This is a genomic window from Bacillus massiliglaciei (genome assembly GCF_900098925.1).
Classification (GTDB): domain Bacteria; phylum Bacillota; class Bacilli; order Bacillales; family DSM-1321; genus Peribacillus; species Peribacillus massiliglaciei.
The window spans coordinates 46,384-161,127 of sequence record NZ_LT622360.1; the positions used below are offsets into that span (position 1 = coordinate 46,384).

The 114,744-nt window shown below is 42.6% G+C and carries 112 protein-coding genes, 2 pseudogenes and 3 riboswitches (1 of these 117 only partly in view); of the genes and pseudogenes, 57 read left to right on the forward strand and 57 right to left on the reverse strand.

Annotation, left to right across the window (positions count from 1 at the left end; translation table 11 throughout):
• Positions 1-226 precede the first annotated feature (226 nt).
• The 4 genes from BQ4305_RS21620 (at position 227) to BQ4305_RS16720 (ending at position 4,317) form a co-directional block, all read left to right on the forward strand.
• Positions 227-397: a hypothetical protein gene (locus BQ4305_RS21620; RefSeq protein ID WP_199880500.1), complete on the forward strand. Its 171-nt coding sequence runs from the start codon at positions 227-229 to the stop codon at positions 395-397.
• A 158-nt stretch (positions 398-555) separates the two neighbouring features.
• Positions 556-1,815, forward strand: coding sequence for a group II intron reverse transcriptase/maturase (gene ltrA, locus BQ4305_RS16710; RefSeq protein ID WP_110928894.1), 1,260 nt, complete (start codon positions 556-558; stop codon positions 1,813-1,815).
• A gap of 348 nt (positions 1,816-2,163) precedes the next feature.
• Entirely contained in the window at positions 2,164-3,567 is a 1,404-nt protein-coding gene (locus BQ4305_RS16715; protein WP_110928895.1) for an alkaline phosphatase family protein, read from the forward strand.
• Between the two features lie 69 nt (positions 3,568-3,636).
• Entirely contained in the window at positions 3,637-4,317 is a 681-nt protein-coding gene (locus BQ4305_RS16720; protein ID WP_234396995.1) for a DUF4352 domain-containing protein, read from the forward strand.
• A 73-nt stretch (positions 4,318-4,390) separates the two neighbouring features.
• On the opposite strand, the gene BQ4305_RS16725 is transcribed toward BQ4305_RS16720, so the two are convergent.
• The 3 genes from BQ4305_RS16725 to BQ4305_RS16735 form a co-directional block, all read right to left on the reverse strand.
• Complete coding sequence (locus BQ4305_RS16725; RefSeq protein ID WP_110928897.1) at positions 4,391-5,356, reverse strand: bile acid:sodium symporter family protein; 966 nt, start codon at positions 5,354-5,356, stop codon at positions 4,391-4,393.
• A 172-nt stretch (positions 5,357-5,528) separates the two neighbouring features.
• Positions 5,529-7,052: a glycine betaine uptake BCCT transporter gene (locus BQ4305_RS16730; RefSeq protein WP_110928898.1), complete on the reverse strand. Its 1,524-nt coding sequence runs from the start codon at positions 7,050-7,052 to the stop codon at positions 5,529-5,531.
• Between the two features lie 405 nt (positions 7,053-7,457).
• Positions 7,458-8,069: a DNA-3-methyladenine glycosylase gene (locus BQ4305_RS16735; RefSeq protein ID WP_110928899.1), complete on the reverse strand. Its 612-nt coding sequence runs from the start codon at positions 8,067-8,069 to the stop codon at positions 7,458-7,460.
• Positions 8,070-8,261: 192 nt separating this feature from the next.
• Between BQ4305_RS16735 and proC the strand changes: the two genes are divergently transcribed.
• A complete protein-coding gene (gene proC, locus BQ4305_RS16745; RefSeq protein ID WP_110928901.1) occupies positions 8,262-9,071 on the forward strand; it encodes a pyrroline-5-carboxylate reductase in 810 nt (269 codons plus the stop codon).
• A 160-nt stretch (positions 9,072-9,231) separates the two neighbouring features.
• On the opposite strand, the gene ald is transcribed toward proC, so the two are convergent.
• The 6 genes from ald to BQ4305_RS16775 form a co-directional block, all read right to left on the reverse strand.
• Positions 9,232-10,365 carry an alanine dehydrogenase gene (gene ald / locus BQ4305_RS16750; protein WP_110928902.1) on the reverse strand — a complete coding sequence of 378 codons (1,134 nt, stop codon included), beginning with the start codon at positions 10,363-10,365 and terminating at the stop codon, positions 9,232-9,234.
• A gap of 140 nt (positions 10,366-10,505) precedes the next feature.
• Positions 10,506-11,333 (reverse strand): EcsC family protein, encoded by an 828-nt coding sequence (locus tag BQ4305_RS16755; RefSeq protein WP_110928903.1) that lies wholly within the window; start codon positions 11,331-11,333, stop codon positions 10,506-10,508.
• 3 nt (positions 11,334-11,336) lie between these two features.
• A complete protein-coding gene (locus tag BQ4305_RS16760) occupies positions 11,337-12,605 on the reverse strand; it encodes a helix-turn-helix domain-containing protein (RefSeq protein ID WP_234396996.1) in 1,269 nt (422 codons plus the stop codon).
• A 173-nt stretch (positions 12,606-12,778) separates the two neighbouring features.
• Positions 12,779-13,777, reverse strand: coding sequence for an inorganic phosphate transporter (locus tag BQ4305_RS16765; protein WP_110928904.1), 999 nt, complete (start codon positions 13,775-13,777; stop codon positions 12,779-12,781).
• Between the two features lie 15 nt (positions 13,778-13,792).
• The gene (locus tag BQ4305_RS16770; protein ID WP_110928905.1) at positions 13,793-14,413 is read right to left on the reverse strand and encodes a DUF47 domain-containing protein; all 621 of its coding nucleotides are present in this window, start codon (positions 14,411-14,413) and stop codon (positions 13,793-13,795) included.
• 161 nt (positions 14,414-14,574) lie between these two features.
• The gene (locus tag BQ4305_RS16775; protein WP_110928906.1) at positions 14,575-15,579 is read right to left on the reverse strand and encodes an inorganic phosphate transporter; all 1,005 of its coding nucleotides are present in this window, start codon (positions 15,577-15,579) and stop codon (positions 14,575-14,577) included.
• Positions 15,580-15,969: 390 nt separating this feature from the next.
• Here BQ4305_RS16775 and BQ4305_RS16780 point away from each other — a divergent pair, with 390 nt between their 5' ends.
• The 3 genes from BQ4305_RS16780 to BQ4305_RS16790 all read left to right on the forward strand — a co-directional run bounded on the left by BQ4305_RS16780 (position 15,970) and on the right by BQ4305_RS16790 (position 18,978).
• Positions 15,970-16,800 (forward strand): aldo/keto reductase, encoded by an 831-nt coding sequence (locus tag BQ4305_RS16780; protein ID WP_110928907.1) that lies wholly within the window; start codon positions 15,970-15,972, stop codon positions 16,798-16,800.
• 432 nt (positions 16,801-17,232) lie between these two features.
• Positions 17,233-17,487, forward strand: a complete 255-nt coding sequence (locus BQ4305_RS16785; protein WP_110928908.1) for a GlsB/YeaQ/YmgE family stress response membrane protein — start codon at positions 17,233-17,235, stop codon at positions 17,485-17,487.
• Between the two features lie 132 nt (positions 17,488-17,619).
• Entirely contained in the window at positions 17,620-18,978 is a 1,359-nt protein-coding gene (locus BQ4305_RS16790) for an IS1182 family transposase (RefSeq protein ID WP_110927520.1), read from the forward strand.
• Between the two features lie 144 nt (positions 18,979-19,122).
• On the opposite strand, the gene BQ4305_RS16795 is transcribed toward BQ4305_RS16790, so the two are convergent.
• A complete protein-coding gene (locus BQ4305_RS16795; RefSeq protein ID WP_110928909.1) occupies positions 19,123-20,022 on the reverse strand; it encodes an RluA family pseudouridine synthase in 900 nt (299 codons plus the stop codon).
• A gap of 222 nt (positions 20,023-20,244) precedes the next feature.
• Between BQ4305_RS16795 and BQ4305_RS16800 the strand changes: the two genes are divergently transcribed.
• A complete protein-coding gene (locus BQ4305_RS16800; RefSeq protein WP_110928910.1) occupies positions 20,245-20,661 on the forward strand; it encodes a DUF5365 family protein in 417 nt (138 codons plus the stop codon).
• A 64-nt stretch (positions 20,662-20,725) separates the two neighbouring features.
• Here BQ4305_RS16800 and BQ4305_RS16805 read toward each other — a convergent pair whose 3' ends face one another.
• Together BQ4305_RS16805 and BQ4305_RS16810 are read right to left on the reverse strand one after the other, a co-directional pair.
• The gene (locus tag BQ4305_RS16805) at positions 20,726-21,196 is read right to left on the reverse strand and encodes a thioredoxin family protein (RefSeq protein WP_110928911.1); all 471 of its coding nucleotides are present in this window, start codon (positions 21,194-21,196) and stop codon (positions 20,726-20,728) included.
• The gene (locus BQ4305_RS16810; protein ID WP_110928912.1) at positions 21,193-21,630 is read right to left on the reverse strand and encodes a disulfide oxidoreductase; all 438 of its coding nucleotides are present in this window, start codon (positions 21,628-21,630) and stop codon (positions 21,193-21,195) included. Before BQ4305_RS16810 ends, BQ4305_RS16805 begins: the two co-directional genes overlap by 4 nt.
• 190 nt (positions 21,631-21,820) lie before the next feature.
• On the opposite strand from BQ4305_RS16810, the gene BQ4305_RS16815 reads away from it, so the two are divergent.
• The 3 genes from BQ4305_RS16815 to BQ4305_RS16830 all read left to right on the forward strand — a co-directional run bounded on the left by BQ4305_RS16815 (position 21,821) and on the right by BQ4305_RS16830 (position 27,773).
• Positions 21,821-23,368, forward strand: coding sequence for a bifunctional GNAT family N-acetyltransferase/carbon-nitrogen hydrolase family protein (locus tag BQ4305_RS16815; protein WP_110928913.1), 1,548 nt, complete (start codon positions 21,821-21,823; stop codon positions 23,366-23,368).
• A gap of 139 nt (positions 23,369-23,507) precedes the next feature.
• Positions 23,508-25,235: a phospho-sugar mutase gene (locus tag BQ4305_RS16820; RefSeq protein WP_110928914.1), complete on the forward strand. Its 1,728-nt coding sequence runs from the start codon at positions 23,508-23,510 to the stop codon at positions 25,233-25,235.
• A gap of 339 nt (positions 25,236-25,574) precedes the next feature.
• Positions 25,575-27,773, forward strand: a complete 2,199-nt coding sequence (locus tag BQ4305_RS16830; protein ID WP_110928916.1) for a YhgE/Pip domain-containing protein — start codon at positions 25,575-25,577, stop codon at positions 27,771-27,773.
• A gap of 124 nt (positions 27,774-27,897) precedes the next feature.
• Here the strand turns inward: BQ4305_RS16830 and BQ4305_RS16835 are convergent, their stop codons facing one another.
• Positions 27,898-28,140: a YhdB family protein gene (locus BQ4305_RS16835; RefSeq protein WP_110928917.1), complete on the reverse strand. Its 243-nt coding sequence runs from the start codon at positions 28,138-28,140 to the stop codon at positions 27,898-27,900.
• 271 nt (positions 28,141-28,411) lie between these two features.
• On the opposite strand from BQ4305_RS16835, the gene BQ4305_RS16840 reads away from it, so the two are divergent.
• Together BQ4305_RS16840 and BQ4305_RS16845 are read left to right on the forward strand one after the other, a co-directional pair.
• The gene (locus tag BQ4305_RS16840) at positions 28,412-29,827 is read left to right on the forward strand and encodes a SpoVR family protein (RefSeq protein ID WP_110928918.1); all 1,416 of its coding nucleotides are present in this window, start codon (positions 28,412-28,414) and stop codon (positions 29,825-29,827) included.
• Between the two features lie 248 nt (positions 29,828-30,075).
• Positions 30,076-30,552, forward strand: a complete 477-nt coding sequence (locus BQ4305_RS16845; RefSeq protein ID WP_110928919.1) for a chromate efflux transcriptional regulator ChrS — start codon at positions 30,076-30,078, stop codon at positions 30,550-30,552.
• 121 nt (positions 30,553-30,673) lie between these two features.
• Here BQ4305_RS16845 and BQ4305_RS16850 read toward each other — a convergent pair whose 3' ends face one another.
• Both BQ4305_RS16850 and BQ4305_RS16855 read right to left on the reverse strand, forming a co-directional pair.
• Positions 30,674-31,210 (reverse strand): chromate efflux transporter ChrA, encoded by a 537-nt coding sequence (locus BQ4305_RS16850; protein ID WP_110928920.1) that lies wholly within the window; start codon positions 31,208-31,210, stop codon positions 30,674-30,676.
• On the reverse strand, positions 31,207-31,797 hold the full coding sequence (locus BQ4305_RS16855) for a chromate efflux transporter ChrB (RefSeq protein WP_110928921.1): 591 nt from the start codon (positions 31,795-31,797) through the stop codon (positions 31,207-31,209). Before BQ4305_RS16855 ends, BQ4305_RS16850 begins: the two co-directional genes overlap by 4 nt.
• Positions 31,798-32,056: 259 nt before the next feature.
• Here BQ4305_RS16855 and ggt point away from each other — a divergent pair, with 259 nt between their 5' ends.
• Positions 32,057-33,634 carry a gamma-glutamyltransferase gene (gene ggt / locus BQ4305_RS16860; RefSeq protein WP_110928922.1) on the forward strand — a complete coding sequence of 526 codons (1,578 nt, stop codon included), beginning with the start codon at positions 32,057-32,059 and terminating at the stop codon, positions 33,632-33,634.
• Positions 33,635-33,797: 163 nt separating this feature from the next.
• Here ggt and uraH read toward each other — a convergent pair whose 3' ends face one another.
• The 4 genes and pseudogenes from uraH to BQ4305_RS16880 form a co-directional block, all read right to left on the reverse strand.
• Entirely contained in the window at positions 33,798-34,157 is a 360-nt protein-coding gene (uraH, locus tag BQ4305_RS16865) for a hydroxyisourate hydrolase (RefSeq protein WP_110928923.1), read from the reverse strand.
• A 7-nt stretch (positions 34,158-34,164) separates the two neighbouring features.
• Positions 34,165-35,662: pseudogene (gene pucL / locus BQ4305_RS16870) on the reverse strand (factor-independent urate hydroxylase).
• Positions 35,663-35,677: 15 nt separating this feature from the next.
• Positions 35,678-37,000, reverse strand: coding sequence for a nucleobase:cation symporter-2 family protein (locus BQ4305_RS16875; RefSeq protein ID WP_110928924.1), 1,323 nt, complete (start codon positions 36,998-37,000; stop codon positions 35,678-35,680).
• Positions 37,001-37,156: 156 nt separating this feature from the next.
• Positions 37,157-38,764 carry a PucR family transcriptional regulator gene (locus BQ4305_RS16880; RefSeq protein ID WP_110928925.1) on the reverse strand — a complete coding sequence of 536 codons (1,608 nt, stop codon included), beginning with the start codon at positions 38,762-38,764 and terminating at the stop codon, positions 37,157-37,159.
• Positions 38,765-39,143: 379 nt separating this feature from the next.
• Between BQ4305_RS16880 and allC the strand changes: the two genes are divergently transcribed.
• The 4 genes from allC (at position 39,144) to BQ4305_RS16900 (ending at position 44,019) form a co-directional block, all read left to right on the forward strand.
• A complete protein-coding gene (allC, locus tag BQ4305_RS16885) occupies positions 39,144-40,391 on the forward strand; it encodes an allantoate deiminase (RefSeq protein WP_110928926.1) in 1,248 nt (415 codons plus the stop codon).
• 15 nt (positions 40,392-40,406) lie between these two features.
• The gene (locus BQ4305_RS16890; RefSeq protein WP_110928927.1) at positions 40,407-41,660 is read left to right on the forward strand and encodes a pyridoxal-phosphate-dependent aminotransferase family protein; all 1,254 of its coding nucleotides are present in this window, start codon (positions 40,407-40,409) and stop codon (positions 41,658-41,660) included.
• 49 nt (positions 41,661-41,709) lie between these two features.
• Complete coding sequence (locus BQ4305_RS16895) at positions 41,710-43,089, forward strand: allantoinase (protein WP_110928928.1); 1,380 nt, start codon at positions 41,710-41,712, stop codon at positions 43,087-43,089.
• 333 nt (positions 43,090-43,422) lie between these two features.
• Positions 43,423-44,019 carry a DedA family protein gene (locus BQ4305_RS16900; protein WP_110928929.1) on the forward strand — a complete coding sequence of 199 codons (597 nt, stop codon included), beginning with the start codon at positions 43,423-43,425 and terminating at the stop codon, positions 44,017-44,019.
• Positions 44,020-44,065: 46 nt separating this feature from the next.
• Here BQ4305_RS16900 and BQ4305_RS16905 read toward each other — a convergent pair whose 3' ends face one another.
• Positions 44,066-44,200, reverse strand: coding sequence for a YjcZ family sporulation protein (locus BQ4305_RS16905; protein WP_110928930.1), 135 nt, complete (start codon positions 44,198-44,200; stop codon positions 44,066-44,068).
• Positions 44,201-44,446: 246 nt separating this feature from the next.
• Here BQ4305_RS16905 and BQ4305_RS16910 point away from each other — a divergent pair, with 246 nt between their 5' ends.
• The 3 genes from BQ4305_RS16910 (at position 44,447) to BQ4305_RS16920 (ending at position 47,755) form a co-directional block, all read left to right on the forward strand.
• Complete coding sequence (locus BQ4305_RS16910) at positions 44,447-45,364, forward strand: cation diffusion facilitator family transporter (protein ID WP_110928931.1); 918 nt, start codon at positions 44,447-44,449, stop codon at positions 45,362-45,364.
• Between the two features lie 263 nt (positions 45,365-45,627).
• Positions 45,628-46,323 (forward strand): response regulator transcription factor, encoded by a 696-nt coding sequence (locus tag BQ4305_RS16915; protein WP_110928932.1) that lies wholly within the window; start codon positions 45,628-45,630, stop codon positions 46,321-46,323.
• A complete protein-coding gene (locus tag BQ4305_RS16920) occupies positions 46,307-47,755 on the forward strand; it encodes a sensor histidine kinase (protein ID WP_110928933.1) in 1,449 nt (482 codons plus the stop codon). Before BQ4305_RS16915 ends, BQ4305_RS16920 begins: the two co-directional genes overlap by 17 nt.
• A 64-nt stretch (positions 47,756-47,819) precedes the next feature.
• Here the strand turns inward: BQ4305_RS16920 and spx are convergent, their stop codons facing one another.
• Entirely contained in the window at positions 47,820-48,218 is a 399-nt protein-coding gene (gene spx / locus BQ4305_RS16925; RefSeq protein ID WP_110928934.1) for a transcriptional regulator Spx, read from the reverse strand.
• A gap of 346 nt (positions 48,219-48,564) precedes the next feature.
• Between spx and modB the strand changes: the two genes are divergently transcribed.
• The 3 genes from modB to BQ4305_RS16940 all read left to right on the forward strand — a co-directional run bounded on the left by modB (position 48,565) and on the right by BQ4305_RS16940 (position 50,201).
• A complete protein-coding gene (modB, locus tag BQ4305_RS16930; RefSeq protein ID WP_110928935.1) occupies positions 48,565-49,218 on the forward strand; it encodes a molybdate ABC transporter permease subunit in 654 nt (217 codons plus the stop codon).
• A 104-nt stretch (positions 49,219-49,322) separates the two neighbouring features.
• The gene (locus BQ4305_RS16935; protein WP_110928936.1) at positions 49,323-49,793 is read left to right on the forward strand and encodes a hypothetical protein; all 471 of its coding nucleotides are present in this window, start codon (positions 49,323-49,325) and stop codon (positions 49,791-49,793) included.
• 210 nt (positions 49,794-50,003) lie between these two features.
• On the forward strand, positions 50,004-50,201 hold the full coding sequence (locus BQ4305_RS16940) for a cold-shock protein (protein ID WP_110928937.1): 198 nt from the start codon (positions 50,004-50,006) through the stop codon (positions 50,199-50,201).
• Between the two features lie 196 nt (positions 50,202-50,397).
• Here BQ4305_RS16940 and BQ4305_RS16945 read toward each other — a convergent pair whose 3' ends face one another.
• The 3 genes from BQ4305_RS16945 to BQ4305_RS16955 form a co-directional block, all read right to left on the reverse strand.
• Positions 50,398-50,838 (reverse strand): flavodoxin domain-containing protein, encoded by a 441-nt coding sequence (locus BQ4305_RS16945; protein ID WP_110928938.1) that lies wholly within the window; start codon positions 50,836-50,838, stop codon positions 50,398-50,400.
• A complete protein-coding gene (locus BQ4305_RS16950; RefSeq protein WP_110928939.1) occupies positions 50,835-51,887 on the reverse strand; it encodes a ribonucleotide-diphosphate reductase subunit beta in 1,053 nt (350 codons plus the stop codon). Before BQ4305_RS16950 ends, BQ4305_RS16945 begins: the two co-directional genes overlap by 4 nt.
• An 83-nt stretch (positions 51,888-51,970) precedes the next feature.
• On the reverse strand, positions 51,971-54,256 hold the full coding sequence (locus BQ4305_RS16955; protein ID WP_110928940.1) for a ribonucleoside-diphosphate reductase subunit alpha: 2,286 nt from the start codon (positions 54,254-54,256) through the stop codon (positions 51,971-51,973).
• A 140-nt stretch (positions 54,257-54,396) separates the two neighbouring features.
• A riboswitch (cobalamin riboswitch) is annotated at positions 54,397-54,575 on the reverse strand.
• Between the two features lie 340 nt (positions 54,576-54,915).
• Here BQ4305_RS16955 and BQ4305_RS16960 point away from each other — a divergent pair.
• The gene (locus tag BQ4305_RS16960) at positions 54,916-55,836 is read left to right on the forward strand and encodes a manganese-dependent inorganic pyrophosphatase (RefSeq protein WP_110928941.1); all 921 of its coding nucleotides are present in this window, start codon (positions 54,916-54,918) and stop codon (positions 55,834-55,836) included.
• Positions 55,837-55,906: 70 nt separating this feature from the next.
• On the opposite strand, the gene BQ4305_RS16965 is transcribed toward BQ4305_RS16960, so the two are convergent.
• The 3 genes from BQ4305_RS16965 to BQ4305_RS16975 all read right to left on the reverse strand — a co-directional run bounded on the left by BQ4305_RS16965 (position 55,907) and on the right by BQ4305_RS16975 (position 57,230).
• The gene (locus BQ4305_RS16965; protein WP_110928942.1) at positions 55,907-56,326 is read right to left on the reverse strand and encodes an SRPBCC family protein; all 420 of its coding nucleotides are present in this window, start codon (positions 56,324-56,326) and stop codon (positions 55,907-55,909) included.
• Positions 56,327-56,517: 191 nt separating this feature from the next.
• On the reverse strand, positions 56,518-56,793 hold the full coding sequence (locus BQ4305_RS16970) for a hypothetical protein (protein ID WP_110928943.1): 276 nt from the start codon (positions 56,791-56,793) through the stop codon (positions 56,518-56,520).
• 257 nt (positions 56,794-57,050) lie between these two features.
• Positions 57,051-57,230 (reverse strand): YozQ family protein, encoded by a 180-nt coding sequence (locus tag BQ4305_RS16975; RefSeq protein ID WP_110928944.1) that lies wholly within the window; start codon positions 57,228-57,230, stop codon positions 57,051-57,053.
• A gap of 231 nt (positions 57,231-57,461) precedes the next feature.
• Here BQ4305_RS16975 and BQ4305_RS16980 point away from each other — a divergent pair, with 231 nt between their 5' ends.
• Complete coding sequence (locus BQ4305_RS16980) at positions 57,462-58,340, forward strand: helix-turn-helix transcriptional regulator (RefSeq protein WP_110928945.1); 879 nt, start codon at positions 57,462-57,464, stop codon at positions 58,338-58,340.
• Between the two features lie 90 nt (positions 58,341-58,430).
• Here the strand turns inward: BQ4305_RS16980 and trhO are convergent, their stop codons facing one another.
• The 3 genes from trhO to BQ4305_RS16995 form a co-directional block, all read right to left on the reverse strand.
• Entirely contained in the window at positions 58,431-59,399 is a 969-nt protein-coding gene (trhO, locus tag BQ4305_RS16985; protein WP_110928946.1) for an oxygen-dependent tRNA uridine(34) hydroxylase TrhO, read from the reverse strand.
• 323 nt (positions 59,400-59,722) lie between these two features.
• Positions 59,723-60,376 carry a spore coat protein gene (locus BQ4305_RS16990; RefSeq protein ID WP_110928947.1) on the reverse strand — a complete coding sequence of 218 codons (654 nt, stop codon included), beginning with the start codon at positions 60,374-60,376 and terminating at the stop codon, positions 59,723-59,725.
• 227 nt (positions 60,377-60,603) lie between these two features.
• A complete protein-coding gene (locus tag BQ4305_RS16995; RefSeq protein WP_110928948.1) occupies positions 60,604-60,801 on the reverse strand; it encodes a hypothetical protein in 198 nt (65 codons plus the stop codon).
• A gap of 130 nt (positions 60,802-60,931) precedes the next feature.
• On the opposite strand from BQ4305_RS16995, the gene ytvI reads away from it, so the two are divergent.
• On the forward strand, positions 60,932-61,975 hold the full coding sequence (ytvI, locus tag BQ4305_RS17000) for a sporulation integral membrane protein YtvI (RefSeq protein ID WP_110928949.1): 1,044 nt from the start codon (positions 60,932-60,934) through the stop codon (positions 61,973-61,975).
• Positions 61,976-61,979: 4 nt separating this feature from the next.
• On the opposite strand, the gene BQ4305_RS21625 is transcribed toward ytvI, so the two are convergent.
• Together BQ4305_RS21625 and BQ4305_RS17005 are read right to left on the reverse strand one after the other, a co-directional pair.
• Complete coding sequence (locus tag BQ4305_RS21625) at positions 61,980-62,126, reverse strand: hypothetical protein (protein WP_199880736.1); 147 nt, start codon at positions 62,124-62,126, stop codon at positions 61,980-61,982.
• Positions 62,127-62,327: 201 nt separating this feature from the next.
• Positions 62,328-63,692, reverse strand: a complete 1,365-nt coding sequence (locus BQ4305_RS17005; RefSeq protein ID WP_110928950.1) for a hemolysin family protein — start codon at positions 63,690-63,692, stop codon at positions 62,328-62,330.
• A gap of 522 nt (positions 63,693-64,214) precedes the next feature.
• On the opposite strand from BQ4305_RS17005, the gene BQ4305_RS17010 reads away from it, so the two are divergent.
• The 3 genes from BQ4305_RS17010 to BQ4305_RS17015 all read left to right on the forward strand — a co-directional run bounded on the left by BQ4305_RS17010 (position 64,215) and on the right by BQ4305_RS17015 (position 65,968).
• On the forward strand, positions 64,215-64,952 hold the full coding sequence (locus BQ4305_RS17010; RefSeq protein ID WP_110928951.1) for a FixH family protein: 738 nt from the start codon (positions 64,215-64,217) through the stop codon (positions 64,950-64,952).
• A gap of 53 nt (positions 64,953-65,005) precedes the next feature.
• Positions 65,006-65,212 carry a hypothetical protein gene (locus BQ4305_RS21630; protein ID WP_199880737.1) on the forward strand — a complete coding sequence of 69 codons (207 nt, stop codon included), beginning with the start codon at positions 65,006-65,008 and terminating at the stop codon, positions 65,210-65,212.
• 129 nt (positions 65,213-65,341) lie between these two features.
• Positions 65,342-65,968, forward strand: a complete 627-nt coding sequence (locus BQ4305_RS17015) for an undecaprenyl phosphate transporter UptA (protein ID WP_199880797.1) — start codon at positions 65,342-65,344, stop codon at positions 65,966-65,968.
• A 319-nt stretch (positions 65,969-66,287) separates the two neighbouring features.
• Here the strand turns inward: BQ4305_RS17015 and BQ4305_RS21635 are convergent, their stop codons facing one another.
• The 4 genes from BQ4305_RS21635 to BQ4305_RS17040 form a co-directional block, all read right to left on the reverse strand.
• Positions 66,288-66,488: a hypothetical protein gene (locus BQ4305_RS21635; RefSeq protein WP_199880738.1), complete on the reverse strand. Its 201-nt coding sequence runs from the start codon at positions 66,486-66,488 to the stop codon at positions 66,288-66,290.
• Positions 66,489-66,938: 450 nt separating this feature from the next.
• Positions 66,939-68,270 carry a hemolysin family protein gene (locus BQ4305_RS17030; protein ID WP_110929674.1) on the reverse strand — a complete coding sequence of 444 codons (1,332 nt, stop codon included), beginning with the start codon at positions 68,268-68,270 and terminating at the stop codon, positions 66,939-66,941.
• A 225-nt stretch (positions 68,271-68,495) separates the two neighbouring features.
• Complete coding sequence (locus tag BQ4305_RS17035; protein WP_110928955.1) at positions 68,496-69,602, reverse strand: two-component system sensor histidine kinase NtrB; 1,107 nt, start codon at positions 69,600-69,602, stop codon at positions 68,496-68,498.
• A 183-nt stretch (positions 69,603-69,785) separates the two neighbouring features.
• On the reverse strand, positions 69,786-70,661 hold the full coding sequence (locus tag BQ4305_RS17040; protein WP_110928956.1) for a cation diffusion facilitator family transporter: 876 nt from the start codon (positions 70,659-70,661) through the stop codon (positions 69,786-69,788).
• Between the two features lie 274 nt (positions 70,662-70,935).
• A riboswitch (TPP riboswitch) is annotated at positions 70,936-71,038 on the forward strand.
• Positions 71,039-71,145: 107 nt separating this feature from the next.
• On the opposite strand from BQ4305_RS17040, the gene thiT reads away from it, so the two are divergent.
• Both thiT and BQ4305_RS17050 read left to right on the forward strand, forming a co-directional pair.
• Complete coding sequence (gene thiT / locus BQ4305_RS17045; RefSeq protein WP_110928957.1) at positions 71,146-71,721, forward strand: energy-coupled thiamine transporter ThiT; 576 nt, start codon at positions 71,146-71,148, stop codon at positions 71,719-71,721.
• Positions 71,722-71,865: 144 nt separating this feature from the next.
• Positions 71,866-72,679: pseudogene (locus BQ4305_RS17050) on the forward strand (lipid II flippase Amj family protein).
• A gap of 105 nt (positions 72,680-72,784) precedes the next feature.
• Here BQ4305_RS17050 and BQ4305_RS17055 read toward each other — a convergent pair.
• A complete protein-coding gene (locus BQ4305_RS17055; protein ID WP_110928958.1) occupies positions 72,785-73,300 on the reverse strand; it encodes a universal stress protein in 516 nt (171 codons plus the stop codon).
• A 233-nt stretch (positions 73,301-73,533) separates the two neighbouring features.
• On the opposite strand from BQ4305_RS17055, the gene BQ4305_RS17060 reads away from it, so the two are divergent.
• Positions 73,534-75,912: a transglycosylase domain-containing protein gene (locus tag BQ4305_RS17060; protein WP_199880739.1), complete on the forward strand. Its 2,379-nt coding sequence runs from the start codon at positions 73,534-73,536 to the stop codon at positions 75,910-75,912.
• 95 nt (positions 75,913-76,007) lie between these two features.
• Complete coding sequence (locus BQ4305_RS17065; protein ID WP_110928960.1) at positions 76,008-76,409, forward strand: VOC family protein; 402 nt, start codon at positions 76,008-76,010, stop codon at positions 76,407-76,409.
• A gap of 138 nt (positions 76,410-76,547) precedes the next feature.
• Here BQ4305_RS17065 and BQ4305_RS17070 read toward each other — a convergent pair whose 3' ends face one another.
• Together BQ4305_RS17070 and BQ4305_RS17075 are read right to left on the reverse strand one after the other, a co-directional pair.
• A complete protein-coding gene (locus BQ4305_RS17070) occupies positions 76,548-76,868 on the reverse strand; it encodes a hypothetical protein (RefSeq protein WP_110928961.1) in 321 nt (106 codons plus the stop codon).
• Between the two features lie 206 nt (positions 76,869-77,074).
• Positions 77,075-77,473 carry a carboxymuconolactone decarboxylase family protein gene (locus tag BQ4305_RS17075; protein WP_110928962.1) on the reverse strand — a complete coding sequence of 133 codons (399 nt, stop codon included), beginning with the start codon at positions 77,471-77,473 and terminating at the stop codon, positions 77,075-77,077.
• Between the two features lie 117 nt (positions 77,474-77,590).
• Here BQ4305_RS17075 and BQ4305_RS17080 point away from each other — a divergent pair, with 117 nt between their 5' ends.
• The 6 genes from BQ4305_RS17080 to BQ4305_RS17100 all read left to right on the forward strand — a co-directional run bounded on the left by BQ4305_RS17080 (position 77,591) and on the right by BQ4305_RS17100 (position 79,806).
• The gene (locus BQ4305_RS17080) at positions 77,591-78,025 is read left to right on the forward strand and encodes an Lrp/AsnC family transcriptional regulator (RefSeq protein WP_110928963.1); all 435 of its coding nucleotides are present in this window, start codon (positions 77,591-77,593) and stop codon (positions 78,023-78,025) included.
• Between the two features lie 56 nt (positions 78,026-78,081).
• Complete coding sequence (locus BQ4305_RS17085) at positions 78,082-78,417, forward strand: antibiotic biosynthesis monooxygenase family protein (RefSeq protein WP_110928964.1); 336 nt, start codon at positions 78,082-78,084, stop codon at positions 78,415-78,417.
• A gap of 117 nt (positions 78,418-78,534) precedes the next feature.
• Entirely contained in the window at positions 78,535-78,711 is a 177-nt protein-coding gene (locus tag BQ4305_RS21930) for a sigma factor (RefSeq protein ID WP_234396997.1), read from the forward strand.
• A gap of 54 nt (positions 78,712-78,765) precedes the next feature.
• On the forward strand, positions 78,766-78,990 hold the full coding sequence (locus BQ4305_RS21935; RefSeq protein WP_234396998.1) for a hypothetical protein: 225 nt from the start codon (positions 78,766-78,768) through the stop codon (positions 78,988-78,990).
• A 58-nt stretch (positions 78,991-79,048) separates the two neighbouring features.
• Complete coding sequence (locus BQ4305_RS17095; protein WP_110928965.1) at positions 79,049-79,402, forward strand: DUF5345 family protein; 354 nt, start codon at positions 79,049-79,051, stop codon at positions 79,400-79,402.
• A gap of 89 nt (positions 79,403-79,491) precedes the next feature.
• Positions 79,492-79,806 (forward strand): YbjQ family protein, encoded by a 315-nt coding sequence (locus BQ4305_RS17100; RefSeq protein ID WP_110928966.1) that lies wholly within the window; start codon positions 79,492-79,494, stop codon positions 79,804-79,806.
• A gap of 253 nt (positions 79,807-80,059) precedes the next feature.
• On the opposite strand, the gene BQ4305_RS17105 is transcribed toward BQ4305_RS17100, so the two are convergent.
• Together BQ4305_RS17105 and BQ4305_RS17110 are read right to left on the reverse strand one after the other, a co-directional pair.
• Positions 80,060-81,736, reverse strand: a complete 1,677-nt coding sequence (locus BQ4305_RS17105; RefSeq protein WP_110928967.1) for an ABC1 kinase family protein — start codon at positions 81,734-81,736, stop codon at positions 80,060-80,062.
• Between the two features lie 22 nt (positions 81,737-81,758).
• Positions 81,759-82,049, reverse strand: coding sequence for a phasin family protein (locus tag BQ4305_RS17110; RefSeq protein WP_234396999.1), 291 nt, complete (start codon positions 82,047-82,049; stop codon positions 81,759-81,761).
• Positions 82,050-82,350: 301 nt separating this feature from the next.
• Between BQ4305_RS17110 and BQ4305_RS17115 the strand changes: the two genes are divergently transcribed.
• The gene (locus BQ4305_RS17115; RefSeq protein WP_110928969.1) at positions 82,351-83,097 is read left to right on the forward strand and encodes a glucose 1-dehydrogenase; all 747 of its coding nucleotides are present in this window, start codon (positions 82,351-82,353) and stop codon (positions 83,095-83,097) included.
• A 329-nt stretch (positions 83,098-83,426) separates the two neighbouring features.
• Here the strand turns inward: BQ4305_RS17115 and BQ4305_RS17125 are convergent, their stop codons facing one another.
• The 4 genes from BQ4305_RS17125 to BQ4305_RS17140 form a co-directional block, all read right to left on the reverse strand.
• Positions 83,427-84,209, reverse strand: coding sequence for a TIGR00266 family protein (locus BQ4305_RS17125; RefSeq protein ID WP_110928971.1), 783 nt, complete (start codon positions 84,207-84,209; stop codon positions 83,427-83,429).
• Between the two features lie 138 nt (positions 84,210-84,347).
• Complete coding sequence (locus BQ4305_RS17130; protein WP_110929675.1) at positions 84,348-86,471, reverse strand: penicillin-binding transpeptidase domain-containing protein; 2,124 nt, start codon at positions 86,469-86,471, stop codon at positions 84,348-84,350.
• A gap of 203 nt (positions 86,472-86,674) precedes the next feature.
• Positions 86,675-87,037, reverse strand: coding sequence for a hypothetical protein (locus BQ4305_RS17135; RefSeq protein WP_110928972.1), 363 nt, complete (start codon positions 87,035-87,037; stop codon positions 86,675-86,677).
• 72 nt (positions 87,038-87,109) lie between these two features.
• The gene (locus BQ4305_RS17140) at positions 87,110-88,219 is read right to left on the reverse strand and encodes a DUF2515 family protein (protein WP_199880740.1); all 1,110 of its coding nucleotides are present in this window, start codon (positions 88,217-88,219) and stop codon (positions 87,110-87,112) included.
• Between the two features lie 529 nt (positions 88,220-88,748).
• Between BQ4305_RS17140 and BQ4305_RS17145 the strand changes: the two genes are divergently transcribed.
• Positions 88,749-90,500 carry an ABC transporter ATP-binding protein gene (locus BQ4305_RS17145; protein WP_110928974.1) on the forward strand — a complete coding sequence of 584 codons (1,752 nt, stop codon included), beginning with the start codon at positions 88,749-88,751 and terminating at the stop codon, positions 90,498-90,500.
• Positions 90,497-92,515, forward strand: coding sequence for an ABC transporter ATP-binding protein (locus BQ4305_RS17150; protein WP_110928975.1), 2,019 nt, complete (start codon positions 90,497-90,499; stop codon positions 92,513-92,515). Before BQ4305_RS17145 ends, BQ4305_RS17150 begins: the two co-directional genes overlap by 4 nt.
• 174 nt (positions 92,516-92,689) lie before the next feature.
• On the opposite strand, the gene metC is transcribed toward BQ4305_RS17150, so the two are convergent.
• Together metC and BQ4305_RS17160 are read right to left on the reverse strand one after the other, a co-directional pair.
• Positions 92,690-93,880 (reverse strand): cystathionine beta-lyase, encoded by a 1,191-nt coding sequence (gene metC / locus BQ4305_RS17155; RefSeq protein ID WP_110928976.1) that lies wholly within the window; start codon positions 93,878-93,880, stop codon positions 92,690-92,692.
• Positions 93,877-94,986, reverse strand: coding sequence for a methionine biosynthesis PLP-dependent protein (locus tag BQ4305_RS17160; protein ID WP_407640174.1), 1,110 nt, complete (start codon positions 94,984-94,986; stop codon positions 93,877-93,879). The genes metC and BQ4305_RS17160 overlap by 4 nt, the downstream gene beginning before the upstream one ends.
• Positions 94,987-95,089: 103 nt before the next feature.
• Positions 95,090-95,201: riboswitch (SAM riboswitch) on the reverse strand.
• Between the two features lie 191 nt (positions 95,202-95,392).
• On the opposite strand from BQ4305_RS17160, the gene fumC reads away from it, so the two are divergent.
• A complete protein-coding gene (gene fumC / locus BQ4305_RS17165) occupies positions 95,393-96,778 on the forward strand; it encodes a class II fumarate hydratase (protein ID WP_110928977.1) in 1,386 nt (461 codons plus the stop codon).
• A 111-nt stretch (positions 96,779-96,889) separates the two neighbouring features.
• The gene (locus tag BQ4305_RS17170) at positions 96,890-97,132 is read left to right on the forward strand and encodes a hypothetical protein (protein WP_110928978.1); all 243 of its coding nucleotides are present in this window, start codon (positions 96,890-96,892) and stop codon (positions 97,130-97,132) included.
• Between the two features lie 106 nt (positions 97,133-97,238).
• Here the strand turns inward: BQ4305_RS17170 and BQ4305_RS17175 are convergent, their stop codons facing one another.
• The 3 genes from BQ4305_RS17175 to BQ4305_RS17185 all read right to left on the reverse strand — a co-directional run bounded on the left by BQ4305_RS17175 (position 97,239) and on the right by BQ4305_RS17185 (position 99,879).
• On the reverse strand, positions 97,239-97,700 hold the full coding sequence (locus BQ4305_RS17175) for a GNAT family N-acetyltransferase (RefSeq protein ID WP_110928979.1): 462 nt from the start codon (positions 97,698-97,700) through the stop codon (positions 97,239-97,241).
• Positions 97,701-97,760: 60 nt separating this feature from the next.
• Entirely contained in the window at positions 97,761-98,861 is a 1,101-nt protein-coding gene (locus tag BQ4305_RS17180; RefSeq protein WP_110928980.1) for an ABC transporter ATP-binding protein, read from the reverse strand.
• A 130-nt stretch (positions 98,862-98,991) separates the two neighbouring features.
• Positions 98,992-99,879, reverse strand: coding sequence for a PucR family transcriptional regulator (locus BQ4305_RS17185; protein WP_110928981.1), 888 nt, complete (start codon positions 99,877-99,879; stop codon positions 98,992-98,994).
• 224 nt (positions 99,880-100,103) lie between these two features.
• Here BQ4305_RS17185 and BQ4305_RS17190 point away from each other — a divergent pair, with 224 nt between their 5' ends.
• Positions 100,104-100,913 carry an MBL fold metallo-hydrolase gene (locus BQ4305_RS17190; protein WP_110928982.1) on the forward strand — a complete coding sequence of 270 codons (810 nt, stop codon included), beginning with the start codon at positions 100,104-100,106 and terminating at the stop codon, positions 100,911-100,913.
• 29 nt (positions 100,914-100,942) lie between these two features.
• Here the strand turns inward: BQ4305_RS17190 and BQ4305_RS17195 are convergent, their stop codons facing one another.
• The 6 genes from BQ4305_RS17195 to BQ4305_RS17220 all read right to left on the reverse strand — a co-directional run bounded on the left by BQ4305_RS17195 (position 100,943) and on the right by BQ4305_RS17220 (position 106,486).
• Positions 100,943-101,134, reverse strand: coding sequence for a hypothetical protein (locus BQ4305_RS17195; RefSeq protein ID WP_110928983.1), 192 nt, complete (start codon positions 101,132-101,134; stop codon positions 100,943-100,945).
• A gap of 90 nt (positions 101,135-101,224) precedes the next feature.
• Complete coding sequence (locus BQ4305_RS17200; protein WP_110928984.1) at positions 101,225-101,437, reverse strand: YheE family protein; 213 nt, start codon at positions 101,435-101,437, stop codon at positions 101,225-101,227.
• A 45-nt stretch (positions 101,438-101,482) separates the two neighbouring features.
• Positions 101,483-102,682: a YheC/YheD family endospore coat-associated protein gene (locus BQ4305_RS17205; protein WP_110928985.1), complete on the reverse strand. Its 1,200-nt coding sequence runs from the start codon at positions 102,680-102,682 to the stop codon at positions 101,483-101,485.
• Entirely contained in the window at positions 102,679-104,046 is a 1,368-nt protein-coding gene (locus BQ4305_RS17210; RefSeq protein ID WP_110928986.1) for a YheC/YheD family endospore coat-associated protein, read from the reverse strand. The genes BQ4305_RS17205 and BQ4305_RS17210 overlap by 4 nt, the downstream gene beginning before the upstream one ends.
• Positions 104,030-105,121, reverse strand: a complete 1,092-nt coding sequence (locus tag BQ4305_RS17215) for a YheC/YheD family endospore coat-associated protein (protein ID WP_110928987.1) — start codon at positions 105,119-105,121, stop codon at positions 104,030-104,032. Before BQ4305_RS17215 ends, BQ4305_RS17210 begins: the two co-directional genes overlap by 17 nt.
• Positions 105,122-105,133: 12 nt before the next feature.
• On the reverse strand, positions 105,134-106,486 hold the full coding sequence (locus tag BQ4305_RS17220) for a YheC/YheD family endospore coat-associated protein (protein WP_110928988.1): 1,353 nt from the start codon (positions 106,484-106,486) through the stop codon (positions 105,134-105,136).
• A gap of 139 nt (positions 106,487-106,625) precedes the next feature.
• Here BQ4305_RS17220 and BQ4305_RS17225 point away from each other — a divergent pair, with 139 nt between their 5' ends.
• The 3 genes from BQ4305_RS17225 (at position 106,626) to BQ4305_RS17235 (ending at position 109,216) form a co-directional block, all read left to right on the forward strand.
• On the forward strand, positions 106,626-107,762 hold the full coding sequence (locus tag BQ4305_RS17225; RefSeq protein WP_110928989.1) for a DUF445 domain-containing protein: 1,137 nt from the start codon (positions 106,626-106,628) through the stop codon (positions 107,760-107,762).
• Positions 107,763-107,823: 61 nt separating this feature from the next.
• Positions 107,824-108,174 (forward strand): YlbF/YmcA family competence regulator, encoded by a 351-nt coding sequence (locus BQ4305_RS17230; protein ID WP_110928990.1) that lies wholly within the window; start codon positions 107,824-107,826, stop codon positions 108,172-108,174.
• 175 nt (positions 108,175-108,349) lie between these two features.
• Complete coding sequence (locus tag BQ4305_RS17235) at positions 108,350-109,216, forward strand: Cof-type HAD-IIB family hydrolase (RefSeq protein ID WP_110929677.1); 867 nt, start codon at positions 108,350-108,352, stop codon at positions 109,214-109,216.
• Between the two features lie 377 nt (positions 109,217-109,593).
• On the opposite strand, the gene BQ4305_RS17240 is transcribed toward BQ4305_RS17235, so the two are convergent.
• Entirely contained in the window at positions 109,594-110,049 is a 456-nt protein-coding gene (locus BQ4305_RS17240; RefSeq protein WP_110928991.1) for a DinB family protein, read from the reverse strand.
• Positions 110,050-110,218: 169 nt separating this feature from the next.
• Between BQ4305_RS17240 and BQ4305_RS17245 the strand changes: the two genes are divergently transcribed.
• The 7 genes in view from BQ4305_RS17245 to BQ4305_RS17275 are tightly spaced (at most 40 nt apart) and all read left to right on the forward strand, a layout consistent with a single transcriptional unit that may run on beyond the window.
• The gene (locus tag BQ4305_RS17245; RefSeq protein WP_110928992.1) at positions 110,219-110,521 is read left to right on the forward strand and encodes an urease subunit gamma; all 303 of its coding nucleotides are present in this window, start codon (positions 110,219-110,221) and stop codon (positions 110,519-110,521) included.
• 22 nt (positions 110,522-110,543) lie between these two features.
• Positions 110,544-110,852, forward strand: coding sequence for an urease subunit beta (locus BQ4305_RS17250; protein WP_110928993.1), 309 nt, complete (start codon positions 110,544-110,546; stop codon positions 110,850-110,852).
• 14 nt (positions 110,853-110,866) lie between these two features.
• Entirely contained in the window at positions 110,867-112,576 is a 1,710-nt protein-coding gene (ureC, locus tag BQ4305_RS17255) for an urease subunit alpha (RefSeq protein ID WP_110928994.1), read from the forward strand.
• Positions 112,577-112,585: 9 nt separating this feature from the next.
• Positions 112,586-113,032, forward strand: a complete 447-nt coding sequence (ureE, locus tag BQ4305_RS17260) for an urease accessory protein UreE (protein ID WP_110928995.1) — start codon at positions 112,586-112,588, stop codon at positions 113,030-113,032.
• A complete protein-coding gene (locus BQ4305_RS17265; protein ID WP_324611599.1) occupies positions 113,013-113,711 on the forward strand; it encodes an urease accessory protein UreF in 699 nt (232 codons plus the stop codon). Before ureE ends, BQ4305_RS17265 begins: the two co-directional genes overlap by 20 nt.
• Positions 113,712-113,751: 40 nt before the next feature.
• Entirely contained in the window at positions 113,752-114,369 is a 618-nt protein-coding gene (gene ureG / locus BQ4305_RS17270; RefSeq protein ID WP_110928996.1) for an urease accessory protein UreG, read from the forward strand.
• On the forward strand, positions 114,366-114,744 hold the beginning of the coding sequence (locus BQ4305_RS17275) for an urease accessory protein UreD (protein WP_110928997.1). The gene runs 437 nt beyond the window's last position; 379 of the gene's 816 nt are visible here — the first part of the coding sequence; it begins with the start codon at positions 114,366-114,368; its stop codon lies beyond the right edge, outside the window. Before ureG ends, BQ4305_RS17275 begins: the two co-directional genes overlap by 4 nt.

Here is a 114,744-nt window from a genome sequence, read left to right on the forward strand (position 1 = left end):
TGTGTGCGCCCGGCATGGGTGCAGTCTATAGGGTGAGAGTCCCGAACCATGAAGGCAGTAGTAATGGTTAGCTTAACGCAAGGGTGTCTGTGGTGACGCAGAATCTGAAGGAAGCGAGCGGCAAACCTCCGGTCTGAGGAACACGAACTTCATATAAGGCTAGGTACCATTGGATGAGTTTGCACAACAAAACGAAGTCCTTACTGCCGAAGGTGGTACAGAGTAAATGAAGCAGATAGATGGAGGGAAAGACTGTACTCTTACCCGGGGAGGTCTGATTGGAACGCCAAGTTCCCTTGGTAACCTATCCAGCGATGGACAGCTGAACAATCAGAAGTCAGCCGAGGTCATAGTACCATTCCAACTCGAGATGGAATGGGAAGGACTGAACTATTAGGAAGAACGAGAACTAGGCATATAATTCCTGTATAGAAGCAGACAATCCGAAAGGACTTACTTGAAGGAGGAAGTGGTGAATTCCACAGGGGACTTCATGAGGGTGGAGCAGGAATAACATAATTAGATTTCTACGTTCACGTCGAAAGGAAATATCACATGTTAATGGATCTGATTCTGTCACGGGAAAACTTAATAGAAGCACTTAAACGTGTGGAGAAGAACAAAGGGAGTCACGGCATAGATGGAATGTCCGTAAAATCCCTACGAAGACATCTCTATGAGAACTGGGAAACTCTTTGTGATTCATTAAGGGAAGGTACCTATCAACCTAACCCAGTCCGTCGAGTCGAAATCCCGAAACCGAACGGTGGAGTAAGATTACTAGGAATACCTACCGTGACAGACCGGTTCATTCAACAGGCTATCGCCCAAGTTCTAACCCCACTTCTTGACCCAACCTTCTCAGAACATAGTTATGGGTTTAGACCAAATAGAAGAGGTCATGATGCGGTTCGTAAAGCAAGGGAATATATAAGTGAAGGTTATAGATGGGTGATTGACATGGACTTGGAGAAATTCTTTGATAGAGTCAATCATGATAAGTTAATGGGGATATTAGCAAGTAGAATCCAAGACCGGCTGGTCTTGAAACTTATACGGAAATATCTCCAAGCAGGAATTATGATGAATGGTGTAGTCTATGATGCAGAAGAAGGAACACCACAAGGAGGTCCACTGAGCCCCCTTCTTTCGAATATCCTTTTGGATAAACTTGATAAAGAGTTAGAAAGGAGAGGTCACAAGTTTGTCCGCTACGCCGATGATTGTAATATTTACATGAAATCGAAGAAAGCTGGAGAACGAGTGATGAACTCAATTACATGCTTTATTGAGCAGAAATTAAAGCTCAAAGTAAATAGAGAAAAGTCAGCAGTTGATCGCCCGTGGAAACGAAAGTTTCTTGGCTTTAGCTTTACGGTCAATAAGAAACCGAAGGTTCGAATAGCCAATGAAAGTATTAAAAGGTTTAAGGCTAAAATACGGGAGTTAACCTCCCGTTCTAAACAAATTCCTATGGAAGTTAGAATCGAGAAACTAAATCAATATCTAACGGGATGGTGTGGATATTTTGCATTGGCTAATACACCAAGTAAATTTAAAGAATTTGATGAGTGGATTAGACGGAGACTCCGTATGCTTGAATGGAAACAATGGAAGAAACCGAGGACAAGAGTAAGAAAACTCAAAGGTCTAGGTGTCCCTGACCAAAAGGCATATGAATGGGGAAACTCCAGAAAGAAATATTGGAGAATAGCCTGTAGTCCAATCTTACACAAAACCCTCAATAACTTGTATTGGAGTCACCGAGGGTTGAAAAGTTTATATAATCGATATGAATTTCTGCGTCAAACTTAATGGAACCGCCGTATACCGAACGGTACGTACGGTGGTGTGAGAGGTCGGGGGTTAATCACCCCCTCCTACTCGATTTATGCTAATGGATTCCCGTTCCACGGACGCTTTTCAGGGAGCACGGCTCGAGCCTGCAGTCCCTTCTTCGTGCTGTTCCCCTTGAAGTCTCCCACGATCCAAACGATTCATAACGTTATCGCTTCTTGCAATAGTTTCTTCTCTTTTTACCCCCTTCTTGAAAAATCAGCAGACGTTTACACATTTTTAATGTAAATTTACGCCTGCTTAACGGATCATAAACAGTTTGTTTGTATAGTAGAAATGTTCTTAAAACTTACATATTAGGGGGAAATGAAATTGTTTAAGCGAAAACTCGCAAAAAAGCTTCTTCCAGTCGCCGTACTATCCACATTAGCGTTTGGCAGTTTAGCAGGCCCATTTTCAAATCATGAAGCGGAGGCTTCTTCAAAAAAGGGGCATTATAACAGCTCTCAGCATGAAAATACGAAGATAAAAAATGTCATCTTCCTGATTGGGGACGGAATGGGTGTATCGTATACGTCCGCTTACCGTTATTTGAAAAACAATCCGAATACGCCTGTTGCTGAGAGAACAGAATTCGATAAATATCTGGTAGGGCAGCAAATGACCTATCCAGAAGATCCAAACCAAAACGTCACAGATTCTGCTTCGGCAGCCACTGCCATGTCTGCCGGTGTCAAAACCTATAATGCAGCGATTGCAGTGGATAATGACAAATCTGAAGTGAAAACTGTGCTGGAAGCTGCAAAAGAAAAGGGCAAAGCGACCGGACTTGTGGCTACTTCAGAAATCACGCACGCCACACCAGCCTCATTTGGTGCCCATGATGCAAACCGTAATAATATGAATTCCATTGCGGATGATTATTTCGATGAAATGATTAAAGGAAATCATAAAGTTGATGTTTTGCTTGGCGGAGGCAAATCAAACTTTGTGCGGGCTGATCGGGATTTGACGAAAGAATTTAAAAAAGCCGGTTTCAGCTATGTAACCGATAAAAATCAGATGCTAAAGGACAGGAATGATCAAGTCTTAGGTTTATTCGCTCCAGGGGGGCTTCCAAAGATGATTGACCGAGCGAAAGAAATCCCATCTCTTCAGGACATGACGAACTCCGCGATTGATCGTTTAAGCAAGGATAAGGACGGATTCTTCTTAATGGTCGAAGGCAGCCAGATCGACTGGGCAGGCCATGATAATGATATTGTCGGTGCGATGAGCGAAATGGAAGATTTCGAGAAAGCCTATAAAGCAGCTATTGAGTTTGCGAAAAAGGATAAACACACGCTGGTTGTCGCCACTGCAGACCACTCAACCGGCGGTTATTCAATCGGAGCGAATGGAGACTATAACTGGTTTGGTGAGCCGATCAAGGCGGCTAAACGTACACCGGACTTCATGGCGGCTGAAATCGCTGGCGGAGCAGATCCAGAAAAAACACTGAAGAAATATATCGATCAATCTCTTTTGAAACTTTCAGCAGCCGAAATCGAATCCGTAAAAGATGCCGCAGCTTCTAAAGACGTGACGAAAATTGACAATGCTATTGAAGCCATCTTTAACAAGCATTCAAATACGGGCTGGACAACAGGCGGACATACTGGGGAAGACGTACCGGTTTACGCATTTGGTCCATATAAAGAACGTTTTGCCGGTCAGGTGGATAACACAGACCAAGCGAAAATCATCTTCGATTTATTAAAAAGTAAATAATTAAAACGGGAACATGAAATCATCTGCTCCGTTGCTATTCCTGCAGCGGGGCATTTTCCTGAGGAGGATATGATGAAAAAATTACTATCACTGTTCAGCTTATTAATCGTCCTGACTGGATGTTCTTCCGGCAATCATGCGGATGAAAGTAAGCCTGCTGAAAATAATACGGCGAAAGCAGAACAGCCGGCAAGGACCGCAGAAACAGCTGTGCCGCAAGTAAAAGAAGATGTGTATGTGCCCAACCCTCAAATAACGGATGACCGTAAACTGTTAAAAGTCGGGGAGACCGTTTCTGATGAAAAAGGCAAGATTACGCTGAAGGCTTATAAAAAAGTGGATGAAACGGTAAATGTGGGACCGATTGAAATGAAGGTAACGGATATAAAGGTCATGCATTTTGTTCCTGCTTACAGTATGATAGATTTTTATCATGCGTATACCCATGATGAAGAATTCGACTTGATCAAAATTGGAGTTGAGTTGAAAAACACATCGAAAGAAAAAATAAAGTACACACCGATTGCTGCCATTAAGATGAACAGCGGGGAACATAAAACATGGGAAGACGATACGTATCTGGAAGAATTGATTGGTGAGATTGAACCGGGAGATGTGAAAAAAGGAAACATGGGCTTTATTTTAAGTAAAACACCAGAGGCTCAATCAGTAGAGGTGTTAACAAGTGATGCAGTGGATCTTGATCATAATGTGTTAGAGCAAGGAAAACATCTGAATATTGAATTCTAAGGATCCATTACGGATCCTTTTTTTATGAGAATGGGAGGGTTCCGGGAAGATTCCCAGGACCCTGTGAGAGCGTTCAGGATGCTGCAGCTTCGCTTTTTGTCGGTTTATGATAATGGCGATCAAGAAGGTAGCCAAAAACCGAGGCGAGAATCTGCTGGAAAAGCATTCCGAGTATGACAGGAACGGCAACGGCTGATGGAAAATAGGAGACGGCAATGACGCTTCCCGCACTGATATTCCTCATCCCTCCAGTGAAGGTAATGGTGATGATAGTTTCGGTATCCCATTTAAAGAGTTTGCCGACAAACCAGGACAGCACATATCCCGAAGAGGCAATTAGCAGCACCATAGCAGCCATGACAATCAGCCGGTGATTGATTTCGCTCAGATAGGGAGCGATTTTGGAACTGTTCAGCATTACAACCAGGCCGAGACATATTTTTGAAAAAGGCGAGAGTTTGGGGGAAAGCATCCCTTTAATCTTTCCTTTTGTGGCTTGATTCAAGAGCATGGCCAGAATGGATGGAATTACAATCATGCCAACCAGGCCTTTCGTCATTCCCCACATATCCATTTCAATCTTTCCGCCTGCGAACAGGCCAACGCTATATGGAACGATAAAGGGTGAGAGAAGTGTATCCAGCAGCACAATGGTTAAAGCGAGCACGGTATTTCCTTTATAAATGGATACCCACATCAGGCTTGTTACCCCGGTAGGGATGATAACTCCAAGAATCAGACCGGTAATGGTGAACATATCCCCTGGAAATACTAGATGTCCCATAGCGAAAGCCCACAGCGGCATAAGAAAATGCAGGACGATTAAAACAATCAGGGTAGGGAGCGGATTCAGGACGACTCTTTTCAATGATGTAAAGTTAGAACCAAGGCTGCCTGTAAAGGTGATAAAGGCAAAAATCCATGGAATGAGAAAAACGAAGCCATCTATATAGTGGGCTAATAATACGCCGGCTACCACACTGACAGGCGTAATGAATGGCATGGCTTTTTCCAATAGGCGATTGACAGTTAACAGCATCTTCTTCCCTCCTTTTAAGAATCCCGTAAAAAATGATGTCAAATCCCATATTATCATAAATGGGAGTGAACAAATTTTCTTTCTTGAATTATTGGAGGAAAATGGGGAAGAGGTGGCGAAAAAAAGCCCGCCTTAACTAGCAAGGCGGGCCGCAACTGTTCAAGTAAACTGTTTATTTTGCTTCTTTCTTGTGTTTCTTAGGTCTGATATACAGCCCTAATTCCCTTCGGTCTTTTCGTAAAGACTTGAAGAGGGATGCAGCCATCAATATGATGATGACGGAGAACGGCAGGGCCGCGATAATTAAAGCGTTTTGAAGGCCGTCCAGCCCTCCGGAATACAGAAGGATCGCAGCTACTGCAGAAACCATAATTCCCCAAGTGAGTTTGACGGAATTTGGCGGTGTCAGGGATCCATAAGTTGTCTGCATTCCGAGTACAAATGTAGCGGAATCAGCAGATGTAATGAAGAAGATTGCTACTAGCAGAATTCCGACAACTGACATGATATTTCCTAATGGCAGCTGGCTGAACATGGCAAACAATACTTCCTCTGTTGCATTGACAGTCAGATCGATGCCCCCGGACATTTGTGTGTCGATCGCTGTTGTTCCAAATACAGCAAACCAAATAAAGCTGACGATAGAAGGAACAAGCAATACGCCAATCATGAATTCCCTGATCGTTCTTCCCCTTGAAATACGGGCGATAAACATACCGACAAATGGCGCCCAGGAAATCCACCATGCCCAATAGAAAATGGTCCATCCGTTTACCCACTCGCGGTTATCCGGAGACGTTGGGGCAATACGCATGCTCATTTGAAGAATATTTTGCAAATAGGCTCCTACAGTATCTGTGAATAAATTTAAGATAAATAATGTAGGACCCATTACAAAAACAAGAATCATCAGAATAACAGCAAGAATCATATTGGTATTACTTAAATACTTGATTCCTTTTCCGAGTCCGGACCATGCAGAAATAATGAAAAGAATCGTTACGACCAAAATGATAATCAGCTGAGTAGTATAATTATTTGGAACACCAAATAGGTAGGAAAGCCCGCCATTGATTTGCGCTGCACCGAAGCCGAGAGTAGTGGCTACACCGATGACCGTTGCAAAGACAGCAATAACGTCAATCAAGACTCCTGCTTTACCTTGAGAGTTTTTACCTAATAGGGGAGTTAATGTGGCACTAATCAGACCAGGCTGATTTTTACGGAATTTGAAGTAGGCGAGCGAAAGCGCCACGAGAGCATAGATGGCCCACGCATGAATTCCCCAATGGAAGAAAGTATAGCGCATGGATTCTCTTATAGCTGCATCCGAACCAGGCTCGGCTAAGGCTGGATCAATGGCGAAATGGGATAAAGGCTCTGCGGCTCCATAAAAGACGAGACCGATACCCATGCCGGCGCTAAATAGCATGGCAAACCAGGACAGGGTTGAGAATTCAGGCTTTTCATCCTGCTTCCCTAAACGAATGATCCCTACTGGATTAATAATTAAGAAGAGACAAAAAAGAACGATTAGCGACACTAAACTAAGATAATACCAACCAAAGCTATTTGAAATGAAGCTTTGGATTTTGGTCGTGACATTGAGGAATCCCTCAGGTGTGACCACACCAAGAATTACAGCCGCCAATGTGATAGCTGCCGTAATCCAAAATACATTTGAAACCTTTTTCATAAAATTCTCCTTTCTTCAATAATGCATAACTCCAAATAATTTCCCAAATTGTGAAGAGTTATACATTATTATAACGACATATCTACCATAACAAACATTCCAATGTAATATCAAATGGGAGAATTGAACGAATTTTCTGTATTATCTCCTCAATTAAGACCAATTACCTCTGCACATAGAGTGCCCTTTATGTCATATCTGATACGGAATATCCTGGCTTTTGCTATAAGAAAATAACATTTTGAAAAAATAGCTGGAACAGGGAAAACAAGGGTGAAAAAATATTTTTCTGCCCCCTTTATTATAGAAAAAAACATCCTAAAGTCTTATTTTACAAGTACAGGGCAGATTGTACCTGAAGAGTGGGCAAAAGGGTCTATTCCTCTAAAAGGCCCCATTTTACATTTATCTGGATAAAAATGGATTTCCTGTGATCCAAAACCTCCAAGGATAATCTTTTGCTTCACCTGAATTCTGAATGCCGATTCGCGGTCCGGAAGAAATCGACCCAGGTTGAATTCCTGAAGCAATATAGAGAGGCGGAACTGTGAAATTATTCCCATAGTCCGCCATTGTAATACCTAGGGCTTTAGTCAGCTTTCCGGGACCGCTCGTTAAACTGCGGAGCTCTGTTCGCCCCCGTCTTTCCTGCATTAAATGTATCCCGCTGTAAGGCTCTACTGCTCTGATTAAAATTGCTTCAGGCTTCCCAGCGCCTTCGCTGACTACATTGACCAGCGTATGCGTATGCATTACATACGTATAAATCGTTCCTGCTTCGGAAAACATAGCCTCCGTTCTTTTTGTTCTTCTGTTCATAAAACTATGTGCAGCGCGATCTTCCGGCCCGATATAGGCTTCTGTTTCAACGATAAAACCGGAAGCCCCTCCTTCCGGTGTCTCTTTGATTAATAAGCAGCCAAGCAATGCTTTGGCTAGTTCCAATGTGGGCTTTTGATAAAAGTCAATTGGAAGAGGCGTCATTTCATGTATTGATTCCAGTTTGTTTCCCTGCATGTCGTCTATTCCTCCAGCCGCTCATAGTCCTCATTATAAAATTCCCTATTTTGCTTAAATCCAAACCAGTAAATGGCCTGGGAACGCTTTAAGCCTTCTCTAGGAGAAAGGCTCTGGCCGGGACGGGTGAATGCATTCTGAAATTCCTTTATAATGAAAAGATGACGGAAGATAAAGATAGGAAGTGGAAGCATGAAGGATATAAAAATTGGTTTTATTGGCTTTGGAAAAATGGGACAGGCGATAGCAGGAGGAATGATTAGGTCCAATCTTATTCCTGCAGACAATATTAAAATAAGCGCCAGAAGTGAAAAGACGCTTCAAAAGGCAGAAACTGTCTTTGGCATAAAAGGGACGCTGGAAAATAAAGAGGTTGCCCGTTTTGCCGATCTTCTCTTTTTAGGGATACAGCCGGGAGGCCATAAGAACGTGCTGGAGGAGGTTAAGAGGGAACTGAAAGATGATGTAACCATTATTACAATGGCGGCAGGGATTGTAATCAAGACGATTGAAGCAGCTGTTGGAAGAAAGGTGAAAGTGGTCCGGACGATGCCGAATACGCCATCAATGGTCAGGGAGGGCATGACAGCGATGAGCGTGAATGATCACGTTTCTGAAAGGGATTTGTCCATCGTCCGTGAAATCCTCCAAAGTTTAGGCGAAACGGTGATTTTAGAAGAAGAATTGATGGATGCAGTACCTGCAGTAAGCGGTTCTTCTCCGGCCTTTGTTTATATGTTTATTGAGGCGTTGGGAGATGGGGCCGTAAGAGACGGCATTCCAAGAAAAGAAGCCTATAAGATGGCAGCACAGGCTGTATTGGGGGCAGCCAAAATGGTTCTGGAAAGCGGAAGGCATCCAGGAGAGTTGAAGGACGATGTCTGCACTCCCGGCGGCTCGACGATTCAGGCGGTAGCCGCATTGGAGAAGAATGGGTTCAGAGCCTCTGTTCTGGAAGCGATGGAGGCCTGTACAAAAAAATCAAAGTCCATCGGCAGATAAACGAAAAACAGGAAGAAGAAGGAACACTTTTCAGTACGCAGAAATCTAAGAGGCCATAGCATAGAAGCAGAAACGGAAATCGCAGCAAAAAAATATCAAATTTCTCTGTGCGAGAAATTTGATATTTTTATTTGTCCAGTCAGATTCTGAAAGGAATCTTTTAAGCGTTTATATTATTTGGGTTCAAAGCATTTTCAACACTTACATAGGCATAGCCAAGATCGTTGGCTACCGCTTCGAAGGTAATTTCTCCGTTTGCTACATTCACGCCTTTAGCCAGTGCCTTATTTTCAAGAATTGCACTCACAGCGCCTTTATTAGCGATCTGCAAAGCATAAGGAACGGTGACGTTTGTCAGAGCCATAGTAGAGGTCTGAGGCACAGCTCCTGGCATATTGGCTACTGCGTAATGGACTACCCCATGTTTTGTATAAGTCGGATTATCATGAGTGGTAATTCGGTCGACTGTTTCGAAAATTCCTCCTTGGTCAATGGCTACATCAATAATGACAGAGCCAGGGGACATCGATTTAATCATTTCCTCTGTGACAAGCTTCGGAGCTTTAGCGCCTGGAATGAGGACGGCGCCGATCACTAAATCGGATTCCTTGACGGCTTCGGCTACGTTATATGGATTGGAAATGAGCGTCTGGATTTGATTGCCGAAAATATCTTCTAATTGACGCAGGCGTTCTGGACTGAGATCTACAATTGTCACATCTGCTCCAAGCCCGATTGCAATCTTGGCTGCATTTGTTCCAACCATTCCGCCGCCGATGATCGTTACTTTCCCCTTTTTAACCCCAGGGACACCGCCGAGAAGGATTCCTTTGCCGCCTTGATTTTTTTCAAGGAACTGAGCCCCGATTTGGGCAGCCATTCGTCCCGCAACTTCGCTCATGGGCGACAGCAGAGGGAGCGTGCCATTAACGGTGACAGTTTCATAGGCAATGGCCAAAACTCCATTGTCTTTTAATGCTTGCGTGAGGGCAGGATCTGCCGCTAAATGGAGATACGTAAATAAAATAAGATCTTTTCGGAAATATTGATATTCTTCAGCAATTGGTTCTTTTACTTTTAATATCATTTCGGATGCGGTCCAGACACTGGATGCATCTTCAGCAATCACGGCACCGGCTGCACGAAATGCTTCATTTAGAAAACTGCTGCCGGCACCGGCTTCTGTTTCTACAAACACTTCATGGCCTGCTGCCACTAATGCCGCTACTCCTGCCGGGGTAATGGCTACACGGTTCTCATTGTTCTTAATTTCCTTTGGAATACCTATACGCATATTCATCACTCCGATCATTATTTTAATACTTTGTACACAAATTATAATTGGAAAAGTCAATGCTGCCGTTTGTGGATATAGGAGAAAAGATTTTCAGTCATTTGTGAAATTTCACAAATGACTGAAAACGGGGCCTGGGATTAACTTATTTCAGAAGGGAAGGTGTCCGTTTGATTAAGCCTGTCCACGATTCGTCTTTTTTTATAGAGCATGTCAGCTGTCTCCGCTAAATCGGCAATCATTGACCGGTTGGAGAAAGCCCCAAAAAGGATTCCCGCAATCGGAACCATTTGAAGGAGCTTCTTCAGGCCGAATTGATCGCGATAGGTATAAATCACTTCCCGCCATCCCTGAAGCTGGGAAATCATTTCTTGCCTTTTGTCTTCTGAATCGAAATTTGACAGTTCATTAAGAATGGCAGTCTTGCCCACTGTATCTGCATTGGAGAACTGAAGGCATTTTATAACAAAGACCCTTTCCCTTTTTTCCTCGGGATTGAAGCCATAGGAGAGGGCAATGTCCTGAATTGTTTTGATGGAGATTCCGAGCAGGAGGGGGATATCGGCAGCTAAAGTGAAGATGCCGCCGACCCCGGTTGTCGCACCTTGTACAGCCGCCGCCCTTATCAAAGATTTCTGCATGTCCTTGCTGACTTCGTTCATAATTTCTAATGGTGCAGTTTTCACATCCTCTAAAGTAATAATCTCTAGATTAGGGAGCTTTTTCTGAAATTTCTTTAACACGTTTTTTTCCTTTGACATATATTTGCCGCCGAATTGAAGATAATTTCCGATTTCGTCCAAAGCAAGGGCCATTTTATCCTGGATGAAGGCAGGTGTAAGTCTGTCGAGAAGCTTAAAGGGAATCCGGCCGATTTTTTCCCAAAACCAGAGCCCTTTTTGGCTCTTTTCCCATTTTTCAATTTTTTTTAATTCTGTAAGCAAATAGGAACTTTCCTCAATAGTCATCTGTTAACCACCTTTACTTTCTTTTAAATATTGTCTATAGTGAGCCGCCTTGATATGTAAATAGAGAGCCATTTTTTGAATAGGATCTTTAGGGCGTATACTGCTGATTTCAATGATTCGTTTCAATCGGTAATTCATCGTGTTCACGTGGATATGAAGGATTTTGGAGGCGTCATTCAGGTTTCCGTCACAATCCAGATACACAGTAAGCGTATCGAGCAGGTCTGTTTGATTTTTTTCGTCATACTTTTTTAATTTCATTAATGGTGGAAATCCTGGGTCTGGCCGGCTGATCAATAAATCAAGTGCCTGCAGAACCCCGAGCTCTTCGTAATGGCAGATTTCCTCTGTTTCTTTTGGGAAGGCATGTTTCATTTTTAATGTATAAAGGGCCTGCTGATAGCTGGACATCGCTTCTGAAAGGGAAACCGTTTGATTCCCGGAAGCTCCAAGAATCCCTTCTACCCCGAAACGGCGCTTCATTTCACGTATGAAAAAGGGTAGGAAAGCATGAATGGAATCGGAGAAATCCAATGGTTTGTCTTCTTCTTTGGCACCAGCCAGCAGGATGAGTTTATTCTGATCGATTGTAAACAAAGTAGATTTGAATTGCTGGGTCGTACTCAGCATATAGGATATGTGGCGCTCGACTTCCCGGGTGATATCGCTCGGAAATTCAAAGACCAGAATGCTAAACATAGAAGGAAGCTGAATCGAGAACCTGGAAAAATTCTCAATCATCTCGGATTCCTGCTGATAGTGACCAGTCAATAGTCTCCATAAAAACTCCTGATGACCCGCCTCTTCTCTTTTTTTCTTGATTTGGAGCTGCTGAAGCTGATTTTTGGCTTCCTTGGCTGAAAAGAGAAGGAAGGCTAAGTCTTCATCGGTAAAGGGTTTATTGACTTCTAGAGCCCAAATAAAGCCGAGAACTTCATTATTTTTTCGAATGGAAACAGCTGCCCTGTTCCCAAGGCCTACTTCCTGTATCGATCCAATCTTAATCGGGAAGTTTTCTTTAAGCAGAGCCGGAATAATCCCGTCTTTCCATAAGCTGTTAATGACTTTTTCAGGCACTCTTCTGCCGATGATTGTGGAGATGCGGGCTTGATCTGTCGTATCGTCATGCATGCTGTAGGCCAGTAAACGATGATTTCTGTCCTCGATGGTGATCGGACAGCCCAATACCGAACTGATTCGGTCGGCGAACTCCATTAGGTCCCCATACAAATTTTTAAAAATGTCCCTGTGCTGTTTATCAATCTCTTTCATACTCATCAAGGCTCCTTGCCATTTGGTCATACTTTTATAGTAATGGATTTGTGACTTTTTCGCATTGGTTTTCTGATGAGGGAGAGGAGCAGATTTATGATCCAAGAGAAATCCTTTAAGCAGTCAGCACAAAAAAAGGTGCCGGAATGCCCGGCACCTCTTATAGATGAACTTTAGAAAATGAGGTCTAAAAGATAATAGACAATTGCGGCTAATGTTGCAGAGATCGGCAATGTAATAACCCAAGTAATGAGCATTCTTTTAGCGGTTCCCCATTTAACGCCCTTCAAACGGTGTGCAGAACCTACACCGAGAATTGAGGAAGAAATGACGTGTGTGGTGCTGACTGGCAGGTGGATTAGGGATGCTCCGAAGATAATCCCGGCACCTGTTAGATCGGCAGCCACCCCGTTAATTGGACGGATTTTCATAATTTTGCCGCCGACTGTCTTAATGATCTTCCAGCCGCCGATCGATGTGCCAAGACCCATTGCTGTCGCACAGGACACCTGGACCCAGAATGGAATTTCCGTACTGGAAACGAAATTGTTGGCAATCAAGGCCATTGTGATGACTCCCATCGCCTTTTGCGCATCGTTCATGCCGTGCGTGAACGACTGTGTAGCAGCAGTCAGGATTTGGATTCTCCTAAACTGCTGATTCGTTTTAGTCAGGTTATTATTTTTGAAAATCACCTTAAAGATGCTGTAGATGATGAATCCGACAACAAAAGCAAGAATAGGCGAGAAAATCAAAGCTTCCAGTATTTTCAGGAATCCGGCCCATTCGATGGCGCCGAAACCAGCAGCTGCGATGGCTGCTCCTGCAATGGAACCGATAAGTGCATGGGAGGAACTGCTTGGAATCCCGTAATACCAGGTGATTAAATTCCAGGCAATCCCGGCAATCAAAGCTGCAAGAATGACAAGGGATCCGTTGCTTAACTGGAAGGGATCCACGATTCCGCTGGAGATGGTTTTGGCCACTCCGGTGAAGGTCAGGGCTCCCAGGAAGTTCATAACAGCCGCCATGATAATGGCATGCTTCGGTTTTAAGGCTTTCGTTGATACGGAGGTCGCTACCGCATTGGCCGTATCATGAAAGCCGTTGATAAAATCAAAAGCAAGGGCGAAAATGACAACTAAAATCGTTAATATCAATAAAGTATCCATAATGGAAGAGGCTCCTTAGGCATTTTTCATGATGATGGTTTCGAGTGTATTGGCGACAGCCTGGCAATTGTCGGCAATTTCCTCTAAGCTCTCATATATTTCCTTGTACTGAATGATGCGAATTGGATCTTTTTCCACTGTGAATAAGTTTTTGATTGATTGACGCTGAATCCCGTCACAAACAGATTCAAGATCTTTAATTTTGATGGCGTGATCACGGATTTTGCCTAATTTCTTTGTTGAAAGGGTGTCGACCGCAATTTCGATTTCATACGAACACTGTTTAATGGCATCGACAAAGCGAAGCATGTAATCGTCAGCATTTACGATAGAGTACATTTCGAACAGGGCAGCACAATGCTCCAGTCCATCCAGAACATCATCCATTCTCATAGTCAATTCCAGGATATCTTCCCGTTCAATAGGGGTAATAAAGGCATTGTTCAATTCTTTAATGACATTGTGCACCATTGAATCGCCTTTATGTTCATAGTCCTTCATTGTTTCTGAGAAAATCTTCAAATCGCTTATATTATTGAGCTTATATTCAGCAAAATAATCTGAGCTTTCCTTTAAATTGATGGCGATGTCTGAAAGCATTACTGCGAATTTGTCTTTTTTTGATTTAAAAGCCATGTAAAAAGCCTCCTGGTTTGTAGAAAAAATTTTCCGACAGCCTTGTAAAAATGGTCCGTCTTTGTAGTATTAGCCAAGTAATTGTAACGAATTCGTTAACTCTTTTGGAAGAGGTTTCGACGAAAATTTACAATATCTTAATAAAACTTTACAATTCTCCTTTACCCATGCATGAAAAAGGATAAAACTGTATAAATCAAGGCGGCTAACAGAGCGGAAATCGGCAGGGTGATAAACCAGGTGATGACCATCTGTTTGGCAGTTCCCCATTTTACTCCCCTCACCCGGTGGGAAGAACCTACACCGAGTATGGATGAAGAAATGACATGTGTAGTACTGACCGGCATGTGGATGAAAGTGGCCCCAAAAATGATCGCGGCTCCTGTAAGATCGGCAGCCACACCGTTGACAGGACGGATTTTCATAATTTTGCCGCCAACTGTCTTAATGATTTTCCAGCCGCCGATGGAAGTTCCCAGAGCCATGGCAATCGCACAGGACAGCTGTACCCAGAAAGGAATGTCGCTCGTTGTAACATACCCATTAGCAATGAGGGCCATTGTAATGATCCCCATTGATTTTTGGGCATCGTTTGTACCATGTGTGTAAGATTGGATGGCAGCTGTCAAAATCTGAATCCGGCGAAAATGCTTATTCGTTTTGCCTAAGTTATTTTCCTTAAAGAACACCTTAAAGAGGCTGTACACGATATATCCCAAAGTGAAGGCCAGAATCGGCGAAACAATCAAGGCGATAATAATGGTCGTAAAACCGCTCCATTTAATGGAATCAAAGCCGGCTGCTACAATGGCGGCACCCACGATGGAACCGATCAGGGTATGAGAGGAGCTGCTGGGAATTCCGTAATACCATGTCAGCAGGTTCCAGATGATGGCGGAAAACAGGGCAGCAAGGATGACGACCGGCCCGTTTTCAATTGTAAAAGGGTCGACGATGTCTTTACTGATTGTCTGCGCCACTCCGGTAAAGGTCAGTGCACCAAGCAGGTTCATAATGGCTGCCAGTACAATCGCATGTCTTGGCTTTAAGGCTTTGGTGGAAACGGAGGTAGCGATGGCATTGGCTGTATCATGGAAGCCGTTAATAAAATCGAAAATAAGAGCAAAAGCAACGATTAAAACGGTTAATAATAAAATCGTATTCATTGAATGAAATCTCCCTAATATAAAATAATCTGAAAAACGGTATTCAAGCATTTCCTTGATCTTTCTTACAGCACCTTCTTTTACTGGGGTTTTGCTGGAAATCTTTCTGCTCTATAGAAAGAGTGAATAAAGACGAGAGCATGCATGACTGGATCATGCGCAAGCTGTTTTCAGCCATCCATATAAAAAATCAAAAAAGAGGTATGTATAGGTTGTCAAATTCGCCCCATCTTACCCATCCATTAATTAGAATAAGCGTTTCGATAAAAATTTACAAAGAATTTAAGTAAGTGAAGTAAATATTTCTTATATGTTTCAGAGCAAAATTTTACCTTTCATTCAGAACTAGATGGTACAATTTTAAAGAATAAAATAAAGGAGGCTAGGTCAATGATTAAAAGTATCGAAGAAAAAGTAGCGATGAATAATGGAATAGGCATTCCTCAGCTGGGTTTTGGAGTCTTTAAAGTAGAAAGCGGAGAACAAACTGTATCATCTGTGAAAAAAGCCATCGAAACAGGTTATCGGGCTATCGATACCGCTGCCATTTATCAAAATGAAGAAGGTGTCGGACAGGCTATCAGAGAGAGCGGTGTGGCCCGCGAAGATCTATTCATCACTTCAAAAGTGTGGAATACTGATCAAGGGTACGAGACGACTTTAAAAGCTTATCAGGACAGCTTGGACCGGCTCGGTCTGGAATATCTCGATTTGTATTTGATTCATTGGCCAGGCAAAGACAAGTATCTGGAAACATGGAAAGCTTTGGAGCATTTATACAAAGAAGGAAAAGTCCGTGCTATTGGAGTAAGTAACTTCCATATCCATCATCTTGAAAACCTAATGGCAAATTCGGAAATTAAACCAGTCATCAATCAAATTGAACTCCATCCATACCTGTCCCAAAAAGAGATCCGCGATTTTTGTGCTAAACATGAAATCTTGGTTGAAGCATGGGGACCGCTCGGACAAGGGAATTTGATCAATGAACCGACCGTTATGAAAATTGCAGAGAAGTATGGCAAATCATCAGCACAAGTGCTGATTAGATGGCATCTGCAAAACGGAATCGTGGTCATTCCTAAATCTGTCACACCATCAAGGATTGAAGAGAACGCCAATGTCTTTGATTTTGAATTGAGCAAGGAAGATATGAATCAAATCGATGCGCTGAATAAAAATGAGCGTTTCAGTAAAAATCCTGATGAATTCATATTTTAAGCTGTCTCTCTAAGTTTGGGAGCAGAAAATACGCTACATATTTTTCTACGATGAATGTATAACGAAAGGGGCAAGCTGCAGCTGCGGTTTGCTCCTTTTTTCTTTGTGCCTGAATCAAATCCCCAAATAGTAAAACTTGATAAGATACCCTGTTTTCTAATGTTTATTCTTGTTTACGCCCCATTTATTTAATAAATTTTTTTAGGTTTTATATCGGAAATACGGGGAAAATAAACAATACAACGGCGGACTAAGCAAATGACAAGTCATCTTAAAGTAGAAGCTTTGATAAATGCTGAAGAGTGTTGACCTCATATCGTTGTTACATCTACTGGCATTTGTCACATTAGTTTATACTGCTTAGCCGTTAAGAAAAGGGGAGGAACAAAAGGATTCCTTACCCTAATTACAAAATTAAAGGAGGAAGTAAACATGGCATTTTTATGGTCATTGATTATTGGAGGTATTATCGGTTGGTTAGCTGGAATGATTGTTGGACGTGACATTCCTTTCGGTATTATTGGAAACATCGTAGCAGGATTTATCGGTGCTTGGTTAGGTACATTGATTCTTGGAGACTGGGGACCAGTCGTTGCAGACTTTGCGATTATTCCGGCCTTGATCGGAGCTATCGTCTTTGTCTTCATTTTGAGCATGATCCTCAAAGGAACAAGAAGAGCTTCTTAACGTAAATAAGATGACTGGAAAGCCGGCCTTATGGCCGGCTTTCAGGCTGTAGACAAACTCGTGAAAATCGAGTTTATCTACAGCCTTTTTTATATTAAAATGGAGGTAACAAATTTACTTGAGGTGACCAATATGCTTTCCAAATATTCTTCTACTCAAAGAAATCAAATTGAAATGATTGCGCTGGATGAACTTGTTCCTGCGAACCATTTGGTTCGCAAACTAGAAAAAGCGATCGATTTTTCATTTATTTATTCGTTAGTAGAGGATATGTATTCAGATGTAGGTCGTCCAAGTATTGACCCGGTAATTCTTATTAAAATGACATTTATTCAGTACATATTTGGTATCCGCTCCATGCGCAAAACGATTGAAGAAATCCAGACCAATATGGCTTATCGATGGTTTTTAGGATTCGGATTTCATGATAAAATCCCCCATTTTTCTACCTTCGGTAAAAACTACGAACGCAGATTCAAAGATACGGATTTGTTTGAACAGATTTTCTATCATATTATAAGCGAAGCTGCTAAGAAGAAGTTAATCAGTGCCGAACATATTTTTATTGACTCTACACACGTTAAAGCTAGTGCGAATAAACGAAAGTTTCAAAAGAAAGTTGTCCGTAAAGAAACAAAAGCATATGAACAACGTCTTCAAGAAGAAATCAATCAGGACCGAGAGGACCATGATAAGAATCCCTTCCCTCCAGATAAATTCGAAAAAAATGAAACGAAAGAAATCAAAGAAAGTACGACAGATCCTGAGAGTGGATATTATGTAAAAGATGAAAGAACGAAGCAGTTTGCTTATTCTTTTCACGCTGCTTCAGATAGGAATGGATTTGTATTAGGGACCATCGTAACTCCTGGTAATACGCATGATAGTCAGATACTTGAGCCTTTGGTTGAGAAAGTAATGGAAGAAGTTGGGAAGCCTGAAGCTGTTGCTGCTGATGCAGCCTATAAGACACCAGTAATTACAAATTATCTAATAGAAAATGACATCACGCCCGTTTTACCTTATACACGTCCGCGTACAAAAGAGGGATATTTTCGGAAACATGACTATGTTTACGATGAGTACCATGATTGCTATTTATGCCCGCAGGGCAATGTGTTGAACTACTCAACGACTACTAAGGAGGGGTATCGTCAGTATAAGTCTGATCCTAAAATATGTAAAGATTGTCCAGTGATCATGAATTGTACCCAAAGTAAGAACCACCAAAAGCTCATTCAGAGACACATATGGGAAGGGTACGTAGAAGAAGCAGATCATCTCCGACACCATCAAACCATAAAAGATATCTATGCCAAACGTAAAGAAACCATTGAGCGAGTCTTTGCGGATGCAAAAGAAAAGCATGGCATGCGTTGGACAACGTTAAGAGGTCTAAAAAAATTGTCCATGCAGGCGTTGCTTACTTTTGGTGCCATGAATTTAAAGAAGATGGCAAATTGGACTTGGGTCAATCCTCAAACCGGCTAATTATGGGGCTCGATGAGCCCTCAAAATTAAAAATACAACGATTAAATAGGAAAAATAACAGAAAGGCCTTCGGAAGGGATTCCTTCCGAAGGCCTTTTGTCGACAATCTGAAAGCCGGCCTTATGGCCGGCTTTTTTGTGCTTGTCACAGCTCTTTGAAAATCGGCGGGTTATCTAAAAATGGAGCTTCACATGTGATGAACCTGCCGGTAAAGGGGTGAGAAAATTCTATTTTTCGAGCATGCAGAGCCTGCCGTTTAAAGAGAGGGCGCCCCCCATATAGACAGTCGCCTGCAAGCGGATGTCCAAGGTGGCTCATATGCACCCGGATTTGGTGGGTTCTGCCGGTATCCAGGGTGCAGCTGATCAGTGTTAATTTCTGCTTCCGGTCCCGTGTGATCACTTGATAATGGGTAACAGCTGTCTGTCCTCCCGGGGAAACTCTTCTTCTTGTTGGATGATGACGGTCCCGTCCGATTTTTTGATTGACCGTTCCTCGGTCATTGGTTATTAATCCCTCTGCCCAGGCTAAGTAAGTCCTTTTAATGTGCCGTTCTTCGAGCATCTTATCCAATAGTGCGCCTGCGAGAGGATGTTTGGCAAAAAGGACGGCTCCTGTTGTATCTTTATCAAGTCTGTGAATATGTTTAATATATCCAGGCTGATCGGTAAGCGAGAGATGATGGGCAACTCCGTTTAATAATGTGCCTTTATCTCCCTCTGAATTTGGGTGAGTGCTCATCATTGCCGGCTTATTGGCAATCAGCAGATGCTCATCTTCATATAAAACTTGGATCCCTAAATCTTCTGCAGGGACGGAAGTTCCTTCATTCTCTAATAGGGGAATGTTGAGGATATCTCCTTCTTTTAAAGCGGTGTTCCAGGAGGCGGGCTGCCCATTTATGGCCACAAGCTTGCTCATCCGCCATTCATGAACCATTTTTTTGGGGGATTTCCAAAATTTAAAAAGATTTTCTAGTGTTAATTTATCCCATTCTTTGATAACAGATAATGTCAAAAAACGGGTATTATCAGTCACTTTCATACATTTTCTCCTTTGTTTCGACAAGATTCGATTTTTTTCATCTATAAAAACCTTTTGCACTTTAGCAAAATGCAGAATCTAAAGACCTATTCCTAAGCGCTGGTGGTGATAATTACCACATTTTTTTATGAAATTGTATGTTATTCTATAAAAAGTACATAAATAAACACAATTCAAAACATAATGAAATAGGCAAAAAGAACCTAAAAAGGTGGTATCTTTGTGAAAATTGTTTTCTCTTCTACGGAAGAGCAGGAAAATCAAATAAAGGAACTTACTTCAAACATCTGCCAACATATTTTGCCTTATTATTTCACTGATGAGGAAATGCTTCGTTTCAAAAAAATAGGTGTGCTGGAGCCTAACATCAGTCATTATACGTATAATGGAACGATGAGGGAAGCATATCAAGTGATGACCTGTCTTCAGGTCATTGTATCGATTCTTGGTGAGAAAGAAAAGAGTAAGTCTTTTTATAAGGATGTTAAATATCGGAAGCTATTTGAACGCAATGTTGCTTTATTAAATGAAGCGGGCATCTTTTTTCCTTTTGAATACCACCATTTTTCCCATCCCTTGGCGGAGACAGATGGAATGGATCTCTACTCCAGTGAAGCAGCCAATCAATATTTAATTTGAACAAACTGAGTGCCTATACAAAAAAAGGCTGTCCATAGCGGGCAGCCTTTTTGTTGCTGGAGAATCAGTTCACGCCATTTTTCTCAAACCATTTTTGGAAAACATCTTTTTCGTTATACCCTACAATACGGTCCTGCTCTTTTCCGTCCTTAAAATAAACAATGGTCGGGGTGCTTTCAATGGAGTAATCATCCCATCCTTCTTCAAACTCAAGCAGATTATACTGGACAAGATCAATCCCCATATCCTCAGCGAGCGGGGCTACAATCGGAGTCGTCCGCTGACAGTGCGGGCATGTAGGACTGTAGAAATAAACAGCCCGGTCTTTTTTATCTTTCAGATCCTCTTCCAGCTCTTCAGGAAGGATCAGGTTTTGATAATTGGGATCCGTCAGCTGATCAGCCGTGGCAGGATCAAGTTCTTTCTTCCCGTATGGATTCCCCTCGGTTTTTTCTGTATTTTGCTTGTTGGTAATTAAGGCGATGGCTGCGAACAGGATAACGATCACAGCTAAGAAAACAAGCATTTTTTTCATGAAGTCTTAACCTCCTTGGATATCTTCCAGATGCAGCAGCTGCAGACGAAAATAATGATGAATGCCGTCAGAGCCAAAAATGGGATGGTGATGAAGCCTAGCCAATTAATATATTCTCCTGTACATGGCACTCGGCCGCATGAGAAGGTACTTTCAGCGAAAGCAGGAAGTTTCTGCTGTAAGTAGTGATAGGCAGAGATAAATGCGCCAATTGCCGACAGAATCATCGTATAAAAGCTGATCCAATAATCTTTTCTTATAATGGCTATTCCTAAGATGATTGTGAAGGGGTACATGACGATTCGCTGGAACCAGCAGAGAACACAGGGTTCGTAATGTCTGATTTCAGAAAAGTACAGACTGCCAAACATTGCGATGACCGACACACACCATGCCGCAAAAATCCAATTATCCCTCGCTTTTCTTTTATCCATAATCACTTCTCCATTTAGTTATTTCATCTCAATAAATTATATATGGTCAGTTGGTTTGATGTAAAATATATATACCTTTTAAGTGTATTCCGATATAGTTAAGGGTCCTGCCGGGATTGACCAGGTTTCATAAGAAATCACTGAGGGTAAACTAAGATATTGATGGGACCAAAAAGGAGTTAGTGTAAAAATGACGAATCTAGATTTGCATAAGTTTGAAAAAATTATGGAAATAAGAAATATGCAGGTAAGTGATATTGATCGGATAATCGGCCTGCAGGCGCTTTGCTTTCCGGGAATGATCCCATGGAAGAGAGAACAGCTGGAGAGTCACTTGGAGATTTTTCCGGAAGGCCAATTTGTAGCGGAATATGATGGAGAAATCATCGGTTCCTGTTCAAGCCTGATCATCAACTTTGATGAATATGATGACAGACATACGTGGGATGATGTAACAGACAATGGCTATATTACGAATCATAATCCGGACGGATTTAACTTATACGGTATAGAGGTTATGGTGCATCCAAGCTATCGAAGGATGAAAATCGGCCAGCGTCTGTATGAAGCGAGAAAAGAGCTTGTCCACGAATTAAATCTGAAAAGTATCATTATTGGAGGAAGGATTCCGAATTACCATAAATACGCTGATAAGCTTTCACCAAGAGAGTATGTAAAAGAAGTGCAGCATCACAATATTTATGATCCTGTTCTTTCCTTCCAATTGCTGAATGGCTTTAGCTTAATGAGGATTAATCCGAATTACCTTCCGGATGATAAACAGTCCAATAAATATGCAACTTTAATGGAATGGAATAACTGGGACTACAAGGCCAAGACGAAACGTTATTTCAAAACTTCCGAGCCGGTAAGAATATGTGCAGTCCAATATATGATGCGGCAAATAAACTCTTTTGAGGATTTTGCTAATCAGGTCGAATATTTTACAGATGTTGCCTCAGATGCGAATGCTGACTTTGCTGTATTCCCTGAGCTTTTCACCACACAATTGATGTCTTTCCTGAATGAGAGATCGCCGAGTCTTGCGGTGAGGAAAGTTGCGGAATTTACGGAACAATATATTGAACTGTTTACCGATTTGGCGATTCGTTACAACGTGAATATCATCGGAGGTTCCCATTTTGTAAAGGAAGATGATGAAAATATCTATAATATTGCTTATTTATTCCGCCGTGACGGAACGATTGAAAAGCAATATAAAATTCATATCACTCCAAATGAAAGAAAATGGTGGGGAATCAATGCAGGGGACCAAGTGCGTGTTTTCGATACGGACTGCGGAAAAATCGCCATCCAGATTTGTTATGATATCGAATTTCCTGAGCTTTCCAGAATCGCTACAGACATGGGAGCAAGGATTATTTTTACCCCTTTCTGTACAGAAGACCGTCAAGGTTATCTAAGAGTGAGATACTGTGCGCAGGCCCGTGCGATTGAGAATCAGGTCTATACAGTCATTTCCGGAACTGTAGGCAATTTGCCGCAAACGGAAAACATGGATATCCAATACGCACAGTCCGGAATCTTCGCCCCTTCAGATTTTGAATTTGCCAGGGACGGAATCGTAGGTGAAACAAATCCTAATATCGAGATGGTTGTCATAGGGGATGTTGATTTAGAGATTCTACGGCGCCAGCGTCAGTCGGGTACGGTAACTCAGCTGAAAGACCGCCGCAAGGATCTTTATAAAATCAATTATAAAAAAGGAATGAGATAAATCATTGGGGGTGTATGGCGAAACAGAAGCGCCATGCCCCCTTTATAAAATTTCTTCATATCAGGAACAGGATATGGTACTTTTATATTAGGCATTTTACATAAAAATACATGCAAGCGGAGAGAGGAGCATACAAGAGATGGATTGGAAAGAAACATATAAGAATTGGACAAACTATGAAAATCTCAATCAAGAAATGAAGACTTTATTACAAGATATGGAGCAGGATGAGGCAAGACTGGAAGATGCTTTTTATAAAAATTTGGAGTTCGGAACCGGAGGCATGCGCGGTGAGATAGGTGCCGGCACAAACCGTATGAACATATATACAGTCCGAAAGGCGAGTCTTGGTCTTGCCCGTTATATCAAGGCACACGGCAGCGAAGCCATGGGGAGAGGCGTTGCCATTGCCTATGATTCACGCCATAAATCTCCTGAATTCGCTATGGAAGCTGCTAAGACACTGGCTACCGAGGGCATTAAAGCTTATCTTTTTGACGAATTGCGTCCGACTCCTGAATTGTCGTTTGCTGTTCGCCAGCTGAATGCCTATGCAGGGATTGTTGTAACAGCAAGCCATAATCCGCCGGAATATAATGGATATAAAGTATATGGACCGGATGGAGCACAGCTTCCGCCAGCCGCTGCAGACTCTGTCATTGAGTATGTCAATTCAGTCGAAAATGAATTAGCGATCGTTATTGATTCAGAGGAATCATTGAAAGCTGCCGGCTTGATTGAAATCATTGGCGAAGAAATAGATGCTGCGTATAATGAACAGCTTCTGACCGTTCCTGAAAATGAAAACCTAAGCAAGGAAGTGGCGGTAACAACCGTATTTACTCCGCTTCATGGAACAGCTAATAAATCGGTCAGACGGGCTTTAAGCGACCTTGGCTACAGCGATGTTCATGTTGTAAAAGAACAAGAACTGCCTGATCCGAATTTTTCTACTGTGAAATCACCGAATCCTGAGGAGCATGCTGCTTTCGAGCTTGCCATTAAATTAGGCAATGAAGTGAATGCAGATCTCTTAATCGCAACAGATCCAGATGCCGACCGACTCGGGCTTGCCGTGAAAAATCAGGACGGAGAATATACAGTACTGACAGGCAATCAAACGGGAGCACTCTTCCTCGATTACTTGTTAAAAGAGAAGAAGAGCAAAGGCACTCTTCCTGAAAATGGAGCCGTTTTAAAAACAATCGTTACCTCTGAAATAGGCAGGGCAATTGCTGAGCATTACGGTTTGGAAACAATGGATGTACTGACCGGCTTTAAATTTATTGCCGAAAAAATTGCCGAATTCAATGAAAGCGGGGAGCATACCTTCCTATTTGGATATGAGGAAAGCTATGGCTACCTGATTAAAGACTTTGCAAGAGATAAAGATGCCATTCAGGCTGCGGTCCTTGCAGTAGAAGTCTGTGCATATTATAAAAAGCAGGGAATGACTTTGTATGAAGGTTTATTAGATGTTTTTGAACGCTATGGCTTCTATTTAGAAGGATTAAAATCCATCACATTAAAGGGAATCGAAGGATCTAGAAAAATTCAAAGCATCCTGGATGATTTCCGCATGTCTGCTCCAAAGGAAATCGCCGGCAGGAAAGTAGCGGTTCAGGAAGATTATCAAAGCAGTATGAGCACATTAGCTGATGGAAGTCAGAAAGAAATTGATCTTCCAAAATCGAACGTCCTTAAATATTACTTAGAAGACGGTACATGGGTCTGCCTGCGTCCATCCGGCACAGAACCGAAAATTAAATTTTACTTTGGTGTACAGGGAGATTCCATGGTAACGGCCCAAGGTAAACTCGCAGAAGTTATGAACCAATTCATGGAATTGATTCAAACAAAATTATAAGATAGCAGGAAAGTGTAACTGAAACGGAAATCCCTGCAGCGTACGTGAATAAATATCAAATTCCTCTGTGAGGAATTTGATATTTTTAATTTTGCCACAGATTCTTTTTATATTGATTTTTTTTTTAGGATTTGGTATTCTTTTTAAGAACTTAGTGACTGAATTATTCATTTGGTCATACACTGACCTTTGGCAATTGATTTAATCAATAGTGAATTCCTTTTCTAAAGAGCCAAAGCCGGATGTAGCCGGCTGTTTTGAAGAGGGTTCCTTTTTATTTTGTCTGTTTTTATAAATAACAGTTTGGTTCATCTAATCCAAACAAGTGGAGGGAAAGGAATGAAACGGGAATTAAAAGAGATTTTTACGAATCGGAAATTGCTTATCCCGATTATTGCGATTTTGTTTATTCCTATTATGTATGGCGGCATGCTGCTGTGGGCATTTTGGAATCCTTATGATAAGCTTGAAAATTTGCCCGTTGCCATCGTAAACAATGATAAAGGGGCAGAGATGGATGGCCATAGCTATCAGCTTGGGGATGAATTTGTTAAGAACTTGAAAGAAAGCAAAGAATTCAATTTCAAATTTGTAGACAAAAAACAGGGATATCGGAACTTGGCAGACCAGAAGTATTACCTGCTCGTTGAAATCCCTGAGTCATTCTCTAAAAATGCTACAACATTGCTCGATGAAAAACCTAAGAAGCTGGAGCTGAAATATGTTCCAAATGAAAGCTATAACTTTTTATCGTCTCAAATAGGCGAGAAGGCCATTCAGAAAATCCAAATGTCCCTTCAGGAAAAAGTCACTGAAACCTACGCTGAGACCATGTTTGACAACATGAAAAAAATGGCTGATGGCTTTCAGTTTGCAGATGAAGGAGCCGGTAAACTGCTGAATGGGGCAGAGAATGTAGAAAAAGGCTCTAAAACAATGGAAGAAAAATTAGCGCTGCTTGCCGAGAAGCAAGTAGAATTCACTAATGGAACGGATAAAGTAGCCAACGGAACAAAGGAACTGCAAAAAGGAATTGAGTCATTGAACTCCGGTTTGGGTCAGCTTTCAGATGGACAAAGCCAATTAGTTGAGGGATCAAAAAAGGCTGAAGAGGGTACAGCGAGCCTGACTTCGGGCATTCAGCAGACTCATGAAGGAATAAGAAGCCTGGAAGGAAATATGGGCAGTGTTGTTTCTGGGACGCAAGAGCTAAAAGGCGGTTCAGATAAAGTGGCAGCCGGTCTGCAAGAATTGGAAAAAGGTTCTCAAACGGCAGCTGACACAGCTGTAAAGGTTGATGAAGGGCTGCAGGCTCTGCAAGCGCAATTGGCACCTGTTATAGCCGGACTGCCAGAAGAAAATAAAGCAGCAGTTGAAGCAGCTTTTCAACAATTAAGCGAGGGAACTGCAGGACTGGCACAGGGCAATAAAAATATTTCAGCATCTGCCGGCCAGCTGGCGGATGGCTCTGCGGAGATTTCCAACAATCTCGCAAAGATTAATGAGGGGCAATCTGCTCTATATGCCGGAATCCAAAAGCTCAGCGGAGGAGCTGCACAATTGGAATCCGGAGCGGGTGAACTCCAGAAGGGACAAAGCCAATTAACGGCCGGTCTCGAAACCTTCTCATCGAAATTGAACGAAGCGAAAGCAGGCAGTGAGCAGCTTGCTGCAGGTGCTGCAGATCTAACAAATGGCGCAGGGCAATTAGGAGCAGGCTCCAAACAATTGGCGGACGGCTCTTCTCAAATTGCCGATGGTGCGGTTCAGTTATCAGACGGATCTAAGGAATTGACGAATGGCTCAAAAGAATTCAAAAATGAAATAAGCGAGGCAGCGAAGGAATCATCCGATGTTAAGGCAAATGATGATACGTATAATATGGTTGCTGAGCCTGTGAAGGTAGAGAAGGAAAGTGTCAACGAAGTTCCGAATTACGGTACGGGAATTGCTCCTTATTTCTTGTCACTCGGCTTATTTGTCGGTGCACTGCTCATTTCCATTGTGTTCCCGTTTGAACAGCCCGTTGGCGTTCCGAAAAACGGAGTAACATGGTTTTTAAGCAAATTTGGAATTGCTGCAGGAATTGGCATCATCCAGGCTTTAATTGCTTGTGCGATACTTCTGGAATTTATAGGTTTAGAGGTGCAAAGTGTTCCTTTATTTATCACTTTTACCGTCATAACAAGTTTAACATTTGTCACGCTTATACAGCTTCTTGTCACAACAATGGGAGATCCAGGGCGTTTCTTGGCGATCATTATTTTGATCCTGCAATTGACAACAAGCGCCGGAACATTCCCAGTGGAATTAATTCCAGATCAGCTTCAGGTGTTTAATCATCTTCTGCCTATGGCCTTTTCGGTTCGAGGATTTAAAGAAGTTATTTCTGGAGGAAACTTTAGTTTTATGTGGTCGAATGGCTATGTATTATTAGGTTTTGCTGTATCATTTATGATTCTTACATTGCTTTATTTCATCATTAAGCATAAGAAAAAATATTCAGCTTCTGCTGTCAGTGATGCAGTACAAGAGTAATCGAATATATAACAGGAAAAAGGCCAGGTATTTCTTTCCTGGCCTTTTTATATTTCGCTAAAGGATATACCAGCCATAGTAACCCTGAAGTTGAATGAAATTTCCCAAAAGGTATACGCTACTGTTAAACAGACAGCTTTGATGAAAGACTTGTGGTGTAGGCTGCTGCATGGTCAAGATATCTCAGCAGCGAGTACATCTTTGATTCGATGATACTGTAATCATGTTCAAACCGGTAAGCATGTAAAAAGTGTTCGATTTTCTTGGATAAAAACTGGTCTTTTGTCCGAACCATTAAAATCAGGAGTTCATCCCAGTCAGAACGGTGTGTGTAGAACAAAGCTTTGTCATAATCCGTATTATCCATTTGTTTTCTCCTCCTCGATCAGGAGCTGTTTATATTTTGTTCTAAATGCAGGCAACAATCTCAGTTAAAAAGTGGGATGTGCGGATTGACGGGGTTGTTGGTATTTACCTGAATAAAAAAATAGCTGAACAGGCCGCGAAGGGCAGAATGAATTTTCCTCAAATGAATAACAATAAGAATAAAAGGGATTCAGGTGTACAGGCATCCTAAGTCATTTTTCTCCCAATCCTTCATACATTTAGGATAAAGGAAAAGACAGGGGGAAAAGCGGATGAATGTACCCGATCAAAAAGCCTTGCAATATGCCATAAGTGAAATTACAGAAATCGCTAAAGGATTCGGACTGGATTTTTACCCGATGAGATATGAAATCTGCCCTTCAGAAATTATTTATACATTTGGGGCGTATGGAATGCCCACCCGTTTTTCTCATTGGAGCTTCGGAAAGCAATTTCATAAAATGAAACTGCAGTATGACTTCGGATTAAGTAAGATTTACGAATTGGTCATTAACTCTGACCCATGCTATGCCTTTTTATTGGATTCCAATTCTTTGATTCAAAATAAGCTGATTGTGGCCCATGTTTTGGCCCATTGTGACTTTTTCAAAAATAATGTTCGTTTCCGCAATACGAAGCGGGACATGGTGGAAAGCATGGCAGCTACAGCCGACAGAATCAGACAATATGAAATGCTTCACGGAAAAAAGGAAGTAGAGACATTTCTTGATGCTGTATTGGCCATCGAGGAGCATATTGATCCATCGCTGATGCGGGTGAAGCTGAACTGGGACATGGATGAGGAAGAACAGGAACAGGAAAGGACAGCTTTATCAGAGTATGATGACCTTTGGTCTCTGGACCATAAAGATAAGCCTAGAAAGAAACCGATTCAAAAGAAACGAAAAAAATTCCCCCCTAAGCCAGAGAAGGATATCATGCTGTTCATTGAACAATTCAGCAGCGAGCTGACAGATTGGCAGCGCGATATTATGACAATGATCAGAGAAGAAATGCTTTATTTCTGGCCTCAGCTTGAAACGAAAATTATGAATGAAGGCTGGGCCTCCTTCTGGCATCAGCGGATCATCCGAGAACTCGATTTGACGTCAGGAGAATCCATCGAATTTGCCAAGCTGAATGCCGGAGTCGTTCAGCCATCCAGAACAAGCATTAATCCATATTATTTAGGATTAAAGGTCCTGGAAGATATCGAGGAACGGTATAATAACCCAACGGATGAAATGAAAAGGATGGGGGTCGAGCCCGGATCTGGAAGGGAAAAGCTATTCGAGGTCAGGGAGATTGAATCAGATATTTCTTTCCTGCGAAATTACTTAACAAAAGACCTGGTGACAAGAGAAGATATGTATTTATTCCAAAAGCAAGGCAAAGATTATAAAATCGTTGACAAAGGCTGGGAACAAGTTAGAGACCAGCTTGTCGGAATGAGGGTCAATGGCGGCTTTCCGTATATTACGGTCAATGACGGAGATTTCATGCGAAGCGGGGAGCTTTACCTTAAGCATTGGTATGAAGATATTGAACTTGATTTAAAATATTTGGAAAAAGTACTCCCGTACATTTTTCAGCTGTGGGGGCGTACCGTCCATTTAGAAACCATGTTAGAGAACAAAGAAGTTATGTTTTCCTATGATGGAAAAAGTCTTCATCGGAAGTATTTATAATAGAAATCAAGTAAAAAAGAGGGCGCGCTGAACGAAAGTTCGGGCGCCTTTCTTTTTGAAGCATGCCTTCCTGTACTTTTTAAAGAATTGCGGCCCATTATCATGAAGGATTGTTATATAATTGAAGTGGAAAGCTTTCCCTGAATATATATTTCTCCAAGAATGAAGTAAAACCTAAAAGAACCTGACAGCAGGTTTCAGGGAGCGTATGATAATTGGATGCTATTCAAGAAAAGGAGTTATGGTATATGTCAGAGGAGTTCCAAATTCCCCATTTGAAAATCGATGAAACAGATAAAAAAATTTTAGATATTCTTCATGAGGACGGAAGGATTTCCTATACAGAATTAGCGAAAAGAGTGGATTTATCCAGGGTTGCTGTACAGGCGCGCATCAACAGTTTGGTTGAAAAGGAAGTAATAGAAAAATTTACGGCAGTCATCAATCCAGCCAAAATAGGAGTCCATGTTTCGGCTTTTTTTAATGTGGAGGTGGAACCGAAGCATCTGGAAGCAGTTGCCTTGAAGCTGGAGCAGGATCCTTCGGTGACAAGCCTGTATCATATGACAGGTCCCAGCAAGCTGCATATGCATGGTATTTTTACAGATAATCAAGAGATGGAACGGTTTCTGAACGAAAAACTGTATGCGGTAGAAGGAGTCTCAAGTGTGGACTGCCAAATCTTAATTAAACGATATAAAAGCAGGATGGGAATGAAACTGTAAGCTTGGTTTAACAGAAGCTGGACAAAATAAAAGCCATCAAATTCTCACAGAGAAAGTTGATGGCTTTTTTGTGGAGTTTCCGTTTCGGAGACACCGGAAGCAGGTCCTGGGATTCACTTTTTTAGGTCAATGGAATAATGACGCCGCCATAGACAAAGGCGAGAATAATGACAAAAGCCGGGTGAATCTTAAATTTCACCAGAGCCAGGAAGGCCAGTGCTGCAATGATTAAAGCATGGATATATCCAATGGAAACAAATGCATCCTTCGCTATACTCCATGTCAGCAAAAGCATCATAATGGCAATGACGGGCTGTACAAGCAAGGACATGCCTTTGACGACCGGGGACCCCTTAAACCTTCTAAGAATTTTCAATAACAAAATAAGGGCAACGGCTGAGGGGATGACCGTTCCGGCAAGAGCCATCAGGAAACCAGGCCATCCGTATACATCATATCCTACATAAGCCGCAATCTTAGTAGCGATTGGACCGGGCAGCGAGTTGCCCAAAGCGAGCATATTCGAAAAATCCTTGTTGTTCATCCACTCAAAGCGGCTGACAATCTGATCATACATCAGCGGAATGGATGCAGGACCGCCTCCGTAGCCTAAGATATTGGCCATAAAAAAGGCTAAAAATAGATACCAAACAATCATGCCTGACGTTCCTCCTTCCGGATGGATTTCGGTTTCTTTCGCTTATCCTTCAACTTAAAGTGAAAAGCTCCATAAAGAAGGAAAATAAATATGACGATACCAGGGTGCAGCGAGACGACTTGGAGCAGCAAAAAAGAGATAATAAAAAATGCAATGCCGAGTGCTAAACCAAGTCCTTTTACGGCCTTTTCCCCAAATTCATAAGCCATCTGTCCAAGCATGACTGCCACAACGGGAAGAACAGCAGCAATCATATTGCCGACAATGACCGAACTGCTTAATACATTAATGAAAGCGGCGAGAAACACCATGGCAAAACAGGTTGGCAGGATATGTGCCGCCACACTTACAAGTGCACCTGTCCAACCTTTTGTCCGGTACCCCAAGTAGGCTGCCATTTTCGTAGCAATCGGTCCTGGCAGTGTATTGGCAATAGCCAGTGTATCGCCGAACTCTTCGTCATCCAGCCAATGGTACCTTGAAACTGCCTCATGCCGGATTAATGGGATAACCGAAGGGCCGCCGCCGAAACCTAATATTCCGGTCCGCATCATGCCGATGGTCAATTCTAGATAATGTTTCTTCATAAGAATCCTCCAAGTGATTTGATGTGAGAATTTTCAAACATTTATAGTATATTCATCATATCAAATTTACTTTCCTTTTGCATGAAAACTTCAAGAAAAAATAACTAAATGAAAAAAATATGGATAATGATAAAACCTTCGGAAAGAAGAAAGAGAAAAAAGAGAACAATTTGTTAGAAAATTTTAAATTTTTTAATGAATGTAAGAGATTTAACGGTATAATGAAAAGAAAAATGAATGTTGGGAAAGGAGCTTTCAGATGAATCGAGCAATCATAGGAACAAAAAGGATGGTCGTCAGTCCGCATTACTTAGCTTCAGGGGCAGGGAACAAAATATTGGAGCGCGGAGGAAATGCCTTTGATGCGGCAGTTGCTGTAAGCTCCTGCTTGGCAGTAGTCTACCCGCATATGACAGGGCTCGGCGGAGACAGCTTCTGGCTCACTTATCATAAATCTGAATCGGCGATCAGAGGCTATAATGGCAGCGGCCGTTCAGGATACGGTGTAAGCCGTGACTCCTTTGCAGGGGAAGAAAAAATCCCTTTTCGGGGAGTGAAGAGTGCGCTGACTGTACCGGGGATGGTGGATGGCTGGGATGCGGTGCTGAAGCAATATGGTCGGCTTTCCTTGAAAGAGGTGCTCGAGCCGGCTATTGAATATGCTGAAAAGGGATTTCCAATCTCGCAAAATCAAGTGGCATATACCCAAAAGAACTGGAATTGGATATCTGAGATGCCGGGAACATCAGATATCTATACGCCGGGAGGAAAAATCCCGGCTGCAGGAGAACGATTTGTCCAAAAGCACTTGGCCCAAAGTCTTAGAGCTATTGCTGATCAAGGAAGAGACACGTTTTACCGCGGAGAACTGGCTGAAAAAATAGTGAAGGGTTTGAAAGAACAAGGGAGCCTTCTAACCAGCGAGGATTTTGCTTCTCACCGGGGGAATTGGACAGACCCGATTTCTTCTTCTTACAACGGTTATGAGATTCATCAAATGCCGCCTAATTCACAAGGGTTTGTCGGGCTGATGGCCTTGAATATCCTCGAGAATTTCCGGATAGGAGAGCTGGAACATGGTTCAGCCGAGTATTATCATTTGCTTGTGGAATCATTAAAAGCGGGGTTCCGTGAACGGAATGAGGTCTTAACCGATCCGGAGTTTTATGATATTCCGTTAGACAGCCTGCTCGATAAGACCTTTGCTGCGGAGATGGCTGCTGGAATTCAAAGCGATGCAGCAGCTGTGACTAGCCCTCCGGTTGGGAGTGATACAGCGTATGCTGCTGTAGTGGATGAAGAAGGCAATGCTGTTTCTTTCATACAAAGTCTGTATTTTGAATTTGGATCTGGAGTGACAGCAGGGGAAACCGGAATTATTTTGCAGAACCGCGGCTCTTTCTTTTCGCTGGATCCGGAACATGTGAATACGCTTGAACCGGGAAAGCGCTCTTTTCATACATTGATGCCTGCTATGGCCACAAAGGACGGAGAATTAAAAATCATTTATGGAACCCAAGGTGGAGAAGGCCAGCCGCAGACCCAGACAGCCATCATTACAAGAATGATTGATTTCGGAATGGATCCTCAGCAAGCAATCAATGAACCGCGATTTGTGTGGGGAAGAACATGGGGAGAGGCCAGTGAGGCTCTTAAAGTTGAGGGGCGAATCGATCCGGATGTAGCAGAGGCGTTACGGAAAAATGGCCATCTTGTGGAAGTTGTAGAGGAGTTTGACGGAATAATGGGACATGCTCAGGCAATCAAGATTACGGATGAAGGGTTCCTTGAAGGAGGAGCCGATCCAAGGGGAGACGGTGCCGCCATCGGGTACTGAATCTGATGCTCTGAGGAACATAACGGCCATCATTAAATACGAATATTCAGGCTTGAAAAAGTGTTTTTATAGAAAAAATCCGAACGGTTCAACATTCTTATCGTAGAATGTTGAATCCAGTTCGGATTTTTCTTTGGCTGATACTCATTGTCCAAGTATCATTTTAACTTCCTCTGTAGACTTGATATCCCCAGGGAGATACAAGCAGCGGTACATGATAATGGGAAGCTGTATTTTCCAGTCCGAAACGAACGGGTACTTCCTCTAAAAACGGAGGCTCCGGAAGGACGGTCCCTTTCTTTCGAAAATAGTCCCCAATGTAGAACAGAAGTTCATAAGTGCCCTTTTCCCTTTCATTTTCGGATAGAAGGGGTTCATCCAAACGTCCGTCAGCATTCGTAGTCCCTGTCCGGATAAATATCCGCTGACCTGATGAGGCCTCTAGACGATACAGTTCAATTTTTACTCCTGCGCCTGGCTCTCCGTGTGTTAAATCCAATACATGGGTTGTCAGTCCTGTCATTTGGTGCTCACCCGTTTACGTTTTCGCTGCCGGCAAGCGCTTTTTTGTTTTCGAGCAGTGTCCTTGTGATCGTAAAAACCTGAAAACCATAAGGGGGACGGGGCTCGGTATAGATTTTTCCGTTTGATCCAGGAATATGGTCGACGACTGTGTCCCATGTATGATTCTGAGATTCGAACGTCACTTCAAGAAGCTGCGGATATCTGGTCAGGATTCGGCAGCCAATTTCATAAATCAGGTTTTGGATGGAGGGCGTCTCCATTTCGTGAAAAACCGAGGTAGCGATATCGATAATCTGTTCAGCTGCGACATATAGATCAGGTTCGATTCCAAAAGCGGTCTCTTGTTCTTCATAAATCCAGTGGATATTTAAATAAACAAAAAGCGGGCGGTCCCCATCTTCCGGAAGTGTGGTGTATTCATCACGGATAAAACCAACAAAGGAATTACCGCTGATTTTAATAAGCTGAAGGTCAAGGATTGAGCTGCTTTGCTGGATGATTTCAGTGCCTTCTTTTGTCCGGGAAACTTCAATCATCGTTTGGGCCCGTTCGTTTCTTGACTTTTTGAAAACGAGGCTGCTCTCTTTTATCTCGCCGCCGTTTGCCGCCTCTGACACAGTTTCGAACGGTATATCCTCGGCTGTAAGTTGAACAGAATCAATATGTGCATATTTATCGAGGAATGCTTCAGCAACATAGGCAGAGAACCCTTCGAGGGTCGTGCCTATGTATGTTCCTAAATGCCGCTGGATGAAGTTTTTCATAGAATCAGTAGCGACAATAAGGCTGTTGTCTCCCTCTGTGAAGGAGGGAACGAAGGCGTCCCCGAATACAGCAACCTTGATTTTCGTTCCGAAAATGTTAGATTTTCGCTCCGTGAAGGCAGATTCAGGGATGACAGGTAGTCCGGTTAATGGGGAGGCATAGGTACGGTATGCAAACACATCTCCTTTTCCGTAACATAATTTCTTTTGGGCTGATTTATTTTTCATAAAAGATCTCTCCTTCAGTTTTTATTTGTTCTTCCAGGCGGAGCCGGGCGATTTGGTAAATTTCCTGCAGGGCTGTTTCCATTTCTTCATTTTTTTCTGAAGAAATTCGGGATTGCATCGCCTCGCAGATTTCCTGCTTATTTTTTCCTTTCACGGCCATGATAAAAGGGAATCCGAATTTTTTCATATATTGAGAGTTAAGCAGGACAAATCTTTGATACTCATCCTCGGTTAAATCTGTAAGTCCTGCTCCTCGCTGTTCCTTCGAAGATTCAGCACTCATGGCGGCTCTGTCTCCAAGATTCGGATGAGCGGCAATTAAGGCCAGCTTATCTTTTGGGGGAGCTGCCTCCACGATAGCCCTCATTTTACCGTGCAGGTCTTCAAGAGAGAGGAAGGGACGTCCGGCAAATGCTTTTTTTGGAATCCAAGCAGAATGTTCGAATATATCACGGAAAAAGTCTGTGAAGTCCTGCTCGCCTAATCGATTGATTTCTTCGATACTTTTCATGTTTATCACCTCATTTCAGGAAGTCATAACCTTTGGAGAGGCCTGTTCTTCTGTCCTTTCTTTAGGTTTGCTTTTGGTCTTGGGCAGCAGGAGATTCAGGAGAATGGCTGCAAGGCTGCCCGTAATGATTCCGTCTCCGACAATGATCCGGACAGTTTCCGGCAGAACAGCAAATAATTCGGGTACAACAGTAGCGCCAAGGCCTAAAGATACTGAACAGGCGATGATCAGCAAATTGTTATTGTCACTGAAATCTACGTCACTCAGCATTTTGATTCCGGAGGAGATGACCATGCCGAACATGACGACGGTGGCCCCGCCAAGAACGGAAGTTGGAATTAATGTAGCTAATGCTGCTATTTTTGGGACCATTCCCAGTGCGATTAATATGAAACCGGCTGTCACTGTTACGATTCTTTTCTTAACTCCCGATAATTGAACGAGGCCGACATTTTGAGCAAATGTACTGTAAGGGAAAGCGTTGAAGATTCCGCCAAGGGCAAAGGATAATCCTTCTGCCCGGTACCCTCTTACGATATCCTTCTGATTGAGCTCCCTTTCAGTAATCTTGCCAAGCGCGAGGAAGGCTCCTGTAGATTCAACCAAAATGACGGATCCTACTAGAATCATAGTCAGGACAGGGACAATCTCGAAGGTTGGGACACCGAAGTAAAAGGGAGCAGGCAAGCGGAACCAAGGGGCATCAGCAACAGCGGTTACATCCATTTTTCCGGTAAAGGAATAGGCGATTGTGCCGGCTGCAATTCCAATCAATACAGAAATAGCCCGAATGAATCCTTTGAAAAAACGATTAATAAGAAGTATGACTGCTAACACACCAAAGGATAGAGCCAGATTCTCTGCAGATCCGAAGTTTTCACTTCCTTCACCGCCGCCCATGTTTTTAATGCCTGTCGGAACAAGAGAAAGACCGATGATGATGACGACGGTACCGGTCACAACGGGGGGGAAAAGCTTAAGCATTTTTCCGAAAACATTCGAAAAAAGAATGATAAAGAGGCCTGCTGCAATAATCGAACCATAGATGGCAGTGATACCGTAACTTTTTCCGATGGACACCATCGGCAGGACGGCGACGAAAGAAGTGCCTAGTACGACGGGAAGTCCGATTCCAAAATATTTGTTCTTCCAGGCTTGAAGCAGGGTTGCAATTCCGCATGTCAGTAAATCGATGGCAATCAGGTAGGCCAGCTGCTGGGTGTTGAAGCCGAGTGCCCCTCCGACGATAATGGGAACGAGGATTGCGCCGGCGTACATGGCGAGCACATGCTGCAAGCCAAGTGAAAACACTTTTGACTTATCAATTTTTTCACTCATCGTACTATTCCTCCCTTACGTGATTTAAAATCACATTCAATGTAATTAATATTTACATAATAAAGAATAGTCTGACAAAAGTCATTGGCTAATATCGCTAATATTATTTTTTTGGTATAGACATTCTGACCAACTGGAAGAACGATTAAGAAGGGTCTATAGATTTAATAAAGATTTTATCCGAAAAGCGATGCGAAGCTGGAGGGTCACTTCTGGATCCTTCAGTGAACGGCCGAGCATTTCTTCACATTTTTCCAGCCTGTAAACCACTGTATTCCTGTGAACATACAGCCGCTTGGCTGTTTCTGATACCTGGCCGTGTGTTTCAAGATATACAGATAAGGTGCTGTGCAGCGACTGTTCTTCTTCTGAGTTGCTGAAAGAAAAATCTTTTAATGCATGTGTATAAAAATTCTGCAGGTCTTCTGCAGGGATAAGCCGCAATAATTCTGTCAGGTCCTTTGTTTTATAAACCTGGATGAAAGGTTTTTTGCCTAGCAGGAATCCATTCTGAAAAGCTTCTGATGCTTCTTTGTAGGCGTTTTTGACATGCAGAAATCCATGGCATAGACTGCTCATCCCGAAAGAGATTCCTGAATGAAACTGTTTGTTGATTTTAGATTGGATTTGAATCAGTGCTCCTTCTGCTGCCTGCAGGGCATTCGATGGATCTCCTCTATATTCAAAAAGGGCGATGCAGAAGGGCCTCTTGTTAAAAAAGTGAACGGGAAATTCTGAAAAAGTAAATGATTCAGCCATATAGCCAAACAAGGTATCTGCTTTTTGCTGTGAAAGGGCATAGCTTCCTTCAAATCCCTCTCCATCCATTTTTCCGACGGCACAAATATATTTGGAATCCGGAGAAAGTCCAAATTCTGCAGCCCGGTTCAGCGTTTCTCCTTCAGTGGAAAAGGCTCCATCCAAAAAGTGCTGGAAGAAGTCATTCTTAATGTTCTGTTCATATTGCGTGACCGCATATTCCTTCATTAAAGCAAAGGAAATAACATTGGAGGCTTGCTCGATAATCAGTTTTGATAAACGTTCCTCCTCCTTCACTTCGCCCATAATGATCAAGTAACAGGTCTTTAATTCACCGATATGGGCAGGGAAAACGGTGAATGTACAGGAGCCGCCTTTGATAGAAAAGGAAGGAAGAGGATTGATAAATGAACTCTTATTCATTTCCACAGCGGTGCTGAGCTGCTCAAGGCTGAACCCGGCAGCAGACCGGGCAATTGGTTTGAAATATTGGTTCAGCAGGACTGCGGGGAGGCTGATCATACTGGAGAGATTTTCAATTAATTTATCCAGCCTGTTTCCTTTCATAATGATTTGTGTGAACTGCTTATGAATTTCAAGAGCCTGAGTTAGTTCGCCGGCTCTTTGGTCAAGAATGGCTTTCAGTGTCAAGTTTACGATTTCCCCCAAAGAAAGGTGGGAAGGGATTTCAATAATAGGCAATGCTTGTTCATTGGCAATACGGATCACTTGCTCGGGTATCTCCTGCAAGAATCTTTTTGTTTTAATCCCGAGAGCGGCACAGCCTTGTTCAGCCATTGAGATAACCAGTTCGGCCATGGATTCGGGATGGTCTTTAAAATGATAGGCGGTCGTTACGAGAAATTCATTTGGTTTTAAGTAGTCAGCGATGTCAGGAGCATCCATCATATTGGCGGATTCAATCTTATTTATCAGTCCGCTTTCGCCTGCGATGACTTTGGTTCCGTCCAATGCGGTAAGTTGAAGGAGAGCAGCAGTGTTCATACATCCCCAATCCTTTCTTTTGGTTTTTGAACTCTTGAAGATTTATATCCTTCTTTTTGAAGAATGGACATTTTATGTCTGTACCTTGTGACTAACAAATTCTCCAACCCCTTTGTCAAATTCTCCAAAACGTTTTTCTTTTTTGTACATTCATATGAAAATAGCATCTTATGTTAGATTTTATCACATTAGTAGTGAAATATTATATGAATTTTGCTAATATTTTTAAAACAAAGCAGAAGGAGATGACTGGTTCAGCAGATGAGTGTATGGATAGATGGACAGAATTGTAAACAGGTATATGGCGAAGTTCGTCGATTAAAGAGCTTGGAGAAAGCCTTTCTGTTATAAAAAGAAAAAGGATGGAAGGATGAACTGGATGGCGATGCGATTAGAAGGACATCAAGTGAACAAGGATCGGGCAGCTGATTGGATTGAATGGCTTGCCGAATTCGGGAAAGCAGAAAGCGGAGGAGTTACCCGGCTTTTGTATTCTCCGTCTTGGCGAATGGCTCAAAATGCTCTAAAAAGGAAGTGGGAGCAGGAAGGCTTTGAGACATATTTCGATACAGTAGGCAACTTGTTTGGGAGACTGAATGGATCTGATCCGTCGGAAAAAACCATTTTAACAGGCTCTCACATTGATACTGTGATTAATGGAGGGAAATATGACGGCGCCTTAGGTGTCATTGCCGGCTTTCTTGCTGTTAAACGGCTGAAGGAAAAATACGGACAGCCGAAAAGGACTCTTGAGATTGTTTCTTTATGCGAAGAGGAAGGGAGCAGATTTCCGATTACCTTTTGGGGATCCAGAAATATTCAAGGGAGATACAGTTTAAAGGACGTTCAGCAGCTTCAGGATAAAGATGGAATTCCCTTTTTAACGGCTATGGAAGAAGCGGGTTTTCCGAAAGAAGTGTATACAGAGCCAGTACGCACAGATATTGGCTGTTATGTTGAACTCCATATAGAGCAGGGGATGGTACTTGAGAGAAAGAATAAATCGATTGGAGTTGTAAGCCATATCGTCGGCCAAAGACGGTACACAATCCGGATTTCCGGTGAGAGCAATCATGCGGGCACTACACCGATGGCATACCGGAAAGATGCTGTTGTGCTGGCAGCTCAATTTATTACCTATTTGACAGAAGAGGCTAAAAGAATCGATCCGGATCTTGTAGTAACGGTAGGGAAGGCGGAAATTTCCCCCAATGTGCCGAATGTGATTGCCGGAATGGCCGAGTTCAGTGTAGATATGCGGCATTATAAGGAGGAAGTGCTTGCCTTTTATTGTGAGAGGGCTTTTGAGTATATGCAGCAGTCAGCAAGGAAATCCATGATGGATGTGAAAGTGGATCAATGGATGGATGTTAAGCCGGTCGCAATGAACAGAGAAATGGCGGGGAGCCTGAAAGAAATAGCGGTTCAAAAAAATATTCCTTATATGGAGATGGTCAGCGGAGCAGGTCACGATGCTCAGGTTTTTGGATCATTTTGTCCGGCTGCGATGCTGTTTGTACCAAGTAAAGATGGAATCAGCCATTCTCCAAAAGAATACACAAAAGCGGCTGATCTAGAGAAAGGAATCGACATTCTTGAGGAATTTTTATATCAATATGCCTATTAACAGGGGGAACGGAAAATGACATATGCTGAATTAAATACACCGATCAGAACGATTATGACACCAGGGCCAGTGGAAGTGGATCCAAGAGTTTTGAGAGCTATGAGCACACCTATACTCGGGCAATTTGATCCAGCCTTTACAGCAATTATGAATGAAGTCATGGATATGCTGAGGCAGGTCTTCCAAACGAAAAATCGATGGGCCTTTCCGGTTGACGGCACTTCAAGATCGGGAAATGAAGCCATGCTGTGCAGTATCATTGAACCGGGGGACAAGGTTCTCGTGCCTATTTTTGGACGGTTTGGACATCTTTTAGTGGAGATTTGCCAAAGAGCAGGCGCGGAAGTACATACAATGGAATGTCCTTGGGGAGAGGTGTTTAATCCTAAGGATGTGATTGCAGAAATGAAAAGAGTCCGCCCAAAAATAACGGCCTTGGTTCATGGGGAGACGTCAACTGGATGCGCCCAGCCATTAAAAGAAATAGGCAGAGCGTGCAGGGAAATGGATATATTGCTCGTTGTAGACGCTGTCGCCTCGATTGGCGGCATGGAGGTTAAAGTGGATGACTGGTGTATCGACGGGCTGATCGGCGGAACCCAGAAATGTCTCTCTGTCCCTTCTGGCATGGCGCCGATTACTTATAATGAACGGATTGAAAAAATTCTGATGAAAAGAAAAAAAGTGGAACAGGGCATTGCGACCGAGGAAGAATTAACAGCTTCTAAAAATCGGAAACCGATTTTAAGCAATTATCTGGATTTGAGCATGCTTCAAGATTATTGGGGGCCGAGAAGATTGAACCACCATACAGAAGCTACGTCCATGCTGTATGCTCTGAGGGAAGGGCTCAGACTTGTGCTGGAAGAGGGATTGGAAAACCGGTTTGCCCGTCATAAGCTTCATGAAACGGCTTTAACAAAGGCTTTGGATGCGATGGGTCTTGAATTATATGGAAGCGGGGCGAATAAATTGATCCCTGTCACCTGTGTCAGTATCCCGGAAGGAGTAAATGGAGAGTCGGTCCGCAGCATGCTTCTAAAAGAATTCGGGATTGAGATTGCTTCATCTTTTGGACCGCTGAACGGAAAGATCTGGCGGATTGGAACGATGGGATACAGCTGCCGCAAAGAAAATATTCTGTTCACTGTTTCGGCATTGGAGGCCGTTCTTGTCCGGCATGGATATAAAGTGAATCATGGGAAAGCGATGCAGGCTGCTTTGGATGTGTATGAAAATATTGAAGGCGCTGTACCGGTTCTGGGGTGACGGACGGAGAAGCGCGATAAAGAGAATGATAGAAATGGAGGGAACAACAATGCAGGAATATGATCTGCTAATACGGGATGGGCAAGCGGTGCTGCCATCTGGAATAGAACGTACAGATATCGCAGTAAAAGATGGTGTGATAGTAGAAATGGGTCAGAAATTGACAGGCAGGGCAAAAGAAGAATTGGAAGCAGCGGGAGATTATATATTTCCGGGGATGATTGATGTGCATGTACATTTCAGTGAGCCGGGCCGTGAGCATTGGGAAGGATTTGAAACAGGATCACAAATGATGGCGGCGGGCGGCTGCACCACTTATTTTGATATGCCGCTCAATGGGATTCCTTCGACTGTGACCTTAGAGGCATTAAAGGAAAAGGCAGGCATAGGGGAGCAAAAGTCACTGATTGATTTTGGACTATGGGGCGGTCTTGTACCCGGTCATATTGAGGATCTTCCAGCTATGGCCGAAGCGGGTGTCGTAGGATTTAAGGCTTTTATGTCTGCCACGGGAAATGAAGAGTTCGAGAGGGCAGATGACAAAACACTGCTTGAAGGAATGAAAGTGATTGCCTCACTTGGGAAAATACTTGCCCTTCATGCAGAAAGTGAACCGATTACCAGTTTCCTTTTAAATGAAAGGATCAAGGAAGGAACAGGAAGTGCCGATGATTATGCAGCTTCGAGGCCTGTTGAAGCAGAATCAGAGGCGGTGGAACGGGCTCTTTATTATGCCAAGCTGACAGGGTGTCCTCTTCATTTTGTACATATTAGCAGCTCGCTGGCCCTGGAGAAAATCGAAACGGCAAAAAAAGCAGGAGTGGATGTAACCGTTGAAACCTGCCCGCATTATCTGCTTTTTAATCAAGAGACACTTCGGGAAAAAGGAGCGGCAGCCAAATGTGCGCCTCCGTTAAGAGAGAAGCAGGAACAGGATCGGCTGATTCAGCTGTTGAAGGCTGGAAAATTCGATATGATCTCTTCCGATCATTCGCCTTGCCCTTACCATTTAAAAGATCCGGCTGTTCATGGGTTGTTTGAGGCGTGGGGAGGAATCAGCGGCGGCCAATTTTCGTTACTGTCCATGATTGAGCTGGCCTTGGAGCATGAGCTGCCTTTTACGGCCATTGCCGAATGGACGGCAGGAGGGCCTGCGGAGAGATTTCGTCTTCCTGGTAGAGGGGAAATAAAGGTTGGCCATGCTGCGGACTTTGCGATTGTAACACTGAACAAGAGACATATAGTTACAGAGGAAAACTTCTTTGCTAAACATAAGCAAAGCGTTTATATCGGACATGAATTTCCTTGTTCGATCGAAGCGGTCATGAACAGGGGAAGCTTAATCTATAGACAAGGGAAGTTTTTAAATGATAATGTGAAGGGCGGCTGGCTGACCCCGGAGAAAGCGGAAGAAAAAATAGTAGGCTGAGTGATTTGCAGGCGACACAATTGCATCATTCTGACAAGTCATACGGCTATCCCTCAATCTTGAAAATCTTAAATTTCGAACGGGTTCAGAATTTTTCATTCTGAACCCGTTTTCTATGTTTTAACTGACATGTTTAATAAAAAGGGAATGAGGATTCTGCAAAGCTGCTAAAGGCAGCTCTTTGTGCGATGGGCTGGGCTGATACATTTCGGAAATAAAAGATTGACTCGTTTCTTATAGTATAGGATAGTAAATAAGGAAAAACGGATGTATGCGGCTGACTGCTATCGCTGTTTAGACAAGCTTGTTGTAAGGAGAGGGGAAAATAGAGTTATGGAAGAGATTGTCATGTCACTGATTGAGGCATTAAAGTCATTGTCCTATTTTGGGATTATGCTTGCTTTGACTTTTGAGTTTGTTCCGGCAGAAATTGTTCTTCCTCTTGCTGGCTATTGGGTTTATCAAGGGGATATGAATTTATATATAACGATCCTTTTTGGTTCTATAGGCGGAGTTACTGGTCCCTTGACACTGTATGCCTTGGGAAGGTATGGAGGCAGGCCTCTTGTTAAGAAATACGGGAAATTCTTTCTGATTAAAGAAGAACAAATAGATAAGGCGGATCATTTTTTTGCAAAATATGGGGCTGGCATAGCGTTCTTCGGACGATTCGTCCCTGGAATCCGTACGGCTATTTCACTGCCTTGCGGTATCATGAAAATGAATATTTGGAAGTTCATGGCTTATACATTCTTGGCTATGCTTCCAGTAACCAGTATTTATGTATATCTTGGATACAAGCTGGGACCAAAGTGGGAACAGGCAGGAGCTATTTTTTCCCAATACGCGAATTACCTATTAATCCCGATTGCTTTGATTGTGATTTGGGTTGTTCTGAAAGCCCGCCGTGACCGGAAGAAAACTGTATAAATGAAAAGGCGCCGAATCGGCGCCTTTTCCATTTTTTATATGTGGCTCAGCAGAAACCGCCGCCGCCACCAAAGCCCCAGCATGCACCAATGATAATTAACAAAATAAATAGGACTACTAGCAGAGCAAATCCGTTGTCGAATCCGCCGCCGCCACATTCATAACCGCCTGTTGCACCCATTCGAGATTCCTCCTCTTTTTTAATAAAACCAAAATTTCTAATTGCCTTAACACCCACATCTTATGCAGGTTGGGTAAAAGTGTTTGCTCCTGAAGCGAAAATGGGCGCCAGAGGAATTTTGAAACCGCTGAATGCTCATGCATAGATATAGCGGAAACCGCCGCAGGAATACAAAGTGTATTAATTGAAACTGAACCGAATTTCTTACATACTATAGATATAAGAAAAGAAACGGAGGCAGAAATTATGGGGCATCATCATGGACATTCTCATGATCACGGGCATCACCATTCCGCAAATAAAAAAGCCTTGTTTTCTGCCTTTCTTATAATCTCTATTTTTATGGTTGTAGAGGTTATTGGCGGATTTCTGACTAACAGTCTGGCATTGCTCTCAGATGCGGGACATATGCTGAGTGATGCGGCGGCATTGGGGCTCAGTTTTGCGGCAATCAAAATGGGAGAAAAGAAAGCAAGTGTAACAAAGACATATGGCTATAAGCGGTTTGAAATTCTTGCCGCATTGCTAAACGGTCTGGCTTTATTGCTTATTGCTGTCTTCATTATTATAGAGGCTGTTAAGCGTTTTTATTCTCCGCCTGAAGTGCAAAGCCTCGGCATGCTGACAATCTCTGCTGTTGGCTTGGCAATCAATATTATCGCAGCGTGGATATTGATGAAGGGCGACAAAGAAGAAAACCTGAATATTCGCAGTGCGTTTCTGCATGTTATTGGAGATATGCTGGGATCCGTAGGTGCCATTATTGCCGCCCTGCTTATTTACTTTCTTGGCTGGAGCGCTGCTGATCCGGTTGCAAGCATCATTGTTTCCTGTCTGATTGCCGTAAGCGGCTGGAGGGTCGTGAAGGACTCCGTTCACATCTTGATGGAGGGAACGCCTGTTCAAATCAATTTAGAAGAACTGAAGGAAGGGATCCTGCAGCTGGAGAAAGTGAATGATATCCATGATCTTCATGTCTGGACCATTACTTCCGGATTCCTGTCTGCCAGCTGTCATATTGTAATTACTGAAGACAGAGATCAGGACGAGGTTTTATCTGAGGTTCAAATGTTTCTTCATGATCAATTCGGGATTGAACACTGTACCATTCAGATAGAACGATTCTCCGCAGGCTGTCCCAACCCTCATGAAACCTGTAATTGATTCATCTAAGGAAAATGTATGTTATTTTAGCGGACCATTCTTTGGATAAGAAGAATGGTCTTTTGGTTTGGTTTCATGCCATTATCTGACCGTCCGTCGGATTTTAGCTTATGGCGGATGTTCTGGAGGGAACTTGTAAAGGGAAGACGGTGCGGATCCCCGCAGCGAGAAGTTAGGTTTGAACATATTCCTGACATAATGAGGAAGTATGATAAGATGTAAAAAGTATTTTGCTGCAGAGAGCGCAAGAAAGGGGCTCCGTTATGGGAAGGATATTGGTTGTAGAAGATGAAATTGCCATCTCGATGGTACTAAAAGCATACTTAGCCAGAGAAGGCTTTCAGGTTATTCAGGTATTTGATGGGGGAAAGGCACTTCAGGCCTTTGAAGAGAATGATCCAGACCTTGTGCTTCTGGATGTTATGCTGCCGAACATAGAAGGCTGGGAAATCTTAAAGGAAATTCGTGAAAACAGTACTTGCCCGGTCATCATGCTAACGGCATTGAATGATATTGATTATCGGCTGTCAGGCTTTAAATATGGAGCAGATGATTACATAGCCAAGCCCTTTGTTGCCGATGAAGTAGTGGCTAGGGTGCATGCGGTGCTGAGGAGGGCCTCGGCTAAGAATGTGAATGGAGAAGAAGGGTATATCCACCGATTCGGAAGCTTAAAAATCGATGCCAGGGGCTGCACTGTTCACTTGAATGAAGAGGAAATCAATCTGACTCCAAGGGATTTGTCCTTATTGATCTTTTTCGCCAATCACCCTAACCAGATCTTTACAAGAGAACAGTTGATCGAACAGGTTTGGGGCATGGATTATGATGGAAGTGACCGGGCTGTCGATCTTGCTGTGAAGCGAATCAGGAAGGCTCTCGTCAAGTGGCCGGAACAAGAGGGAGAGATCAAAACACTTCGGAGAATGGGGTATCAGTTCATTGTTCACGAAAAATAAAAAGAGAACAACACTTGTCCGCTACTGGACAACTCGCTATATTCTCACTTTGATTACCGGGCTTTTTGTGATTTCCATTCTATCCATTTGGTGGATGGAAAAAACAGCAGTGGAATACAGGCTCAGTCTGTTCAAATATTTAGCAGATGAAACAGCGGACCGGGCGATTAAAGATAATGGACAGATTGTCATCGGTCCTGGTCTCGCTGCCATTATTGAGGAGAGAGAACAAATTCTCCGTCTGAATCAGCAGCCGATTATCTACATTGTCGATCCAACTGGGAAAATCATTTATACCGTACCTCAGGTATATATAGAACCTAAGAATGACACGCTGCCGTCGGCCATCATGAAAAGTGATGAGACTATCCAAAAAGTGAAGATTCAAAAAAACAGCAAAGTCTATATTGTAAAATCTCCTATTGTGTTTGAAGGAAAAACGAAAGGCTGGGTAGTTATTGCCCAGGAAGAAGCAGCTTTAAAGGAAGTTAATCAGGATCATGAGCTGCTTGCGATTATGATTGTATCCATTTTGATTCTTGGATGCGGCGTTATCTTGGCTCTATCTGTCAAGATATCAAAGCCGATACGGAATGTAGCGAATGCCGCTGCAGAAGTCAGGGAAGGAAATTACGATATTAAGCTGAACAGTGAGCAGACGCGGGAAGAGGAAATATATGAACTAATCGAATCCTTCAAAACGATGACGACAAGATTGAATCAGATGGAGCGGCTGCGGGCAGAGCTGCTGGCTGGTGTGACCCATGATTTAAAAACACCGGTCACTTCGATCAGCGGATTAATTCAGGCTGTAAAAGATGATGTTGTGACAGGACAGGAAAGCAAAGAATTTCTTGATATCTCATTGAAGGAAACACAGAGACTTCAGGATATGATTGAAGATCTGCTGAATTATAATGCCCTTTCAGCAGGATCCTTTACATTCCTGCTTGAAAAAGAAGATATGAATCAATTTCTTGATGAAATCGCTCATCGATGGAAGGTAACGCAAGATGATGAAAATTTTGATTTGGAGCTTCTCTGTCCGGATGAACCATTGTTTGGAGAGATTGACGCCCTGAGGATGCAGCAAATCATTCTTAACCTGCTGAATAATGCCAAACAGGCACTTACGAAAGACGGGAAAATTACGATCCGTTTATATGAGTATTCTGAAGCTGAAATTGCGATCGATATTTCAGATAACGGGACAGGAATCCCGAAAGACGAGCAGGAATATATCTTCGAGCCGTTTTACCGCGGTTCTGCCAAAAAACTGCAGGTTCGGGGTTTGGGTCTTGGTTTGCCGTTCAGCCGGATGCTGGCAAGAGGGCAAAATGGGAATCTTTTATTGAGACAGAGTGATGAGAAGGGAACCACTTTTACGCTGCTGATTGAAAAATCCGATCAGTCTCCTGCAGAAGGAGTATAGGAACTCGCGGAGAAGAAGCAAAAAAGGATGCCGGGGGAAGGCATCCTTTTTTGCTGTACAGTTTTTAAAAAGCTAATTGGCTGATGGCCTGTCTTAACTGGATATGCCGCATTTTTCTTGGCAGAAAGCGGCCCATTTCCTCTTCGTTATAACCCGCATGCAGATTTTTCTCATCGAAAATAATCGGACGGCGCAGCAAATCTGGATTTTCACGAATAAGCTGGCATAATTCATTTAAAGGGGCATTGTTAATATCAATGTTCAGACTTTTAAATTTCTTCGAACGTGTAGAAATAATTTCATCTGTGCCGCCTTCGGTTTTTTTCAGGATTTCCTTTATTTCATCTACTGATAATGGCTGAGAGTATAAGTTTCTTTCTGTATAGGCAATGTCATGTTTTTGAAGCCAGGCTTTTGCTTTGCGGCATGCAAGGCTGCTCGGAGTTGTGTAGATTGATACCATTCGTAATCGACTCCTTCATAATCTTTTTTAATGTATTCTTCCAGTTAAATTTCATGTTTGTTCATTCGGGTCAGATGAAGATTGTTCACCTCGTTCAGAAGTTGGTCACATGAAGTAACTAAATCATGGTAAAATGATTGTTATCTTTGTGATACTTTAAATTTACTTGATTAATGTGTCAGCAGTATGTCAAGAGAAAGAACTTTTATTTTCAAATTCAAAATGGCTGGAGAAAGAAACAGATTCTTTTCTGTGAGAGTTTCCGCTTTTTCTTTGCAGCAGTCTGTATGACATAAGCTTCTTGGCAAACAATCCATGTAACTATTTGAAAAGGACTGAACAAGTAATGCCTGAGAATTTTTGGTCGCCTGTCATTCTGTCATTCCAGGTAGCGGCATTGGCAGGTATCGTTGTTTTTATAACTGGTATTGCATTAGCCAGGCTTTTTGTCCGCTGGCATTTCCGGGGGAAAGTGCTGGCGGAGACCGTTTTAATGCTTCCGCTTGTTCTTCCTCCATCTGTTATTGGCTTTTTGCTTATAGTGTTTTTAGGGACGAACAGTCCTCTGGGTGAACTGATTGGATCCCTTTTTTCCCGGCCGGTGATGTTTACATGGTGGGCAGCAGCAATTGCCTCAGCAGTTGTGGCCTTTCCGCTTATGTATCAATCGGCCAAAACCGGTTTTCAACAAATTGATACGGATATTGAAAAAGCTGCCAGGGTAGACGGCGCGAATGAATGGAAGGTATTCCTGCTGATTTCTTTGCCGCTCACCCTTAGATCACTTGTGACAGGGGGGATTTTAAGTTTGGCGAGAGCGTTTGGGGAATTTGGTGCTACACTGATGTTTGCCGGCAATATACCCGGTGTCACCCAGACTATGCCTACAGCGATCTACATTGCTATGGATTCAGGAGAAATGGGCCTGGCTTGGGCATGGGTTGCCCTGATGATTATTTCATCTTTTATCATGCTTTTTGCCGTAACATTTATTAAGTAAATGCTAATTTTTAAATGGGAATGACCCATGGAAGGTAGTAATTTTCACAAATTAAGGGTACACTGACATTTCCCACTATAAGTAATGAAATGAGGAATACACATTTGTTGACATTTGAGGAAAAATTAGCCATTATTGAATCTTTCCCGCAGTTGGAAAGAAAGGATATTTCACTGGGCAGAGTGAATTTTCATTTTAGCGAGAGTGTGCTTGAAAAGAAAATTATTGTTCAGCACCTCCATCCAAATGGCAATGGGTTTGTATATGCAGGCCATTTGCCGGAGAAAGCCGATAAAAAAGGTTTTATTAATATACGTGAATATGGAGAGCCGGAGCTGAGAAAGCTAATCGAAGCGAGTATGGCCTATATGAAGACAGAAGAAGTTCCGGTTGAAGTGCAAAGTGAATTCAAAGACCTTGCGGGGATCTGGGTTGGCAGGGATAACCAAGAATTGCTTTTGGAAAATGAAGATTTACTTTGGAATGTTTATTCAGGTCCTAACCTGGAGGAATGCTTCGAGTCCCCTGTGGAGGCGGAAAGATACCTTCTTGAGGAAGGGTTCAGAAAGAAGTAAAATCGAATATTGTTGAATACAGGCGGTATTTGTCGTCAATTTCTTTGGTGATACCCTTGTGTTTTTTCATGATCCCATGCTATACTATAAACAATTATTTTTGTTCGGAATAAGATTGATAGATGGAAGTACCGTTATAGGATTCCTCTTGAAACTGTCCAGAAGCAAGAATAGTAATAAATGGATTATTCCAAACAGGAGGAACTATACATGGTACAAGGTAAAGTAAAATGGTTCAACGCAGAAAAAGGTTTCGGTTTCATCGAAGTTGAAGGTCAAGACGACGTATTCGTACACTTCTCAGCTATCCAAGGCGAAGGCTTCAAGACTCTTGAAGAAGGCCAAGATGTAACTTTCGAAATCGAGCAAGGCGCTCGTGGACCACAAGCTGCTAACGTTCAAAAATAATTGAACGCATAAAAAAAGACCCCATTGGGGTCTTTTTTTATGCCTGTTTTTACATAGAGTTATATAAGACTTAAGACGTTCCTGGTAAATAACGTGTATACAAACTTTGTTAATTGCAGCCTCTTTGAATGAATGAACCAGGCAGGAAAATAGGGGCGGTAATTCTAGCCTGGTCTAGTTTCTGATAAAAATACAGCTAGTTTATTAGACGGGAGCTGTTCAATTTGTCAGCGAAAATCTGAGAGAACCTTTCGATTCTAGGCATATCCGCCTGCTGATACATTTGTTCGACTTTCAAGGTTACTGCAAGGCGGCTTTTGACAAACAGCATATTCCTGAAAAGATCTACAGCCCCGCAAAAGTGACTGTAGTTGGTTTCACCTGTCCCAAATACCCCTGTAGTGATATGGCTGATATCTGAAACCTCCAAATAATCATAAAGCGGCTTCATCCTTGCTGGAAGCTCTCCATCTCCCCATGTATAGGTTCCAATCAGGAGACCGTCATAGGAGGAGAGGGAAGAGAAGTTCGTCACAGCAGCAGGCAGGAGTTCAGCCATAGGAAGCTGTTTCCCGATTGCTTCGGCCAATGCTTTTGTATTCCCTCCGGCTGAGTGATAAAGAATCCCGATTTTCACAGTTCATCAAAACCATTGCCGGCATTGACCTGGCTGTACGTCCGGGATTTCTGTTCGAAAAAGTCTGTTTTGGTTTTGGAGATCGATTCATCATCGAAGGCTTTAATCCATGGCATCGGATTTTCCGGATATTCTTGATACAAATTTTTCAGTCCGAGCATGCGAAGCCGTTTATTTGCGATATATTCGATGTATTCATTGAATTCATCAAGCGGAAGGTCTGCTTTATATTCAAGATCCTCAAGCATGTATTCAGACCAGGACTTTTCCAGTTCGACCGCTTTTTGCATAGTCGTCTGGATAAATTGAATGTTGTCTTCATTATTTAATTCAGGGTACTCATACATTAGGATTTGGATCAGCATGCCGACAAAGTCAAAGTGGACCATTTCATCGCGATGGATATAAGAAATCATCGTTGCAGATCCGGTCATTAGGTTTTGCCTTCCGAGATTATAGTAAAACGCAAAAGCCAGATAAAAGTAGATGCCCTCCAGATTTGTGGAGTGGATCAAGGCCTCGAATAAATGCTGAGGCGATGGGTCATCTATAAAGCGCTGATAAGCATCCACAATCGGCTGATTTCGTTTGATCACTTCCGGATGGGACTTGATTCGGTTAAACAGTTCTTTCTGCTTATCCAGAGGAATCAGAGAAGCCAGAATATACGAATAAGATTCATTGTGAATGGATTCCTGCTGAGCCATATTCGCCAGGATGGCTTTAACGGCTGGATCCTTTACATACTTCATGAATTCAACGAGCGTTGGTGTCTGAAGACTGTCCATGCCGGCGATCATCGTAAGGATATCCAAAAAGGCGTCCTGAATATCCTCATCCAATTCTCCCCATTGTTTCTTGTCCTGCATCATATTCACGCTGGAGGGTTTCCAAAAATTATTAAGAAGCTGCGTGTACGTATCATAAAACTTTTCATACGGAATATCGTTCCAGTTCAGAAAGCCGGAAGCTTCTCCTTTAAAAACGCCGGTTGCCCTCGTAGGATAGTTCGGTTCAAGCATTCGGATTTTATGAATGGAAGTGCTCATGTGAAAAAATCTCCTTTGTCAGTCAGATGATAAAACCCCCAAACTTCCATAAGGGGAAGCCTGGGCTGTGCAAATTAGAACGGTCAGCTCGAACAGCTTTCACAGGCAGTGAAGTCTGAAGAAGTGGAACGGACGTAGTAAGTAGATTTCAGGCCGGATTTCCAGGCGGTCAAATGAATGTCGAGTAAATCCTTAGCCCTGATCGTGTTTTGGACATAAAGATTAAAGCTGATAGCCTGGTCGATATGCCTTTGTCTTGCTGCGTTCTGTTTGATGCTTTCTTGCTGATTCAGATGGTAGCGCGTTTTTTTATAATATTCATAGGTTGCCGGAGTCAGGTCCGGGGCTGTTACCTTGAATTTGAAGTTTTTCTTTTCCTCGTAATATTCCACTTCATAAAGCGGATCAATGCCGTCCGTCGAATTTCCGATTTTAGCTGTTGAGGAATTAGGAGCTATGGCCATTAGGTATCCATTACGGATTCCGTCCTTTTGGATTTTTTGCTTCAATTTCTCCCATTGGGTTCCTTTATATTCACGAAGCTGGAAATAGGCGCCTGTTTCCCAGTCAGACCCTTGAAAATAAGGGTAGCTGCCTTTTTCCGCAGCAAGGGCGGAGGAAGCCTCGATTGTCAAAAAAGCAATTTTTTCGTACAGGCTGTCCGCAAGGCTTGCTGCTTCCTCAGATTCCCAATAAATATTTTTCAGAGCCAAAAGATGGTGCCAGCCAAAGGTGCCAAGACCGACCGCGCGATAACGCTTATTCGAGATTGATGCTTGTTTGACGGGCAGCTTATTGACATCAATGACATTGTCCAGCATCCTGATCTGAATCGGAATGAGACGTTCAAGAACATTGTCTGAAACGGCTCTTGGCAGGTTGATGGAAGAAAGGTTGCAGACAACAAAATCCCCGCTTTTTCTAACGATGACAATATCTCCGCTGTCTGTCTCATATTCCTCAGTGATGGCAGTCGGACTCAGATTTTGGGCAATTTCTGTGCAGAGGTTGGAACAGTAAATCATGCCTTTATGCTTATTAGGATTCATCCGGTTCACTTCATCCCTGTAGAACATATAAGGGGTACCTTCCTCGAGCTGGGAGATCATAATTCCTTTCATGATATCAATCGCTTTTACCTTTTCGAAGGAAAAGCCGGGGAGGATGCCATTTTCCGCGGCTTCAACGGCTAAATGATAGTAATGGCGGAAGCTGCCGCTGCCTTTTTGTTCATCATAATGGTCTTCAAGGCGGAAGCCCAGGATCCGATGGACTGTATGGGGGTCGAATAAATACCAATCCTCCCGATTTTCCACCGCCTCCATGAAGAGATCGGGTACACAGACCCCTGTGAAAATATCATGAGCCTTCATCCGCTCATCTCCGTTTTGGGTTTTGAGATCAAGGAAGCTCATAATGTCCTTATGCCAGACATCGAGATAGACTGCGATGGCACCTTTTCTTTGCCCAAGCTGATCCACACTGACCGCTGTCTGGTTAAACAGCCTGATCCATGGAGTCGTACCTGAACTGCTACCGGCAAAACCGCGAATATCGGACCCCAGTGCCCGAATTTTGCCGGCATACAGGCCGACACCGCCCCCATATTTTGATACTTTAGCAGCTTCATAGTTTGATAAGTAGATGCCGTCGATGGAATCTTCAATCGCATCAATGAAGCATGAGCTTAGCTGGCCTGTGCTTTTTCCCGCATTCGAAAGGGTTGGCGTGGCAACGGTCATATATAGATTGCTCATGGCCCAGTATGCTTCCTTGATATATTGCAGCCGGACTGACTTAGGTTCCAGCCGCATTAGTTCCATGGCGATGATCATAAACCTTTCCTGCGGAAGTTCGTAGACGGCATCGCGTACAGGCCGGGCCAGGTACCTGTCATTCAGCAAATAAAGCCCGATATAGGAGAATAGCTTGTCCTTTTCAGGGTTGATGGCTTTTTCCAATTCATCGATTTCCTCTTTTGAATAGGAGGACAGAAGTTCCGGTTTATAAACTGGATAGGACTGTCCTGGAAGCGGCTTGGACAGCTGAGAAATCAATTGATAAAAAGAACCGTATCCCTTTCCTTCATAGTTACGGTTTGCCTTTGCTTCACGATACATGGAATAAAGCAATTCTCTTGCGGCAACAAATGTCCATTCAGGAGAATCAATGTCCACGTTCTCCAGGGCCGTTTGAATCAATTTGTTGGATACGGCTTTTGCGGAAAGTTCCTCTCTTCGTTCCATCCATTTAAACATCCGCGACTGAAACTTTTCCATATTTAAATCTGGAAACTCTCTGCACAAATCAGTCAGCTGGGTAACGGCCTGTTCTTTTGTGCGGCTTTTTTCCATTGTAAATTCGTTCATGGTATCTTCCTCCTTGTGGATTCCTGATTAAATAAGAAAAATCCGCCCAGGAATGAGCGGATTAAAACGACAGAACAGCTGAGACACAGAAAGACAGCCATTGAACCATCGTTTCACTATCTCAATCCCCGAAGAATAAGAAACTTTTGTAATCAAAGGCAGGTCTCCTGACTCATGATCATCCGAAAATGAGACCTTCCCGTATGGATTCATACAGTGGTTTTCTCATTTCGTCACATTTACAGTTGCGGGGACAGTCCCGGATTTGCACCGGGTTCCCTTTTCAGCCATCTCTGGCACCTTTTCTTACAGAATCAATATGTAGTTTTTATTCAGAAAGGTTAATCAAAATATAGTAGTATCTTACTTTATTTTGTTCCCTATTTCAATTGTTTTTATTTAGAAGAAAGTAAGACTTTGTTGTTCGTACCTTCCCATTCTAATAAAGCCCGGGAAAGGATAGGGTAACATACAGGGCGAATTTGGGGAAGAGGAACTTCAAAAATAGGTACAAGAAGGACATTAATTTTGAGGACCAGAAAAAAATCTGGCTGGGAAATTTCTTGAAAGGGAGAAATATGATAAAATGATGTGTATGATGGTTTCCCGATTGAATTAATGGGAGATACAAAATCTTTGGACTAAAAAGGAGATATACCGTGGAAAAAGTATTAGTTTTCGGACACAAAAATCCAGATACGGATTCAATTTGTTCAGCGATTGCTTACGCTGATTTGAAAAAACAGCTGGGAGTCAATGCTGAGCCGGTTCGCTTAGGCGAAATTAACGGAGAAACTCAATATGCTCTTGACCAATTCAAATTCGAAGCACCAAGATTGATTGAAAATGCAGGAGAGGCGGAAGCTGTCATTCTTGTCGACCATAACGAGCGTCAGCAAAGTGCAGATGGAATCGAAGGAGTCCGCATCCTTGAAGTGATTGACCATCACCGTATTGCCAATTTTGAAACAAGCGATCCATTATACTATCGCGCTGAGCCAGTTGGCTGCACAGCGACCATTTTAAATAAAATCTATAAAGAAAACGGCTTGGAAATCCCGACAGAAGTAGCCGGTCTGATGCTTTCAGCTATTGTTTCAGATTCTTTGCTTTTCAAGTCCCCTACATGCACGGAAGAAGATGTAGCGGCAGCGATGGAGCTTGCAGAAAGAGCGGGCGTTAATGCAGAAACATACGGTTTGGAAATGCTTAAAGCCGGTGCAGATGTTTCAGGGAAGACAATAGAACAGCTGATTTCTTTGGATGCAAAGGAATTCACCATGGGAAGTTCTAAGGTTGAAATCGCCCAGGTTAATGCGGTAGATCCAAATGAAATCATGTCCCGTCAGAATGAATTGGAAGCAGCAATCGGAAAAATTATTGCTGAGAAAGAATTGGACTTGTTCCTGTTTGTTGTTACCGATATTCTAAACAACGATTCTGTTGCACTTGCTCTTGGAACAGCATCTGGCAAAGTGGAACAGGCTTATGACGTTACACTAACGAACAATACAGCTGTCTTAAAAGGCGTAGTATCCCGTAAAAAGCAAATTGTTCCAGTATTGACAAACTTGTTCTAAAAAATGAGCTTCACCGGCCTGTGCTGGTGAAGCTTTTTCATGTTTCTGCCTGCGGCCTGGGCTGCTGTTTTCAAAGAGAAGCTGGCAGTTTTTCTTTTATGATGGTTTCCCAGCCTTGATCCATAATCCCATGAACAACTGGATGGGACTGTCCGAACTCTGTGACTTTTTCCGGATCCCATCCAGAATGGATCAGAGTGAATTCAGTTCGGGTTTCATCTGCTGGCCGCAATTGAAACGTCAAATTCCAGTCTTTGCCCCAGTTGAAGCCGACCCGAGTCGGCGGGTTCAAATCCGTTAATTTACAGGGAGAATCCCCAAAAGGACCTGCATGAAGGATGAATTCCTCTCCTAAAACAGGCTGGAAAGTGTTTGCCATCCACCAGGAGGCAATTCCTTCAGAAGTGGAAATCAATTTCCATACTTCGTTAATAGGCGCTTCAAGAATAACAATTTTGCGTATATCCGGCAATGCATTCGGTCTCTCCATAAATTTGCCTCCTATTTTTACATTCTGTAAGCATGTCTAATTATAACGATTCAGAAGGGGAATTTCATCTTTATCAGACCGAGTATAGCAGAAGTCCAAGATAAATAAGTCTCTGACCGCTGAAATAATAAAAGATACCGGAAATGTACCCGGTATCTTTTGCTGACATAAGTGAGAATAGGTGTCTTTTTTTAATAGTCTGAGAGCCCAAACATCACGCCGAAAATTAAGACAACAAATAAAAAGTATAAGACGATAAGTGCACCTGCAATAATCAGCTGGGCTCTGGCATAGTTCTTTTTGTTCAAGTTCGTATCACCGCTAAATGCCCAAATGAACAGCATGATAATATTGACAACTGGGATGACGAGAAGAATACAGGTAATGATCCAATCCTTTAAAGATAATACCCGTTCATTTTGAGGCTGTACATAACCAGTTGAAGATGGTTGTTCTTGGTTTTCCATTACAGCATCTCTCCTTTCAAAAAATATATAATACAGGAAATAAGGGATATCCTGTGATTATCTAAATCATTTGACACTTAAAAACAAATATATGCAATAATAAGGAAAAATTGAATGAAATTAGTAATTTTATTATTACATGTATATCTTACTATATTATTCTTTTATTACATAGGCATTATGAAAAAAAACGAAAATAGATAGGAACTGTAACACCAATATTGCTCACCTTAGGAGTTACAGCTCCCTGTTTCAATTTATTCTTTGTCACTTTCTGTCAGCTGGTCAATCGTTCCTTCATGATAGTTATCGCTAACTTGTTCATGAGTGAGGGCCGTTCCTTGTTCAATTTGTGATTCACCCTCATGGTCAGAGGGCTGATATTGTTTGCCGGCTGTTGCCTCATAGTCTTTCTTGCTTACTTTTTTATTGTTCATTTTTTTACACCTCCCAGTTAAGGATACTCAATGTATGTAGAATACCCTTGTTTTGGATGGATATTCTGAGAAACAGAAAATAGATGGCGAAACGTTTCTAATTTTCCGGATTTGACGGGTCACCAGAGGAAATCTGTGAGCCTTTATGGACGTAAATTGGTTATGCAGTATCGCAATATTTATCAAAAATTCTAATGAAAAATGGACTACAATAAGCTTGAGGTGAGCGATTTGTATTATAGTAAAATCACGCAAAGAACAATCTCTTTTATTGAAGAAAACCTCACCGAAGATATTCAGCTTGATCACTTTCCTACGATAATCGGCTATTCTAAATATCATTTATTAAGGGTTTTTAAACAAGAAACGGGGAAGCGGATTGGGGAATATATTCGCTTAAGGCGTTTGGCGCTTGCCTCCATGCTCCTGTTACAAACAGATGAATCCATCATCACGATTGCCTTCTATTGCCGCTTTCAATCGCAAGAGGCGTTTTCAAGAGCATTTAAAGAGGTGTACAGCCTGCCCCCCGGAAAATATCGCAAAGTAATGAATGATTTACGAAAGAAAAAGGAGGAAAATGATATGAATGCTCAAAAGAATGTGAAAGGATGGAGGTTAAGCGGCTCTCATCCTGAACGGTATGAGCTGAAGACCGACAGCCATGTTTTTCATTCAGGGACCCAATCGGGATTGCTCTATGCAAAGGGGGATTTGGATGAACAGCATTTTGGAACGATGATGCAGAGTTTTCAAGCAGATCGTTATAAGGGAAAACGGATAAGAATGTCCTGTTTTTTAAAAACAGAACAGGTGACAAAATGCGGTGCATGGCTTCGTATTGATAATAGGGCAGGAGATGCTGTGCAATTTGATAATATGGATAACCGGCCGATTCATGGCACTGCTGACTGGAATCACTATTCCATCGTCTTAGATGTCCCGGAAGACAGTTCATCGATTCATTTTGGTGTCCTGCTGGCCGGAAAAGGAAAAGTATGGGCAGACAGTTTCCGCTTTGAGGAAGCGACTGATAAAGAGCCGGTTACGAATATACTTCCAGACGCTCAGCTGCCGAAAGATCCGGTTAATTTAGAATTTAGGGAGTAAGGTTAATTTCATCCAACATAGATGGGGAATATCCATAAAAAAAGCCACAGTTCCCTTTTTAAAAGGAGACTGTGGCTTCACAATTTATTATTAATGAGAAGGGATGCTTTCTCCCAGCTGCTGGAGACGTTCAGCAACTTGTTCTTCTGTTAATCCATGCTCTGCAACATAACGGTTGCGAGGATGTACACGGCATTCATGTGAACAGCTTCGCATATGTTTATGCTCATTTTCTTCACTTGCCAAGATTTGTTTGTTGCACTCAGGATTCGCGCAATTTACATAGCGTTCACAAGGTTCGCCCGTAAAATAATCACGGCCGACAATTACATGTTCCTTGCGGTTGATCGGAACAGCGATTCTTTCATCAAACACGTACATTTGTCCATCCCATAGATCGCCCTGCACTTCTGGATCTTTGCCGTATGTGGCAATTCCGCCGTGAAGCTGGCTAACATCCTCAAAACCTTCTTTTACAAGCCATCCTGAGAACTTCTCACAGCGGATACCGCCTGTGCAATACGTAAGGATTTTCTTTCCTTCAAACATCTCTTTATTTTCTCTTACCCATTCCGGAAGCTCACGGAAATTTTTGATATCGGGCTTGATTGCACCGCGGAAATGGCCAAGATCATATTCATAATCATTACGTGCATCAAGCACAATGGTATTTTCATCTTGCATTTGCTCATAAAACTCTTTTGGACTTAGGTAGCGTCCAGTGGTTTCATGAGGATCGACATCATCCTCAAGACGAAGAGTAACAAGCTCCGGACGCGGACGGACATGCATTTTTTTGAAGGCATGGCCATCAGCTTCATCGATTTTAAAGACGATATCTGCAAAACGCGGATCATTTTTCATCAGCGCTATATATTGATCAGTTTGTTCGATTGTACCTGAAACTGTTCCGTTAATTCCTTCAGCTGCTACTAGAATACGGCCTTTCAAGCCAATCTCTTTGCAGGCAGCCAAATGCTCTGCCGCAAATTCCTCAGGGTTTTCAATGGTTACATACATATAATAGAGCAGCACTCTGTATGGTTTTCTTTCAGTCATTTTCATTACCACCTATGATTTATATTTGCAAGATATAAGTATTTAGGAAGGTGTAGTACAGTACACTTGTCTCTTACAGACAATCATTATACCAAAAAAGTGAATAAATTGCTAAGGAGATTCTTTTTCCATGAAATGAAGGGAAAAGTCCTGAACCAGAATAGGCGCCTTTATGAATGGATGGAAGGGCAGATAGGACAGCAAGAGGGGGGCCATACAGGATCGAACCGTGCCTGGAATCGAAATCCATAAAGCATAACAAAAAGACATCAAATTTCTGTGGGAAATTTGATGTCTTATAATGTGTGTTGTTGTCTTAATAATTAGTGAGTAAAACCATTTGGATTTTGTCCTTGTCCAGGCTTCATCATTGTTTGAGCCGGGGCAAAAGCATTCGTTAATTGCTGCATGTCCTGCTGGGCCAATTGAGGAACTTGGTAATAATGATGCTTATTTTGATAAAGGGAGATTTCATAAGCCATTTCAATGCAGTTTGGAAGAGAATCTGCCAGAACGCGCCGAACAACAGGATTGGTGGTTTCCAGCGCAGCCATCGTTTTCATTCCAGCGTTGGCCTTTAATGTTCCGAGCATCATGCTTGAGATGCATTCGTCTGTGACTTCTCCGGCTGACTGGATCGGTTTTTTAGGCTGGGACGGCTGCAATCCATAAATGAAGTCGTTGCCTTGCTTCATTTTATAACTTTGTGTTGGTATAGCTGGGTCCTGTCCTGTTTTAAAGCAATCCACTGTTGTATTATATTCCATTTGAATAAATTGGTATTGCCGGGTCAGAATATCACGCAATTCCGGATCCTTTACTTGATTCTGCAGAAGGGTATATTGATTCAATGTATTAAGTGTGCCCGTCAATACTTCATGAACGTCAAATACTTCATGACCTCCATGGTTCAGCTGCTGAGGGACACTTCCGGTATGCATGTTTTGGTGCATTGGCTGGCCTTGTTGGTTTTCCATCATTCTGCCTCCTTGATTAAAAATGTGAACGTCATTATTATGTATCAGCAGCGTTTTGTTATTCATTTTCCTATCCATGCTAGTTAGAATCGGACAAGAATATGCAGGAAGGAATGGATGGGAAGCCTGGAGAAACAGAGATAACGGGCGAAAGGAGAATCCATATAGCATAAAAAAAACATCAAATTTCTCTGTGAGAAATTTGATGTCATAAACAAGTAATGCCCTTAAATTCTTTCGCTGCTTGAATCATCTTTTGTGTCTTCTTTTTTTCGCTCTTCTTCCGATTCATACTTGATCTCTTCCAATGGCAGATCATCGATGGGCATTACCACCTGATCACGCTCTTTTTGTTTTTCCCAATCTTCTTTGAAGGCTTTGGATTTGTCATTCCGTTCATTTAGAATTTTATTTTTATTCTCCATATTGAATCCCCTTCCTGACATTGTTATTTGTTTTTTTCCCTAATTTTGAAAAACAAAACGTAATAGGTCAAGATGCCGGTTCATCAATCATACAAATAAAGGGAGGCACCTTATTTAGAAGGGGGATTGTATGGATCGTTCCAATATTATTAGATGGGCTTGGATCATAACGATTGTACTGGTTTCCATCCTGCTTATCCCTTTTTCCCTTGTCCTCATTTTCGCTTTTTTTACAGCGCTGATGTTAGATCGTCTCGTAGCTTTTCTATGTAAAAGAGGAGGACTGAGCCGAATTTGGGCTGTACTGGGATCTTTCTTGATATTTATTGGAGGGGCCGCAGGATTGCTTTATTTCTCAGTATCCGTGCTGGTTAAACAAATCCTCGTATTTTCAGATAAGCTCCCGGCGATTTTAAGGGAATTATATACGGGCACACTTTTGCCGGCGATTAAAAGGTGGGAATATTACAGCGAAGCAATGCCGGCTAATGTCATGAAATCCGTGGAAAACGCAGCAGAGAGGGGAATCAATTCTTTAGAGGGACTCGCGCAGAACATCGTGGAGAGTATTCTTCAGATGGCGGCATCTGTACCTGGTTTATTTATTGATATTCTGATCTATCTGATTGCCTTATTTTTGTTCAGTCTGGAACTTCCTGTCATCAAGAAAGGAATCAGGCAAATGTTCAGGGAAGCCACCTATCAGAAAATCATGATGGTGTATAAGGATTTAATGAAAGCAGCAATGGGATTTCTCAAGGCACAAATATTGCTTAGTCTGATTACCTTCATTCTGGCTCTGGCCGGACTGATGATCCTTCATATTCCTTATCCGATGATTTGGTCACTTGTCATAGTCTGTGTCGATATTCTTCCCATACTGGGTACAGGTTCTGTTTTAGTACCTTGGGCGCTTTTTCTCTTTTTTCAGGGGAGTGAGCATCTGGCAATCGGCTTGATTATTTTATTTTTCATCATTACGGTCACGAGAAGGGTGATCGAACCGAAGGTGTACTCAGCTAATCTAGGGTTGACTCCGCTTGCCTCCTTGATCAGCCTCTATGTAGGATTTAAGCTGCTTGGCTTTTTTGGCTTATTCATCGGACCGGCATTTGTTATCATTTTTGAGACACTAAAAAGGGCAGGCATCATCAAGTTTCAAGTAAAAATCTAATCTTTCAGACGGGGTTATTTTTCTTTAATTCCTTTGTGTGTTTTATGATTTTTCCGCTGCCTTCACACTTTATGCAATTTCTTGAAAAGAATTGCAGGTAAGGGACTTTTCCTGAGCCATGGCAAGATGGACAAATCGAAACAATTTTCATGTTTTCCCTCCTTGCTTTCATAGTAGAAAACTAAATACCTGTCTTATTTCAGAATAGCTATGTGATATATCTTACGCATTTTGATGGAAAAGTTTCTTCACTGAACTGTATTTAGAAACCTATTTTTCATTGCAGAAAGTGTACAGATATAGCAGCCCTTTTAAAAAAAGCCCCGTCCTCGTTAGGAGGCGGGGCTTTGTATTATGAAACGATTTCTGTCTGAGATGTTTGGGCAGGGACCATTGGGAAGTCTTTAATTTCATTTGCAGGCTTAGCCGGCTTATAAATTTCAATATACCGTACATGGTGTTCTTCCATCTCTTTAATTTTGAAATGGTAAGGCCCATATTCCAATATGTCTCCTTGTCTTGCTTCATAATTTTCAGTGAGGATCCAGCCGCCCATCGTATCGATGTCTTCATCAATAATATCGATGCCGAGCAGCTCATTAATTTCACTTATCAATACTTTGGCATCAATAAGATAATGATCTTCCTTCACTTTTCTGATATCTGGAATTTCGTCCAGGTCAAATTCATCCCGGATATCCCCTACAATTTCTTCAAGGATATCTTCAACTGTTACAAGACCTGATGTACCGCCGTACTCATCCATAAGGACGGCCATATGAATCCGTTCCTTTTGCATTTTTAGAAGCAAATCATGGATCGGGATACTGTCAATAACCCGGATAATAGGGCGAATGAAAGGATCCAGTGTATGGCTTGCAAGGGTGTCCTTATTGACCATGCTGGTAAAAAGCTCTTTCATATTCACAAGTCCGATCACATGGTCTTTGTCTCCATCAATGACTGGGTAGCGGGTATACTTCTCCTCGGTCATGATTTTAAAGAAATCTTCAAGGGAATCGCCTTTTGATAATGCTGCGATTTCCGTACGGGGAACCATGATCTCCTTTGCAATTCGATCATCAAATTCAAAAATTTTGTTCACATATTTAAACTCTGACTGGTTAATTTCACCACTTTTGTAGCTTTCAGATACAATCATGCGCAATTCTTCTTCCGTATGAGCGATATCATGCTCAGACACAGCTTTCAGGCCAAACATTTTGGTGAGAATCCCAGCTGAACCATTTAATACGAAAATGAATGGAAACATGATTTTGCGAAACCAAATTAATGGCCTTGACAAGTACAAGGTAATCTCTTCCGCCTTTTGAATAGCTAATGTTTTTGGGGCAAGTTCCCCGATTACCACGTGAATAAAGGTGATAAAGGAAAAAGCAATCGCTATGGCAAGTACGTGTGATACGGAAGAAGGGATGCTGATCTGCTTGAAAATCGGCTCTAATAACCGGGCAATGGTTGGTTCACCGAGCCAGCCTAAGCCAAGTGCAGTAATGGTGATTCCAAGCTGGCAAGCAGAAAGGTATTCATCTAAGTTCGAGATTACCTTTTTTGCAGGGATTGCATTCTTTTTCCCTTCCTCGATCAATTGATCGATCCTTGTGCTCCTCACTTTAACAATAGCAAACTCTGAAGCTACAAAAAATGCCGTTAAAGCAATTAAAATGGTAATCAGAACCAAGTTTATTATGTCCAAATAGTCTCCCTTAGTTCACCTTAGCGGCGAATAAGGAGTCCACCTCCTAGGTTTCTAAAATATTAGTGATATTTTATTTTTCTTTGCTGTACAGTTTCGCTTTTAATGTGACGTGCAGAAAGGACAAAAAGAAATTGAACTTTGTGTTTGAAACTGCAACCGTTGCCGGTTAATGTCCATACCTTTGTATAAGGTATATTTCGCCCGCCAGAATATTGAATTCTTAATGCCCCATCAAATCACCTCGAGTCCGAATTAATGAAATATCTTTATTATAATGAAGAGTAGGTATTTCAGTCAAATCAGCAATGTAAGCTGCAAGCTGGTTAGTTGCTTATATATATGCATTTTTTTAGGGAAATTAACGTTTTTTAAGGGATTTCTTCAATTTTCATATTTTTATCTGAATAGTAAGAAAATTATTTCCTGTGTATAAACTGTCCTTTTACGGACATTATGGATAAAAATGGGAAGGGATGAAGGGTTAAGCCCATTAAATATTGAAATAAGGAAGTATGGATTATGAAAACATATGGTTTACGGGTAGTTATATGCGGTCTGTTTCTGTCCATTATCCTGACTGGATGCAAGGGGACTGAGGAACAGCCGGAGGGTCAGGAAGTAAACAGCCAGGTTGCGGAGCCGATGAAGGCAGAAATCAGGTATAAGGGAGAGGCAGTTGAAGGCAAAGAACTGATTATTGAAACATCTGTTACTCAGGGGGAGAAGCCTGTTGACCGGGCAGATGAAGTACTGTTTGAAATCAGGAAATCAGGATCGGATCAGCGGGAAATGATCGGTGCGAAATACACAGAGAATGGCAGCTATCAAATCATGCATGCATTTCCTGAATCCGGAGATTATTTTGTTATCGCTCATGTTACGGCTAAAGGTCTTCATGTAATGCCTGAAAAAAAGATAAAGATCATTTCAACCGAACACAGTGCTGAAACGATGCAGCATCCAAGCACCGACTTCAGTGTTGAATTCTTAAAGAGTGATACAGAGAGCGGAAATAAGAAAATGAAACTCGAGGCCCGGCTGCTGTTAGACGGGAAACCTCTCAGCGATGCCAATGTTAGCTTTGAAGTTTGGAAGGACGGAAGTGAAGACAGCCGATTTATTCGGGCTGCAGAGGAGGAACAGGGAAGATACGCCAATTTGGTTACGTTTGATGAGAAAGGCACGTACAAAGTCCAGGTTCATGTAGAACAAGGGGAGCTTCATGAGCATCAACTCCAGACGATAGAAATAAAGTAAAGAATGAACAGATTTTTACAGGGAAAGGTTTCAAAATGAAGTGACGAGGGAAGTTGGAAGTTAATGAATACAACTGGATGGAGGCGGATAAAATGGATGCCGAGATGCTGAAGAAATACAAGGAATTAGGGATCCGGATTGAAAAGACGAAATCAAGGCATGAAGCCTATTCTAATATTTTTCAAGTTGATCCATCGCTGCTTTCCGGTGAGCCAGCTGGAATGGATTCGGGTATTTCGGATCCAGAAACCCAGGAATAAAATTATTTCTCCCCCAGGGCCGGTTTAGATTGTCGGCCTTTCCCATTTTGTCCAAAAACGGAATAGCCGGATTTTTAAATTAATATGCTATACTGACAAGCCACTTTTTCAAAGGAGCCTTGCATGCATATTTCTGAGTATATGATGGCTATTCTGGATTTTCTTGCGGGACTTGGATATGTAGGAATTGTATTGGGTCTGCTGTTAGAAGTTATACCAAGTGAACTGGTCCTTGGCTACGGAGGTTATTTAATAAGCAGGGGGAACCTGAGCTTTTCAGCGGCGTTCATGGCGGGTGTTGCAGGAGGGACTTTGGCACAGCTTTTCTTGTATTGGGCAGGGTATATAGGCGGAAGGCCATTTTTACTGAAATATGGAAAATATATATGGATCAAAGAAAAGCAAATCAGCCAGGCAGAAAGCTGGTTCGAGCAATATGGTACCGGGGTTATCTTTGCTGCGCGCTTTATTCCTGTTGTCCGCCATGCGATTTCTATACCGGCTGGAATAGCGAGGATGCCTTTTTGGAAGTTCACCCTTTATACAGCAGCTGCCATGATACCCTGGACAATCGTTTTTCTTATGCTGGGTCTCCTGCTTGGTGAGAATTGGTCACAAATTCGGGATTTTACAGAACCGTATATGGGTCCGGCAATGATTCTGATATTACTCATCCTGGTCGCTTATTTGGTGTGGAAAAAGAAGAATCCGCCTGTTGTAACCGTAGGAAAAGGGAGCAAACCTCTTAAAAAGTAGCAGGGGACACTCAAACTTTCATAAGTGAAAGAAACAGAAATTTTGGGGAGCAGAATCAGAATAGATAAGAAGCTGGGAACAGCATGAAGAGAGCGGGCACAAGTCCGCCCCCCCATAATTTGCTGAACTCTTTTATGATTGATGACATGACCTTGTGTTTTTAATTTTAAATGAACACTGCGGTATCCGTTTTTTCTTTATGTTTTTCAAACAATTTTTGAATGATGTCTTTCCATTTTTCCAGGACCTTCTTTCTTCCATTTTTGGATGTGATCATGATAAGTCGCTTCAGGAAAACTTATTACTTCAAAGACATCGATTAATCGGAACCCTTCTTCGTGGAGTTCGAATGCCGGCGCTGCCTGTGCTTTTCGGGGAAGGCATCAGGGTTCTCCTGAAAGGCGTTTAGCTTTTTTAAATACGCAACCTCTAATCGAAGCAGCTCATTTTCACGTTCTAATTGTTCTTCACGAGCCCCTTTTCCTTGCTTAGATCCATTTGATTTTGGTTTTTTAGACACAGGAGGCCTTCCTTTCCTTTTTTCTTCGAGGCCTTCTGTACCTTCATCTAAAAATTTCCTCTTCCAATTGGCAATTAAAGAAGGGTTATTCATATTACATTCCATCACTGTATCATAGTAAGAAGCCTCTGTTTGTTTCATAAAGTGTAATGTAATACAGTACGTTTGAATTGAACAGAATAAACTTTTTTCTTCGTTGCCTTTCTCTGCCTGCCTCTCCAAATTCTTTATCAGAACGTATCCAGTTTTGTATAGGTGAACGATCTGGTATGCCTTATTTTTGGGCTAATTGATAACTTAAACCGCCTGAAAGATATTCCATTACGATTCTTAATTTCGTTTCTTTACTATAGTTCACAAAAGAAAAACACCCCAAAAGTTAGATTTTGAACTCTAACCTTTGGGGTGCGGCACCAATTTGATTTTTTGTCTGCCATTTAATAAAAAGGACTATTCCTGAAGTTCTTGATCGCTGAGAGGGAGCTTTTCTACCTTCTTAGTAACTTCGATAAATTTGATAGCGTGATCCTCCATTGCAATCACTTTAAAAAGAAAACCATCCTTTTCAAGCAAATCGCCATTATGGACGTCGTAATTATTGCTTAAAATCCAGCCGCCGATCGTATCTACTTCCTCTTCATCAATAAAGATTCCGAGCAGTTCGTTGACTTCTTTCACAAGCAGTTTAGAGTCCAGTATATAGTGGCCGTCCTTTATTTTTTGAACAGGCGGGACTTCGTCAATATCAAACTCATCGCGGATTTCTCCGACGATTTCCTCCAAGATATCCTCAACTGTTACAAGTCCTGCCGTGCCGCCATATTCATCCATCAATACGGCCATGTGAATCCTCTCTTTTTGCATCTTCAATAAGAGGTTGTAAATAGGAATGTTTTCCATCACCCGGATAATGGGGCGGGTATACCCTTCAAGGCTTTCGTTTTTGATATTTCTGTTTTTAATCAGGTCTGAAAAGATTTCCTTCAGATTCACCAGTCCGACAACATGGTCTTTATCCTCTTGGACAACAGGGTAGCGCGTATATTTTTCTGTCTTGACCAGGTTGACGAAATCCTCGATGGTTTCATCCTTGGATACGGTCATGATTTCAGTGCGGGGGACCATGATTTCCTTAGCAACCCTGTCATCGAAATCAAATATATTGCTTACATATTTAAATTCAGACAGATTGATTTCTCCGTTTTTATAGCTGTCAGACAGGATAAAGCGCAATTCTTCTTCCGAATGGACCATTTCACTTTCTGACGTGGGCTTGATACCGAATACTCCAACCACGGCGCGTGCTGAGTGGTTGAGGATCCATATGAAAGGAAAGGCAATCTTATGGAAAAGGATTAATGGTTTGGAAATAAGGAGACTCACTTGCTCAGCCATTTGAATGGCTACCGTTTTTGGAGCCAGTTCCCCGACGACAACATTTAAAAAAGTAATAAGAGAAAATGCCAGAACAATGGAAACCAGACCTGCAATTTGGCTGGGCAGGTGCAATGTTTCTAATAATGGATCAATAATGGTTAGAATGGCGGGTTCGCCCAGCCATCCAAGACCCAGTGCTGTAATGGTGATTCCCAGCTGGGTAGCTGATAAATATTCATCCAGGTTGCTTGTTACTCTTTTTACAGCCAGCGCTTTTTTGTTTCCTTCTTCAATTAATTGATTCACACGCGAGCCCCGAACCCGAATAATCGAGAACTCGCAAGCGACAAAAAATGCTGTCAAAGCAATCAGGATGATGACTAATATAATTTTAAAACTGTCCAAATAGTGCGGAAGCATCCGAAAATGGTTTCAATAGGATGTTTCCAGTCACCTCCTACTAACGAAAATGTGACGAATAGGATAAGCCTTCTATTTAACTTACCTATATATAAGTATAAGTAAACATATTTCATTAAGCAAAAGGTTTAGCTCTTATGTAAGAAGTGAACACCTGATTCGGGAAAAAAATCAGCCAAAGACTTGTAAGGAAATAGCTGCTCCTTTGAATTATCCCTTGATCGGAAGGCGAATAGTGAATTTAGTAAGTCTGTCCGTTGATGAGCAGGTGAGAGTTCCTTTTTGCTTTTCGATGATTTCCTTGCAGACAAAGAGTCCAAGCCCTGTTCCTCTTTTTTTAGTTGTAATAAAAGGATCAAAAATATTAGGAAGGACGTCATCTGGTATTTTTGGTCCGTTATTAGATATCGAAAGACATAGATTCCCGGCTGAATCAATTGTGCTGGAAAGATAAATACTTGGATTTGATACTTCTGAAATGACATCCAGGGCATTCATAATGATATTCAAAAGCACCTGACGGATTTCTTCCTTCAGGCCCGATATTTGGATCTCATCCATGATATTGCAGGTTATATTGGCATTTACCTCCAAGATGCTGGGGTAGAGAAATTCGATCACTTCGTTTACCAGCTGTGATAAAAAATATGTATCATTTTCAGGAGGTGCCATTTCCTTTTTGGACAGGTTTAAAAATTGGGTAATCCGTGAATTCAGCTGATCTAATTCTTTTGCGATAATATTCAAGTATTTCTTTTCTTTGGTTTCTGCTTGGAGCAGCTGGACAAACCCCATAATCGAGGTCAGGGGATTCCTGAATTCATGGACAAAACTGGATGTCATTTGACCTAACAGGGTAAGCCTGTCTCTATGGGCCTGGCTGATAAAGTAATATTGATCTTCCAGTCTCTTTTCTCTGTAAGCTGTGTAACTATGCAGAAATTTAATCAGCAGGAAATCAAAGTATGTGTTGATTGCTTCTATGAATTCAATCGTATCCTGTTCAGATGGCCCAGTTTTGATGAATTCAGTAAACACGATATTTCTTCCGATTGAATAGGCGTGATAAATTTGATCAATGGAAGCCAGGTCATTTCCGGCAAAAGTCTTATGGATAAAGCATTCGACAGCTTTCTCGTACTCTTCTTTTGATTTGTCGATATAATCAATCAGGCAGTTAAGGAAATCGTTAATGCTTTTACTATGTAAATTGGCCGAAGAGGGAAACTCTTCAGAAACTTTTCTTTTCCATTCCCCTTCAATGCTTTCTTTGAAGGTCAATAAGAAATTTTTAACCATTCGTCTGTCAGTCAGCATTTTGTTCCTCCAATTCAAAAAATCATCCTTTTCTTAACTATTTCTCTAAAAAACGGGAAAATCCTTTTTTGAATGGAGTCTTTTGACTACTATCAAACATGAAAAAAGCAGACGGTATATATGAAACGGCCCTCCATTCCCAGGCAGGCTGGTAAGGGAGAGGTCTGTGGTCCGTATATACAGCTACTTTTGAAGAGGGCCATAAGGCTCTATATGAATGATAGCATGGTTGATGTCATGCTTTTGTTTAAGATTCTTTTCAATTCCTACCGTAATGTCATGCCCTTCCACGATATTGAGGTAGGGGTTCACATAAACGACAGCTTCGACAAGAATTTCATTTCCATGCATTCGGGCTTTAATGCCGTCCATCTTTTCCACACCTTCTGTATGGGTAATCGTCTCCGCAATGTCCTGGAGCAGCCGTTCATCGAAACCGTCCGTGAGGGAATGGGATGCTTCTTTGAAGATTTCCCAGGCTGTTTTACAAATGATCAGTCCTACGACAATTGCCGCAATGGCGTCGAGGAAGGAGATGCCAATCTGTGCCCCCAATATACCAATCGCTGCTCCGATACTTACAAGTGCGTCAGAGCGATTGTCCTGGGCGACTGCATAAATGGAGGCACTTTTTATTTTTTTGCTCAGTTTAAGATTGTAACGATAAATTCCATACATAAATAATGCAGAGAATAAGGCCGTAAAAGCTGTCAGCATGCTGGGGCGGTCGTGATTGGGAGTAAAAAACGATTCGGCTGCGTTAAAAATAACCTGGATTCCAACCGTCACCATTATAAAGGCTGCAATCAAAGAGGCAATCGTTTCCGCTCTTGAATGTCCATACAAATGATCTTCATCTGCCGGCCTTTTTGAAATTTTTAAGCCAATCAGCACAGCAATGGAAGCAATGATGTCTGTAGAATTATTTAACCCGTCTGCCCACAGTCCCTTAGAATTCCCTATATATCCAATGGCCAGCTTGACGGAAGCCATAAAAAGGTAAGCGGCAATGCTGATATAAGCGCCTTTCTCCGCTGAAAATTGCTTTTGTTCTGGCATGCTTTATCCTCCTATTGCAATCTAGCTTTAAAAAATATCAAATCAGGTTTTAGGGGGTCTATAGAAAAAAGTCGAATAATGGCAGTAAACTTGGAAAAACGCAGCAGAATTGTCTTTCTAAAATGAAATTGCACAAAGGAAAAAGCACCCGTATCTTGTGTCTGTCATATTCAGATTTTGGAAAGATATGTCCCGAAATGGGGAGGACAGGCTTAGTCTTCCCTTGAAAAGTCAATGTATAAATAGTATATTTTATTTGAGGATTTTAACTATATAAGTCCACAAGGGGAGCTGGAGAGGCTGAGAGTGAGCGAGTGAGTTCTGACCCTATGAACCTGTTAGTTAATGCTAGCGCAGGGATGTGGTTTTGGATACAAGCAATACTGGGCATCCATTACCGCCCCGGTGTTGCTTTTTCTTTTGGATAAAAGCAGCTGGGGGTACTCATGAAGGCTCCTCTGGAAGTAGGGGAGGAGAAGGAAATATGAATCAAAAAACATTATTTATGGTGGAAATAGCTGTCTTTGCAGCACTTGCGCTGCTGCTGGATCTAGTTTCGGGTTTTATCTTTTCGCGGATCTGGCCGCAGGGAGGATCGGTATCGATTGCCATGGTGCCTGTTTTCTTAATGGCCTTTCGCTGGGGAATCAAAGGCGGGGTATTAACAGGTGTCCTGTTAGGGGCCTTCCAGATTCTTTTTGGAGCCGTGCCGTTTCATCTGGCATCCTGGATTATCGATTATGTTCTGGCATTCGGGGTCGTTGGACTGTCAGGTGTCTTTATGAATAAGATTGCCTATTATTCTAAAAAGGGCATGATGTCCAAAGTAAATGCCTATGTTGTGTCGGGGGTATTTATAGGAAGCTTTCTGAGGTTTCTCTGCCACTTTGCTTCAGGGGTTCTTCTTTTTGGCATGTACGCACCTAAAGGCCAGCCGGCTACAGTCTATTCTTTCATTTATAATGGAACGTATATGCTTCCAAGTGCTATTTTATCGGCAGTCGTGCTTATTTTGATTTATGCGGCGGCCCCAAAGGTATTATTAAAAAAAGCTTATTAAACAGAAAAGGAAGATACTCGGGATAATGAAGTCCGAGTGTCTTTTTTTTTTGTTTGCAGTGTATTCTCAGGCGGATAGTCCTATGATAAACTTTATTTATCAAAAATTTCCATCTGCAATTGGTATGAAAAAGAAGGAGACATAATGGAGTTCTTAACTGAAAAATTGTTATTTATAGCTTTGTTTATTTTTATCATTCATTCGATAGAAACACTTGCCTATGCTGTAAGATTATCTGGCGCAAGAGTCAGAATGATAGCTTCAGCCTTATCTCTCTTTAATATAATGGTCATCGTTTCAAGGTTAGCAAATATGATGCAGCAGCCTTTTACGGGCAGTCTAATCGATACTGCTCCAAAAGAAAATGCTGCGGAGTCTGTTGAAACACAATTTCGGATTCTTATTGGAGCCTCAACAATGGGAACCATTTTCGGCATTCTCCTGCTTCCTACTTTTATAGCTTTATTTTCAAGAGCCATTATTCATTTATCGGAGGAAAGGGGTTCAGTTCCTTCCTTAATAAAAAGAATACTTTCGTTACAATATATAAAGCGAGGTATCACGCATTTTAGTTTACCGAAGTTTAGCTATTTGCAAGATACTAGAATCAAGGATCTTCCTATAAGACTGTTTTGTGTAAATATGATCATAACGGCAATCTATACGATAGGAGTATTAGCTGCTCTATATGCAGCTTTATTAGCTCCTGAACGGGCTTCTACAGCTATTATGGCTTCTGGTTTAATTAATGGGATAGCCACAATCCTGTTGGTCATTTTTATTGATCCGAAAATATCTGTTCTGGCAGATGATGTAGTTAATCACAGAGGAAGCTATCGGAAGCTGAAGTATTTCGTTAATGATGGTGACTTCACGATTATTAGGTACCATACTTGCTCAATTTATATTCATATGGGGAGCGAAATACATAGCCTGGTTTACGAAATTCATTGTGTAACAGTCTTCCCCTTTTCAAGTTTGCTGGCATATAAGAGAGAGAACCCCATATTTTCTTGGTGTTCTCTCTCAAAATATTATCATGGCTTTCTTGAGGGAGATCTTTTTATTTAGCAATCAATACAGCGCAGCTTGCATTTTTAGCTACAGAACTGCTTGTGCTGCCAAGGAAAAACTTTTCAATCCCGCTTTTTTCACTGTTTCCAACTATAATTAAATCCCCATCGTGATGTTTAGCATATTCGCATATGCTTTCTGGGGCATTTCCTTCTAGAATTTCAACTGCTGCTTTTACATTATAGCCGCTAAGCAGCCTTCTCGCATTTGCCTCTGCATTCATCACACTGTTTTTCACCACTTCATGCGTTTCATTTGCCCGATCTCCCAGTGCCCTTTCTCCTTCAATTACATTCATCGATTGAATGGGATCTGAATACATGCCTGAGGTAATAGAAGATGGAGCATTTCCAATCATGACTTCTTCTCTTCGTTCATTTCCTACATGGATGACGGTCATTTTTGCTCCGTGAAAAGCATTTGCCACTTGAGCACCGTAATCGATTACCTTTGCACCTTCTTCGGATCCGTCATAAGCCACAATAATATGTGAAAAATGTTTCATATTCTCAGCTCCTTTTGGGGTAATTTGAAATAGGGGGGAAAAGCGTATATATGGCTATTACCCCTTCTGCTGAATCATTACACGAATCCTTAAAAAAATTATATTTTTGGAAATTTTCTGGGTGTGTGAGGTTTCCAAATGGCGGGTATAGGGTAATACAGCGATGATTTGTGTAAAAGAAGGGCAGAATATTCTGCATATCGCTGAGTTGAATGGGGGGTTACACGGTTATCATGAAATCAAGGAAAGCGTTTTTTAAGCGGAAAAATAAGCCTGTCAAATTTTTAAAAGTCCTTTTTTGGCTGGGTCCAATTATGACAATGCTGGCCATTATTCTTATATTTTTTTTACAGCCAAATATCAGCATTGATGATCTGAAAGATGGGATGAAGCAATCCACCGAAATTTATGACGCCGATGGAGAGCTGGCCAGCAAGGTGACAGCCAATAAATCAGAAGACGTCCGGATCGAAGATGTACCGCAGCATGTGCAAGATGCCGTCATTGCGATAGAAGACCATCGTTTCATGAAGCATCATGGCATTGATTTTTTCGGGGTTGTCAGAGCAATAGGGACCAATATAAAAGCGGGTGGAATTACGGAGGGAGCGAGCACTCTCACTCAGCAGCTTGTGAAAACGACCCTGTTAACACCTGACCGAACCTTCAAACGAAAGATGGATGAATTCTTCTTAGCCAGAGAGGTGGAAAGAGAGTTCTCTAAAGAAGAAATCTTAGAGCTTTATCTGAATAAGGTATATTTTGGCCACGGAGCATGGGGAATTCAAAAGGCTTCGAAAATCTACTTCGGCAAGGATGTTCAGGAACTTACTGTTTCAGAAGCGGCCCTTCTGGCAGGTGTGATCAATGTTCCCGGCAAATTAGATCCTTTCAATCATTTTGAAGCATCAAAGAAAAGGAGAAATCTGGTGCTTTCCAGGATGCAGGAGCATGGCTACCTCAGCGCGGATGAAGCCAAAAAAGCAAAGAGCGAACAGATTGTCCTGACTGAAGATGGAAAAGGAGATCCTTTAAAAGGAAAGTATCCTTACTATGTTGACCATGTTCTTTCTGAGGCTTCGAAAAAATATGATTTGGAATTAGAAGATTTGCTGACAGGCGGGTACAAAATCTATACGTCACTTGATCAGAAGATGCAAAAGGCGGCGGAAGAAGTCTATGCCGATCCCGATAATTTCCCGAAGAGTCCGGAACAGGAGGCCGCTCAAAGCGGTACCGTGCTGCTTGATTCTAAAACAGGAGGAATTAAAGCTTTGGTCGGCGGAAGAGGGGAACACCAATTTATGGGCTATAACCGGGCAACACAGTTGCAGGCCTCTCCGGGATCCACAATGAAGCCTTTGGCTGTATATACGCCGGCACTCGAGCAAGGGTATTCAATCACTGCTCCTTTAAAGGATGAAAAAATGGATTTTAATGGATACAGTCCATCCAATCTGGGCGATACATATAAGGGACAGGTTCCCATGTTTCAGGCAGCAATGGAATCGTTGAACGTTCCGACTGTCTGGCTTCTTAATGAGATTGGAATTGATAATGGGTTAGATTCCTTAAAACGCTTTGGAATCCCGACAGTAGAGGAAGACAGGAATCTGGGCATTGCACTTGGAGGGCTGAAGTACGGCGTGGCTCCTATCCATATGGCAGAGGCTTATTCAGCTTTTGCTAATAAAGGTGTTCGGCATGAGGCTCATGCCATTGAAAGGATAGAAGATGCCCAGGGCAAAGAGGTCGTTTCGTGGAAAGAAAAGAAAACGAAAGTCACGACCAAAGAAATAACCGACAAAATCAATACAATGCTGCTTGGTGTCGTTGAATATGGGACAGGATCGAATGCGAAAGTTTCAGGGCATGAAATCGCCGGGAAAACAGGATCCACCCAAGCGGAACAATTAGACATCAGCGGAGCAGTTCAAAACCAATGGTTTGTCGGATACACGCCGGGAATTGTCGGTGCTGTCTGGGCTGGATTTGATAAAACGGACAATCAGCATTATCTGACAACCAACAGCAGCCAGGGGGCGACACTTGTTTTCCAAAAAATCATGAAAAAGGCACTGGAAGATGAACCGGCTGAATCCTTTCATGTCGAGGATATTTCAGGACTCATGACAGAACAGAAGAAAATAGAGGAACGCGAACAAAGACGCCAGTATTGGCGAGATAAAGGAGACCAAATCAGGGACGGATGGAATAAGTTCAAAAATAAAATCCTTCCCAACCAGGACGCGAATGATGAGTCAGCTGAGGAACAACAGGCAGAAGCGGCTGATTCAGCTGAAAGCAAACCCCGGCAAGAAGAACGTCCTAAGGAAGATACGGCAGAACAGCCTGAAATGAATAAAGAGGCGGAAGCGGAACAGAAGCCAAAAGAAAAAGAGAAACCGATAAAATCGGAACCTGAACAAGCTGAAAATAGGGCGGAAGAAAAGAAACCGGTCAGTGAAGAACCCGTAAAGGATAAACCGGAAGCCATACCGCCTGAAAAAGAGGAAAATCAGGAGGAAATAGAGAAGAAGACAGAGGAAACTCCGGCAAAAGAAGAAAGGCCAAAGGAGGAAGAACAGGCAGACTCAGCGAATAATGAATGACAGAAGAGCAAAGGAGACATTCCGCCTGACCTGCGGGATGTCTTCTTTATTTGGTGGCATAAGCTTATAAAAACAGAGAGAGGAATGGTACATATATGAAATTTAATGGCTTTTCCGCTGTACAAGTCAGAATAGCCAGGCCTACGGATAAATTTGAAGAAATTATTGATTTTTATAAGAATGGCTTGGGACTTAAGGAAATAGAACAATTTAAGGGAGCGGAATACACAGGGGTGATTTTCGGCCTGCCTGATGTTACCTATCAATTGGAGTTTACCCGGCATATCAACGGGAGTCCCTGCCCTGCCCCTACCAAAGATAATTTGTTAGTTTTTTATATGACAGATAAAAAGGAAATCGACACAATAACTAAACGATTGCAAAAAATGGGCTATACAGAGGCGGAGCCAGAGAATGAATATTGGAAAGAACAGGGGGTTACGATAGAGGATCCGGACGGCTGGCGTATTGTTTTAATGAATCGTTCTTATGAGTAATTTTTCAGAAGGATGGAGGGGTCTTCTCTAGTACACTCTGGAACAGCCTGCTACGCATAACAAAAGGCATCGAGGGACCTCGATGCCTTTGAATATACTTTTTAAATGTCCTTTCCTCCATAAGAGAAGAACGTTTGTTTACAGCTGAACTGAATGATCTTCTGATGGAGTTTCCATATATCGATCGAGTCCGTTTTCTTCTTCGGCACAGCACTGTTCAATTTGTTTCAATGTATCCTGTACATTCTTTCCTTCCAGAATGACTTTAATATCTGCGCATTCTTCCAGTGTAAGCATGAAAGATACCAGTTTTGGCAATTCACTTGCTTCAATCATTTTATATTCGCACACAAGATAGGCTCTGCCTTCGAAATCCTGGATGGCCTGGTGCAGATTCATAATTTGGGTCATGGATAACCTGGAATTTAATTTAAGATCAGTAGACATCATTTTATACATCTTTGATTGCTCCTTTTTCTCTATGTAGTATTGTATATTTTCAAGATATCTTTTTGTATTGGTTATGTTGATTATTTACCCGGACAAGAAACTTTGAAACCACATGTTGAGAAAAGAATTTAGGAGACGGGGATGAGGGGGGAGTAGAAATGAAGCCAGGGGCTGCAGGCGAACTTACATTTAGCGCCTGCAGCCTAATGCATCTCCTATCGAAGATCCATTAAGGCACCAAAATATTGCTGGGCTGTTGTAAAGCAAATAAAGGCAATTAACTCTGAAATTTCAGAATCAGTGAATTCTTCTTTTAAAACATCCATGAATTTCTCTTCTGTCTTTTCTCTTTGAAGTAAAAAAATTTCAGCATAGGCCATCGCATAACTGACTTTCTTATTTTCTGATGTCTGCGGCTTTCCTTTTACCTGGCAGTAGGCGCATCCATTTCCAAAAGCGAGAACGCGTCTGACCTGTTCCTTCAGCTCTTGCGGAAGCAGGCCGTCTGACGCTGCGGCAGCCTCTAATTGGGTCCAAGCCTTGCGGATCGTCAAAGAATGAAATAATTTTTGATAAGGTGTATCACCTGTAAGAGCTAGTTTAATTCTAACCATCTTTTTCCCTCCTTAGAAAAATGATAAGCTATTAAAAAGAAAATATTAATTTCTTTTTTTAAGGAACTGATAAGTATACTTATCAAATAGATTGTAAAGAGAGTGAATTCTTATCAAATGAAATTAGATGACAAAGACAGAGAAATATTGAATGAATTAGGGAGAGACGGACGGCTGTCAATGAGAGAACTGGGGAAAAAAGTGGGGATGTCTGCTCCTGCTGTGACGGAACGAGTACGGCAGATGGAATCGTTTGGAGTAATCACTGGATACCATGCGGCTATTAACCGGAAAAAAATCGGCTTTCCAATCGATTGTATCATGGAGGCAACAGTAAAAAACGGAGAGTATGAACGGTTTAAAACCTATATTTCTAAAAGACCGGAAGTTGAGCATTGCTGGAGGATAGCTGGCCGGGCGTGCTTCATGCTGAAAATGCATGCAGAGAGCCTTGAGAAAGTAGAGGAGTTCATCTCCCAAACGATTCCCTATGCTCAGACAGTCACTCATATAGTCCTTTCTGAAGTGGACATGAATCAGGATAAATATTGACAATGATAATCAATTTCATTTAAAATAATTTATTATATCGGAATGGGGCTGTATGCATGTTTATCCAAAAAAGAGTGATGACCATTAAGGAAGGTTTTGCTGATCAAGTAGTGGAGAATTTCCGCAATCGCCAAGGGATTATTCAAGAGCAGGAAGGATTCATCGATCAAACGGTGATGGTGAAAAAAGTCCGGCGCGGAGACGAAGAAGTGGTGATCATGATTCGCTGGGAATCAGAATCACATTGGAAACAATGGGAAAAAAGTGATGCCCATATTCAAGGACATAAAAAAAATATGGGGAAACCAAAACCAGATTACATCTTGGATGTATCCCATGGATTGTATGAAGTAAAGGCCGTCAAAACACCTGCATCAGGGACTGAAGCATAAGAGAAAAGCAAATTTCAAAGTGGAATTTGCTTTTTTTATGAAAAAGGGAACGATATAGAGAGTTGAAACGTCTCCATGGATGAGGAGAACTCATAGAGAGCGTGGTGAGAAAAGAAGATGGGGGAGAAAGAGCGGATTCAGAGGGCGCAGTCAGGAGATGATTCTGATTTAGCCATGCTTCTGCGGGACAATTATGCTTTTTTATTAAAATATATAATTAAATTGACTTACAAATCCTCTGAAGCAGAGGATCTGGCCCAGGAAACCATGGCAAAGGCTATTTCAAATATTTGATCGTTCAATGGAAAGGCCAAATTTTCCACTTGGCTTATTTCGATTGCCACCCATTTGTATGTAGATCAGCAGCGGAAAAGGAAGCGGGAACGTGCCTGGAAAAAAGAACAAACACTGCGGCAGAAAAAGTGGCAGGCAGAAGCCGGGAATCAAGCTTGGGATGAGATGATAGAGATACTGGGCAGGATGAAGGATGAATGGCGTATCCCTATTATTCTTAAACATTACTATAGCTATTCTTATGGAGAGATCAGCAAGATGCTAAACATTGCCGAATGAACGGTAAAATCAAGAGTCCATAAAGGAATTGCCGCAATACGGAAGGAGCTGAAAAAGAATGGAGAAGAACAAAAGGGCATCCCTGGAACAGCCAGACAGCCTTGAGGAAAAGATTGTATCAAGAATGAAAACAAGCCTTCAGGATTTCGAAGCTGGCTATCCGGTTAAAACGCCTGATCTTTCTTTTTTCAAGCGGGTGATTGAGGAACAGGAAGAGTCGCCGGCAAGGCGTGAGTGGCCAGAAACGCTTTCTTTTTTATTGATCGCAATTCTTATTTTAAGTCTCTCAGGGATTGTTTTAAATAAACTGCCGCAGCTATTCTTTGTGTGCCAGGCGGTTCTCTTTGTTTTCTTATCGCTTTTTGCTATAAGACAGTTCATGAACGGAAAGAAGAGTGTGTATGATGAATAATACTAACCTGTTCTTGATCCCTGTTTTTTTCCTGCTTCTTGCCTACCTAATTATCAGAAACAGAAGAAAAAAAGAGGAGGATGAATTGAATGATTATCGTGACTACTGATTATGTGCCGGGAATGGAAGTCAAAGAGTATAAAGGATTGGTAAGAGGGAATGTCGTCCAGTCTAAGCATTTGGGGAAGGACATCCTGGCGGGTCTTAAGACTATTGTCGGCGGTGAAATTAATGAATATACAGAAATGATGGACGAAGCCCGGAAAAAAGCCATAGGACGAATGGCAGAAGATGCAAAGGCAAAAGGCGCCAATGCTGTGGTAGCTATGAGACTGGAATCTTCTGCAATTATGCAGAATGCCAGCGAAATCATTGCCTATGGCACAGCTGTCTATGCCGAATAAGCCAGGAAAAATTCCACTGAAACGGCGCTCTCCTACAGGGGAGCGTTTTTTAGGAGAACGTTGGGATTCTAACATGGTTTGCCTAACTATAAGGGAAACGGCGCGGAAATAAAGAAGAGGGATTCTCAGTGGATGAGAAGGCTGGGGATGGCTGAGATGGGCGAAGTGCAGTTCCTTTCCTTAGCAGCGGAAAGAGGAGGACCCTGAAGAGCAAATCCTCCGCCTTATACCTTTACGGCAGGTAAGTGATGGTCTACATTCTGCCCGAACGGATAATCGTATAAATTAATAATAAGAACATTAAGCATGCGACGATGGAGCCGATCTCGATTGCCGGCACTCTCCATAACAGACTGGATTCACCTACAAGAGCTGCACCGATGATCAGACCGACCATAATAATGCTGAAGGCAAGCAGAATGATGCTGAACGAAAGCCTGTTGCTGATTTTGTCGAGCCGCTTTAGGAAGAGGGCAAGTTCTGGAACGTTGATATCAAGTTTTAACTTTCCTTTCTGAATAACAGTGGAAACTTCTCTTATATTTTTCGGAAGTTCGCTCAAACTTTCTGCAAAATCAATAAACTGGCTCCAAGTCTTTTTGGCCGCTGTTTTTGGATTATATCGTTCGAAGAATAATTGCTGACCAAACGGTTCTGCAGCCTTCATAATTGAAAATTCAGGATCGAGATTTTCAACAATAGCTTCAATCGTCAAAATGGTTTTTCCTAGAATCGTAAGCTCCGGAGGAATCCGGACCTGATGCCGATAGGCTGTGGAAAATAAGTCGTTCAGAGCATTCCCGAGGCTTAGTTTGCTTAACGGCTTATCATAGTATTTCACTCGCAGATCATCAATATCAAACCGCAGATCTTTCATATTAGTCTCATCAGAAATTAGGTCCATTTCTTCAAGCGTTTTGATGATTCCTTCCGTTTTTCCCCGCTGCAGGTACATAACCAGACTTGCAAACTGAAATTTCATTTCCTCAGACAGTCTTCCGACCATCCCAAAATCCATGAGTGACACAACGTTATCTGGAAGGATGATGATATTCCCAGGATGCGGATCGCCGTGAAAAAATCCTTCAATTAAGACTTGATGAAGGATAGCATGGGTGAGCCGTTCTGCAATCAGTTTTCGGTCATATCCGCCTTCATCCAGTTTTTCAAGCTGGTTGACCTTGATGCCTTTCACAAAGTCCATTGTCAATACTCTCTTTGTTGTATAATCCCAATGAATGGAAGGGATGCTGACAGCGGGATCATCTTTAAACTGCAGGGCGGCCCGTTCACTATTTCTTCCTTCCGCATTATAATCCAGTTCTGCCCGGAGTGTTCTGGCGAATTCGCCTATAATCTTCCGAATTTGATAGCGTTTGGCCCAGCTAAGCCTTGCTTCCATCAGCCTGGCGATATCATCCATGATTTCCAGGTCTGTTTCCACATTGGGCTGAATGTGAGGACGCTGGATTTTAACAGCCACTCGTTTGCCAGAAGGGAGGAGGGCTGAATGTACTTGTCCAATCGAGGCTGTAGCCAAAGGGAAAGGGTCAAATTCGCTGAACAGATCTTCAAGCGGGCGGCCCAATTCTGTCTCGATAATGGACCGCACCTTGTCAAAAGTAAAAGGCTCTACTTGATCCTGAAGCTGCTCCAATTCACTTACAATCTCAGCAGGAATGATATCTCTTCTTGTGCTGGCAATCTGTCCGAGCTTTATGAAGGTAGTTCCAAGGGTTTGAGAAAGGGTTCTCAGCCTTTTTCCGATTGAACGGAGATTCATGCTGTTATCACTGTCTTGTAATTTTTTTTTGACAGATTTCTTTTCGGATAAACCAATTCGATAGATAAAATAACTGAAGCCATTCCTTAGAAAGGCGTTGATGATTTCTTGATAACGGTGTGCATGTTTAAGGCGCTTGCCGAGCATAGTCGTTCCTCCAGCCAAACCTTCATAGGTTCTTTTGTTCGAGTGCTTCAATTCTTCTTTCCAGCCTGTCCACCTCTTCTTTAGAGGCGAGGTTCAAGTGTTCCAGTGATGATTCGACCCTTTTTCTCACCATCTCGTCGATTGATTTTTGTGCTTGTCCGCCTTTTTCGATCAGTTCCTTAACAAGTGCCTGGGACTCAGCGGCGCTGGTTTCTCCCTTTTTCACAAGGTATTCGGACGTTTTTTGTATCTGCTCTTTTGCGGTAATGGCGGCTCCAAGGCCAAGTGCGAACGTATTTTTCATCAAACTCATTTTCATTCCTCCATTTCAGCATCATAAATTAAACGAAAAGCTTTGTTTAAATGAAAAGCAGCGTGCAGCCGTATTATCAGCACGGCAGTAATAAAAGTGAGGACAGGCACTTCCTTGAAAAATAAAAGGTTCTTTTATTCATCATACAGGATTTTATACACCCAACCAAAAAAAAATGCTGGGCATTTTTAAAAAATTCGAATAACGGGTATCAAAGTATTGAAGGGTTAAAAAAGGAAGCCGTGGTAATATGAAGGATAGACAAACGCTATATTAAAGATAGAGAAAGCAGGTGGTTTAGATGAAGTTTAACGGATTAACAGCGGTAGTGACAGGTGCATCAAACGGGATTGGCCGAGCGGTTGCAGCAGCCTACGCTGAACAGGGGGCTTCTGTTGTATTGGCAGATCTTGACGAAGAAAACGGGCAGAAGTTTGCTGGAGAGCTGAACGAAAAAGGAAGCAAAGCTCTTTTTGTTAAAACCGATGTCCGCAAAGAAGCGGCTATTACAAAGCTCATGAAAAAGGCGTATGAAGAGTTTGGCTCCATTGATATTTTAATTAATAATGCAGGCAAATCTGTATTTAAATCCCCGATGGATCTAACTGTTGAAGAATGGGATGATATCATACAGACAAATTTAAGAAGTGTCTTCCTGGCATCCCGTGAAGCAGTGAAATATATGTCTAGAAAGGAAAAAGGGAGAATTGTCAACATGGCTTCAACAAGAGCGACGATGTCAGAGCCGAATTCTGAGGCATATGCTGCCACAAAAGGGGGAATTGTGGCTTTGAGCCATGCTTTGGCCGCTTCGTTCAGCGGGCTGGGCATTACAGTCAATTCCATCTCACCGGGCTGGATTGAGACTGGCGATTATCAGGCACTCCGCCCAGTTGATCATGAGCAGCATCTGTCTGGCAGAGTTGGGAAACCGGAAGACATCGCCAGAGCCTGTCTTTACCTGACTGATCCCGAAAATGACTTTGTAACAGGTATTAATCATGTGGTGGACGGAGGAATGACCAGAAAAATGATATATGAGCATTAATGAGAAGATTTTCGTTTTAAATATTCATGTTCCGTACCCAGTTCTCTGTTAAGGAGGCGTTCCATCTGTTCAAGATGTATCCTGGGAACAGGGGGATCAGAAGGGGACCATTTAACTGTATAAATAAAGTAGTAATTTTTTATCATTCGGAAAATGACAGTGGAATGAGGATACTCCTCAAATTTCGCCTTTATGTTGTATTTTCTAGTATAGGACCAATTAATCAGGCGCATTGCATTCATCCTTTTGAAGGGGATTTTTAAGGCTTAGTTTCTGTGAAAAAATCAGGCTGCCCGGTCTCCCGGCAGCCTGGCTTGTTGCAGTCCATCTTATTTTTCGAACAAATTGAAAATCCCTTTTGCTATACTGCCTTCATCCGAGGAGCCGCCATTGCTTGGCATCGCTGCAAATACTCGGCTGGCAAGCCTGCTGAACGGCAGGGATTGAATCCAAACTTTTCCGGGTCCTCTCAGTGTAGCAAAAAATAACCCTTCGCCGCCGAATAAGGCCGTTTTTACACCTTTGACCATTTCGATGCTGTAATCCACATCTTTCGTCATGGCAACAAGACAGCCTGTATCTACCTTGAGGACTTCTCCGGGAGAAAGGTTCTTTTCAATGATCGTGCCGCCTGCATGGACAAAAGCTAATCCGTCTCCTTCGAGCTTTTGCATAATGAATCCTTCACCGCCAAAGAAACCGGTGCCGATTTTTCGTTGGAATTCTACCCCTATAGATACCCCTTTGGCAGCAGCCAAAAACGCATCTTTTTGACAGATGATCTTGCCATCCAGCTTGCTTAAATCCATGGGGATAATTTTTCCCGGATAGGGGGAAGCAAATGAGACATGCTTTTTGTCAGAACCTTCATTTGTAAATGTCGTCATAAATAGACTTTCACCAGTAATCATTCTTTTTCCGGCGCTGAATAATTTCCCCATCAGTCCGTTGCTAGAAGAGCCATCGCCAAAAATCGTTTCCATCTTAATTTGGCCATCCATCATCATCAGGCTGCCAGCTTCTGCTACCACTGTTTCCTTTGGGTCTAATTCAACTTCAACAAACTGCATGTCATCCCCGAAAATTTTGTATTCAATTTCATGATTATTCATCTTTGTTCCTCCTATGTATTAAATCATTTCATCTTTATTGTAAAAGAGTGAAGAGGGGAAAGGTAGTTAATTTTTGGAAAATAAAGAAGCAGGGGTTTCCGCCCTGCTTCTGCTAAAAAAAATATTTAGGCAAAGGGTTTATTCATCAAGCTCCTTGACTGCTTTTTTTGCATCCTTTAACTCACCTTTTGCCCGTTTTTCTTTTAAGTCAAAATACATATCCATAACTTGTACGCCAATCCGTTTGTTGATATCATCCGTTGGTGCACCTCTGTATGCCCATGGCACAACGACTGCCATGGCAACCTCTGGATTATCGTATGGTGCATATGTGACAAGTGTCAGATTGGTGATATCAACAGGATCGCTGAATTCTTTCCTTCGTGGCCCGTCATAAAAGGCTTCTGCCGTTCCGGTTTTTGCTGCGGGGGCATAGCTTTTTCCGCTGTAGTATTTAGCAGCGGTTCCGGATGTCGCAACAGCCCGGAAACCTTGCTGGACTCGCTCAAGCCAGTTGGATTTGCTGCCGATATCATTCAGTACAGTCGGCTTCATTTCCTGGAAAACAGGACCAAGCTCATCGTTTTTGTTTGTCGGTTCCCTTATTTCCTTTACAATATGCGGCTGGAGCCTTTTTCCGCCGTTAGCAACGGTTGAAACATACTGGGCAAGCTGCATCGGTGTATACGTATCAAATTGGCCGATCGCTAAATCAAGGACTTTACCCAATTGATCATTGGGTCCTTTGAAGCCGGCAGATTCATTAGGGAGATCAATCCCGGTTCTTACCCCGAGGCCAAACTGTCCATAGTGCTTCCGCATAATATCAAAGGTATCTTTGGAAATACGGAGCGGCTTATTAGGGACATAAGTGCCTCCGCCAATCTTAATCGCTGTCATGAACATATACACATTGGATGATTTCTGAAGCGCAGTAATGTCATTGACATATCCAAGACTGCCGTGTGAGCCTTTTATTGGAGTGCCTGCAATGGACATCGGCCGGTCATAAAATCCGGTTCCAGGGCTGATGGCTCCCGTTTGGAATCCTGTGAAAACAGTTGCTCCCTTTACAGAAGATCCCACTGTATAGGATGTGGTAATATTCCCGAGGGCAAAGTCATTCAGCTTCGTTTTTCCTGTTTTACTGTCTCTTGTATATTGTTTGCCGGCCATGGTCAGAACATCACCGTTCCGAGGATCCATCAGAACAACAAAAGCTCTGTCTAAGAGAGCTGTATTCCCTTTTGCTTTCGTCTTGTTCAATTCTTTTTCAATAATCTTCTCAACGGCGAGCTGGAGATCCATATCAATGGTCAGTACAAGATCTTTGCCGCTTTTCCCATCACTTAATGGGACCGTATCAACGACTTCGCCTTTTTGAAGGACATTTTCTACTCTTGCCTTTTCACCGCGCAGAACATCTTCATATTGCTTTTCAATATAGCTTTTTCCTACCCGGTCATTTCGGCTGTACCCTCTTGATAAATAGTATTCCAGATTTTCGCTTGGTAGCCCTTCCTCTGATGAGGAAACCTTGCCGAGTACGGATTTCAGAGTTTCGTCATACGCATAGGTTCTGTCCCAGTCCGTTGTAATTTCAATGCTTGGCAGGGAATCAAGATGCTCGCTTACTCTGGCAAACTCTTCCGTAGACACATCCTTATTTTTGACAATTGCCGGGGTCAGTGCATACCCGCTGTTGAACTGGCGGAAAATCGCGAGGACTTCAAGTTCATCATCGCTGAACTCATTAATATTTTCTTCTGTAATTCTTTCAATTTGCAATTTATATAAATCTTTTTCTTCCAGTTTCTTTTCCTTAACAAGCTGTCTGTCCTTGTCGGTAATCAGTTTTTCGGCCCGTTTAGGGTTTTTCAGGATCCAAAAATCCTTGCGGTCCCGTTCTGTCACTTTATCAGGTTCTATTTCTATTAAATCAGCCAGCTTCTCTGCGGTCTTCAGCATTTCTTTCGGCTTTGTGTTCGGATATTTTGTGTAAGTAATGGCGTTCTTTGGAGTGTTTTCAACGATTGGCCTATGGAATCGGTCATACATTTTCCCTCTTGGTACAGGCGTGTTGATTACATCATTTTCCGTACGTTTCACTTCGCGAAGATATTCATCTCCATACACAATCTGAACAATGCTCAGCCGGACGATTAATCCAGAGAATAATAGAAAAACAGCCAAAAATACTAAATTCAGGCGCAGAGGGATCGGGGTATTCTTTTTCTTCTTTTTTCCTGGGGTCAATTCCATCATTCCTTTTAACAAGATAACCTGCCGTTTCTGTCTCTTATGATATAGAAGATTTACTATTTTTACTATATTTTTCGATAAGTTTCCAATTATTTTAGGGGAAATATGAAACGAAAGGCTTATGGGGGGCTGGAATTCCGAAACGGATGATGCGAAAGACTTGCTATTTAAGATGTAGATCGGAGAAATGGAGAATGAGGGGGTTATGCTTCTTTTTGGTCTGAAGGGTATACAGCTAGAGGAAGCTCTATAATCGGTACGATTTCTTCAAAATAGCTGCAAAGCTCTTCCCATTTATCAGGAAAGATATTGATAAAGCGCTGCATAGCATCCAGTGAATAGATGACGAGACATAGAGGGGGAGAACTTGCTTTTTCGGTAAGCTGGAAGAGCAATGCATGAGGGATGGTATAAAAAGGATATATTTGATAAGGATCAAGCACCACTGTTTCTAACTGGTGATCGGCTGCAAATTTATGCGCGGCTGCTTTTTGGATAGTCATACTTTCCTCGCTGCACAAATCTTCTATTCGGTACTGCGGATTTAATAATATGATTGCATTCATTTTTATTGGCACCTGCCCGCTTTTTAGCATTCAGCATGGCCAAAAAGCCGGGCGGGTATTCACAAACAATTTTTAAGAGGAGATAAGGTGTTTGATTTGACTGATAAGCTGAAGGTTATGTGTGTTTTCGAGTACTTTTAGGGAGATATCTTTCCATTGAATAGAGGGGAGTGTTCGTAACTCTGTGCCGTCTTTCATGCAAGAAAACCAATCATGAGCGGAAAAGACTGGCTCGGGCTGATCAGACCATACCTTTTCTAAACAAGGGCTGTGGATCTTGGAGTCTGTAAGTTCAGAAGAATATATGGCCGGCCAATAATCGGAACGGGATCCGGTATGCGGTGTCCGGCGGGCGAAGTCTAGTATGTCCGTATGGATTGATGGGTCATACAGAATCTGGTAGAGCTGTTTGCCCAGTCTGATCCGTGTGTTGACGTCCGAAAACCTTTTAACAGGAAGGCCGGTTAAGGATGGCAGAGTTTCGTTACTAAAGGAAAAAGGGAAAACGATGTTTGTGAAGCCTAACATTTCCTGAAGCTGGAAATCGAGCCGCCGGACGATATCCTTTCCCGGTCTTTGCTTAATGATTTTTTCATCGAGCATATGCTGTTCATTCATGATCATGGCAACAGTCAAAAGCTCGGGTTTCTTTTCCTTGCGGCACATTTCCCAAATAGGGTGCATAAAAAGGGAAACCTTAAAGGCACGTAATAATTTTTGCATCAATCTTTCGCTGTGCCTGGCATATTCATAAATAAGCAGCTGGGGATAAATGCCGGAAAATATCGCTGCATTTCCGGTCTCTAAAAAATGAAAGAATTTCTTTCTCTCGGCGTACGGCAGGATTTCTTGCATAAACGGCCCTTTTAAATCCGTCATATGGTATCCTCCATTGCGAGAGACCATATGGGCTAGAAAAGGCCAATGGACTTCAGGGTTGCGCTCGTAAAAGGAGAGATAGGCTTTTGTTCTGGTAATATTATTCCTGTTCTTTACCGCTGTTTCTCTTCTGATCTCTTTAATCAGGCTTGTTTCTTCTGTAAAGAAGATATCTGGCCCCGTGAGTATCCGCTTTTTTTCATTCTCCCATGCATCGCAGAGGAAGGCGTATTCACTTTCCGAGATAATCTTTTTGTCTGAGGAATTCCAGCCAATCCAATTAAGAAACGATTTCCATTTCAAGGTAACACCAGCTTCAGAATTTTTTCGTGATGAACAGATTCTTTCAGTTATAGGCGAATTAAAGAACTGACTGTTTTTTTCATTATATGAAGAAGACTGGTGAAGGGTCCTTTAGGATGAATAATAAGAAAGTTTGAAAAATATTGACAAAAATGTGACAGGATAGTAATCTGGTTTAAGGAAAGTTTATCCAATACGGAAGGAGGCGGATGATATGATTGTGAAACATCAAATCAGATGGTTAACGAATGATAACTTCATACGTCCAGCCTGCCGTAAGGATAGACCTTAAGACTGTTCGTTATTAGAGCGCAGGCTGAAATAATTAGCCTGCGCTTTTTATATGTCTGCGTAATATTGACGCACTTATGAAAGCTTTCCCATGCCGGCGGAAGCTTTTTCATTTTGGCCGCAGATCTATTTCATAGGAAACGTACAAGGAGGTATGAAGATGTTTGAGCCATACAAGATGAAACAGCCGAAAGCTGATGACCTGGTAATCGGGTAGAACAAGAAAGGGGAGATGCCTGTGTTTGCCATTTTTAAAAAATTATCCTGGTTCTTCAAAGAGGAATGGAAACGCTATTTGATAGCCGTGCTGGCTTTGTGTGCGGTTAATATAATGGTTGTGATTCCGCCTAAGCTGGTTGGAATGGCTATTGATGATATCAATACCGGAAGCATTACTTACGACAGAATTGGAACATATATAGGCTATTTAGCAGGAATTTTGCTGATCACTTATATATGCGGCTATATTTGGAGCTATCTTTTATTCGGGGGCGGCAATCTGGCAGAGAGGAAATTACGATCTTTTTTTATGGGACACTTGCTCAAGATGACGCCTGTTTTCTTTGAAAAAAACAGGACAGGTGACTTAATGGCCAGAGCAACGAATGATTTGAAGGCTATTTCGATGACTGCGGGATTCGGTATCCTGACTTTGGTTGACGCCGTACTCTACACCTTGACCATTCTGATTATGATGAGGGTGACAATCAGCTGGCAGCTGACGTTTGCTGCGATTATTCCCTTGCCGATTATGGCTGTTCTGATGCAGGTGCTGGGCAAAAAGATTCATGGAAAGTTTACCGCCGCTCAGGATTCTTTCGGTGACCTTAATGACAAAGTGCTGGAATCTGTCGCAGGTGTAAGAGTAATCAGGGCTTATGTACAGGAGCGGGCAGATGAAAAACAGTTTGAAGATATGACAGAAGATGTGTATCGCAAAAATATGGAAGTAGCCAAGATTGATTCTTTATTCGATCCTGTTATTACGATTCTTATTGGAATCAGTTATTTAACCGGGATCGGCTACGGAGCCTATCTGGTATTCCAGCAAGTCATTTCACTCGGCGCCCTGGTCGCGTTCAATGTATACCTTGGAATGCTGATTTGGCCAATGATTGCAATCGGCCAGCTGATCAATATTATGCAAAGAGGAAATGCTTCCCTGGACAGGGTGCAGGACATCCTTTCGTATCAGCCTGATGTGATAGAGGCAGATGCTCCTAAAGCACTTGAAGCTCCAAATGAGATCATTTTTGAGAAGGTTAATTTCCAATATCCATCCTCTAAAACAGTCAATCTTAAAAATATATCCGTCCGGTTAGGGCGCGGGAAGACCCTTGGAGTAGTAGGAAAAACAGGCAGCGGAAAAACAACTTTTGTGAAGCAGTTATTGAGAGAATATCCAATGGGAAAAGGGGAAATCTCTATCTCTGGCACTCCGCTTGAAAAGTTGTCCTTGCATGCAATCCGAAGTTTTGCAGGGTATGTTCCTCAAGATCATTTTTTATTCTCTCGTTCAGTGAAAAACAATATCTTGTTTGGAAAACCGGAGGCGGCTGAAGAAGAACTCATGCAAGCGATTCGCCTGGCTGATTTTGAAAAAGATGTCCGTCTGCTTCCGGAAAAACTGGATACATTGGTCGGAGAGAAAGGGGTAGCTCTATCAGGAGGACAGAAGCAAAGGATTTCAATAGCCAGAGCTCTTATTAAAAATCCTGAAATTCTTATTCTTGATGATTCACTTTCTGCTGTAGATGCCAAGACAGAAACAACCATTATCAATAATATTCAAAAGAACAGAGCAGGAAAAACAACGATTATTACCACACACCGTCTGTCCTCTGTTCAGCATGCGGACTGGATTATCGTCCTTGATGAAGGAAAAATTATCGAAGAAGGGCAGCATGAGGATTTGCTGAATATCGGAGGCTGGTATTATGAACAGTTCATGCGCCAGCAAATCGAGAAAGGGACGGAGGTAAAGGTATGAAGCAGGTTGTGAAAAAGCTGATTAAATATGCAGCGATTTATAAAGGAATCATTATTTGCGCGTTGATGATGCTGGCCATTTCCGTAGCAGCCGATCTGGCCGGCCCTTTCGTTGCAAAAAGAATCATAGATTCGCATATTTTGGGAATTGAAGATAAATGGTATGAAACTGAAGAAGGAAAGGATACTGCAGCCTACGGGGGCACTTGGTATAAAAGAGATGCATATTTTACAGAAAATGAAGAGAAGGGAGAAGAAGCCCGCGTCCTGCAGGTAGGAATGAAATTTATTTTTGTACAGGGTGCTGTGCCTTTTTCAGGAGAACGCTCTATCGCTGACGGTGTTCTGACTGTGAAAAAAGATGGCCGGGAAACAGAGTATCCCGCGGAAGTGCTGAATAAACAAGAATTGATGAATTTTTACACGCCGGAGATTTCAAGGATTGGAAAGCTGGTTGCTTTTTACTTTGCACTTGTCGTGCTTTCAGCTGTCTTTCAGTTCGGTCAGAGCTTTTACCTTCAAAAAGCAGCAAACCGTATCATTCAAAAAATGCGAACCGATCTTTTTGAGCATATTTCCCGTCTGCCAATCCGCTTCTTTGATAATTTGCCGGCAGGAAAAGTAGTCGCCAGGATTACAAACGATACGGAAGCCATACGTGAACTATATGTGACGGTACTGGCTAACTTTTTTTCCAGCGCCATCAATATAATCGGCGTCCTTATAGCCTTATTTATCTTAAGTCCGAAAGTGGCCGGTGCAGCCCTGCTGTTAATTCCTATTCTGGGCATTTGGATTACGCTTTACCGAAAATTTGCGACAAAGTACAATCAAAAAATCAGAGCAAGAATCAGTGATATTAACGCTATGATCAATGAATCGATTCAGGGAATGAATATCATACAGGCATTTGGACGGGAGAAAGAAACGAAGGAAGACTTTGAACGCTTAAATCAAGAACATTTTAAGTACCAGACGAAAATGCTGAACTTGAACTCGATGACAGGCGGGAGTTTAGTTGATGTATTGAGGAATCTAGCCCTTGTGGCATTTATATGGTACTTCGGAGGCTTGGCATTGACTCCTTCTGCGGTTATCTCTCTTGGAATGCTGTATGCTATTGTCGATTTGATGAACCGTCTGATGCATCCGATCCACAATATTATTAATCAGCTGGCCAATCTGGAACAGGCCCTTGTAGCAGGAGACCGTGTTTTTAAGCTGCTGGATGAAAAGGGAGTGGAAGTAGATGATACGTCGGTTCCGCGCTATAGAGGAAATGTCAGATTTAATCATGTCTCTTTTGGCTATAAAGAAGGGGAATATGTACTTCGGGATATTACCTTTTCAGCACAACAGGGAGAAACTGTTGCATTGGTAGGTCATACAGGATCAGGGAAAAGCTCTATTATGAACCTGTTGTTCCGGTTCTATGATTGTAAGGAAGGATCTATTGAAATTGATGGAAAAAATATTCAGGATATTCCTTACCAGGCTTTACGGGAACATATGGGAATCGTTCTTCAGGACCCATATCTCTTCACAGGGACGATTGCTTCTAATATTAGTTTGAATCATGAAAAAATCACCCGGGAAATAGTTGAAAAGGCCATGCGCGATGTAGGGGGAGAGGCAGTGCTTCAGCATTTGGAAAATGGTCTGAATGAACCGGTCATAGAAAAAGGAAGCACACTTTCCTCAGGGCAGAGGCAGCTGATTTCTTTTGCCAGGGCGCTTGCGTTTAATCCGTCCATCCTGATTTTGGATGAGGCGACAGCAAGCATTGACAGTGAAACAGAAGCCATTATTCAAGAAGGACTGGAAGTATTGAAAAAAGGCAGGACCACATTCATTATCGCTCATCGTCTTTCCACAATTAAAAACGCCGATCAAATTCTTGTCCTTGATAAAGGACAGATTATTGAACGCGGAAATCATGATGAACTGATGGCCCTTAAAGGCAAGTACTATCAAATGTACAGATTGCAGCAGGGCCAAAAGAACCTTGCCGGATAGTGTTCAGGACAAAAAAATCAAATTCCTCCTCACAGAGAAATTTGATTTTTTGTTTATGCTGTATGGATTTGTTTCAGGGACGCTTTCCGGGACTATCCCTCGCGCTGTTCCCGAAGGAGCCCCTCCACTCTCATCCATTTATTTGAGAGTTTGCTTAGTCCCAGCCATTTTCTTTTATTTAATAGTCAAGCCTTCTGCGGCCGCTTTGCTTTTTTCAAGAGCAAGGCTGAAATCTTTAATCATATCATCCGGGTTTTCCAGTCCTACTGACAGCCGAAGCAGACTGTTTGTAATACCGCGTTTTTCTCTTTCTTCCGGCGGCATGGCAGCGTGGGACATTTTCGCAGGGTAGGAGAGGATGGACTCAACTGCTCCAAGACTTACTGCAAATACCGGCAATGTCACATGATCAACAAATGAACGAAAAACTTCCTCATTTTCTAATTCAAAGGATAAGACCGCCCCTGCACCTTTGGATTGCTTCTGCTGAATGCTGTATTCCGGATGTCCGGGCAATCCTGGATAATGAACCTTTTTCACTAATGGATGCTTTTCAAGATAAGCGGCAATTTTGGCGGCTCCGTCCTGTGAATGCTTCATCCTTACAGATAATGTTTTAAATCCTCTCATGACTAACCAGCAATCCTGGACACCGAGAACAGCTCCGAAAGAATTTTGCAGAGCCCCAAGCCTTGATGCAAGCTCTGGATCTTTTACTGCGGCCAGTCCCGCGACTACGTCACTGTGGCCTGAGAGGAATTTCGTCGCACTGTGGAGAACGATATCTGCGCCTAAGTTCAGCGGCTTTTGCAGAGCCGGAGTCAGGAAGGTATTGTCCACATACGTAATGGCGCCGATGGATTTAGCAAAAGAACAAACCGCCTCTATATCGGTCACTTTTAAAAGCGGATTGGAAGGCGTCTCCATATAAATGGCTTTTGTGTTAGGCTTGGCCGCTGCTTTTATGCTGTCAAGATCGGTCATATCAACGAAGGTATGCTCAATATTGAAACGGTTAAGTACCGTTGTCACCATCCGGAAGGTCCCGCCGTATACATCTTCCGTTACGATGATATGATCGCCTGCAGACAGCAGAAGGAATGCCGTTGAGATCGCGGCCATTCCAGAAGAGAAGGCAAAGCCTTTCGTGCCGTCTTCCAGTTCTGCGATAATATCTTCCAAAGCCTCTCTTGTTGGATTCAGGCTTCTGCTGTAGTCATATTTGCCGAAATGATCCACTTCAAATTGGTGAAAGGTGGAGGCGTGGTGAATGGGAACACTGACTGCGCCTGTTGCCGGATCTACTTTATGTTTATTGTGTAAAAGGGATGTTTCAAAGCTCCATTCTTCATGGTTGTCTGTCATCGTACTGCCTCCTTTTTTGCCTGTGAAAACGCCAGATCCAAGTCTTTTTTCAAATCTTCTATATCCTCGATGCCGACAGAGAATCGAAGCAGCCTGTTACAGACTCCGTTTGCAGTCCGTGTTTCCACCGGTATATCTGCATGGGTCTGAGTAGCCGGATAGGTGATGAAGCTTTCTACGCCCCCGAGACTTTCAGCGAAAGAAATCAAGCCTAGTCCCTGAAGGAAAGGATTGACCATCGATTCCTCCGTGACCCGGAAGGAAATCATACCGCCCCGTCCCGGATAAAGGACATCGGTCACTGCTTCATGGCCGCCCAGATATTCAACAAGCTGTTTGGCGTTGCTTTCGTGTCTTTCCATCCGCAGGGCCAAAGTTTTCATGCCCCTCATCAACAGCCAGGAGTCAAACGGGCTCAAAACAGCTCCTGTGCCGTTTTGATGGAAGTAAAGCTCATCGCAAAGTTTCTGGCCTTTAGCCACTACGAGTCCTGCCAATACATCATTGTGCCCGCCCAAATATTTTGTAGCACTGTGAATGACAATATCTGCCCCCTGTTCGATGGGTCTTTGGAGAAGAGGGGTGTAGAACGTATTATCAACTATTAGTAATAATTGATAGGTTTTGGCCAATTCGGCAACTTTTGCAATGTCCGTCTGCTGCATAAGCGGGTTGGTAGGTGTTTCCAGGAAAATAGCTTTAGTCTGAGGCGTAATGGCCGCTTCAATTTCCTGAAGGTTACAGGTATCCACATAGGAGGAAACCAGTCCCCATTTTTTAAAGCCTTGTTCCAGCAGGCGATAGGTGCCGCCGTACAGATCCTTGCTGACAATCCATTCATCTCCGGACTGAAAAAGGGAAAGAACATTCAAAATGGCCGCCATTCCTGAACTGCAGGCAAAACCGCGGTCTCCGCCTTCCAAGTTGGCGATTGTTTCCTCAAGCAGCTGGCGGGTTGGATTTCCGGTCCGTGTATAGTCAAATCCTGTTGATTGGCCGATTCCTTCATGACGGTAGGCAGTAGAAAAATAGACTGGCGGATTAACAGCGCCAGTAGCCGTTTCACTTCGATTTCCGATTTGTGCTAAATATGATTCGATTTTCAAGACAGATACAGCTCCTTTAAGTATATGAATATAGTTTTTCTTTCCTGAGATAAATAAAAAAAGCCTTCTAAGAAGAAGACTTTGTTTTTTCAAAAGAGCCGTCTCCTTATCTTCCAAGCAATTGCTTGTGGAATTAGCACCTTTTCAATGCATGGCGGCAATGAAGGTTGCTGAGGCGTCAACGGGCCAACTCCCTCGACCTCTCTTGATAAGAGTTTGGATAATTCAATTATTTATGAATTTACTATAAATATAGAAATCTGTCAACCTGTGTTTTTCCATTTTATTCATCATTTCTTTTGCTTTCGAAAAAACAACTCTGTACAATTAGAGGGTAGATTAAATATTCTAATAACTCAAGTCATCTTTTGGCAAACCATAGGATGAAAACCGGGAGGGGTACATAATGGAGTACAGAATTGAACGGGACACAATGGGAGAAGTGAAAGTTCCCGCAGACAGATATTGGGGAGCTCAGACAGAACGGAGCCGCAATAATTTTAAAATTGGCTACGAAAAGATGCCTTTAGAATTGGTCAGGGCCTTTGCTTATGTCAAACAGGCAGCAGCAAAAGTGAACTATGATCTTGGGGATTTATCAGAAGTGAAAAGAGATGCCATCGTCCGAATCTGCAGCGAGATTCTCGAAGGTCAGCTCGATGATCATTTCCCGCTTGTCGTATGGCAGACAGGAAGCGGCACTCAGAGCAACATGAACGTGAATGAAGTGGTAGCGAATAAAGGGAATGAATGGTTAAAGGAAAACGGCCATTCAGAAACGCTGCATCCGAATGATGATGTTAATAAAGCTCAGAGTTCTAATGATACTTTCCCGACGGCTATGCATATAGCTCAATATATGGAAGTGGCAGACAAGCTGATCCCTGCAATTAAAGTATTGCGTGATACTTTGGCAGAGAAGGAGAAAGAATTCTGGGATATTGTGAAAATCGGACGGACTCATCTGCAGGATGCCACGCCGGTAACGTTAGGGCAGGAAATATCCGGTTGGAGAGCTATGCTGGATAAAGACTTGGAAATGATTGAAGAAAGCAGCAAGAAATTATTGAATCTGGCACTTGGCGGAACAGCTGTAGGAACAGGAATTAATACAAAACCCGAGTTTGCAGCAAAGGCAGCGGAACAGATTGCCAAAGATACAGGCCATCCATTCCAGACATCAGATAACAAGTTCCATGCCCTGACAAGCCATGATGAAACGGTATATGCGCATGGTGCACTGAAAGCGTTAGCAGCAGACTTGATGAAGATTGCCAATGATGTCCGGTGGCTGGCAAGCGGTCCGAGAAGCGGGATTGGCGAAATATCCATCCCCGCCAATGAACCGGGAAGCTCTATTATGCCTGGCAAAGTAAACCCAACTCAAAGTGAAGCCGTGACAATGATTGCTACGCAAATCGTCGGTAATGATGCAACGATCGGATTTGCTGCAAGTCAGGGAAACTTTGAACTAAATGTGTTCAAGCCTGTCATTGCTTATAATTTTCTTCAATCCGTAAAATTATTGACGGAAGGTATTCTATCCTTCAATGATCACTGTGCTGCCGGCATTTCAGCAAATGAAGAAAAAATCTCAGAAAATGTACAGCGTTCTTTAATGCTTGTAACGGCTTTAAATCCGCATATTGGGTATGAGAAGGCCGCCAAGATTGCGAAGCTTGCTTTCGAAGAAAATTCCACTTTGAAAGAAGCAGCCTTGAAACTGGGCTTTTTGACCGATGAAGAGTTCCAAGCATGGGTCGACCCTCAAAAAATGGTGAATAATAAGTAATCGCAAGCATGATGAAAAATCCTCCCTTTTAGCCGGGAGGATTTTTTTTGATTGGACTTTTTCTGTTGGGGAAAAGTAAAGATAGTACAAGGTACAAAGGAGGAACGAATCATGGCAGTATGTCCGTTATGCAATGGCCTGAGAGCGATACAGGAAAAATGTCCGAACTGCAGTCAGGTAATGGAAGACAGCGGGAAAGTAATGGATTATTATGACGAGTACAGTGCCTATGAAGAAATCAACACGTTAAAGCAAAATGACGGGTTTCCGGACTCGCTGAAAAATGAACAGTGTCCGCATCTGCTGCACTGCCCGGAATGCGGAGCAGATGAAGTGGTTTTAGTGAAAGAGTAAATGGTTTGGAAGGGCGGTCGTTTATTAAAGACGTCTGCAGTATGTATAGATGAAATCAAAGAACGAAGTGCACAACGCACTTCGTTCTTTGATGAGAGTTCCGCTATTACAAGTCTTTATAAACAAACTCCCGATAGTTAGTGAAACCATTTTTCCGGTAAAAAGTTTCGGCCATATCATTTGCAGTCCAGTAGTCCAATTCGACTTTTTCAATCCCATTTGTATGGGCAATACCAGTAATCTCATCCATCAGCTTAGTGCCGTATCCCATTTTTCTGTGGGCTTCTGAGATGCTTATTTGATGTATATAAATGGATTTATAGGCCTTTTTAAAGGCATTCTCAGGATAATTTCTTAATTCAATCCAGGCATATCCTAATGCCTGTCCATCATCCTCTAACGTTAAAAAAATGAAATTCTCTTTAGTGATGATCCCTTGGAAAAAATCCTTAATGTCTTCAAAATTATATTCTTTGAAATACTGAGGGTACAAGTTTAGATGCAAATCGTGTACATATTTATTTAATGCAGCAATTAAATTGAAATCTTTTGTTCTGCAAATTTTCATGTATATCCCCTTTAAAACGATTTATACACTCTAATGAGAGAATCTTGCGTTTATCATTGGTTATTCCCGAATCCGCTGCTCTGAATCGATATCAAAGAAGTGAACTTTCTCCATATTAATGGCCAGGTCAATTTTTTCACCGGCCTGAATGAGATGCTTGGCGTCTACACGCGCTACAAATTCCTGCCCTTCAATAGAAGAATAAAGCATGATTTCTGCACCCATCAGCTCAGAAACATCGATTTTAGTATTAAATCGGGATACCGGGGATTTTTCAAGTACGGCAGCTTCATTATGGAAATCTTCCGGCCTGACGCCTACGAGCAGGTCTTTACCTGCATACCCTTGATCTTTAAGGACATTCCATTTGGTTTCGGGCACAGTCAGTGACAAGGCTCCAATTTGAAAACGGCCGTCTGACAATCTACCTTTGAAAAAATTCATAGCTGGCGATCCGATAAACCCGCCGACGAAAACATTCTCCGGGTTTTCATATACTTCTTTCGGTGCCCCGACTTGCTGAATAATCCCATCTTTCATGACAACCAGCCTGGTGGCCATTGTCATTGCTTCAGTCTGGTCATGGGTTACATAAATAGTGGTCGTGTTGAGACGCTTATGAAGTTTGGCGATTTCAGCCCGCATCTGGACACGCAGCTTAGCATCTAAATTGGAAAGAGGCTCATCCATCAAGAAGACCTTTGCATCCCTTACAATCGCCCGGCCCAAGGCAACCCGCTGACGCTGACCTCCTGACAATGCTTTTGGCTTTCTTTTTAAAAATTCCTCTAACCCAAGAATTTTGGCTGCTTCCTGAACTCTTGACTTGATTTCATTCTTCGACATTTTTCTCAGTTTAAGTCCGAAAGCCATATTATCGTACACGGTCATATGAGGATATAACGCATAGTTTTGAAATACCATGGCAATATCCCGATCCTTAGGAGAGACATCATTCATGCGTTTGCCGTCAATGTATAAATCGCCTTCTGAGATTTCCTCCAGTCCTGCAATCATTCGTAATGTAGTAGATTTTCCGCAGCCGGAAGGACCGACGAACACAATGAATTCTTTGTCCGCAATCTTCAAATTGAAATCTTTTACAGCGGTTACATTTTTATCGTATGTTTTATAAATATGATCTAAGATCAGTTCTGCCATATGAATTCTCCTTTCAGCTGTTCTTTCTTCGCTTTTATACGATAAGTGTAAGCCATTGAATAGGGAAAAAACATAGGCAGGGTGCACAAAAAAGATACAAAAATAATGGGCACCCTGTAAGGAATCAGCCTCAGCTGTCGAGCAATATGAGGAAGTAGGCTGTAAGAGAATGCGGGAAAGCCCGAATATCAAGCCCAGTTTTATCAATGAATTTATCTACCCGGTATTGCAGGCTGTTGCGGTGGATGTACAGCTTCTTGGCTGCCAGGGTAGCATTCGAATTGGATTCAATATAGGTTTTAACTGTTTTCAAAAGTTCTGCATCTGCTGAAGCCTCGCCAAGCAGCTGCTCAACAAACCATTTCTTGTTCAGGCTTTCTGGCTTTTCAGCCAGCAGATAGGGGAGGGCATCTGCCAAATCGGCTACTTTTCTGTTTGCTAATGGACGTTCCGTGCCTTGAAAACATTTTACTTCTTCAGAGAAGTGAAGAGGGAAGCTTTGATCCACCTTGTGGAAGTTCCCAAGGAACATCAGAATCTTGGTGTAAAAGTCACTTTCGAGAGTTTGGATAATGGGAATCAGCTCGATTTTAACCAGTTTTTCCGGTGAAGCGCCTTCAATGAGCAGCCCTGATTGAGGGCTTTCCCATAAAAGAATAGCATCAGAACCGACAAGCGATAAAAAGGCCTCTTCGAAATCCTCCTTCATGTCATCTGCTTGTGCAAGCTGGAATTGGAGAACTCGTGCTTCAGACCAATTCGTAACAGGAATAGGGGCCTCAGACTGCAGCAAAAATTCCTTCCATTGCTGTTTATAGCCGGGGATTGAACTGTCTGCTTCGGAAAGGCGAATAAATAAGGTTTCAAGGAGGGAAAGTTCATCCTTGCTAATATCATCTTGAGGAATTCCGATTATTTCTTGGCTGGGCAGCGAAAACCAGATATAATGTTGGTCTTTTTTCCTGTCAGCGGTTTTTACTATAGCATTGGGATATTTTTTTAATAACTTTGTGATCACATTCGTCACCTTCTTTTCTCAGATACGGGCAGTTAGTTGTCTCCTTTCATTATAAGACGTCAGCCGGATTATACACATCATTATCTATTCATTTTCAGCGGCGGAAAAATGGGTGAAGGGATGTTGACGAAGTTTCTTCATGTTGGATAAAAATGATTGAGTGTTCACTCATTATTGGTAAAATGAAAGAAGGATTTAAATTTCATTAGCAATGGAGGGACAGGATGCTCGAGATTAAGAAAATCAATGATGTGACGATGGCATATGGAACGACGGGGCCAAAAGGGTCAGCGATGAGTGTAGCGGTTTATGTAATTGATGGACTGCTGATTGATACAGGTTCACAGTCCCTGCTTCCGGACTTTATCCCGTTTTTTAAAGCAAATGATTTTGAAAAGGCGGTTCTTACACATTACCATGAAGACCACAGCGGCGGAGCGAAATGGCTGCAGGAACATTTAGCAATACCGCTGTACTGCAATCCCATTTCGGTTGAGACCTTCGGAAAAGAGGCGGAGTATCCTGAATATCGGCATGCGATTTGGGGAGCAAGAGAAGCCTTTAAGGCAGTGCCTCTGGAAGAAGCCTTTAGCAGCAGAAAAGAAAAGTGGAGGGCAATCTTTACTCCGGGGCATGCATTTGACCATCTGGTTTTCTTAAATGAAAGCAGGGGAGCAGTCTTCTCCGGTGATTTATATGTAACGCCAAGAACAAAGCTGATGCTGCGCGAAGAGTCTGTACCTGAAATTATAGATTCCATCCACAGGCTGCTGGAATTTGATTTTGGAGAAATATATTGCTCCCATGCAGGCCATATTCCAAATGGCAAGGAAATGTTTCGAAGGAAGCTGGAATATCTGGAGAATTTACAGGGAAAAGTGATTCAGATGGATCAGAAGGGATGGACTGCAGCCGAGATTCAACAAAGTCTCTTTCCGCGCAAATATCCTTTAATTGATATATCTGAAGGTGAATGGGATTCATTACATATCATTACTTCTATTTTGAAAAGAAACGGGAGTGTCTATGAATAATAAAGGGAGCCTTTATCGCTCCCTGGTTCTTATGACAGATTATTTGAATTTGGAGTGGTTTCGTCATAAAATTCATGAGCTTCCTCAATATTTTGCTTTTCGCCTGAGGTGTAAACATTTCCTCCGGCCATGCCTTCATTAATAATTCGGTCGATGTCCAGGTAGGTTTGATCCTTACCTTCGAATTCTGTGTCCTTCAAAAATGCGGGTTTCTTTTTCAAATGGTTTCCCTCCTTGATGATTAGGATGGCGGGAAAGAGAAGCATCGATACATGTAAAAAACGGCACTCTGGTCAGAATGCATTTTTTGCTTATCTTTCATACACATGAAATACCATCAGCTCATGGATGAAACTGTTCACCTTCTGACTTTCAGATTCTGGAGGCATCCCGTTGAGCCACTCGATTTCTCCGTTTTTATGATAAATGGCCTTGAAACGTTTCTTTTCATAGTAAAAGGAAATCGCCCACCCAGGCAGTGTTTGATCTTTATAAAGCGGTTTGCATTGGAAATGTGTCAGCATGCCATTTTCCCCCTTTTCGCTCTCTTCATTATAGCAAAGAGTACATCATGAACACTCATATTGGGGGAAAATTAATTCAATGAAAAGGCTGCTTAATGAGGCAAGACGCTGTTCTTCTATATAGGGCTCATCAAATTGCATAGGTTTTGAATTGATTTCATACATGTATAGGCGGCCATCTGTATCGATTCCGATATCGATTGAGAACTCACCGAAAAAACCTTTCTTTTCCGATAAGACCGTGCCGCAGCGGTTGGCTAAACGGGCGAACTGTTTCTCGAGCGCAGGGCTTTGGAATCTTTCATAGCGGCCTAAAATGCCGCCCCGTGCTGTATGTGTCGTTATCTCCTGTGTTTGCGATATCCGAACCGCCTTCCCTGTGAGTTTGTACTGTCCGTTCTGGTAATGAACGAGAAGGCGATAGTCAAACCGATGGCCTTCTTTTTTTTGGGGAGTAATGGCCTGCTGGGCAATCCATTTCTTTTTGGACAGATCTTCTTTTCTTTGCTCCCAAAATTCCTCGAAAGATAAGAAAATCTGGCTGCCTGTCATAGTAGCCATTTCTATTGTACCGCCGTCCAGCTCTTTAATGGTAAAAATACCTTTCCCCTGATTTCCTTTCCGATGTTTGAAATACACATGTCTATGCTTGGTAAGGAAAGCACGGAGTTTTTGGAAGGTGAGAGCATGAATCGTGTCCGGCAGATGCCTTGAGATGGCCGGATCCTCGCTGAATATTTCGTATAGTTCCCATTTATCGATAAAGCACTGGTTAAATAAGAGAATCGAGTGTCTGCTGAAGTAATCAGTCAATCTTTTGAAAGTATCGGATGTTTCGAAAGACCGAGAAGGGATCCGGTTATATACAATATCAGGCAAAGGTACCTTTACGTCAGTCCAGCTGTCTGTATCCTTCTGGTAGATGTAGCCCCGGCAGTCAGGACCGAGCATTGTTTCAGCAGTAAAGACATAAGAGAAAATGCCCTTGGATAAAAGATGCAGATGCAGGTCCTTAAATAGCTCGTGATTGCCTGAGAATGGTTGATTTCTTTTAGAAGAAGGCGTCGTAAGAATGGCAGCGGTCAATGCTTTCTTTCCTGGGAAAATTGTCAGTTCCCGTTTTAGGAAAACCTGGTCATTCAGGGGGCTATACGGTACTTCAGAAGAATCTTTTCCTAAAAAAAGCTGTTCTCCAGAAACGGAATGAAACCATTCTTCTGCTTCGGAGTCATAATAGATGTTCATCTTGAAGCTCCAGCCGTTCCTGCAATAGATTGTTCGGTCAAATAAATCGCATAACCAATGCTTAATTTTCTCGTTAATGCTTCAAACTCTTTCAGCTTCGGATGGGAGAAAATCGATCTGCCTGGTTTAGAATTGGCTTCAAACATCCAGACATGCTGATCCTTATCCAAGGCAAGGTCAAAACCAATTTCGGCAATAATCCCTTCCATGCGTTCTTCGAGGCTTTTACTCAATATAAGGGCGGCCTCAGACAGCTTTTTCTCCGCCAGCTGTGCTTCCTCTTCCGCTGGAAACAATTCAGCGAGAGTTTTGATTGTTCCGCCATTTTTCACATGTGTTGTCACACTTCCCGGACCGGCTACCTTTGCAGCTATGGCACTGATCTGCCAGTTTCCGTCGCTGTCTTTGTTTGTATGCACACGGAAATCAACAGACCGTTTTTCGTATTTCAGAAGGGGAATTCCCTGTTGAACGATGAAATTATCCAGCGGGCTTCCTTTAAATACATGGTTCATCAAGGACTCTAGTGAAGGAAATCTCTGCAGCTTATTTTCATTTTTTTCATTTTTATATCGGCAATAATACCAATGTTCCTTGGAATCATATACAATCTGGTGAATCCCGAGCCCAAGACTTCCGTTAATGGGTTTTATATAGACCTGCCGGTATTCGGAGAGCATCGTTTCAATAGAGGAAAAAGAATCAAACGGCCGCGTTTCAGGAAGGAAAGGCTTGGCACCCGGATCGGCGGCAAGCCTTTCGTGTACGTCCCATTTGTTGAAAAAGCCTGGATTATACCAGGGAATAACATAGTCCTTCTGAAACTTTCGTTTAATCTCCTGCATGGCATCTTTATTTTCCGTTTTCCGGTTTGGAAGCCGGTCATAGACAGCATTAGGGAAAGGGAACGTTTCGATGGCCCATTTTCCGTCCAGGAAAACATGGCCGCGGATGGTTTCATCTTCCCAATTAATATGCTGTTCTCCAAACAGGTAGGGGATGCAACCAGTTGTTTTTTTTAAGGCAAGAAGGTTTGCAAAAAAACCGGAACGTTCTCCGACTGGTTTATTCTCGATTCCGGTGAAGCCGGAAGAAAATATGCCTACAAGCGGTCCTAAGTGAAGCCGTCTTTCATGAACAAATAAGTGTAATGGCGTGTTATTTTCATTAAAATGCAAGGCCTGGGCAAGGTCTTCTGACAGAACAATATTCTGTTGTACCGATGGGTTACGCTTGACTATGGCCGTGCATGAATGCTGGCCAAAATTAATTAAGTCAATTTCCCCTACGTTCTTCATTTCGGATGGGTAGAAACAGATATGGCCGGGGATCTTAGCGATTTCCGCTTCATAAAATTTTTTCATGATCATCACCAGCTTTCAGAGATTGTTCGGCCAAGTGCCTGGAGTAAAGAACAGGAGCCTCGAAAAGGGCCGGCATTCGTTCGGGATGAAGAATCTCTATGGTCCTTCGTCCCGGTTTTGAATTGACGTCCAGAATCCATACTTTGCCCTCACGGTCTATCCCAAGGTCGATGCCAAGCTCAAATAGAGGCTTGAAATGGGATTCCATTTCTTTTGGAATACAGAACAATAGATGCTCGATGGTCTGTTCGGCTGTTTTAGGGACAGACCCAGGATACTGCCGCTCAAATTCACTTAGCTCAAGGACTGTTCCGCCGGTTGCGATATTGGAAGTGATCCCTTCTTTATGACCGAGCCGGATGCCGCGTCCTTTTTCAATCCAGCGGTTTTGCTGGTTTTTTTGAAGGAGAATTCGAACATCGAAAGGTTCCTTCTCTTTTGTGGACAGGTCTAAGAAGGGTTGGCAAAGGTACCCGTATTTGCTCAGCAATTTGTTTGCCCATTTGCTGAAAATGGCTTTAGAGCGGAAAGTCCGCTCCGGTCTTTCGGCATTTGCCGGAAGGCGGACAATGACAGCCTCTTCTTTTTTTTGCAGATGGTAAATCCCAATTCCGCGAGCTCCGTATTCAGGCTTCAGGATGACACTTTCATTCAGTTCGAGCTGCTGCCAGACTTCATCTGCATTTGCCAGCTTTATCGTGCTTGGCAGGAAAGCCTGTAATAAAGAACTGCCTTTGAGTGCTTCATACAATTCCCACTTTCCGGGAAGTCCGTATCCTAAAAAAGGAATGTTTTCCTTTAGCCAGGATATGTTTTTTTTATTGCGTGTATTGTCTCGTTTTAAGCCGTGAAAACTGCGGTCATAAACAAAGTCCGGCAGCTGCAGCGTATCGGGTTCCCATCTTCCGGACTTCTTGTTGAAAACCTCACCTGAAATACTCCGGCTATCCGGATCAATTTGTTCGGGAGTGAACCGGCAAACATCCACATCATATTTTCTTGCTGATTTGGCAATTTGGGTGAAGTAGCGTAATTCACTCGTCAGGCTGCTGGTCATTAATCCGAGAAGCATCATGCCAACCCCTCTCTATGGACTTTTTTTAGACGTTAAGTATTTCATATACTCAATTATCGGTTTGACAGAGGGACGGTATCGTTCATATTCTCCTTCGTATTTTTTCGAAGGCTTGGAGTTTATTTCGATGATCCAAGGCTTCTTTTCCCGGTCGAGCGCTAAATCAATGCCAAGCTCTCCTAAAAGGGAAGGGTGTTTTCCTGACAGAAGCCGGGCTGCCGCTAATGCGAGCTCTTTTAGCTCTTGGTACAGCTGGTATGCTTCGGACCGGTCGAACAAGCTGGTTAAAAGGTTTAAGGCTTTGATCATTTCAGCCCCTTGGGCAATATTGGAGACGATTTGATTTTGATCTCCCAAACGGGCTGTGGATGAACTGACCTTCCAATCTTCTTGCTCTCTGTGAAGGAGAAAGCGAAAATCAAATTTTTTTCCCTCATCCTCAAATAAATAGATGCCTTCCTGAACAATATAGGCTTGTTTCTGACAGAGTTTCCTTATGAGCCGCAGGACTTCATCAAGGCTGACAGAGCCCCGGTTTTCATGCGGGTGTGTTGAGTGCTCAACTGAAAAATCCGTTCCTTTTTTCGTGAGTTTACATATATTTCTTCCCTGGCTCCCGAAAGTTGGCTTGAGGAAAAGGACAGGGTATTCATTGAGAAAGGGAAGAATGGATTCTGGGCGGTATAGAGGGATCGTTGCAGGAATATACGAAGAGATGGGTTCATTGCTTAGAATCGCGTGAACATCGTGCTTAGCTAGAAAAGAACCATTAAATATAGGAATGCCCTGTTCCGCTAATTGTTTGGTAAACTCACTGAATGCAGCGCCTCTTTCAAGTCTTCTGGAATGGATACGATTATAAAAGGCTTCTGCCAGAGGCATATCAGTTTCTTCCCACTGACCGGCGTTTTCCCAGACTCCCTGGATTTTTTGATCAGAGCAGTCCTGAGGACAGGCAATGTATAAGGTGTATCCTTTCATGCGGCTGTATAATCCCATTTCTCTGAAAAATTTATCCATTGGACCGAAAGTTTGGTCTTTCTGTAAAGACTGATTGGTCACGATGGCTAAAAATGTACTGATAACGAGGGTGTTTTCGGTTTCACAGTATTCGATGGAAACGGGATACTCAAAATGGGGCAGGCACAAGAATTGCCTGGCACTCCTGGAAAAGCAAAGCTTCACGCCGGGAACATTCAGAGATTGTATTTCCGCTGAGATAGATCTGTGTCCGGCTTTTACGATGACAGATTGCCCTTCTTTCAGCCCACGGTCAATCAACAGGCCGGCAGAAATGCCGACAGCAGCCTTCGTTTGCTTCAATTCCTCAGGGAGAATTTCTGCCTTTTGAATTTTAGGTTTCATAGGACTTCTCCGTTTGCACTAATTTTAGGTTCCTTTTATAATTAAGCGATGGGCAAATGTGGATAACGTATTTTATGTTTTTCCTATAAAGAAAGTGTCTATCCGGCTATATTTTTTTAGCAGTAAAAGGAGAATCAGCATGGAAGATGTATGGATAAAAATTGGATTTATGATTATAATCGGAGCCCTGATCGGAGGGTTTACCAATTTGCTGGCGATTCGAATGCTTTTCCGGCCTTATAAAGCGATTCATGTGTTCGGCAAGAGGCTTCCTTTCACACCGGGCCTGATTCCAAAACGGCAGGAGGAACTGGCTTCACAGCTGGGTAAATTGGTCGTTGAGCATTTAATTACTCCAGAGAGCATTGAAAGAAAAGTTTTGAACGGAACAGCACAGCAGAATTTGACGCGCTTTTTGCAGCGGGAAGCAAGAAATTTTCTTGCTTCAGAGCAAAGCTTGGATGAAATATTAAAGGAGTATGGGTTAGAGGACACGGCGAAATCTCTTGAAAGCAATGTGCAGCAATATGTACTTGCCCGTTATGACGCCTGGATGGATAAGAATCGTGACAAAAGTCTGGATGAACTTCTGCCTTCACAGCTTCAAGGAAAAGCTGCCGAGAGCATTCCGGCTGTGTCACAGTTTATAGTTTCCAAAGGAACAGAGTACTTTAACAGTCCTGCAGGCAAGGCACGTCTCGAAATTATGATCGATGATTTCTTTAAGGAACGCGGAAAGATGATGAATTTGATCCAGATGTTCCTGGGAAATGAAAAAATTATCGATAAAATTCATCCGGAAATCATAAAGTTTTTACAACAGCCGCGTACATCGGAATTATTAACGGTGCTTATTCAGAAAGAGTGGGAAAACATCACCAAATGGAAGCTTAAACGTTTTGAGCAGGCCATTGGCAGCGATTCAATTAAGGAATCCTTGACGGCTGTGATCCCAGAGTTCATCCCAGTGTCATCTTTCATGAATCAGCCAATTGGTGATTGGGCTGTGAGGTTTGCCGATCCGCTGGCAGAGAAAGGGATTCCGGCCGCTGTTGAGAAATTGATTGCCTATATGATTACGCATATACAGCCAATGTTCAAAAAGCTCAGACTGGAAGAAATTGTGGAAGAACAAGTAGCATCCTATTCTGTTGTCAGATTGGAACAAATGGTTATATCGATTACGAAAAAAGAATTATCCATGATTACGTATCTCGGGGCACTTCTCGGCGGGATTATCGGATTATTCCAAGGGTTTGTCATGTTATTGCTGTAAAAGTGCGTTTCATTTGTTATAGTGGATGAGAAGTCCTGTATAAAGAGGAGGAATTTACTTAATGAGCAACATTTACGATACGGCTTATGGAATGGAAAAGGCCATTCGAGACAGCAACGAATATGCGGATTTAAAGCGCCTGTATGAACTGGTGAACAGTGATGCATCAACAAAAGGGATGTTTGAAAACTTCCGTACTCTTCAAATGCAGCTGCAACAAAAGCAGATGATGGGAGAAGAGATTTCTCCTGAAGAAGTAGAACAGGCTCAAAAGACGGTTCAGCTTGTTCAGCAGAACCCAACTATTTCTCAATTGATGGAAGCAGAGCAAAGGATGAGCCTGGTGATTGCGGATTTAAATAAAATCATCATGAAGCCTTTGGAAGAGCTTTACGGTCCTTCAGATAAATAAGGACGGAAATATAAAAGACAGGCCGAGATTTATTTCTCTGCCTGTCTTTTTCTTTGCCGTAATGAAGATTAGACGATAGATGGATGACGCCGCCAAGAAAGGTAATACGTTCTATGTCTTTTTGTATCTGCATACAAATAAGAAAGGACACATGACAGATGGGGGAGAGATCAGCATGGTGTATCGTTTGCTTGCGGTTAATATTGATGGGACGCTGCTTCAATCAAATGGCCGTTTAAATAAATTGACGAAAGAAGCGATTGAATATGTTCACCAAAAAGGTGTCCATGTTTCGCTTGTCACTTCAAGGAACTATCATTCGGCTAAAAAGGTGGCAAAGGCTTTAAAAATTAAGCCAATGATTATTGCCCATCACGGTGCATTCGTCGGACAGACGATTGATAAGCCGATTTTCATAAAAAGAATGTCTGAAGAATTAACGCTTGAACTAGTTCAGCTGCTTGAAAAAACAGAATGTCAAATACAGCTTGTGCATGAAAAACGTTCGGTTGGAAACCGAGTCAACGTTCCTGAAAATTTATTGGGAAAGGCCGTCTTTTCTCCTTATGAACAAAATCTTTATTCTCAAGAGTTTGTAGATCTTATAAGTGAAGAACTTGCCTTAAACCCCTTCGCAGCTACGAAGGTTGAGACTGTATTCGCATCTAGGAGTGAAAAGCAGGAGATGATCGGCTTATTGAAGGAACTGTTTCCTGAAGTGGGAATCATTCAAACAGGAGATTTAAAACTGACTCTTGTCCCGAAAGGCGTCGCTAAATGGAATGGGTTATTATATCTGGCCGACTATCTGGGAGTAAAGCGGAGTGAAATAGTGGCAATCGGGGACGGTCTCGACGATTTAGAGATGATTGCAGGAAGCGGGCTCGGAGTGGCGATGGGAAATGCTGAACCTGAAGTTAAACGGGCTGCTAAGTGGGTCACCCGGACCAATGATGAACAGGGAGTTGCATACATGCTAAAGGAATTTTTCAGAAAGCAGCATCCTATTGATTTTTTGATGAAGATGAATATGCTGAAATGAGAGGGCTGGCCAAAGCCCTTCTTTAGATAAGGACAATTGGCTGTTCCTGGGGGCCGGTATGAGCGAGAGGCAGCAGGCATGACCCGTGTCCGGGAAGTATAAAAAAATCAAATTCCCCTTGAGAAATTTGATTTCAGAGTGCAGGCAAACTCGAAGAATTACGAGTTTGCCTGCACTCTTTTTTATTTAAAAATAAAATGATTGCGTAGGTTGATTTCCACTCCGGGTGGGCGCTTTTCTCGCTGGAGTCTCCCCGCGCCCTGAAAGCAAGTGCGGAGTGGAAATCAACGAATTGTAACCGCAATTTCATCCGAAATGACCAAAAGCAACGAGGGGGAGAGCCTCTCAATGCCTCTATTTATTCTTGTCCCGGCATTTTATGCATTCTTTTTGACCAGCCGTTTCATGGCATGGATTTGTCCAAGATGGTTCATCTCGTGAATGACGGTTAGAGAAACCAATTCACCGTAGGTTTCGAATTGCATAAATGGCTGTTCGAGTTTCTCGCTCAGCCGTTCTTCTGGAATGGTAAGGAGTCTTTCCAGCTGTTCTTCCAATTTATCCTTCAATTCATTCATGGAAGGGACGTCGTCTGTCCAGTCGGATGGCTTTGAACCATATCCAAATAGTTTTTCGTATTCGGCAGGAAGATTTCCTGTATACGGAAAGCCAAGCAAAAACTTCTCGGCAGTTGTCAATACGTGCCCGATATGCCAATGAATCGTATTATTGAATCCTTCAGGCTGCACATCTGCTTCTTCGGCGCTGATATCCGCAAGCTCCTGCAGAAAATTCCTGCGCATCATCTCTAACTGTCTTTTTACATAGTCCATAGTCTTTACCTCCAATCTTCTCCTTTAAATTATAACGGTATCCTGCGCTGCACCGCAAATAATCAGCAATTAGGCGGCTCTTGAAAATATCAGAAAATTATATATAATGAAAATACGTTAGTTAATATTACATAGCATGGTTATTTAATTTACATAAAGGAGAGCTGAGATGCGCTTAACCTCAAGGGAACAAGAAAAATTAATGGTCGTTGTAGCTGCCGATCTGGCCAGAAGGAGAATGCAGCGCGGCCTGAAATTGAATTATCCGGAAGCCGTCGCTATCATTACCTATGAAATTGTGGAAGGGGCCAGAGATGGTAAAACGGTTGCGGAGCTTATGCAATACGGAAAAACGATTTTATCAAGCGAGGATGTGATGGAAGGGGTTGGAGAAATGATTCATGATATTCAGGTGGAAGCGACATTTCCGGATGGGACAAAATTGGTGACTGTCCATAATCCTATCCAGTGATAAAGAAAAGGAGGATTCTGCTATGAAGCCCGGAGAGTATATTTTGAAGCAAGAACCCGTTATCTGCAATGCAGGGAAACCGGTCACTCTGATCAAGGTTGTCAATCGGGGGGACCGCCCGGTGCAGATTGGCTCGCATTTTCATTTTTACGAAGTGAATGAAGCGTTAGAGTTTGACCGGGAAGATGCACTTGGACAGCATCTTAATATACCGGCTGGAACGGCTGTCCGTTTTGAACCGGGAGATCCAAAGGAAGTAGAATTGGTTCCTTTTGGGGGAGAGAAGGCAATTTACGGGCTGAACAATAAGACTAACCGGATTATTGGATAAGGGAGGAATGGCAAGTGAGCCATGAAATGTCACGAAGGCAATATGCGGATATGTTCGGCCCGACTAAAGGAGATCTTGTCCGTCTGGCTGATACGGATCTGTTTATAGAAATAGAGGAAGATCTTACTCAATACGGGGATGAGGTGAAGTTCGGGGGCGGAAAAGTGATTCGCGACGGAATGGGACAGCATCCTCTGGCTCTCAGGGATGAAGTGATGGACCTTGTTCTGACGAATGCGACGATTGTAGATTACACCGGAATTATTAAAGCAGATATCGGGGTGAAGGACGGAAGGATTGCCGCCATTGGCAAAGCGGGAAATCCTCTTTTAATGGATGGAGTGACGATAGTGATCGGGGCAGCGACCGAAATTATTGCTGCTGAGGGCCTGATTGTTACAGCGGGAGGCATTGATGCCCATATCCATTTTATTGCCCCGCAGCAAATTGAGACAGCTTTGACGAGCGGGGTTACGACTATGATTGGAGGCGGAACAGGACCTGCAACCGGGACAAATGCAACGACCTGTACGCCCGGAAAATGGAATATTCACAGAATGCTTGAAGCAGCTGATCATTTCCCTATGAATCTTGGTTTCTTAGGAAAAGGAAATGCCTCTTCCAAAGAGCCTTTGATCGAACAAATCGAGGCCGGAGCGATCGGTCTTAAGCTGCATGAAGATTGGGGAACAACGGCTGCAGCGATCGATGCCTGTCTGACAGCGGCCGATGAATATGATGTTCAGGTTGCCATACATACGGATACGCTGAATGAAGGGGGCTTTGTGGAAGATACGATGAAAGCCATCGGCGGCAGAGTCATCCATACATACCATACAGAAGGAGCGGGGGGAGGCCACGCCCCGGATATTATTAAAGCGGCCAGCTATCCAAACGTTCTCCCGTCTTCTACGAATCCAACAAGGCCTTATACCATCAATACGCTCGAGGAACATTTGGACATGCTGATGGTCTGTCATCATTTAGACCCCTCCGTACCGGAGGATATTGCCTTCGCCGATTCACGCATTCGTAAAGAGACTATAGCAGCAGAGGATATATTGCATGATTTAGGTGTGTTCAGCATGATCAGCTCGGATTCTCAGGCCATGGGCCGGGTAGGAGAAGTCATCATGAGAACCTGGCAGACAGCTGATAAAATGAAAAAACAGCGCGGGAAAATGAAAGAAGAAACACGGACAGGAGATAATTTTCGAGTCAAACGGTATATTGCCAAATACACAATCAACCCGGCGCTGACCCATGGGATTTCCGATGAAGTTGGTTCGGTGGAAGTCGGCAAACTTGCTGACCTGGTCGTCTGGGATCCTGCCTTCTTCGGAGTGAAGCCTGATTTGGTTATTAAAGGCGGAATGATTGCTCACAGCGTTATGGGTGATCCGAATGCTTCAATCCCCACGCCTCAGCCTGTTTTATACAGACCAATGTTTGCAAGCTTTGGGAAAGCCGTTCATCAAACATCCGTCACATTTATCTCACAATCGGCTTATGAAAAAGGAGTGCATAAAGAACTGGGATTAAAGAAAATGGTGAAAGCTGTTACGAATGTTCGAAATCTAAAAAAAAGTAATATGAAGCTAAATGGAGAAACGCCGGAAATTGAGGTGGATCCGCAAACGTATGAAGTCAAGGTAGACGGTGAATTGATTTATTGCGAACCGGCCGAGGTGCTGCCGATGGCACAGCGTTATTTCTTATTTTGAGGTGAAAGTATGATAGTAGAAAAAGTGATTGGCAATATACACACGGTAAACGAGTGGACAGGCCATACGGAAAAGATTTATTTAGAAAGCGATTCTTTAAGGAAAAGAATTCAGCGCGTAACAACTGACCATGGAAATGTCATTGGTATCAGACTCTTGGAGAACAAAGATCTAAGGGACGGAGATATTCTTCATCAGGATGAAAAAAATCGGATTGTGATATCGACTTTGGCGGATGATGTGCTGACCATCCTGCCGGAATCCATTGGGCAAATGGGTGAGATTGCGCATCAGTTAGGCAACCGGCACTTGCCTGCCCAATTTGAAGGCGATGAAATGATTGTCCAATATGATTATCTGGTGGAAGAACTGTTAGCAGAGCTGGGAATTCCTTATAAACGGGAAAAGAGAAAAGTCAGACAGGCTTTTCGTCACATTGGCCATTCTCATGAATGAGGGTATTTTCCCGCTGCTGCAGCTGTGTGATTCGAATTTTCCTTCAGGAGCCTTTTCCCATTCGTTTGGGATGGAAACATATATTCAGGAAGGGAAAATTGTCGATTCTTTGACATTCCAAGAGTTCCTGGGAGTGTATATTGCCCATACGCTTGTATATAACGATGGACTTGCCTGCAAAATGGCCTATGATTACCTGGAAAATAATGAATGGGAAAAAATATGGGAGCTGGATGAGATCCTTTTTACTGGCAATGCTCCTTCCGAATCAAGAGAGGGGACAAGAAGAATAGGCCAGCAGATGGCCAAGCTCTGTTTAGAGCTTTATCCATCAGAAGCTTTAGCTGCTTATTATCAAAGAATGAAACAAAAAGAGAGCTGCGGTCATTCAGCAATTGTCTTTGCTCTCGTATGCTGTAAATTGGATTATCCCAGCAGCCTTGCCATCGAAGCCTGTCTTTATGCTGCAGTGTCATCCTTAATTCAGAATGCAGTAAGAGGAATTCCATTGGGACAGACGGCGGGGCAGAAGCTGCTGATTTGGGCACACGGAGAAATCCAGAAGGCAGCCAGGCTTGCAGCTAAACTGGATAGCGGTGATCTGGGGAGGACTCAACCGGGACTTGAAATTTCCCAAATGAGACATGAAAGATTAAATGTACGACTATTTATGAGCTGACAGAAGGAGAGGTGAAGGCCTGGAACAGCAGGCCTGAAAGATGAGCGGAATTGTAAAAATCGGAATTGGCGGACCCGTGGGAGCCGGAAAGACCATGCTGGTTGAAAAACTGACGCGTGCAATGGAAAAAGATGTGAATATGGCGGTTGTGACCAATGATATTTATACAAAAGAGGATGCTTTGTTTTTGATGAGAAACGGCGTATTGCCGGAGGATCGTATTATTGGAGTGGAGACAGGAGGATGTCCGCATACAGCTATTCGAGAGGACGCATCCATGAATTTTGCAGCGATTGAAGAACTTACGGATCGTCATGAGGGGCTCGAATTAGTTTTTGTAGAAAGCGGAGGTGACAATCTGGCAGCTACATTCAGTCCTGAGCTTGTGGATTTTTCCATCTATATCATCGATGTAGCGCAGGGAGAAAAAATTCCTCGTAAAGGCGGACAGGGAATGATCAAGTCTGACCTGTTTATCATCAATAAAATCGATTTGGCTCCATATGTCGGGGCAAGCCTCGAGGTGATGGAACAAGATACCTTGGCAACAAGAGGAAACAAGCCATTTTTCTTCACAAACCTTAAGACCGGGCAGGGCTTGGATGATGTCATCCAATGGATCAAGTCTGAAGCTTTTCTGATTGGGATTGACCAATGACGCTGACAGGGAAACTGGTATTGAAGGCGGCTGAAAAAAATGGACGGACCATTTTGACAGATACATATTTTGATGGGGCCTTCAAACTGTCCCGGCCGGTTTTTTTTGATGATCAGGTTCCAACCTATTTTTTGATTCATGTGGGCGGCGGATATGTAAGCGGAGATACCTATCACCAGTCTTTTCATCTGGAAGAAGGAGCAGAGCTGACGCTGACAACCCAGTCCGCTGCCAAAGTCTATAAGACTACAGGAGGTCCTGCACGGCAGCATACTGATATTTATTTGGGACAGGACAGTTTTTTGACCCTGCTTCAGGATCCGGTGATAGCTTTTGAGCATGCAAGATATGCACAGGAAACGGCAGTAAGAATGG

What these genes read in the sequence shown, in the direction of transcription:
- BQ4305_RS21620 (WP_199880500.1), top strand. Translation starts at nt 227, where the DNA reads ATGAAGCAGATAGATGGAGGGAAAGACTGTACTCTTACCCGGGGAGGT.
- ltrA (WP_110928894.1), top strand. Translation starts at nt 556, where the DNA reads ATGTTAATGGATCTGATTCTGTCACGGGAAAACTTAATAGAAGCACTT.
- BQ4305_RS16715 (WP_110928895.1), top strand. Translation starts at nt 2,164, where the DNA reads ATGAAATTGTTTAAGCGAAAACTCGCAAAAAAGCTTCTTCCAGTCGCC.
- BQ4305_RS16720 (WP_234396995.1), top strand. Translation starts at nt 3,637, where the DNA reads ATGATGAAAAAATTACTATCACTGTTCAGCTTATTAATCGTCCTGACT.
- BQ4305_RS16725 (WP_110928897.1), bottom strand. Translation starts at nt 5,356, where the DNA reads ATGCTGTTAACTGTCAATCGCCTATTGGAAAAAGCCATGCCATTCATT.
- BQ4305_RS16730 (WP_110928898.1), bottom strand. Translation starts at nt 7,052, where the DNA reads ATGAAAAAGGTTTCAAATGTATTTTGGATTACGGCAGCTATCACATTG.
- BQ4305_RS16735 (WP_110928899.1), bottom strand. Translation starts at nt 8,069, where the DNA reads ATGCAGGGAAACAAACTGGAATCAATACATGAAATGACGCCTCTTCCA.
- proC (WP_110928901.1), top strand. Translation starts at nt 8,262, where the DNA reads ATGAAGGATATAAAAATTGGTTTTATTGGCTTTGGAAAAATGGGACAG.
- ald (WP_110928902.1), bottom strand. Translation starts at nt 10,365, where the DNA reads ATGCGTATAGGTATTCCAAAGGAAATTAAGAACAATGAGAACCGTGTA.
- BQ4305_RS16755 (WP_110928903.1), bottom strand. Translation starts at nt 11,333, where the DNA reads ATGACTATTGAGGAAAGTTCCTATTTGCTTACAGAATTAAAAAAAATT.
- BQ4305_RS16760 (WP_234396996.1), bottom strand. Translation starts at nt 12,605, where the DNA reads ATGAAAGAGATTGATAAACAGCACAGGGACATTTTTAAAAATTTGTAT.
- BQ4305_RS16765 (WP_110928904.1), bottom strand. Translation starts at nt 13,777, where the DNA reads ATGGATACTTTATTGATATTAACGATTTTAGTTGTCATTTTCGCCCTT.
- BQ4305_RS16770 (WP_110928905.1), bottom strand. Translation starts at nt 14,413, where the DNA reads ATGGCTTTTAAATCAAAAAAAGACAAATTCGCAGTAATGCTTTCAGAC.
- BQ4305_RS16775 (WP_110928906.1), bottom strand. Translation starts at nt 15,579, where the DNA reads ATGAATACGATTTTATTATTAACCGTTTTAATCGTTGCTTTTGCTCTT.
- BQ4305_RS16780 (WP_110928907.1), top strand. Translation starts at nt 15,970, where the DNA reads ATGATTAAAAGTATCGAAGAAAAAGTAGCGATGAATAATGGAATAGGC.
- BQ4305_RS16785 (WP_110928908.1), top strand. Translation starts at nt 17,233, where the DNA reads ATGGCATTTTTATGGTCATTGATTATTGGAGGTATTATCGGTTGGTTA.
- BQ4305_RS16790 (WP_110927520.1), top strand. Translation starts at nt 17,620, where the DNA reads ATGCTTTCCAAATATTCTTCTACTCAAAGAAATCAAATTGAAATGATT.
- BQ4305_RS16795 (WP_110928909.1), bottom strand. Translation starts at nt 20,022, where the DNA reads ATGAAAGTGACTGATAATACCCGTTTTTTGACATTATCTGTTATCAAA.
- BQ4305_RS16805 (WP_110928911.1), bottom strand. Translation starts at nt 21,196, where the DNA reads ATGAAAAAAATGCTTGTTTTCTTAGCTGTGATCGTTATCCTGTTCGCA.
- BQ4305_RS16810 (WP_110928912.1), bottom strand. Translation starts at nt 21,630, where the DNA reads ATGGATAAAAGAAAAGCGAGGGATAATTGGATTTTTGCGGCATGGTGT.
- BQ4305_RS16815 (WP_110928913.1), top strand. Translation starts at nt 21,821, where the DNA reads ATGACGAATCTAGATTTGCATAAGTTTGAAAAAATTATGGAAATAAGA.
- BQ4305_RS16820 (WP_110928914.1), top strand. Translation starts at nt 23,508, where the DNA reads ATGGATTGGAAAGAAACATATAAGAATTGGACAAACTATGAAAATCTC.
- BQ4305_RS16830 (WP_110928916.1), top strand. Translation starts at nt 25,575, where the DNA reads ATGAAACGGGAATTAAAAGAGATTTTTACGAATCGGAAATTGCTTATC.
- BQ4305_RS16835 (WP_110928917.1), bottom strand. Translation starts at nt 28,140, where the DNA reads ATGGATAATACGGATTATGACAAAGCTTTGTTCTACACACACCGTTCT.
- BQ4305_RS16840 (WP_110928918.1), top strand. Translation starts at nt 28,412, where the DNA reads ATGAATGTACCCGATCAAAAAGCCTTGCAATATGCCATAAGTGAAATT.
- BQ4305_RS16845 (WP_110928919.1), top strand. Translation starts at nt 30,076, where the DNA reads ATGTCAGAGGAGTTCCAAATTCCCCATTTGAAAATCGATGAAACAGAT.
- BQ4305_RS16850 (WP_110928920.1), bottom strand. Translation starts at nt 31,210, where the DNA reads ATGATTGTTTGGTATCTATTTTTAGCCTTTTTTATGGCCAATATCTTA.
- BQ4305_RS16855 (WP_110928921.1), bottom strand. Translation starts at nt 31,797, where the DNA reads ATGAAGAAACATTATCTAGAATTGACCATCGGCATGATGCGGACCGGA.
- ggt (WP_110928922.1), top strand. Translation starts at nt 32,057, where the DNA reads ATGAATCGAGCAATCATAGGAACAAAAAGGATGGTCGTCAGTCCGCAT.
- uraH (WP_110928923.1), bottom strand. Translation starts at nt 34,157, where the DNA reads ATGACAGGACTGACAACCCATGTATTGGATTTAACACACGGAGAGCCA.
- BQ4305_RS16875 (WP_110928924.1), bottom strand. Translation starts at nt 37,000, where the DNA reads ATGAGTGAAAAAATTGATAAGTCAAAAGTGTTTTCACTTGGCTTGCAG.
- BQ4305_RS16880 (WP_110928925.1), bottom strand. Translation starts at nt 38,764, where the DNA reads ATGAACACTGCTGCTCTCCTTCAACTTACCGCATTGGACGGAACCAAA.
- allC (WP_110928926.1), top strand. Translation starts at nt 39,144, where the DNA reads ATGGCGATGCGATTAGAAGGACATCAAGTGAACAAGGATCGGGCAGCT.
- BQ4305_RS16890 (WP_110928927.1), top strand. Translation starts at nt 40,407, where the DNA reads ATGACATATGCTGAATTAAATACACCGATCAGAACGATTATGACACCA.
- BQ4305_RS16895 (WP_110928928.1), top strand. Translation starts at nt 41,710, where the DNA reads ATGCAGGAATATGATCTGCTAATACGGGATGGGCAAGCGGTGCTGCCA.
- BQ4305_RS16900 (WP_110928929.1), top strand. Translation starts at nt 43,423, where the DNA reads ATGGAAGAGATTGTCATGTCACTGATTGAGGCATTAAAGTCATTGTCC.
- BQ4305_RS16905 (WP_110928930.1), bottom strand. Translation starts at nt 44,200, where the DNA reads ATGGGTGCAACAGGCGGTTATGAATGTGGCGGCGGCGGATTCGACAAC.
- BQ4305_RS16910 (WP_110928931.1), top strand. Translation starts at nt 44,447, where the DNA reads ATGGGGCATCATCATGGACATTCTCATGATCACGGGCATCACCATTCC.
- BQ4305_RS16915 (WP_110928932.1), top strand. Translation starts at nt 45,628, where the DNA reads ATGGGAAGGATATTGGTTGTAGAAGATGAAATTGCCATCTCGATGGTA.
- spx (WP_110928934.1), bottom strand. Translation starts at nt 48,218, where the DNA reads ATGGTATCAATCTACACAACTCCGAGCAGCCTTGCATGCCGCAAAGCA.
- modB (WP_110928935.1), top strand. Translation starts at nt 48,565, where the DNA reads ATGCCTGAGAATTTTTGGTCGCCTGTCATTCTGTCATTCCAGGTAGCG.
- BQ4305_RS16940 (WP_110928937.1), top strand. Translation starts at nt 50,004, where the DNA reads ATGGTACAAGGTAAAGTAAAATGGTTCAACGCAGAAAAAGGTTTCGGT.
- BQ4305_RS16950 (WP_110928939.1), bottom strand. Translation starts at nt 51,887, where the DNA reads ATGAGCACTTCCATTCATAAAATCCGAATGCTTGAACCGAACTATCCT.
- BQ4305_RS16955 (WP_110928940.1), bottom strand. Translation starts at nt 54,256, where the DNA reads ATGAACGAATTTACAATGGAAAAAAGCCGCACAAAAGAACAGGCCGTT.
- BQ4305_RS16965 (WP_110928942.1), bottom strand. Translation starts at nt 56,326, where the DNA reads ATGGAGAGACCGAATGCATTGCCGGATATACGCAAAATTGTTATTCTT.
- BQ4305_RS16970 (WP_110928943.1), bottom strand. Translation starts at nt 56,793, where the DNA reads ATGGAAAACCAAGAACAACCATCTTCAACTGGTTATGTACAGCCTCAA.
- BQ4305_RS16975 (WP_110928944.1), bottom strand. Translation starts at nt 57,230, where the DNA reads ATGAACAATAAAAAAGTAAGCAAGAAAGACTATGAGGCAACAGCCGGC.
- trhO (WP_110928946.1), bottom strand. Translation starts at nt 59,399, where the DNA reads ATGACTGAAAGAAAACCATACAGAGTGCTGCTCTATTATATGTATGTA.
- BQ4305_RS16990 (WP_110928947.1), bottom strand. Translation starts at nt 60,376, where the DNA reads ATGGAAAACCAACAAGGCCAGCCAATGCACCAAAACATGCATACCGGA.
- BQ4305_RS16995 (WP_110928948.1), bottom strand. Translation starts at nt 60,801, where the DNA reads ATGGAGAATAAAAATAAAATTCTAAATGAACGGAATGACAAATCCAAA.
- ytvI (WP_110928949.1), top strand. Translation starts at nt 60,932, where the DNA reads ATGGATCGTTCCAATATTATTAGATGGGCTTGGATCATAACGATTGTA.
- BQ4305_RS21625 (WP_199880736.1), bottom strand. Translation starts at nt 62,126, where the DNA reads ATGAAAATTGTTTCGATTTGTCCATCTTGCCATGGCTCAGGAAAAGTC.
- BQ4305_RS17010 (WP_110928951.1), top strand. Translation starts at nt 64,215, where the DNA reads ATGAAAACATATGGTTTACGGGTAGTTATATGCGGTCTGTTTCTGTCC.
- BQ4305_RS17035 (WP_110928955.1), bottom strand. Translation starts at nt 69,602, where the DNA reads ATGCTGACTGACAGACGAATGGTTAAAAATTTCTTATTGACCTTCAAA.
- BQ4305_RS17040 (WP_110928956.1), bottom strand. Translation starts at nt 70,661, where the DNA reads ATGCCAGAACAAAAGCAATTTTCAGCGGAGAAAGGCGCTTATATCAGC.
- thiT (WP_110928957.1), top strand. Translation starts at nt 71,146, where the DNA reads ATGAATCAAAAAACATTATTTATGGTGGAAATAGCTGTCTTTGCAGCA.
- BQ4305_RS17055 (WP_110928958.1), bottom strand. Translation starts at nt 73,300, where the DNA reads ATGAAACATTTTTCACATATTATTGTGGCTTATGACGGATCCGAAGAA.
- BQ4305_RS17060 (WP_199880739.1), top strand. Translation starts at nt 73,534, where the DNA reads ATGAAATCAAGGAAAGCGTTTTTTAAGCGGAAAAATAAGCCTGTCAAA.
- BQ4305_RS17065 (WP_110928960.1), top strand. Translation starts at nt 76,008, where the DNA reads ATGAAATTTAATGGCTTTTCCGCTGTACAAGTCAGAATAGCCAGGCCT.
- BQ4305_RS17070 (WP_110928961.1), bottom strand. Translation starts at nt 76,868, where the DNA reads ATGTATAAAATGATGTCTACTGATCTTAAATTAAATTCCAGGTTATCC.
- BQ4305_RS17075 (WP_110928962.1), bottom strand. Translation starts at nt 77,473, where the DNA reads ATGGTTAGAATTAAACTAGCTCTTACAGGTGATACACCTTATCAAAAA.
- BQ4305_RS17080 (WP_110928963.1), top strand. Translation starts at nt 77,591, where the DNA reads ATGAAATTAGATGACAAAGACAGAGAAATATTGAATGAATTAGGGAGA.
- BQ4305_RS17085 (WP_110928964.1), top strand. Translation starts at nt 78,082, where the DNA reads ATGTTTATCCAAAAAAGAGTGATGACCATTAAGGAAGGTTTTGCTGAT.
- BQ4305_RS21930 (WP_234396997.1), top strand. Translation starts at nt 78,535, where the DNA reads ATGGGGGAGAAAGAGCGGATTCAGAGGGCGCAGTCAGGAGATGATTCT.
- BQ4305_RS17095 (WP_110928965.1), top strand. Translation starts at nt 79,049, where the DNA reads ATGGAGAAGAACAAAAGGGCATCCCTGGAACAGCCAGACAGCCTTGAG.
- BQ4305_RS17100 (WP_110928966.1), top strand. Translation starts at nt 79,492, where the DNA reads ATGATTATCGTGACTACTGATTATGTGCCGGGAATGGAAGTCAAAGAG.
- BQ4305_RS17105 (WP_110928967.1), bottom strand. Translation starts at nt 81,736, where the DNA reads ATGCTCGGCAAGCGCCTTAAACATGCACACCGTTATCAAGAAATCATC.
- BQ4305_RS17110 (WP_234396999.1), bottom strand. Translation starts at nt 82,049, where the DNA reads ATGAGTTTGATGAAAAATACGTTCGCACTTGGCCTTGGAGCCGCCATT.
- BQ4305_RS17115 (WP_110928969.1), top strand. Translation starts at nt 82,351, where the DNA reads ATGAAGTTTAACGGATTAACAGCGGTAGTGACAGGTGCATCAAACGGG.
- BQ4305_RS17125 (WP_110928971.1), bottom strand. Translation starts at nt 84,209, where the DNA reads ATGAATAATCATGAAATTGAATACAAAATTTTCGGGGATGACATGCAG.
- BQ4305_RS17130 (WP_110929675.1), bottom strand. Translation starts at nt 86,471, where the DNA reads ATGGAATTGACCCCAGGAAAAAAGAAGAAAAAGAATACCCCGATCCCT.
- BQ4305_RS17135 (WP_110928972.1), bottom strand. Translation starts at nt 87,037, where the DNA reads ATGAATGCAATCATATTATTAAATCCGCAGTACCGAATAGAAGATTTG.
- BQ4305_RS17150 (WP_110928975.1), top strand. Translation starts at nt 90,497, where the DNA reads ATGAAGCAGGTTGTGAAAAAGCTGATTAAATATGCAGCGATTTATAAA.
- metC (WP_110928976.1), bottom strand. Translation starts at nt 93,880, where the DNA reads ATGACAGACAACCATGAAGAATGGAGCTTTGAAACATCCCTTTTACAC.
- fumC (WP_110928977.1), top strand. Translation starts at nt 95,393, where the DNA reads ATGGAGTACAGAATTGAACGGGACACAATGGGAGAAGTGAAAGTTCCC.
- BQ4305_RS17170 (WP_110928978.1), top strand. Translation starts at nt 96,890, where the DNA reads ATGGCAGTATGTCCGTTATGCAATGGCCTGAGAGCGATACAGGAAAAA.
- BQ4305_RS17175 (WP_110928979.1), bottom strand. Translation starts at nt 97,700, where the DNA reads ATGAAAATTTGCAGAACAAAAGATTTCAATTTAATTGCTGCATTAAAT.
- BQ4305_RS17180 (WP_110928980.1), bottom strand. Translation starts at nt 98,861, where the DNA reads ATGGCAGAACTGATCTTAGATCATATTTATAAAACATACGATAAAAAT.
- BQ4305_RS17190 (WP_110928982.1), top strand. Translation starts at nt 100,104, where the DNA reads ATGCTCGAGATTAAGAAAATCAATGATGTGACGATGGCATATGGAACG.
- BQ4305_RS17200 (WP_110928984.1), bottom strand. Translation starts at nt 101,437, where the DNA reads ATGCTGACACATTTCCAATGCAAACCGCTTTATAAAGATCAAACACTG.
- BQ4305_RS17205 (WP_110928985.1), bottom strand. Translation starts at nt 102,682, where the DNA reads ATGAACATCTATTATGACTCCGAAGCAGAAGAATGGTTTCATTCCGTT.
- BQ4305_RS17210 (WP_110928986.1), bottom strand. Translation starts at nt 104,046, where the DNA reads ATGAAAAAATTTTATGAAGCGGAAATCGCTAAGATCCCCGGCCATATC.
- BQ4305_RS17215 (WP_110928987.1), bottom strand. Translation starts at nt 105,121, where the DNA reads ATGATGCTTCTCGGATTAATGACCAGCAGCCTGACGAGTGAATTACGC.
- BQ4305_RS17220 (WP_110928988.1), bottom strand. Translation starts at nt 106,486, where the DNA reads ATGAAACCTAAAATTCAAAAGGCAGAAATTCTCCCTGAGGAATTGAAG.
- BQ4305_RS17225 (WP_110928989.1), top strand. Translation starts at nt 106,626, where the DNA reads ATGGAAGATGTATGGATAAAAATTGGATTTATGATTATAATCGGAGCC.
- BQ4305_RS17230 (WP_110928990.1), top strand. Translation starts at nt 107,824, where the DNA reads ATGAGCAACATTTACGATACGGCTTATGGAATGGAAAAGGCCATTCGA.
- BQ4305_RS17235 (WP_110929677.1), top strand. Translation starts at nt 108,350, where the DNA reads ATGGTGTATCGTTTGCTTGCGGTTAATATTGATGGGACGCTGCTTCAA.
- BQ4305_RS17240 (WP_110928991.1), bottom strand. Translation starts at nt 110,049, where the DNA reads ATGGACTATGTAAAAAGACAGTTAGAGATGATGCGCAGGAATTTTCTG.
- BQ4305_RS17245 (WP_110928992.1), top strand. Translation starts at nt 110,219, where the DNA reads ATGCGCTTAACCTCAAGGGAACAAGAAAAATTAATGGTCGTTGTAGCT.
- BQ4305_RS17250 (WP_110928993.1), top strand. Translation starts at nt 110,544, where the DNA reads ATGAAGCCCGGAGAGTATATTTTGAAGCAAGAACCCGTTATCTGCAAT.
- ureE (WP_110928995.1), top strand. Translation starts at nt 112,586, where the DNA reads ATGATAGTAGAAAAAGTGATTGGCAATATACACACGGTAAACGAGTGG.
- ureG (WP_110928996.1), top strand. Translation starts at nt 113,752, where the DNA reads ATGAGCGGAATTGTAAAAATCGGAATTGGCGGACCCGTGGGAGCCGGA.